This is a genomic window from Nocardioides sp. T2.26MG-1 (genome assembly GCF_950101795.1).
GTDB lineage: Bacteria > Actinomycetota > Actinomycetes > Propionibacteriales > Nocardioidaceae > Nocardioides.
Map to the genome: position 1 here is coordinate 628,271 of NZ_CATNLZ010000001.1, position 113,420 is coordinate 741,690.

Annotated in this window: 108 protein-coding genes and 3 tRNA genes (2 of these 111 running past the window's edge); 51 read left to right on the forward strand and 60 right to left on the reverse strand. The window is 72.7% G+C overall.

All coding sequences use genetic code 11. The features are described 5' to 3' along the window. The 6 genes from QQZ14_RS03100 to QQZ14_RS03125 form a co-directional block, all read left to right on the forward strand. Positions 1-365 carry the final stretch of a sugar ABC transporter substrate-binding protein gene (locus QQZ14_RS03100; RefSeq protein ID WP_284532701.1) on the forward strand. 646 nt of this gene lie to the left of the window's left edge, so the window shows 365 of its 1,011 coding nt (coding positions 647-1,011); its start codon lies off the left edge, out of view; it ends in the stop codon at positions 363-365. Between the two features lie 5 nt (positions 366-370). Continuing rightward, the gene (locus tag QQZ14_RS03105; RefSeq protein WP_284532702.1) at positions 371-1,471 is read left to right on the forward strand and encodes an ABC transporter permease; all 1,101 of its coding nucleotides are present in this window, start codon (positions 371-373) and stop codon (positions 1,469-1,471) included. 4 nt (positions 1,472-1,475) lie between these two features. Continuing rightward, entirely contained in the window at positions 1,476-2,270 is a 795-nt protein-coding gene (locus tag QQZ14_RS03110) for an ATP-binding cassette domain-containing protein (protein ID WP_284532703.1), read from the forward strand. Continuing rightward, positions 2,267-3,238 (forward strand): alpha/beta hydrolase, encoded by a 972-nt coding sequence (locus tag QQZ14_RS03115; protein WP_284532704.1) that lies wholly within the window; start codon positions 2,267-2,269, stop codon positions 3,236-3,238. Before QQZ14_RS03110 ends, QQZ14_RS03115 begins: the two co-directional genes overlap by 4 nt. Positions 3,239-3,247: 9 nt before the next feature. Beyond that, a complete protein-coding gene (locus QQZ14_RS03120; RefSeq protein WP_284532705.1) occupies positions 3,248-4,396 on the forward strand; it encodes an FAD-dependent monooxygenase in 1,149 nt (382 codons plus the stop codon). 68 nt (positions 4,397-4,464) lie between these two features. After that, the gene (locus QQZ14_RS03125) at positions 4,465-5,775 is read left to right on the forward strand and encodes an FAD-binding oxidoreductase (RefSeq protein WP_284532706.1); all 1,311 of its coding nucleotides are present in this window, start codon (positions 4,465-4,467) and stop codon (positions 5,773-5,775) included. Here QQZ14_RS03125 and QQZ14_RS03130 read toward each other — a convergent pair. Continuing rightward, entirely contained in the window at positions 5,763-6,689 is a 927-nt protein-coding gene (locus QQZ14_RS03130; RefSeq protein WP_284532707.1) for a LysR family transcriptional regulator, read from the reverse strand. The two genes, QQZ14_RS03125 and QQZ14_RS03130, sit on opposite strands and share 13 nt — an antisense overlap. A 53-nt stretch (positions 6,690-6,742) precedes the next feature. Here QQZ14_RS03130 and QQZ14_RS03135 point away from each other — a divergent pair, with 53 nt between their 5' ends. Beyond that, positions 6,743-7,708, forward strand: a complete 966-nt coding sequence (locus tag QQZ14_RS03135; RefSeq protein ID WP_284532708.1) for a LysR family transcriptional regulator — start codon at positions 6,743-6,745, stop codon at positions 7,706-7,708. Here QQZ14_RS03135 and QQZ14_RS03140 read toward each other — a convergent pair. Further along, positions 7,599-8,846, reverse strand: a complete 1,248-nt coding sequence (locus QQZ14_RS03140; RefSeq protein ID WP_284532709.1) for a multidrug effflux MFS transporter — start codon at positions 8,844-8,846, stop codon at positions 7,599-7,601. The genes QQZ14_RS03135 and QQZ14_RS03140 overlap by 110 nt on opposite strands. 122 nt (positions 8,847-8,968) lie before the next feature. On the opposite strand from QQZ14_RS03140, the gene QQZ14_RS03145 reads away from it, so the two are divergent. Both QQZ14_RS03145 and QQZ14_RS03150 read left to right on the forward strand, forming a co-directional pair. Next, positions 8,969-9,901, forward strand: coding sequence for an MBL fold metallo-hydrolase (locus QQZ14_RS03145; RefSeq protein WP_284532710.1), 933 nt, complete (start codon positions 8,969-8,971; stop codon positions 9,899-9,901). After that, entirely contained in the window at positions 9,898-10,437 is a 540-nt protein-coding gene (locus tag QQZ14_RS03150; protein WP_284532711.1) for a cupin domain-containing protein, read from the forward strand. The genes QQZ14_RS03145 and QQZ14_RS03150 overlap by 4 nt, the downstream gene beginning before the upstream one ends. A gap of 9 nt (positions 10,438-10,446) precedes the next feature. Here QQZ14_RS03150 and QQZ14_RS03155 read toward each other — a convergent pair whose 3' ends face one another. The 3 genes from QQZ14_RS03155 to QQZ14_RS03165 all read right to left on the reverse strand — a co-directional run bounded on the left by QQZ14_RS03155 (position 10,447) and on the right by QQZ14_RS03165 (position 14,068). After that, a complete protein-coding gene (locus QQZ14_RS03155) occupies positions 10,447-13,044 on the reverse strand; it encodes a family 78 glycoside hydrolase catalytic domain (RefSeq protein WP_284532712.1) in 2,598 nt (865 codons plus the stop codon). An 83-nt stretch (positions 13,045-13,127) separates the two neighbouring features. Beyond that, entirely contained in the window at positions 13,128-13,559 is a 432-nt protein-coding gene (locus QQZ14_RS03160) for a nucleoside deaminase (protein WP_284533075.1), read from the reverse strand. A gap of 23 nt (positions 13,560-13,582) precedes the next feature. Beyond that, entirely contained in the window at positions 13,583-14,068 is a 486-nt protein-coding gene (locus tag QQZ14_RS03165; protein ID WP_284532713.1) for a tRNA adenosine deaminase-associated protein, read from the reverse strand. A 113-nt stretch (positions 14,069-14,181) separates the two neighbouring features. On the opposite strand from QQZ14_RS03165, the gene upp reads away from it, so the two are divergent. Next, positions 14,182-14,823, forward strand: a complete 642-nt coding sequence (gene upp / locus QQZ14_RS03170; protein WP_284532714.1) for a uracil phosphoribosyltransferase — start codon at positions 14,182-14,184, stop codon at positions 14,821-14,823. A 125-nt stretch (positions 14,824-14,948) separates the two neighbouring features. Here the strand turns inward: upp and QQZ14_RS03175 are convergent, their stop codons facing one another. Further along, positions 14,949-15,119 (reverse strand): hypothetical protein, encoded by a 171-nt coding sequence (locus QQZ14_RS03175; RefSeq protein WP_284532716.1) that lies wholly within the window; start codon positions 15,117-15,119, stop codon positions 14,949-14,951. Between the two features lie 103 nt (positions 15,120-15,222). On the opposite strand from QQZ14_RS03175, the gene QQZ14_RS03180 reads away from it, so the two are divergent. Further along, on the forward strand, positions 15,223-15,966 hold the full coding sequence (locus QQZ14_RS03180) for a GTP pyrophosphokinase (protein ID WP_284532717.1): 744 nt from the start codon (positions 15,223-15,225) through the stop codon (positions 15,964-15,966). 2 nt (positions 15,967-15,968) lie between these two features. On the opposite strand, the gene thpR is transcribed toward QQZ14_RS03180, so the two are convergent. The 4 genes from thpR to QQZ14_RS03200 all read right to left on the reverse strand — a co-directional run bounded on the left by thpR (position 15,969) and on the right by QQZ14_RS03200 (position 20,085). Further along, entirely contained in the window at positions 15,969-16,532 is a 564-nt protein-coding gene (gene thpR, locus QQZ14_RS03185; RefSeq protein WP_284533076.1) for an RNA 2',3'-cyclic phosphodiesterase, read from the reverse strand. A gap of 123 nt (positions 16,533-16,655) precedes the next feature. Continuing rightward, positions 16,656-17,393 carry a VIT1/CCC1 transporter family protein gene (locus tag QQZ14_RS03190; RefSeq protein WP_284532718.1) on the reverse strand — a complete coding sequence of 246 codons (738 nt, stop codon included), beginning with the start codon at positions 17,391-17,393 and terminating at the stop codon, positions 16,656-16,658. Between the two features lie 75 nt (positions 17,394-17,468). Then, positions 17,469-18,614 carry an acyl-CoA dehydrogenase family protein gene (locus tag QQZ14_RS03195; protein WP_284532719.1) on the reverse strand — a complete coding sequence of 382 codons (1,146 nt, stop codon included), beginning with the start codon at positions 18,612-18,614 and terminating at the stop codon, positions 17,469-17,471. Positions 18,615-18,636: 22 nt separating this feature from the next. Next, entirely contained in the window at positions 18,637-20,085 is a 1,449-nt protein-coding gene (locus QQZ14_RS03200; protein ID WP_284532720.1) for an MDR family MFS transporter, read from the reverse strand. A 187-nt stretch (positions 20,086-20,272) separates the two neighbouring features. On the opposite strand from QQZ14_RS03200, the gene glgX reads away from it, so the two are divergent. From glgX to treZ, 3 genes are read left to right on the forward strand one after another with little or no spacing between them, the layout of a single operon-like run. Continuing rightward, positions 20,273-22,453, forward strand: coding sequence for a glycogen debranching protein GlgX (gene glgX / locus QQZ14_RS03205; protein ID WP_284533077.1), 2,181 nt, complete (start codon positions 20,273-20,275; stop codon positions 22,451-22,453). 4 nt (positions 22,454-22,457) lie between these two features. Beyond that, positions 22,458-24,845 (forward strand): malto-oligosyltrehalose synthase, encoded by a 2,388-nt coding sequence (treY, locus tag QQZ14_RS03210; protein WP_284532721.1) that lies wholly within the window; start codon positions 22,458-22,460, stop codon positions 24,843-24,845. 4 nt (positions 24,846-24,849) lie between these two features. Then, positions 24,850-26,589 carry a malto-oligosyltrehalose trehalohydrolase gene (gene treZ / locus QQZ14_RS03215; protein WP_284532723.1) on the forward strand — a complete coding sequence of 580 codons (1,740 nt, stop codon included), beginning with the start codon at positions 24,850-24,852 and terminating at the stop codon, positions 26,587-26,589. 7 nt (positions 26,590-26,596) lie between these two features. Here the strand turns inward: treZ and QQZ14_RS03220 are convergent, their stop codons facing one another. The 6 genes from QQZ14_RS03220 to QQZ14_RS03245 form a co-directional block, all read right to left on the reverse strand. Beyond that, complete coding sequence (locus QQZ14_RS03220) at positions 26,597-27,301, reverse strand: hypothetical protein (protein ID WP_284532724.1); 705 nt, start codon at positions 27,299-27,301, stop codon at positions 26,597-26,599. Positions 27,302-27,456: 155 nt separating this feature from the next. Continuing rightward, on the reverse strand, positions 27,457-28,143 hold the full coding sequence (locus QQZ14_RS03225) for an NAD-dependent deacylase (protein WP_284532725.1): 687 nt from the start codon (positions 28,141-28,143) through the stop codon (positions 27,457-27,459). A gap of 41 nt (positions 28,144-28,184) precedes the next feature. Next, a complete protein-coding gene (locus tag QQZ14_RS03230) occupies positions 28,185-28,883 on the reverse strand; it encodes a hypothetical protein (protein WP_284532726.1) in 699 nt (232 codons plus the stop codon). Between the two features lie 50 nt (positions 28,884-28,933). Next, positions 28,934-30,067 (reverse strand): GTPase family protein, encoded by a 1,134-nt coding sequence (locus QQZ14_RS03235; RefSeq protein WP_284532727.1) that lies wholly within the window; start codon positions 30,065-30,067, stop codon positions 28,934-28,936. 43 nt (positions 30,068-30,110) lie between these two features. Beyond that, positions 30,111-30,758: a M15 family metallopeptidase gene (locus QQZ14_RS03240; protein WP_284532728.1), complete on the reverse strand. Its 648-nt coding sequence runs from the start codon at positions 30,756-30,758 to the stop codon at positions 30,111-30,113. A gap of 58 nt (positions 30,759-30,816) precedes the next feature. Beyond that, entirely contained in the window at positions 30,817-31,320 is a 504-nt protein-coding gene (locus QQZ14_RS03245) for a hypothetical protein (RefSeq protein WP_284532729.1), read from the reverse strand. Between the two features lie 439 nt (positions 31,321-31,759). Here QQZ14_RS03245 and QQZ14_RS03250 point away from each other — a divergent pair, with 439 nt between their 5' ends. After that, positions 31,760-32,332 carry a response regulator transcription factor gene (locus QQZ14_RS03250; RefSeq protein ID WP_284532730.1) on the forward strand — a complete coding sequence of 191 codons (573 nt, stop codon included), beginning with the start codon at positions 31,760-31,762 and terminating at the stop codon, positions 32,330-32,332. A 103-nt stretch (positions 32,333-32,435) separates the two neighbouring features. Here QQZ14_RS03250 and QQZ14_RS03255 read toward each other — a convergent pair whose 3' ends face one another. The 10 genes from QQZ14_RS03255 to QQZ14_RS03300 form a co-directional block, all read right to left on the reverse strand. Next, the gene (locus QQZ14_RS03255) at positions 32,436-33,887 is read right to left on the reverse strand and encodes an FGGY-family carbohydrate kinase (RefSeq protein ID WP_284532731.1); all 1,452 of its coding nucleotides are present in this window, start codon (positions 33,885-33,887) and stop codon (positions 32,436-32,438) included. Beyond that, the gene (locus QQZ14_RS03260) at positions 33,884-35,383 is read right to left on the reverse strand and encodes an FAD-binding oxidoreductase (RefSeq protein WP_284532732.1); all 1,500 of its coding nucleotides are present in this window, start codon (positions 35,381-35,383) and stop codon (positions 33,884-33,886) included. Before QQZ14_RS03260 ends, QQZ14_RS03255 begins: the two co-directional genes overlap by 4 nt. Before the next feature lie 34 nt (positions 35,384-35,417). After that, positions 35,418-36,206, reverse strand: coding sequence for an SDR family oxidoreductase (locus QQZ14_RS03265; protein ID WP_284532733.1), 789 nt, complete (start codon positions 36,204-36,206; stop codon positions 35,418-35,420). Continuing rightward, entirely contained in the window at positions 36,203-37,690 is a 1,488-nt protein-coding gene (locus QQZ14_RS03270) for an NAD-dependent succinate-semialdehyde dehydrogenase (protein ID WP_284532734.1), read from the reverse strand. The genes QQZ14_RS03265 and QQZ14_RS03270 overlap by 4 nt, the downstream gene beginning before the upstream one ends. Then, positions 37,687-38,652: an NAD(P)-dependent oxidoreductase gene (locus QQZ14_RS03275; RefSeq protein ID WP_284532735.1), complete on the reverse strand. Its 966-nt coding sequence runs from the start codon at positions 38,650-38,652 to the stop codon at positions 37,687-37,689. Before QQZ14_RS03275 ends, QQZ14_RS03270 begins: the two co-directional genes overlap by 4 nt. Then, entirely contained in the window at positions 38,649-39,173 is a 525-nt protein-coding gene (gene fae / locus QQZ14_RS03280; RefSeq protein ID WP_284532736.1) for a formaldehyde-activating enzyme, read from the reverse strand. Before fae ends, QQZ14_RS03275 begins: the two co-directional genes overlap by 4 nt. Beyond that, entirely contained in the window at positions 39,170-40,108 is a 939-nt protein-coding gene (locus QQZ14_RS03285) for a glycine betaine ABC transporter substrate-binding protein (RefSeq protein ID WP_284532737.1), read from the reverse strand. The genes fae and QQZ14_RS03285 overlap by 4 nt, the downstream gene beginning before the upstream one ends. Before the next feature lie 93 nt (positions 40,109-40,201). Beyond that, positions 40,202-40,990, reverse strand: coding sequence for an ABC transporter permease (locus QQZ14_RS03290; protein WP_284532738.1), 789 nt, complete (start codon positions 40,988-40,990; stop codon positions 40,202-40,204). An 11-nt stretch (positions 40,991-41,001) separates the two neighbouring features. Next, positions 41,002-42,030: an ABC transporter ATP-binding protein gene (locus QQZ14_RS03295; RefSeq protein WP_284532739.1), complete on the reverse strand. Its 1,029-nt coding sequence runs from the start codon at positions 42,028-42,030 to the stop codon at positions 41,002-41,004. After that, the gene (locus QQZ14_RS03300) at positions 42,023-42,748 is read right to left on the reverse strand and encodes an ABC transporter permease (protein WP_284532740.1); all 726 of its coding nucleotides are present in this window, start codon (positions 42,746-42,748) and stop codon (positions 42,023-42,025) included. The genes QQZ14_RS03295 and QQZ14_RS03300 overlap by 8 nt, the downstream gene beginning before the upstream one ends. A gap of 142 nt (positions 42,749-42,890) precedes the next feature. On the opposite strand from QQZ14_RS03300, the gene QQZ14_RS03305 reads away from it, so the two are divergent. After that, entirely contained in the window at positions 42,891-43,754 is an 864-nt protein-coding gene (locus tag QQZ14_RS03305; RefSeq protein WP_284532741.1) for an IclR family transcriptional regulator, read from the forward strand. 73 nt (positions 43,755-43,827) lie between these two features. Here the strand turns inward: QQZ14_RS03305 and QQZ14_RS03310 are convergent, their stop codons facing one another. The 3 genes from QQZ14_RS03310 to QQZ14_RS03320 all read right to left on the reverse strand — a co-directional run bounded on the left by QQZ14_RS03310 (position 43,828) and on the right by QQZ14_RS03320 (position 47,474). Beyond that, complete coding sequence (locus QQZ14_RS03310; protein WP_284532742.1) at positions 43,828-44,007, reverse strand: hypothetical protein; 180 nt, start codon at positions 44,005-44,007, stop codon at positions 43,828-43,830. A gap of 522 nt (positions 44,008-44,529) precedes the next feature. Continuing rightward, the gene (gene pntB, locus QQZ14_RS03315) at positions 44,530-45,945 is read right to left on the reverse strand and encodes a Re/Si-specific NAD(P)(+) transhydrogenase subunit beta (protein ID WP_284532743.1); all 1,416 of its coding nucleotides are present in this window, start codon (positions 45,943-45,945) and stop codon (positions 44,530-44,532) included. Further along, the gene (locus QQZ14_RS03320; RefSeq protein WP_284532744.1) at positions 45,945-47,474 is read right to left on the reverse strand and encodes a Re/Si-specific NAD(P)(+) transhydrogenase subunit alpha; all 1,530 of its coding nucleotides are present in this window, start codon (positions 47,472-47,474) and stop codon (positions 45,945-45,947) included. The genes pntB and QQZ14_RS03320 overlap by 1 nt, the downstream gene beginning before the upstream one ends. A 224-nt stretch (positions 47,475-47,698) precedes the next feature. Between QQZ14_RS03320 and QQZ14_RS03325 the strand changes: the two genes are divergently transcribed. The 4 genes from QQZ14_RS03325 to QQZ14_RS03340 all read left to right on the forward strand — a co-directional run bounded on the left by QQZ14_RS03325 (position 47,699) and on the right by QQZ14_RS03340 (position 50,996). Continuing rightward, positions 47,699-48,754, forward strand: a complete 1,056-nt coding sequence (locus QQZ14_RS03325) for a tocopherol cyclase family protein (RefSeq protein WP_284532746.1) — start codon at positions 47,699-47,701, stop codon at positions 48,752-48,754. A 111-nt stretch (positions 48,755-48,865) separates the two neighbouring features. Further along, positions 48,866-49,288, forward strand: a complete 423-nt coding sequence (locus tag QQZ14_RS03330) for a DUF6069 family protein (protein ID WP_284532747.1) — start codon at positions 48,866-48,868, stop codon at positions 49,286-49,288. A 5-nt stretch (positions 49,289-49,293) separates the two neighbouring features. After that, on the forward strand, positions 49,294-50,394 hold the full coding sequence (locus QQZ14_RS03335; protein ID WP_284532748.1) for a sensor histidine kinase: 1,101 nt from the start codon (positions 49,294-49,296) through the stop codon (positions 50,392-50,394). Continuing rightward, positions 50,391-50,996: a response regulator transcription factor gene (locus tag QQZ14_RS03340; protein WP_284532749.1), complete on the forward strand. Its 606-nt coding sequence runs from the start codon at positions 50,391-50,393 to the stop codon at positions 50,994-50,996. The genes QQZ14_RS03335 and QQZ14_RS03340 overlap by 4 nt, the downstream gene beginning before the upstream one ends. A 16-nt stretch (positions 50,997-51,012) precedes the next feature. Here QQZ14_RS03340 and pdxR read toward each other — a convergent pair whose 3' ends face one another. Beyond that, entirely contained in the window at positions 51,013-52,482 is a 1,470-nt protein-coding gene (pdxR, locus tag QQZ14_RS03345) for a MocR-like pyridoxine biosynthesis transcription factor PdxR (protein WP_284532750.1), read from the reverse strand. Positions 52,483-52,510: 28 nt separating this feature from the next. Between pdxR and QQZ14_RS03350 the strand changes: the two genes are divergently transcribed. Further along, positions 52,511-53,425, forward strand: a complete 915-nt coding sequence (locus QQZ14_RS03350; protein ID WP_284532751.1) for a DMT family transporter — start codon at positions 52,511-52,513, stop codon at positions 53,423-53,425. A 10-nt stretch (positions 53,426-53,435) separates the two neighbouring features. On the opposite strand, the gene QQZ14_RS03355 is transcribed toward QQZ14_RS03350, so the two are convergent. Together QQZ14_RS03355 and QQZ14_RS03360 are read right to left on the reverse strand one after the other, a co-directional pair. Then, on the reverse strand, positions 53,436-54,371 hold the full coding sequence (locus QQZ14_RS03355) for a 1,4-dihydroxy-2-naphthoyl-CoA synthase (RefSeq protein WP_284532752.1): 936 nt from the start codon (positions 54,369-54,371) through the stop codon (positions 53,436-53,438). A gap of 10 nt (positions 54,372-54,381) precedes the next feature. Further along, positions 54,382-55,548, reverse strand: a complete 1,167-nt coding sequence (locus QQZ14_RS03360) for an MFS transporter (RefSeq protein WP_284532753.1) — start codon at positions 55,546-55,548, stop codon at positions 54,382-54,384. Between the two features lie 139 nt (positions 55,549-55,687). Here QQZ14_RS03360 and QQZ14_RS03365 point away from each other — a divergent pair, with 139 nt between their 5' ends. From QQZ14_RS03365 to QQZ14_RS03375, 3 genes are all read left to right on the forward strand, one after another. Further along, positions 55,688-56,134, forward strand: a complete 447-nt coding sequence (locus QQZ14_RS03365; RefSeq protein WP_284532754.1) for a nitroreductase family deazaflavin-dependent oxidoreductase — start codon at positions 55,688-55,690, stop codon at positions 56,132-56,134. A 57-nt stretch (positions 56,135-56,191) separates the two neighbouring features. Beyond that, positions 56,192-57,640, forward strand: a complete 1,449-nt coding sequence (locus QQZ14_RS03370; RefSeq protein ID WP_284532755.1) for an alpha/beta hydrolase — start codon at positions 56,192-56,194, stop codon at positions 57,638-57,640. 89 nt (positions 57,641-57,729) lie between these two features. Continuing rightward, the gene (locus QQZ14_RS03375) at positions 57,730-59,034 is read left to right on the forward strand and encodes an MFS transporter (RefSeq protein ID WP_284532756.1); all 1,305 of its coding nucleotides are present in this window, start codon (positions 57,730-57,732) and stop codon (positions 59,032-59,034) included. Between the two features lie 48 nt (positions 59,035-59,082). Here the strand turns inward: QQZ14_RS03375 and QQZ14_RS03380 are convergent, their stop codons facing one another. From QQZ14_RS03380 to QQZ14_RS03410, 7 genes are all read right to left on the reverse strand, one after another. Then, positions 59,083-60,942 carry a sialidase family protein gene (locus QQZ14_RS03380; protein WP_284532757.1) on the reverse strand — a complete coding sequence of 620 codons (1,860 nt, stop codon included), beginning with the start codon at positions 60,940-60,942 and terminating at the stop codon, positions 59,083-59,085. Positions 60,943-61,100: 158 nt separating this feature from the next. Then, a complete protein-coding gene (locus QQZ14_RS03385; RefSeq protein WP_284532758.1) occupies positions 61,101-61,721 on the reverse strand; it encodes an ACT domain-containing protein in 621 nt (206 codons plus the stop codon). 54 nt (positions 61,722-61,775) lie between these two features. Then, positions 61,776-63,557 (reverse strand): exodeoxyribonuclease V subunit alpha, encoded by a 1,782-nt coding sequence (gene recD / locus QQZ14_RS03390; protein ID WP_284532759.1) that lies wholly within the window; start codon positions 63,555-63,557, stop codon positions 61,776-61,778. Beyond that, positions 63,550-66,885 carry a UvrD-helicase domain-containing protein gene (locus QQZ14_RS03395; protein ID WP_284532760.1) on the reverse strand — a complete coding sequence of 1,112 codons (3,336 nt, stop codon included), beginning with the start codon at positions 66,883-66,885 and terminating at the stop codon, positions 63,550-63,552. Before QQZ14_RS03395 ends, recD begins: the two co-directional genes overlap by 8 nt. Continuing rightward, positions 66,882-70,160, reverse strand: a complete 3,279-nt coding sequence (gene recC, locus QQZ14_RS03400) for an exodeoxyribonuclease V subunit gamma (RefSeq protein WP_284532761.1) — start codon at positions 70,158-70,160, stop codon at positions 66,882-66,884. Before recC ends, QQZ14_RS03395 begins: the two co-directional genes overlap by 4 nt. A gap of 65 nt (positions 70,161-70,225) precedes the next feature. Beyond that, positions 70,226-71,044, reverse strand: a complete 819-nt coding sequence (locus tag QQZ14_RS03405) for an ABC transporter permease subunit (protein ID WP_284532765.1) — start codon at positions 71,042-71,044, stop codon at positions 70,226-70,228. After that, positions 71,041-71,973: an ABC transporter ATP-binding protein gene (locus tag QQZ14_RS03410; RefSeq protein WP_284532768.1), complete on the reverse strand. Its 933-nt coding sequence runs from the start codon at positions 71,971-71,973 to the stop codon at positions 71,041-71,043. Before QQZ14_RS03410 ends, QQZ14_RS03405 begins: the two co-directional genes overlap by 4 nt. Before the next feature lie 148 nt (positions 71,974-72,121). Between QQZ14_RS03410 and QQZ14_RS03415 the strand changes: the two genes are divergently transcribed. From QQZ14_RS03415 to QQZ14_RS03455, 9 genes are all read left to right on the forward strand, one after another. Continuing rightward, a complete protein-coding gene (locus tag QQZ14_RS03415) occupies positions 72,122-72,610 on the forward strand; it encodes a cupin domain-containing protein (RefSeq protein ID WP_284532772.1) in 489 nt (162 codons plus the stop codon). A gap of 108 nt (positions 72,611-72,718) precedes the next feature. Further along, complete coding sequence (locus tag QQZ14_RS03420) at positions 72,719-73,615, forward strand: M23 family metallopeptidase (RefSeq protein WP_284532774.1); 897 nt, start codon at positions 72,719-72,721, stop codon at positions 73,613-73,615. 95 nt (positions 73,616-73,710) lie between these two features. Continuing rightward, positions 73,711-74,307 (forward strand): DUF4956 domain-containing protein, encoded by a 597-nt coding sequence (locus QQZ14_RS03425; protein WP_284532776.1) that lies wholly within the window; start codon positions 73,711-73,713, stop codon positions 74,305-74,307. After that, positions 74,304-75,164, forward strand: a complete 861-nt coding sequence (locus tag QQZ14_RS03430) for a polyphosphate polymerase domain-containing protein (protein WP_284532779.1) — start codon at positions 74,304-74,306, stop codon at positions 75,162-75,164. The genes QQZ14_RS03425 and QQZ14_RS03430 overlap by 4 nt, the downstream gene beginning before the upstream one ends. Then, positions 75,161-76,075 (forward strand): carbohydrate-binding domain-containing protein, encoded by a 915-nt coding sequence (locus QQZ14_RS03435; RefSeq protein ID WP_284532780.1) that lies wholly within the window; start codon positions 75,161-75,163, stop codon positions 76,073-76,075. The genes QQZ14_RS03430 and QQZ14_RS03435 overlap by 4 nt, the downstream gene beginning before the upstream one ends. Next, the gene (locus tag QQZ14_RS03440; protein WP_284532781.1) at positions 76,072-76,593 is read left to right on the forward strand and encodes a hypothetical protein; all 522 of its coding nucleotides are present in this window, start codon (positions 76,072-76,074) and stop codon (positions 76,591-76,593) included. The genes QQZ14_RS03435 and QQZ14_RS03440 overlap by 4 nt, the downstream gene beginning before the upstream one ends. A 56-nt stretch (positions 76,594-76,649) precedes the next feature. Continuing rightward, positions 76,650-78,464 (forward strand): sensor histidine kinase, encoded by a 1,815-nt coding sequence (locus QQZ14_RS03445; RefSeq protein ID WP_284532782.1) that lies wholly within the window; start codon positions 76,650-76,652, stop codon positions 78,462-78,464. A gap of 68 nt (positions 78,465-78,532) precedes the next feature. Beyond that, positions 78,533-79,756 (forward strand): S1C family serine protease, encoded by a 1,224-nt coding sequence (locus QQZ14_RS03450; RefSeq protein ID WP_284532784.1) that lies wholly within the window; start codon positions 78,533-78,535, stop codon positions 79,754-79,756. Between the two features lie 139 nt (positions 79,757-79,895). After that, on the forward strand, positions 79,896-80,465 hold the full coding sequence (locus QQZ14_RS03455) for a hypothetical protein (protein ID WP_284532785.1): 570 nt from the start codon (positions 79,896-79,898) through the stop codon (positions 80,463-80,465). Here the strand turns inward: QQZ14_RS03455 and QQZ14_RS03460 are convergent. Further along, complete coding sequence (locus tag QQZ14_RS03460; RefSeq protein ID WP_284532786.1) at positions 80,402-80,863, reverse strand: PGPGW domain-containing protein; 462 nt, start codon at positions 80,861-80,863, stop codon at positions 80,402-80,404. The genes QQZ14_RS03455 and QQZ14_RS03460 overlap by 64 nt on opposite strands. 56 nt (positions 80,864-80,919) lie before the next feature. Here QQZ14_RS03460 and QQZ14_RS03465 point away from each other — a divergent pair, with 56 nt between their 5' ends. Continuing rightward, positions 80,920-81,600, forward strand: coding sequence for an acyltransferase (locus tag QQZ14_RS03465; RefSeq protein ID WP_284532788.1), 681 nt, complete (start codon positions 80,920-80,922; stop codon positions 81,598-81,600). A gap of 79 nt (positions 81,601-81,679) precedes the next feature. Here the strand turns inward: QQZ14_RS03465 and QQZ14_RS03470 are convergent, their stop codons facing one another. From QQZ14_RS03470 to QQZ14_RS03480, 3 genes are all read right to left on the reverse strand, one after another. Further along, positions 81,680-82,354: a PQ-loop domain-containing transporter gene (locus QQZ14_RS03470; RefSeq protein WP_284532789.1), complete on the reverse strand. Its 675-nt coding sequence runs from the start codon at positions 82,352-82,354 to the stop codon at positions 81,680-81,682. A gap of 210 nt (positions 82,355-82,564) precedes the next feature. Further along, the gene (npdG, locus tag QQZ14_RS03475; RefSeq protein WP_284532791.1) at positions 82,565-83,242 is read right to left on the reverse strand and encodes an NADPH-dependent F420 reductase; all 678 of its coding nucleotides are present in this window, start codon (positions 83,240-83,242) and stop codon (positions 82,565-82,567) included. 42 nt (positions 83,243-83,284) lie between these two features. Then, the gene (locus QQZ14_RS03480) at positions 83,285-83,851 is read right to left on the reverse strand and encodes a TetR/AcrR family transcriptional regulator (protein WP_284532792.1); all 567 of its coding nucleotides are present in this window, start codon (positions 83,849-83,851) and stop codon (positions 83,285-83,287) included. A 42-nt stretch (positions 83,852-83,893) separates the two neighbouring features. On the opposite strand from QQZ14_RS03480, the gene QQZ14_RS03485 reads away from it, so the two are divergent. The 5 genes from QQZ14_RS03485 (at position 83,894) to QQZ14_RS03505 (ending at position 90,053) form a co-directional block, all read left to right on the forward strand. After that, the gene (locus QQZ14_RS03485; RefSeq protein ID WP_284532793.1) at positions 83,894-85,069 is read left to right on the forward strand and encodes an acyl-CoA dehydrogenase family protein; all 1,176 of its coding nucleotides are present in this window, start codon (positions 83,894-83,896) and stop codon (positions 85,067-85,069) included. A gap of 55 nt (positions 85,070-85,124) precedes the next feature. Further along, entirely contained in the window at positions 85,125-85,742 is a 618-nt protein-coding gene (locus QQZ14_RS03490) for a dihydrofolate reductase family protein (RefSeq protein ID WP_284532794.1), read from the forward strand. A gap of 90 nt (positions 85,743-85,832) precedes the next feature. After that, positions 85,833-88,601 (forward strand): alpha-amylase family glycosyl hydrolase, encoded by a 2,769-nt coding sequence (locus QQZ14_RS03495; RefSeq protein ID WP_284532795.1) that lies wholly within the window; start codon positions 85,833-85,835, stop codon positions 88,599-88,601. Between the two features lie 158 nt (positions 88,602-88,759). Next, positions 88,760-88,963 carry a hypothetical protein gene (locus QQZ14_RS03500; RefSeq protein WP_284532796.1) on the forward strand — a complete coding sequence of 68 codons (204 nt, stop codon included), beginning with the start codon at positions 88,760-88,762 and terminating at the stop codon, positions 88,961-88,963. A 52-nt stretch (positions 88,964-89,015) separates the two neighbouring features. Next, complete coding sequence (locus QQZ14_RS03505) at positions 89,016-90,053, forward strand: LacI family DNA-binding transcriptional regulator (RefSeq protein WP_284532797.1); 1,038 nt, start codon at positions 89,016-89,018, stop codon at positions 90,051-90,053. A gap of 2 nt (positions 90,054-90,055) precedes the next feature. Here the strand turns inward: QQZ14_RS03505 and QQZ14_RS03510 are convergent, their stop codons facing one another. Continuing rightward, the gene (locus tag QQZ14_RS03510) at positions 90,056-90,202 is read right to left on the reverse strand and encodes a DUF1059 domain-containing protein (protein ID WP_284532799.1); all 147 of its coding nucleotides are present in this window, start codon (positions 90,200-90,202) and stop codon (positions 90,056-90,058) included. Between the two features lie 46 nt (positions 90,203-90,248). On the opposite strand from QQZ14_RS03510, the gene QQZ14_RS03515 reads away from it, so the two are divergent. Continuing rightward, positions 90,249-90,575, forward strand: a complete 327-nt coding sequence (locus QQZ14_RS03515; RefSeq protein WP_284532800.1) for a LapA family protein — start codon at positions 90,249-90,251, stop codon at positions 90,573-90,575. A 12-nt stretch (positions 90,576-90,587) separates the two neighbouring features. Here QQZ14_RS03515 and QQZ14_RS03520 read toward each other — a convergent pair whose 3' ends face one another. Then, entirely contained in the window at positions 90,588-92,240 is a 1,653-nt protein-coding gene (locus QQZ14_RS03520; protein ID WP_284532802.1) for a sensor histidine kinase, read from the reverse strand. A gap of 639 nt (positions 92,241-92,879) precedes the next feature. After that, positions 92,880-93,464 carry a TetR/AcrR family transcriptional regulator gene (locus tag QQZ14_RS03525; RefSeq protein WP_284532803.1) on the reverse strand — a complete coding sequence of 195 codons (585 nt, stop codon included), beginning with the start codon at positions 93,462-93,464 and terminating at the stop codon, positions 92,880-92,882. 76 nt (positions 93,465-93,540) lie between these two features. Between QQZ14_RS03525 and QQZ14_RS03530 the strand changes: the two genes are divergently transcribed. After that, a complete protein-coding gene (locus QQZ14_RS03530; RefSeq protein WP_284532804.1) occupies positions 93,541-93,783 on the forward strand; it encodes a hypothetical protein in 243 nt (80 codons plus the stop codon). Between the two features lie 232 nt (positions 93,784-94,015). On the opposite strand, the gene QQZ14_RS03535 is transcribed toward QQZ14_RS03530, so the two are convergent. Next, positions 94,016-94,088 (reverse strand) — tRNA-Arg (locus QQZ14_RS03535). Positions 94,089-94,494: 406 nt separating this feature from the next. Here QQZ14_RS03535 and QQZ14_RS03540 point away from each other — a divergent pair. Next, the gene (locus tag QQZ14_RS03540) at positions 94,495-96,333 is read left to right on the forward strand and encodes a phosphoenolpyruvate carboxykinase (GTP) (RefSeq protein ID WP_284532805.1); all 1,839 of its coding nucleotides are present in this window, start codon (positions 94,495-94,497) and stop codon (positions 96,331-96,333) included. Positions 96,334-96,431: 98 nt separating this feature from the next. Next, positions 96,432-97,475 (forward strand): LuxR family transcriptional regulator, encoded by a 1,044-nt coding sequence (locus QQZ14_RS03545; protein ID WP_284532807.1) that lies wholly within the window; start codon positions 96,432-96,434, stop codon positions 97,473-97,475. 143 nt (positions 97,476-97,618) lie between these two features. Here QQZ14_RS03545 and QQZ14_RS03550 read toward each other — a convergent pair whose 3' ends face one another. The 5 genes from QQZ14_RS03550 to QQZ14_RS03570 form a co-directional block, all read right to left on the reverse strand. Then, positions 97,619-97,747 carry a hypothetical protein gene (locus QQZ14_RS03550; RefSeq protein WP_284532809.1) on the reverse strand — a complete coding sequence of 43 codons (129 nt, stop codon included), beginning with the start codon at positions 97,745-97,747 and terminating at the stop codon, positions 97,619-97,621. A 464-nt stretch (positions 97,748-98,211) separates the two neighbouring features. Next, positions 98,212-98,988 (reverse strand): helix-turn-helix transcriptional regulator, encoded by a 777-nt coding sequence (locus tag QQZ14_RS03555; RefSeq protein WP_284532810.1) that lies wholly within the window; start codon positions 98,986-98,988, stop codon positions 98,212-98,214. 660 nt (positions 98,989-99,648) lie between these two features. Continuing rightward, positions 99,649-100,416 (reverse strand): helix-turn-helix transcriptional regulator, encoded by a 768-nt coding sequence (locus tag QQZ14_RS03560; protein WP_284532812.1) that lies wholly within the window; start codon positions 100,414-100,416, stop codon positions 99,649-99,651. Positions 100,417-100,528: 112 nt separating this feature from the next. Continuing rightward, positions 100,529-100,621: transfer RNA gene (locus QQZ14_RS03565), tRNA-Ser, on the reverse strand. A 61-nt stretch (positions 100,622-100,682) separates the two neighbouring features. After that, the gene (locus tag QQZ14_RS03570; protein ID WP_284532814.1) at positions 100,683-101,174 is read right to left on the reverse strand and encodes a hypothetical protein; all 492 of its coding nucleotides are present in this window, start codon (positions 101,172-101,174) and stop codon (positions 100,683-100,685) included. Positions 101,175-101,283: 109 nt separating this feature from the next. Between QQZ14_RS03570 and QQZ14_RS03575 the strand changes: the two genes are divergently transcribed. Beyond that, positions 101,284-101,667, forward strand: a complete 384-nt coding sequence (locus tag QQZ14_RS03575) for a hypothetical protein (protein WP_284532816.1) — start codon at positions 101,284-101,286, stop codon at positions 101,665-101,667. Between the two features lie 82 nt (positions 101,668-101,749). Further along, a tRNA-Ser gene (locus QQZ14_RS03580) sits at positions 101,750-101,834 on the forward strand. Positions 101,835-101,954: 120 nt separating this feature from the next. On the opposite strand, the gene QQZ14_RS03585 is transcribed toward QQZ14_RS03580, so the two are convergent. Genes QQZ14_RS03585 through QQZ14_RS03595 form a run of 3 tightly spaced genes read right to left on the reverse strand, consistent with a single transcriptional unit; the run spans position 101,955 to position 104,106 of the window. Next, on the reverse strand, positions 101,955-102,188 hold the full coding sequence (locus tag QQZ14_RS03585) for a biotin/lipoyl-binding carrier protein (protein WP_284532817.1): 234 nt from the start codon (positions 102,186-102,188) through the stop codon (positions 101,955-101,957). 50 nt (positions 102,189-102,238) lie between these two features. Next, positions 102,239-103,309 carry a hypothetical protein gene (locus tag QQZ14_RS03590; protein ID WP_284532818.1) on the reverse strand — a complete coding sequence of 357 codons (1,071 nt, stop codon included), beginning with the start codon at positions 103,307-103,309 and terminating at the stop codon, positions 102,239-102,241. Positions 103,310-103,320: 11 nt separating this feature from the next. Then, on the reverse strand, positions 103,321-104,106 hold the full coding sequence (locus QQZ14_RS03595; protein ID WP_284532819.1) for a carbon-nitrogen hydrolase family protein: 786 nt from the start codon (positions 104,104-104,106) through the stop codon (positions 103,321-103,323). Between the two features lie 36 nt (positions 104,107-104,142). Here QQZ14_RS03595 and mobA point away from each other — a divergent pair, with 36 nt between their 5' ends. The 4 genes from mobA to QQZ14_RS03615 are packed head-to-tail and all read left to right on the forward strand — an operon-like array spanning position 104,143 to position 106,769. Further along, on the forward strand, positions 104,143-104,712 hold the full coding sequence (gene mobA, locus QQZ14_RS03600) for a molybdenum cofactor guanylyltransferase (RefSeq protein WP_284532820.1): 570 nt from the start codon (positions 104,143-104,145) through the stop codon (positions 104,710-104,712). Positions 104,713-104,764: 52 nt separating this feature from the next. Next, positions 104,765-105,118, forward strand: coding sequence for a DUF6457 domain-containing protein (locus QQZ14_RS03605; RefSeq protein ID WP_284532821.1), 354 nt, complete (start codon positions 104,765-104,767; stop codon positions 105,116-105,118). 38 nt (positions 105,119-105,156) lie between these two features. Then, the gene (locus tag QQZ14_RS03610) at positions 105,157-106,134 is read left to right on the forward strand and encodes an NAD(P)H-quinone oxidoreductase (protein ID WP_284532822.1); all 978 of its coding nucleotides are present in this window, start codon (positions 105,157-105,159) and stop codon (positions 106,132-106,134) included. Positions 106,135-106,166: 32 nt separating this feature from the next. Further along, entirely contained in the window at positions 106,167-106,769 is a 603-nt protein-coding gene (locus QQZ14_RS03615; RefSeq protein WP_284532823.1) for a bacterial proteasome activator family protein, read from the forward strand. Positions 106,770-106,896: 127 nt separating this feature from the next. Here the strand turns inward: QQZ14_RS03615 and QQZ14_RS03620 are convergent, their stop codons facing one another. Both QQZ14_RS03620 and QQZ14_RS03625 read right to left on the reverse strand, forming a co-directional pair. After that, positions 106,897-107,472, reverse strand: a complete 576-nt coding sequence (locus QQZ14_RS03620) for a hypothetical protein (protein ID WP_284532824.1) — start codon at positions 107,470-107,472, stop codon at positions 106,897-106,899. A gap of 18 nt (positions 107,473-107,490) precedes the next feature. Continuing rightward, the gene (locus tag QQZ14_RS03625; protein ID WP_284532825.1) at positions 107,491-108,282 is read right to left on the reverse strand and encodes a Cof-type HAD-IIB family hydrolase; all 792 of its coding nucleotides are present in this window, start codon (positions 108,280-108,282) and stop codon (positions 107,491-107,493) included. A gap of 206 nt (positions 108,283-108,488) precedes the next feature. Between QQZ14_RS03625 and QQZ14_RS03630 the strand changes: the two genes are divergently transcribed. Beyond that, on the forward strand, positions 108,489-109,550 hold the full coding sequence (locus QQZ14_RS03630) for a glycosyltransferase family 2 protein (protein WP_284533078.1): 1,062 nt from the start codon (positions 108,489-108,491) through the stop codon (positions 109,548-109,550). A 3-nt stretch (positions 109,551-109,553) separates the two neighbouring features. Here the strand turns inward: QQZ14_RS03630 and QQZ14_RS03635 are convergent, their stop codons facing one another. Genes QQZ14_RS03635 through serS form a run of 3 tightly spaced genes read right to left on the reverse strand, consistent with a single transcriptional unit; the run spans position 109,554 to position 112,230 of the window. Beyond that, positions 109,554-110,072 carry a GNAT family N-acetyltransferase gene (locus tag QQZ14_RS03635; protein ID WP_284532826.1) on the reverse strand — a complete coding sequence of 173 codons (519 nt, stop codon included), beginning with the start codon at positions 110,070-110,072 and terminating at the stop codon, positions 109,554-109,556. Next, on the reverse strand, positions 110,072-110,959 hold the full coding sequence (locus tag QQZ14_RS03640) for an HAD family hydrolase (protein WP_284532827.1): 888 nt from the start codon (positions 110,957-110,959) through the stop codon (positions 110,072-110,074). The genes QQZ14_RS03635 and QQZ14_RS03640 overlap by 1 nt, the downstream gene beginning before the upstream one ends. After that, positions 110,956-112,230, reverse strand: a complete 1,275-nt coding sequence (gene serS / locus QQZ14_RS03645; protein WP_284532828.1) for a serine--tRNA ligase — start codon at positions 112,228-112,230, stop codon at positions 110,956-110,958. Before serS ends, QQZ14_RS03640 begins: the two co-directional genes overlap by 4 nt. A 78-nt stretch (positions 112,231-112,308) precedes the next feature. Between serS and QQZ14_RS03650 the strand changes: the two genes are divergently transcribed. Beyond that, a protein-coding gene (locus QQZ14_RS03650) for a diacylglycerol kinase family protein (protein ID WP_284532829.1) crosses the window boundary here: on the forward strand, positions 112,309-113,420 show its 5' portion. 463 nt of this gene lie beyond the right edge of the window; the window shows 1,112 of its 1,575 coding nt (coding positions 1-1,112); its start codon is at positions 112,309-112,311; its stop codon lies off the right edge, out of view.

The window sequence follows — 113,420 nt, forward strand, 5'->3', positions numbered from 1 at the left end:
CTGGCGCCGAGATCGTCTCCACCATCACCGTCAGCGACCGCCAGGCCGCGCAGACCGACGTGGGCAACGCCCTGCAGGGCAACCCCGACATCACCGCGGTCTTCGCCCAGAACGACGAGGGCGCGCTCGGCACCATCGGCGCCTTCAAGGCCGCCGGCAAGGACCTGCCGTGCATCACCGAGACCGGCGGCAACGACGAGGCCCTCGCCGCCGTCGAGAGCGGTGACATCTACGCGGTCGTCGCCCTCCAGTTCGCCGACGACATGGCCCAGAACGTCGCGACCCTCACCCAGATGCTCGAGGACCCGACGGCCGAGGGCCAGCAGCTGACCACCCCGCAGAAGGTCGTCAAGGCCGGAAGTTGAGCACGGTGACCACCAACTCCGAGGCGACCGTGGCCGGACCCGGCGGGACCACCCCCGCCGGGCCGCCCCCCGCGCCGACCCCTGCCGACCAGGACATGCCCCGCGCGGTCTCCGTGCTGGTGTTCCTGCGCGACCGCGGCATCTTCGTGCTCTGGGGGCTGCTCATCGTGGCCTTCGCGTTCTGGTGCTCGCCGTACTTCTTCAAGGTCGACAACGCCCTGCTCATCGCCAACGCCGCCGCGCTCACCGCGCTCTTCGCGGCCGGGGTCGGCATCGGCATCATGACCGGCGTCCTCGACCTCTCCCTCCCGGGCACCGCCGCGGTCGCGAGCTGCGTGTGCGGCTGGGTGCTCACCCACGGCCACCCGACCTGGCTCGGGCTGGCCGCCGGCCTCGGCACGGGCGTCGCGGTCGGGGTGGTGAACGGCCTGATCACGATCCGCGGGTTCAACCCGATCATCGTCACGATCGGCACCCTCTCGGTGCTCTCCGGCCTGGCCGCGGTCATCGCCGGCGGCTACACGTTCCCCGGGCTCACCCAGCTCGAGTTCATGGGCACCCACCGGTACCTGCGCGCGGGCGACTCGTTCTCCGGCATCCCCGCGCCGGTGTTCATCGTGGCCGGGGTGTTCGTCGTGGGCACGGTCTTCCTGACCCGCACCCGCGAGGGCATCCGGCTGATGGCCGTGGGCGGCAACGCCGAGGCGGTACGCCGCGCGGGCATCCACGCCGACCGCTACACCGTGCTCGGCTTCGTGATCTCCGGCGTGCTGGCCGCGCTCGGCGGCCTGGTGAGCACCGCGGTGGTGACCGAGGCGAACCCGAACGCGAGCCCGCAGATCATCTTCAGCGCGCTCACCGCGGTCGCCCTCGCCGGGGTCGCGCTGACCGGAGGACGCGGCAGCCTGCCGCGCGTCCTGGTCGGCGCGCTGATCCTGGCCACGATCAGCAACGGCCTGACGATCCGCGGCGTGCAGCCCTACTGGGCCACCGTCTGCACGGGTGCACTGCTGCTCGCCTCGCTGCTCATCGAGCGGGTCATCCAGGCGAGCGTGTCGGAGCGGCTGATGGCCGCCAACCTCTCCGTCCACCAGAGGAAGGTCTGAGGACATGAGCACCACCGCCACCCCCGCGCTGGAGCTGTCGGGCATCGAGATGCACTACGGCTTCGTGCGCGCGCTCGACGACATCGACTTCCACGTGATGCCGGGCGAGGTCGTCGGGCTGCTCGGCGACAACGGCGCCGGCAAGTCGACGCTCCTCAAGGTGATGTCCGGCGCGCACCGGCCCTCGCACGGCACGATCCGGGTCCACGGCCGGGAGCACGCGTTCCACGCGCCCAGCGACGCCGCGGACGCGGGCGTCCAGATGGTGTACCAGGACCTGTCCCTGGTCGAGCCGCAGGACATCGCGATCAACCTCAACCTCGGGCAGGAGACCCTCCGCAAGGGGCCGCTTGGGTGGCTGGGCTTCATCGACCGCAAGGCGATGCGGCGCAGCTCGGAGCTGGAGCTCGACCGGCTGGGTGTCCGCACCGCGCCGATGACCCGGCCGGTCGAGATGCTCTCCGGCGGCCAGCGCCAGGTCGTCGCGCTCGCCCGCAGCGCGATCCGGGTCAGCGGGGAGTCGCGGGGCATCCTGCTGCTCGACGAGCCGACCGCCGCCCTGGGCTACGAGCAGACCCGCCAGGTCGAGGCGCTGATCCGCCGGATGGCGGACCAGGGCATCGCGATCGTCGTCGTCACCCACGACCTCCCGCTCTGCTACGAGGTCACCGACCGCCTGGTCATCCTCAACCGCGGCCGCAAGGTCGCCGACCTGCCGACCGCCGGCGCCGACCGCGACCACGTCGTCGGCTGGATCACCGGCTCGCGCGCGTCGATGTTCGCCGAGGCGGCCTCGTGACCCTCCACCCGTCGTACGTCGAGCGGTTCCCGCTGCTCGAGGGCATCGACTCCTTCGAGCAGCTGATGGGCGACCCGGCGCTCGAGGAGCGGTTCCACGCGTTCATGCAGTGGCGCGACGCGACGCCGCCGCCCGACGTGCCGGCACGCGACGACGCGGTCGACGGGCCGCACGGTCCCGTGCCGGTGCGCGTCTACTCGCCCGCGGACGGCGAGCAGGACGGACGGCCGTGCCTGGTGTGGATGCACGGCGGCGCCTTCGTCGGCGGCGACCTCGACATGCCGGAGGCCGACCGGACCGCGCGCGAGGTCTGCGCCCGCGCGGGTGCGGTCGTGGTGAGCGTCGACTACCGGCTCGCGGTCGGGGGCGTCCACTACCCCGTGCCGCTCGACGACGTCGTCGCCGTGGTCCGGTCGGTCCGCGACCGGGCCGCCGGGCTCGGCGTCGACCCGCAGCGCATCGCGGTCGGCGGGGCCAGCGCCGGCGCCAACCTCGCCACCGGTGCCGTGCTCCGGGCCCGCGACGAGGACGGCTGGCTGCCGGCCGTGCTCGTGGCGGCGTACGGCGTCTTCCACCCCGTGCTGCCGTCGGTGCCGCCCGAGGTCGATGCGCTGCTCACGCAGGTGCCGGCCATGCTGCGGTTCACCGCCGAGGGCACCGCCGGCATCACCGCCAACTACCTCGGCGGCCCGCCCGAGACCGCCGACGGCTACGCGATGCCGGCGCTGGCCGACCTCACCCACCTGTGCCCGGTGCTCATGGTCGACGCCGAGGGCGACGACCTCCGCGGCTCCGAGGATCCGTTCGCCCGGCAGCTCACCGAGGCCGACGTCCCGCTGCGGCGGCACGTCGTGCCCGGCGTCATGCACGGCTTCCTCAACCTGCCGGCCGACGTCGAGCCCGTCGGCACGGCCTTCCAGCTCATCGCCGACGTCGTCGCGGCGCCGGCCCTCGTCCCCGCGTCCTAGGAGTTCCCCATGTCCGAGTCCCCGGCCCCCGTCGTCGACCGCGTCCTCGTCGTCGGCGGCGGCATCACCGGCGGCGTGCTCTCGCTCGCCCTGGCCCAGCGGGGCGTCGAGGTCGTGCTCGTCGACCTGCGCGCGAGCCTCGGCGGCGTCGGGCACGGCATCACGCTGCAGGGCAACGCACTCAAGGCGTTCCGCTCCGTCGGCATCTACGACCGGCTCGCCGAACGCGGCTACCCGTTCAGCCATCTCCGGCTGCGGACGGCCGACGGCCACGTGATCGCCGAGATCCCGACGCCACCGATGGGTGGCCCCGACCTGCCCGGCACGATGGGTGCGGTCCGGGGCGACATCGCCGACATCCTCGCCGAGGAGGTCGTGGCCGCCGGGGTCGACGTACGGCTCGGCACCACGCTCACCGCGATCGACGACCGGGGCGGCTCGGTCGTCGTCACGCTCTCCGACGGCACCACCGAGACCGTCGACCTGCTCGTCGGCGCCGACGGGATCCGCTCCAAGGTGCGCGGCATGATCGGCATCGACGCCGAGCCGCGCCCGGTCGGCATGGGCATCTGGCGCACGGTCGCGAAGAGGCCGCCCGAGATGGACTGCTCCGAGCTCTACTACGGCGGCCCGAAGTACAAGGCCGGCTACACCCCGATCTCCGAGGACCTCTGCTACGCGTTCCTGCTCGAGGAGAACCTCGACCGCTCGTTCGTCGGCGAGGGCCCCAACGGCGCGGTGCTCAAGGAGCGCGGCCAGGGGTACGGCGGCACCTGGGGCGACGTCCGGGACAGCCTGGCCGAGGACGCGGTCGTGAACTACCAGTGGATCGAGTCGATCTGCGTCGACTCCCCGTGGCACCGGGGCCGGTCGATCATCATCGGCGACGCCGCCCACGCCTGCCCGCCCCTGATCGCCCAGGGCGCGGCGATGTGCGCGGAGGATGCCGTCGTCCTGGCGGAGATGCTCACCAGCGGCGAGCACGCGAGCGTCGAGGAGGTGCTGCCGGCGTTCATGGCGCGCCGCTTCCCCCGGGTCAAGATGGTGCTCGACAACAGCCTGACCCTGGCCGACTGGGAGATCCACCCGGACACCCCCGGCGCCGACCCGGGCCGGATCATGGGCCAGACCCTGCACGCCCTGGTGGAGCCGGCATGAACACCCCACGGAGTTCTTCTCCTCCGCTTCGCTCCCCCGAACAACTCCGCGGGGACCCCGATGGCCTCGTGCTCGTCACCCGGGACGACCCGGGCTTCGAGGAGGCCCGGGTCGACCGGATCTTCAACCGCCGGCTGCCCGGGCGGCAGCCGGCGGCCGTGGTGCGGCCCGAGACCGAGGCCGAGGTGGTCGCCGCCGTCCGGCTCGCCCGCGAGCGGGGCTGGCAGGTCGCGGTGCGCTCCGGCGGGCACAGCTGGGCGCAGTGGTCGGTCCGCGACGATGCCCTCGTCATCGACCTCGGTGGCCTGCACGAGCTGGAGTACGACCAGGAGACGGGCATCGTGCGGGCCTCGCCGTCCACCCCGGGTGGCGCCGAGCTGGCGCCGTACCTCGCCGAGCGCGGCCGGATGTTCGTCGGGGGCCACTGCCCCACCGTCGGCATCGGCGGCTTCCTGCTCCAGGGCGGCCAGGGCTGGAACGCCCGCGGGTGGGGCTGGGCGGTCGAGCACGTGGTGGCCGTGGACGTCGTGACCGCGGCCGGCGAATTGGTCCGCGCGGACGCGACCCAGCACGCCGACCTCTTCTGGGCCGCCCGCGGCGCCGGTCCCGGCTTCCCCGGCGTGGTCACCCGCTTCCACCTGCGCACCCGGCCGCTGCCGCGGCACTTCGCACACACCGTGCAGGCCTTCGACCTCGCCGACTTCGACGAGGTGATGACCTGGCTGCACGACACGCACCACACCGTCGCCGACACCGTGGAGATCGTCGCGCTGACCAAGACCGACCCGCGGCTCGCCCCGGGCCCGGTGCTGCTGGTCACCGCGCTCACGATGGTCGACGACGAGCAAGAGGCCGACCAGGCGCTCGCGCCGTTCCGCAAGAACCCCGCCCTCGACCGCGCGATCCTCGTGCTCGACAACGAGCCGACCACGCCGGAGGCCGAGCGCGCCCGGCAGCTCGAGGACAACCCGGAGGGCCACCGGTGGGCGGTCGACAACGCCTGGCTGTCGGGGCCCGCGTCGGAGGTGGTGCCGGCGATGCGCCGCGCCTACACGACGCTCCCGAACGAGAAGGCGTTCACGATCTGGTTCAGCATGGCGCCGCTGCGCGAGCTGCCCGACATGGCGTTCTCGGTCCAGTCGGAGGTCTACCTGGCGGCGTACGTGCCCTGGGAGGACGCCGCCGAGGACGAGCGGCACCTCACCTGGCTGGCCGGCGCGATGGCCGACCTCGCGCCGGTCACCGTCGGGCAGTACCTCGGCGACAGCGACCTGCGCCGCCGGCCGCACCGGTTCCTCTCCGAGGAGGCCTGGGGACGGCTGCAGCAGGTGTACGCCGACCGCGACCCGGACCGCCTCTTCGTCGGCTACCTGGCGTGAGGCGCGGCGAGCTCGTCGCGCACGGCGTCGAGCCGCGAGAACAGCCAGCGGTGCGCGGGGTCCGACAGCCGGTCGGGGGCGAACCAGTAGCCCTCCGGCAGCACCACCTCGCCGAACGGCGGGTCGACCTGCACGATCGCCCCGCCGGCGCGCAGGTGCATCCGGGCCAGCAGCTCGGGCACGACCGCGACCATGTCGGTGCCCTCGATGACGAACGGCAGCGGCAGGAAGCCGAAGACCTGGAGGGCGACCCGTCGCTCGATGCCGTGGTCGCCGAAGACCCGGTCGACGGGCGTGAGCACACCGGGCCCGAAGGAGCCGACCGCGTGCGGGAGCTCCGCGAGGTCCTGCATCGTCAGGGCTCCGTCGACCAGCCTCGGGTTGCCGCGGTCGGCGATCACCACCATCCGGTCGCGCCAGAGCGGCCGGGAGAGGCCCGGGAAGCCGAAGCCGAGCGGCGCGATCAGGGCGTCGTTGTCGAGCATCACCCGGTCCGAGGAGCGCGACTCCGGGCCGAGGTGGCCGATCGTCAGCCGGACGCCGGGCGCCTCGGCCTCGACCAGCCGCACCAGCGGCTCGTGGACGACCGCGATCGCGTAGTCGCTCATCGTGAGCCGGAACGTGCGCTGGCTGGTCGCCGGGTCGAACTCGTCCTCGAGCTGGAGCGCGCTCTCCATGAGGCGCACCGCGTGCTGCACCTCCGGCAGGAGGTCGCGGGCGAACGGCGTGAGCTCGTAGTCGCGGCCCGCCCGCACCAGCAGCTCGTCGTCGAAGCGCCGCCGGAGCCGGGCGAGGGCCGCGCTCATCGCCGGCTGGCTCAGCTCGAGCCGCTGCCCCGCCCGGGTCACGTTGCCCTCCTCGAGCAGGACCTTCAGCGGGAGCAGCAGGTTGAGGTCGGTGCCACCGAGCGCCATCGTCTCCTCCTCTCGTCGCAGGGGTGCGCCACTAGAGTTCCACGGAGACCGTGATGGCCATCACAGCGGAACGGGAGGTGCGCGTGCGGGAACGGCTCCGGGGCGTCGACGCCAACCTGCTGCTCGCCCTCCACGCGCTCCTCGAGGAGCGGAACCTGACCCATGCGGGCGAGCGGATGACGATGAGCCAGCCCGCGATGAGCGGCGCGCTGGCCCGGCTGCGCAAGCTGTTCGACGACGAGCTCCTGGTCCGGTCGGGCCGGGGGTTCGAGCTCACCCCGCTCGCCGAGCAGCTCCGGCCGGTCGTCGCCGACGCGGTCGAGGCGGCCGAGGCGCTGCTGGGCAACGAGCGCGACTTCGACGCCGACACCAGCACGCGGCGGTTCGCGGTCAGCATGTCGGAGTACGCCATGACCGTGCTGGCGGAGCCGCTGACCCGTGCGTTCACCGCGCACGCGCCCGGCTGCACGATCGACCTCGACCCCCTCGACGTACGCCGCGACCAGGTCGAGACCCAGCTGATGCGCCGCGACCTCGTGGTCGCCCCGCTGGGCTTCGAGTTCCCCGGTCGCACCCAGCCGGTCTTCACCGACGAGCTGGTCTGCGTGGTCGCCCGCGGGCACCCCCGCCTGCGCGACGGCGGGCTCTCCCGCGACGACCTCATCGAGATGCCGCACGCGGTGGCCGAGTTCGCCGCCGCCGGCGACCGCCGCCGCCCGCTCGAGGTGGAGGTCGAGCAGAAGGGGATGGGTGGCCGCAACGTGCTCGTGCGGGTCACCAGCCTGCTGACGCTGCCGTTCGCGGTGGCCGGCACGGACATGTGTGCGTTCGTCCCGTCGCGCCTGGCGCACCGCTGCCTCGACGTGCTCGACCTGGTGGTCGCCGAGACCCCGATCGACACGGTGCGGATCACCGAGGCGGCGCACTGGCACCCACGTCGTGAGAAGGACCCGGCGGTGGTGTGGCTGCGGCACCTGCTCCACGACGTGGCCGTCGAGCTCGAGGACGAGCTCGGCTGACGGTCCACCCCAGCAGCGAGGCGGTCGCCATCACGGTCGCGGGCACCAGCGCGGAGTCGTCACCACCGAGGCCGACCAGTGGCGAGACGAGCGCCCCGAGGCTGAACTGCGTGCACCCGAGCACGGCACTGCCCGTGCCGGCCACCTCCCGCACCTGCGACATCGCGTGCGCCGCGGAGTTGCCCATCACCCCGCCGTTGCTGGAGACGGCCACGAAGACCGGGACCGGCAGCAGCCAGGACGGCGCGCCCGCCGCGGCCAGCACCACGAACGTCAGCGTCGCCGTGAGCTGGACGCTCATGCAGACGCGGACCACGCGGAGCGGCTCGGCGCGCAGCCGGCTCGCCGTCCACCCGGCGGCGATCAGGCCCGCAGCGTTGACGCCGAACGCCGCGCCGTACCCGACGGTCGACAGGCCCACCACGTGCTGGTAGACGAACGGCGAGGCCGAGATGTAGGCCATCATCATCGCGAACGACAGCGCCAGGACGGCGACCGGCGGCCAGTAGCCGCGCGTCCGCACCACGGTGCGCAGGGCTCCGGCGTACGTCGTGCCGCTCGCGGTGCGCGCCTCGGAAGGGCGGGTCTCGCGCAGCACCAGCACCACCCCGGCGAGCATCGCGGTGCACAGGCCGACGACCGTCCAGAGCATGCCGCGCCAGCCGACCGGGCCGGCGAGCAGCCCGCCGACCAGCGGGGCGAGCACCGGCGCGACGCCGCCGACGGTCAGCATCAGCGTGAACGCCCGGGCCGCGGCGCGTCCGGTGACCAGGTCCGAGATCACCGCGCGGCCGATCACCACGCCGCCCGCACCCGCGAACCCCTGGACGAACCGGGCCGCCACGAGCACCCCCAGGCTCGGGGCGAGGGCGCACACCACGCCCGCCGCGACGCACACGGCGGCGCTGGCGAGCAGCGGCCGACGTCTGCCGTAGCGGTCCGACAGCGGACCCATCACCAGCTGACCCGAGGCCAGGCCGACGAGGAAGGCCGCCAGCGTGAGCTGGACGGCGCTGGCGCTCACGCCGAGGTCGGTCGCGAGCTCGGGGAAGCCGGGCAGGTAGAGGTCGGTCGCGACCGGCGCCACGGCCGCGAGCGAGGCCAGCGCCATGAGGACGGGCCAGCGGACGGTCGACACCGCTGGAGTCTCGCAACGCGCCGGCGTGCACCGGAACGCGCTGATCACGGATGCCAGTGATCGGCGGTTGTGATGGCCGTCTCCCTTGTTGCGGCGGTGCGCCGTCGTGCTGACTGGACCCCATGACCTGGGACGACGGCACGGCGTACCTCGAGGAGATGGCTCCGGGGGTGTTCGCCTACGTCCAGCCGGACGGCGGCTGGATGGTGAACAACTGCGGGGTGATCACGGACGCGGCCGGCGACGCGGTCGTCGTGGACACGACGTCGACCGAGCGCCGCAACCGCGCGTTCCTGGCCGAGGTCGCGGGGGTGTCGGCCCGTGACCCCCGGATCGCGGTCAACACCCACGCCCACCCCGACCACACCTACGGCAACGGGTTCCTGCCGCCGGCGACCACGATCATCGGCCACCACCTGTGCCGGGCGGGCGTCCTCCGCGCCGGGCTGGCCGCCACCCACGAGCTGCCCGCCGACTACGGCGACCTCGTGGTGCGCCCGCCCGACGTGACGATCGACAGCGACCTGACACTGCACCTCGCGGACTTTCCCGTGGAGCTGAAGGTCATGGGTCCGGCGCACTCGACCAACGACGTCGGCGTGTGGCTGCCCGAGCAGCGGGTGATGTTCGCCGGCGACCTCGCGTTCTCCGGCGGCCACCCGATCTTCATGGAGGGATCCATGCTCGGGTTCCGGGCCGCCACCCGCCGGCTGCGCGACCTGGCCCCCGAGGTGCTGCTGCCGGGACACGGCCCCGTGTGCCGCGGCGACGACGTCGCCCGGGTCCTCGACGAGCTCGAGGCCTACGTCGAGTGGATCTCGGGAGTCGCCACGTCGTCGTACGACGCGGGCCTCTCGCCGCTCGAGGCGGCCCAGAAGGCGCTGTCCGACAGCCCCTACCGCGACCTCCCCGAGAGCGAGCGGGTCGTGTGCAACCTGCACCGGGCGTACGCCGAGCTCACCGACCACGTGCCGACCGGTCCGCTGAACATCCCGAGCCTGTGGCCCGAGATGGTTGCCCTCAACGGCGGCCGGCCGATCGAGACGCACGCATGAGCGGCACCGTCCCCCGCCGGGTGGTCACCGGCCACACGCCGGCCGGGGTCTCGGTGGTGCTGTCCGACGGCCCGGTCCCGGTCAGCCGCGAGCTGCCCGAGGACGGGGTGTTCTTCCACGAGGTCTGGAGCACCGAGGGCGCCCCGGCCCGGGTCACCGCCGTCGAGCCGGACGAGCCGACCCAGCGCACCCTCGCCGTACCGCCGCCGCCGCTGGGCACGAAGATCCGGGTCAACGAGTTCCTCCCCGGCCACCTCGACGAGCGCGGGCTGCAGTCGCCGGTGCACCGGACCGCGACGGTCGACTACGGCATCGTGCTGTCGGGCGAGATCACGCTGGTGCTCGACGACTCCGAGGTGACCCTGCGGGCCGGGGACGTCGTCGTGCAGCGCGGCACCGACCACGCGTGGGCCAACCGCGGCACCGAGCCCGCCCGGGTGGTGTTCGTGCTCGTCGACGGCGAGCTCGACCCGGCGCTGGTCGAGACGCTGCCGGGCGGGCTCGACGGGCTGATGCACGGCGGCCCGCGGGACTGACCGGCCCGGCTAGAAGGAGTGCCGGCCCGGGCCGGCGGGCCCCGTCTCCCCGGACGGCAGCACCACCTCGGCCGAGCATCCCGGCGGGACGGTGACGTCGAGCGAGAGCGCATCTCCGTCCAGCCGCCAGGCGACCTCGATGCGGCCGTGCGGTGAGTCGTGGTGGGTGCGCACCCAGGTCAGGCCGCCGCCGACGCGGGGCTCGACGCGGAACGTGCGCCAGGTCGGTGACGTCCGCTGCAGGCCGGCGGCGTACCGGTGCAGGAACGAGATCACCGCGCCCTTGGAGTAGTGGTTGAGCGACTCGTGCGGGACGCCGTCGGCGTCGATGCCGTCCCACAGCTCCCACACCGTGGTGGCGCCGCGGTCGACCATCGCGAGCCACGACGGCGAGGTTTCCTGGAGGAGCAGCTCGTAGGCGAGGTCGAGGTGGCCGTGGTCGGCGAGCACCGGCAGCAGGTCGGGCGTCGCGAGGAAGCCGGTGCCGACGTGGACGCCGGCCGCGCGCACGAGCCCGGCGAGGTCGTCGGCGACCCGCTGCCGCTGGTCGTCGGGCACCAGCCCGAACCGCAGCGCGCGCACGAGGTTGGCCTGGGTGTGCGGCACGACCCGGCCGCCCGGCTCGACGAACTCGGCCCGCCAGGCCTCGGTAACCCTCCGGCTCAGGTCGGCGTAGCGGTCTGCGGCCTCGTCGTCGCCCAGCAGCCGGGCGATCGCGGCGGCGTGGCGGGTCGACCAGGCGAAGAACGCCGTGGCCACCTCGGCCTTGTCGGCCGCGATGAAGCCCGGGAAGTCGTCGCCCGGGTGGCCGCCGGGCTCGAGCCACTCGCCCCAGTGGAAGCCGGTGTCCCAGAGGTACCGGTCGTGCGGCCGCGGCTCGGGGTGCCGGGCCACGCGGTCGGGGTGCCGGCCGGTCGCGGCCATCCGCTCGGCCCGGTCCAGCCAGCGCACCACCGCCGGCCAGGTCTCGGCCAGCACCGCGGTGTCGCCGTACTCCTGGTGGATCTCCCACGGCACCAGCACGACCGCGTCGCCCCAGCCCGCGGAGCCGTTGACCGCCTCGAGGAAGCCCGTGCGCTCGGCGACCGGCATCGGCGCCATGTTGTTGAGCGTGCCGTCCTCCCACTGCGTGACCACGAGGTCGCGCAGCCACTTCGCGGAGAAGCCCGCGACGTCGTAGAGGTACGACGCGGTCGGCACGTACAGCTGCCAGTCGCCGGTCCAGCCGGCCCGCTCGCGGGTGGGACAGTCGGTCGGGATGTCGCAGGCGTTGCCGCGGAAGCTCCAGACCGCGGCGTCGTGGAGGCGCCGCAGCCGCTCGTCGGAGCAGTCGAAGCCGCCCCGCTGCTCGAGGTCGGTGTGCACGACCACCCCGGTCACGTCGTCGGCGGTGACGGCGGGCAGGTCCCCCTCGAGCCGCACGTAGCGGAACCCGTGCGTGGTGAACCGCGGCTCGAACACGTCCCCGTCGGCGCCCGCCGAGACCACGTGGTCGACCTGGCCCGCGGTGAGCTCGGGCAGGAACGGCAGCGCCGGGACGAGGTGGTCCATGGTGACGTCGCCGTCCGGGCCGAGCGCCTCCCCGTGGGTCAGCGTGACCTCGCAGCCCGCGGGTCCGAGGGCGGAGAGCCGCACGTGCCCGTTGATGTTCTGGCCGAGGTCGACGACCTGCACACCGGGCCGGACCTGGGTGACCGCGACCGGGCGCAGCTCCTGCACGGCCCGTACCGGCGGCGCCGGCGAGACGGTCAGCAGGTCGTGCCCGATGTCCGGCAGCGCGACCGGGGCCCAGTCGGCCCGGTCGTCCGCGGCGGCGACCAGGCGGCGGTCCTCACGCTGGCCGTCGACGAGGTCGGCGGCGAGCACGTGCGAGGTCGACCAGCGCCAGTCCGGACCGGTGCCGTGCACCGTGATGCTGCCGTCCTCGTGGTCGAGCACGAGCTGCGCGAGGTACGCCGTGCGCTCGCCCCACTGGTCGCTGGCCCGCGGAGCGCCGACCTTGCCGCGGAACCAGCCGTCGGCCAGCAGCGCCTCCACGACGTGCCGACCCGGGGTGACCAGCGCGGTGACGTCGTGGGTGCGCACGTCGGTGTGCACGGCGTACTCGGTGTAGCCCGGCGCGAGCTCGTCGTCGCCCACCCGGACCCCGTCGATGCTGGTCTCCTGCAGCCCGTGCGCGGTGACGTGCAGCCGGGCCCGGACGACGGGCGCGTCGACCACGATCTCGCCGCGGAGGCGGTACGCCGGCCGGCGGCCGGGCAGAGGGACCTCGCGCTCATCGGGAGCGACCCAGGCCGCCGACCAGTCCGCCGGGTCCAGCAGCCCCGCCTCGACGTCCGTCGCCTCCGACCACCCCAGGTCGCGGCCGTCCGCCTCCACACGCACGCGCACGGTGCTGCGTTGCCGGCTCGCCAGCGGTGGCGCGGGCCACGGCACGAGGACGGTCTCGGCGGACGAGACCACGCCGTACGCCGCGCCGTCGACCTCGAGCTCGTAGGTGTCCTGCTCGCGCGTGCCGGGCGGCAGCTGCCACGACAGCCGGGGGGTGCGGGTGCCGATGCCGACCGCCGGGGCGGAGGGGTCGAGGTGCTCCACTCGGATGCGCATGTGACCACCCTCACGGGAGGGCCGGACGGCGGCCAATCACCAGGACGGACGCCAGGTATCAGCGCCGGGATCAGCGCCGTGGATCAGCGCTGGCCCGCGAAGAACTCCGTCAGCAGCCCCGCCGACTCCTCGGCCAGCACCCCGCTGACGACCTCGGGCCGGTGGTTGAGCCGCCGGTCGCGCACCACGTCCCAGAGGCTGCCGACCGCCCCGGCCTTGGGGTCGAACGCCCCGAACACGACCCGCTCGACGCGGCTCAGCACGGCCGCGCCGGCGCACATCGTGCACGGCTCGAGCGTGACGACGAGCGTGTGGCCGTCGAGACGCCACTCGCCCCGTGCCCGGGCCGCGGCCCGCAGCGCGACCACCTCGGCGTGGCCGGTCGGGTCGTGCTCCGCCTCGCGGACGTTGCGGCCGCGCGCAACCGGCGTACCGTCCGGGTCGAGCACGACCGCGCCGATCGGCACGTCACCGGTCGCGAGCGCCGCGCGAGCCTCGTCGAGGGCGGCCCGCATCGGGCCGTCCCACCGGCCGGTGGTCACGCGGAGGTGAGGCCGACCGCGTCGTCGAAGAGCTTGCCGAAGCCGAGGCGGCGCGCGACGTCGGAGAGCATCTCGTCGGGGTAGAGGTCGAAGTCGTCGAGCAGCACGCCCATGTCCATCGCGTGCATGCCGAGGTCGCCGAGCAGGTCGAGGTCGCCGGCGGGCACCTGGTCGTCCTCGTCCTCCGGCATCGGCAGGCCGAGGAACTCGACCGCGGAGCTGGCGAGCTCCCACTCGTCGGCGGCGGTGATGTCAGAGAGCAGCACCCGGGTGGTCGGGCCGGCGACCCGCACGATCACGAAGAAGTCCTCGTCGACGCCGACGAGGCCGACCGCACCCCCGTCGCCGGGGAAGCGGCGCAGCGCGGCGGCGAGCGTGTCGATCTCCTCGATCACGTCGTGGGCGAGCTCCTGGACGGTCCACACGCCGTCCTCGCGGTAGGCGGCGAGGGCGAAGTCCACGCCGTCGATCTGGTCGGCCATGCCCCACCTCCGTCCGGGTCGCACCGGTGCGTCCACGCGGTCGCCCTCCAGAGTGTCAGACCGGGGGGACGCGGCCAACCCCCTTTCGTCCCACCTCCACTAGGGTTCGGGGCATGCGCACGCATGTCGTCGACCACCCGCTCGTCGCCCACAAGCTCACCCACCTGCGCGACGCGGAGACGGACTCGCCGACGTTCCGCCGGCTGGCCGACGAGCTGGTCACGCTGCTGGCCTACGAGGCCACCCGCGACGTGCGCGTCGAGCCGATGGAGATCGTGACCCCGGTGGCGCCGACCACCGGCGTTCGGCTCGCCCGGCCGCGCCCGCTCGTGGTGCCGATCCTGCGCGCCGGGCTGGGGATGCTCGACGGGATGATGCGGCTGCTGCCGACCGCCGAGGTGGGCTTCCTCGGGATGATCCGCAACGAGGACACGCTGGAGGCCTCGACGTACGCCGAGCGCCTCCCGGAGGACCTCCGCGGGCGCCAGTGCTACGTCCTCGACCCGATGCTCGCCACCGGCGGCACGCTCGCGGCCGCGATCAAGTTCCTCACCGACCGTGGCGCCGACCACATCACCGCGATCTGCCTGCTGGCCGCCCCTGAGGGCTGCGCCCGCCTCGAGCGCGAGCTCGACGGTCTCGACGTGCCGGTGACGATCGTGACCGCCGCGATGGACGAGCGGCTCAACGACAAGGGCTACATCGTCCCCGGCCTCGGCGACGCCGGCGACCGGCTCTACGGCGTGGTGGGCTGAGCTCGGGCCCGCTCACGGCCGCCCGCGGAATCCCCGGTGCACCGGGGAAGTTCCCGCTTCTCGGCCTTTGCAACCCCCGAGAAGCGCCAAGATCCCCGGTACACCGGGGAAACTGCCAGCGGCCCTCAGCCCGGGAAGATCTGCACCGTGCCGGTCGCGATCAGCACCAGCAGGACGAGCACGAGGACGCCCAGGATGGCGTAGGCCCACTCCTTGCCGGCCCGGGTCTCGTCGGACTCGGGGGCGTCGTACCGGTGCCCGTCGGGCAGGCCGAAGCGCTCGTCGTCGTTGCTCATGCCCGTCCAACGACGCAGCGCGCCCGACGTCCCGTGTGACTGCGGACGCTCCGCGGACCAGGGTCCGCGGTCGTGGGCAGACTCGCGTCCGTACGCTGGACGGGTGACCGAGGCTGCGATGAGCCAGGGCGGCGAGGACTTCCGCCGGTTCATGCTCGAGCACCGGTTCGGGATGGACGAGATCGTCACCAAGCTCAACATCCTGCGCGACGAGTTCACCCACCTGCACGACTACAACCCGATCGAGTCGGTGTCCTCGCGGCTGAAGTCGCCCGAGAGCCTCGTGGAGAAGCTCCAGCGCAAGGGGCTCGAGCTCGAGGACCGCCCGTCGTTCGACGAGATCCGGTCCACGATCACCGACATCGCCGGCGTCCGGGTCGTCTGCAGCTTCGTCTCCGACGTCTACCGGGTCTTCGACATGCTCGTCGAGCAGCAGGACATCTCCACCGTCGAGGTCCGCGACTACATCGCCCGCCCGAAGCCCAACGGCTACCGCAGCCTGCACGCACTGGTCGAGGTCCCGGTGTTCCTCTCCGGCGGGCCGGTGCCGGTGCTCGTCGAGGTGCAGTTCCGGACGATCGCGATGGACTTCTGGGCCAGCCTCGAGCACAAGATCTACTACAAGTACCGGCGCGACGTGCCCGTCGAGCTGCTCGACGGGCTGCACGAGGCCGCGGAGACGGCGTACGCCCTGGACGCGACGATGGAACGCCTCCACGAGGAGGTCCGCGGCCTCGACGCCCTGCCGACGGCCCTGGTGGAGGAGCTCCGGACCGGCGGCGACGGTCCCGACGCCGCGCTCGTCGACGCGCTGCGCCGGCTCGGGGCCGCGCCGGAGGGGCGCTAGCTCTACTGCCGGCCGAGCGGCAGCTCGGCGACGGTCTCGTAGCGCGGCCGGCCGCGGGGCCCCTCGCCGAGGTACGACGCCACCAGCTCGACCCGGTCGGCCCGCCACGCGGGCCCGGCGTACCCCTCGAGCAGCCGCACCCAGCTCGTCACCTCGGCCGGGTGCCCGATCCGGGCGAGGGTGACGTGCGGGCGGAACCGCTGCCCGTCGACCGCGATGCCCGCCCGGTTGGCCGCCGCCCGGCAGCCGGTCGCGAGCCGCTCGAGCTCGGTGCGGCCGGCGTCGTCGAGGCCGAGCCCCGCCCAGAGCACCCGCGCGCGTGCGGGGCTGGGGAAGGCGCCGCCGCCGGCGATCGCGACGTCGAACGGGGTACGCCGGGTCGCGGCGCGGGTGAGCCGTTCGAGCAGGTCGTCGAGCCGGCGCTCCTCCACGTCGGCCAGGAACGCCAGCGTCACGTGCAGCTGCTCGACGCCCGCCCACCGGAACTCCCCGGCCGGCCGGCGCGGCTCGAGGAACGCGTCGAGGTGCTCGATCGCCTCCTCGGGCGGGACCAGGGCCGCGAACATCCGCACCCGACCAACCTACGTCGGCCGCCCCGGGTTGACCCGCCCGAAACTTCACGACGGGTCAACGCGATTTGTCGACAAGGCACGTTGACCCGCCCGAAAGTTTCGGGCGGGTCAACGTGGTCAGCCGATCTGGGTGCCGAGCGCGGCACCGATGCCATAGGTGACGGCCATCGCGAACAGGCCGCCCGCGACGTTGCGGGCGAGCGCGCGGCCGGGGCTGCTGTAGCCCAGACGGGCGCTGACCCAGCCGGTGAGCGCGAGCGCGACGACGACGACTCCGACCGTGAGCCAGACCCGCAGCGCCTCCGAGCCGAGGATGATCGTCGACAGCGGCAGCAGCGCGCCGATGGTGAAGGACAGCATCGACGCCCAGGCGGCGTGCACCGGGCTGGAGATGTCGTCGGGGTCGATGCCGAGCTCGACCTCGGCGTGCGCGGCGAGCGCGTCCTGCTCGGTCAGCGCCGTCGCCACCTCGAGGGCGAGCTCGTCCGAGAGGCCCTTGGCGGCGTAGAGCCCGGCGAGCTCGGCGAGCTCCGCCTCGGGCTCGTCGCGCAGCTCGCGGCGCTCCTTGGCGAGCAGGGCCAGCTCGGAGTCGCGCTGGGTGCTGACCGAGACGTACTCACCGGCGCCCATGCTCATCGCACCGGCCGCCAGCCCGGCGACACCGGCGATCATGATCGCGTTGCGGTCGCCGGTCGCGCCGACGGCACCGATGACGATGCCGGCCGTCGACACGATGCCGTCGTTGGCGCCGAGCACGGCGGCGCGCAGCCAGTTGAGCCGGTTGTTGAAGCCGCGGGGATGCGGCTCGTCGGGATGTGGCCCGATCGGCACGGACTGGATCTCACTCACCGCCATGGGACGAATCCAACGCCGCCCGGAGGGGCCCTGCAACCAAGGATTGCCTGTGCTCACGGGGATTCCGCCCCCCTCTCAGAGGCCGAGGTCGCGACCGATCAGCTCCTTCATGATCTCATTGGAACCCGCCCAGATCTTGGAGACGCGGGCGTCCCGCCAGGCCCGGGCGACGCGGTACTCGTTCATGTAGCCGTAGCCGCCGTGCAGCTGGACGCAGTGGTCGAGCACCTCGTTCTGCACCTGCGAGCTCCACCACTTGGCCTTGGCCGCGTCGATGGGGGTCAGCTCGCGCGCGGCGTGGGCGACCACGCACTGGTCGATGAACGCCTCGGTCACCTCGATCTGCGTGAACAGCTCGGCGAGCAGGAACTTGTTGTGCTGGAACGACCCGATGCCCTGGCCGAACGCCTTGCGGTCCTTGGTGTACTGCAGCGTCTCGATCAGGATCTGCTTGGCGTGTGCGACGTTGGAGATCGCACAGCCGAGTCGCTCCTGCGGCAGCTTCTGCATCATGTGGATGAAGCCGCCGTCGAGCTCCCCGACGATCTCGGCGTCGGTGACGCGGACGTTCGAGAGGTTGAGCTCGGCGGTGTCGGACTCGTCCTGGCCGACCTTGTCGAGCTTGCGGCCGCGGCTGAAGCCCGGCGCGGTGGCGTCGACCGCGAACAGCGTGATGCCGCGGGCCTTCTTCTCCGGCGACGTGCGCGCCGCGATGATCACGAGGTCGGCCGAGTAGCCGTTGGTGATGAACGTCTTGGACCCGTTGAGCACCCAGCCGTCGCCGTCCTTGACGGCCGTGGTCTTGAGCGCCGCGAGGTCGGAGCCGCCGGAGGGCTCGGTCATGCCGATCGCGAGCAGGATCTCGCCGGCGGCGACGCCGGGCAGCCAGCGCTTCTTCTGCTCCTCGGTGCCGAGCTCGACGAGGTACGGCGCGGTGATGTCCGCGTGGATGCCGACGCAGGAGCCGAGCGCGGCGTTGACCTTGTTCAACTCCTCGAGGAGCACCGCGTTGAACCGATAGTCGCCCGCCTCGGCGCCACCGTGCTCCTCGGGGATCTCCAGGCCGAGGAAGCCCTGCCTGCCCGCCTCGAGCCAGAACTCCCGCGGGATCGCCTTGTCCGCGGCGTGCTGCTCGACGTGGGGGATGACCGACCGCTCGAGGAACTCGCGCACGGAGGCGCGGAACGCCTCGTGGTCCTCGTCGTAGATGCTCCGCTTCATGGCGGGCATCCTACGTCGTGCGCTACTGGTCGGTAACCGGCTCCACGACCCGGGTGGTCATCACCGCCGCGACCGCGAGCAGGGACACCGCCGCGACCGCGGAGGCGACGAACACCGCGTGCACCGCCGGGTGCAGGACGCCCGGAGTCAGGTGCTCGAGGTCGGGTACGCCGCGCCCGAGCCGCGAGGCGACCACGCCGTTCGCGATCGCGCCGAAGACCGCGACCCCCACCGCGCTGCCGACCGAGCGGGCGAACATCGTCGTACCGGTCGCGACCCCGCGGTGCTGCCAGGTCACCGAGGACTGGGCGGCGATCACGGACGGGCTCGCGACCAGGCCGAAGCCGAGGCCCATGACGAAGCACGGCGCGGCCAGGTGCAGGATCGAGCTGCCCGGGTCGATGGTCACCAGCAGGGCCGCGCCGGCGAGACCGACGGCGCCGCCGATCAGCATCGTCCGGCGGAAGCCGATCGTGAGGTAGAGCCGGCCCGCGTTGGAGGCCGCGATCGGCCAGCCGAGCGTCATCGCGGCGAGGGCGAACCCCGCCACCACCGCGCCGTGGCCGAGCACGGTCTGGGCGTAGAGCGGGACGTAGGTCGAGAGCCCCATGATCAGCACCCCGACCACGAGCGACGCGAGCATCGCGGAGACCAGCACCCGGTGGCGGAACACCCACAGCGGCAGCACCGGCTCCACCGCACGCCGCTCGACGAGGCCGAACGCCACGAGCAGCGCGCCGGCGACCGCGAACAGCGTGATGCTCGTGCCCGACGACCACGTCCAGCGGATGCCACCCTCGAGCAGCGCGAGCAGGAGCAGTACGCCGCCGCCGGCCAGGAGCAGTGAGCCGGCGTAGTCGATCCGGTGCCGCTCCCGGGCCACGTCCTCGGCGAAGTGCCGCCACAGCATCCAGCCGGCGGCGACCCCGAGCGGCAGGTTCACGAAGAAGATCCACCGCCAGGAGAGGTAGTCGGCGAAGACGCCGCCCAGCGTGGGACCGACGACGGCGGAGATCGCCCAGACGCTGGCGAGGTAGCCCTGGACCTTGGCCCGCTCCGCGACGGAGTAGATGTCGCCGACGATCGTCATGCCGACCGGCTGCACCGCGCCGGCGCCCAGACCCTGCACGGCGCGGAACGCGATCAGCGCGCCCATCCCCCACGCGAGCCCGCACAGCAGCGAGCCGACCAGGAACAGGCCCACACCCACCAGCATCACGGGCTTGCGGCCGTACTGGTCCGCGAGCTTGGCGTAGACGGGCACCGAGACCGCCTGTGCCAGGAGGTAGACCGAGAACAGCCACGGGAATTGGGTGAACCCGCCGAGGTCCTCGACCACCGACGGCACCGCCGTGGCGAGGATCGTCGAGTCGATCGCGACCAGGCCGATGCTCAGCATCACCGCCAGCAGCACCGGCCCGCGCTCGGAGCGCAGGCCCACGCTCGCGCGGGAGATGTCGGACTGGGCCACGTCCGGCCGCAACCGGCGCCGCGGGTGAGGCATTCCCGACACTGCGTGGCGGGTTGGTCGCCACGGAGACGGGGTACGACGTGGATCGGGATTGACCGACCAGACCGAGGGGTGTGCTTTGATCGTTCCAACCGCCGACGGGGTGGAGCAGGTGGACGAGCGGCCGGGCGCTCAGGGAGAGGGTGTCATGGAGGTCTGGCCGGGACGCGCCTACCCGCTGGGTGCGACGTTCGACGGGAGCGGCACCAACTTCGCGCTGTTCAGTGAGGTCGCCGAGAAGGTCGAGCTGTGCCTGTTCGACGCCGAGGGCACCGAGACCCGCGTCGAGCTCACCGAGGTCGACGCCTACGTCTGGCACGCCTACCTGCCCGCCGTCCAGCCCGGCCAGCGCTACGGCTACCGCGTGCACGGCCCCTGGGACCCCGAGAACGGCCAGCGCTGCAATCCCAACAAGCTCCTGCTCGACCCCTACGCCAAGGCCACCGCGGGCGAGATCGACTGGGACCAGAGCCTGTTCTCCTACAACTTCGGCGACCCGGACTCCCGCAACGACGACGACTCGGCGTCGCACATGACCCACGGCGTCGTGATCAACCCGTTCTTCGACTGGGAGGGCGACCGCCGGCTCGACTACCCCTACAACGAGTCGATCATCTACGAGGCGCACGTCAAGGGCCTGACCCAGCTGCACCCGGACATCCCTGAGGACCTGCGCGGCACGTACGCCGCCCTCGCGCACCCGGCGGTCACCGAGCACCTCACCAAGCTCGGCGTCACCGCCATCGAGCTGATGCCCGTGCACCAGTTCATCCAGGACAGCACGCTGCTCGAGAAGGGCCTGCGCAACTACTGGGGCTACAACACCCTCGGCTTCTTCGCGCCGCACGCCGACTACGCCGCCACCGGGCTGCCCGGCCAGCAGGTGCAGGAGTTCAAGACCATGGTCAAGGCGATGCACGCCGAGGGCATCGAGGTCATCCTCGACGTGGTCTACAACCACACCGCGGAGGGCAACCACCTCGGCCCGACGCTGAGCTTCAAGGGCATCGACAACGCGGCGTACTACCGGGTGGTCGAGGACGACCAGCGCTACTACATGGACTACACGGGCACCGGCAACAGCCTCAACGTCCGCCACCCGCACTCGCTCCAGCTGATCATGGACTCGCTGCGCTACTGGGTCACCGAGATGCACGTCGACGGGTTCCGCTTCGACCTCGCCTCGACCCTGGCCCGTGAGTTCTACGACGTCGACCGGCTCTCGACGTTCTTCGAGCTCGTGCAGCAGGACCCGGTCGTCAGCCAGGTGAAGCTGATCGCCGAGCCGTGGGACATCGGCCCCGGCGGCTACCAGGTCGGCGGCTTCCCCCCGCAGTGGACCGAGTGGAACGGCAAGTATCGCGACACTGTCCGCGACTTCTGGCGCGGCGAGCCGTCGCTGGGCGAGTTCGCCTCGCGCCTCGCCGGCTCGGCCGACCTCTACGAGCACTCGGGCCGCCGCCCGGTGGCGAGCATCAACTTCGTCACCGCCCACGACGGCTTCACGCTCAACGACCTGGTCTCCTACAACGACAAGCACAACGAGGCCAACGGCGAGGACAACAAGGACGGCGAGAGCCACAACCGCTCGTGGAACCACGGCGTCGAGGGGCCCACCGACGACCCCGAGATCCTGGCGTTCCGCGCCCGCGAGCAGCGCAACTTCATCGCGACGCTGCTGCTCAGCCAGGGCGTCCCGATGCTGCTGCACGGCGACGAGATGGGCCGCACCCAGCACGGCAACAACAACACCTACGCCCAGGACTCCGAGATCAGCTGGGTGCACTGGGAGGACGCCGACCGCCCGCTGATCGAGTTCACCGCGGCACTGACCCGGCTGCGGCGCGAGCACCCGACGTTCCACCGCAAGCGCTTCTTCACCGGGAGCACCGTGCGGGTGCCCGACGGCACCCTGGACGACGGGGAGGGCGGCGACCGGCTCAACGACATCGTCTGGCTGCACCTCGACGGACACCCGATGGTCGACGGTGACTGGACCAGTGGCGCCCAGGCCATCGGCATGTACCTCAACGGCCACGGCATCGACGGCAAGGACGAGCGCGGCGGACCGATCATTGACGACCACTTCCTGCTGTACTTCAACGCCGACGGCCCGGCCGAGGTGACCCTGCCTCCCGACGAGTACGCCGAGGCCTGGGACGTCGTGGTCGACACCGGCGGCTCGGCCGACGAGCAGCCGGCGTACGCCGCGGGCTCGACGTACTCGATGACCTCGCGCAGCGTGCTCGTCCTCCGCGAGCACCAGGAGCCCGAGGCGGATCCCGACCACTCGGTCGCCGCGTCGGTCGCCCAAGCTCGCCGGAGCTGAGCCAGTGTCCGGCCAGCGGAGGACCCCGGTCAGCACCTACCGGCTGCAGATCACGTCCGACTTCGACCTGTTCGAGGCGGCGCGGCGGCTGCCCTACCTGCACGCGCTCGGCGTCGACTGGGTCTACCTGTCGCCGCTGCTCGCCGCCGAGCCTGGCAGCGACCACGGCTACGACGTGGTGGCGTTCGACCGGATCGACCCGGCCCGGGGTGGCGCCGAGGGACTCGCCGCGATGTCGGCCGAGGCCCGCCGGCTCGGCCTGGGCGTGCTCGTCGACATCGTGCCCAACCACGTCGGGGTCGCGACGCCTGCCGAGAACGCCTGGTGGTGGGACCTGCTGCAGCACGGCCGCGACTCGGCGTACGCCGACGCGTTCGACGTCGACTGGGACGCCGGCGACGGCAAGGTCCTGATCCCGGTGGTCGGCGACGGCGACGAGGGCTCGATCGCGGTCGAGGCCGGCCCCGAGGGTGGCGAGCTGCGCTACCACGAGATGCGGTTCCCGCTGGCGCCCGGCACCTCGACCCACGAGGAGCAGCACTACCGGCTCGTCAACTGGCGCGAGGCCGACGCCTCGCTCAACTACCGGCGCTTCTTCGCGGTCAACACGCTGGCCGGCGTGCGCGTCGAGGACCCCGAGGTGTTCGCGCAGTCGCACGCCGAGATCAGGCGGTGGTTCGACGAGGGCCTCGTCGACGGGCTGCGCGTCGACCACCCCGACGGGCTGCGCGACCCGCAGGGCTACCTCGACGACCTCGCGAGGCTCACCGGCGGCGCCTACGTGCTCGTGGAGAAGATCCTCGAGCCCGGCGAGACGCTGCCGTCGTCCTGGGCCACGCAGGGCACCACCGGCTACGACGCGCTCGCGTTCGTCGACCGGGTGCTCACCGACCCCGCCGGGCAGCAGCCGCTCGACGAGCTCGAGACGCGGCTGCGCGGCGGTCCCGTCGACTGGGCCGAGATGATCCGCGGCACCAAGCGCGCGGTGGCCGACGGCATCCTCCAGTCCGAGGTCCGCCGCATCGTCCGCGAGGTGACCTCGGTGGTTGAGGTGCGAGGAGCGCGCGCTCGTGCTGAGGTGCGAAGCGAAGCGAGCCTCGAAGTGACGAGCCTCGAAACCCCCGTGGACGTCACGAGCCTCCGCGACGCCGTCGCCGAGCTGCTGGCCTGCTTCCCGGTCTACCGCTCCTACCTGCCGCTGGGTCGCGAGCACCTCGACGAGGCGTTCGCCGACGCGCGGCGCACCCGGCCCGACCTGGCGGCGACGTACGACGCGCTCGAGCCGGTGCTGTCCGACCCCGCCAGCCCGCCCGCGCTGCGCTTCCAGCAGACCAGCGGCATGGTGATGGCCAAGGGCGTCGAGGACTGCGCGTTCTACCGCTTCTCGCGACTCACCTCGCTCAACGAGGTCGGCGGCGACCCGTCGGTGTTCGCGATCGGCCCCGATGCCTTCCACGAGGCGATGGTCGTCCGGCAGCGCGACTGGCCGCACGCGATGACCACGCTCTCGACCCACGACACCAAGCGCGGCGAGGACGTGCGGGCCCGGATCACCGTGCTCGCCGAGATGCCCGGCGTCTGGGCCGCCGGCCTGGACGAGCTGCTCGAGCTGGTGCCGCTGCCCGACCCGGGCTTCGGATCCCTGCTGTGGCAGGCGATCCTCGGCGCCTGGACGCCCGATCACCTGCCCGACCTGCGAATGCGGCTGCACGGGTACGCCGAGAAGGCGATGCGCGAGGCCGGCGACCGCACCACGTGGACCGCGCCCGACGAGGCCTACGAGGCGGTCGTGCACCGCGCCGTCGACGCGGTCTTCGAATCGTCCGACGTGCAGCGGGTCCTCGGCGACCTCGCCGCTCGCATCGACGAGCCCGGCCGCACCAACGCCCTGGCCGCCAAGCTCGTCGCGATCACGATGCCGGGCGTGCCCGACGTCTACCAGGGCAGCGAGCTGTGGGAGACCAGCCTGGTCGACCCCGACAACCGGCGACCGGTCGACTTCGACCACCGCGCGGCCGTGTTGGCGGGCACCGACAGCGACGACGCGGTCGACAAGCTGCACGTCACCTGCACCGCGCTGACCCTGCGGCGCGACCGGCCCGAGCTGTTCACGACGTACGCCGGGATCGGCGCCACCGGGTCCGCGGCCGAGCACGTGCTGGCCTTCGACCGGGGTGGGGCGATCACGGTCGCCACCCGACTGCCCGTGGGGCTGCATGCTCGCGGCGGCTGGGGGGACACGGAGCTCGACCTGCCGCCCGGCCGGTGGCACGACGTGCTCACGGGCCGCCGCACGGTGGTTGAGGAGGAAGCGCTGCAACCGTCTCGATACCCCCGGCTGTCCGAGCTGCTCGGCACGCTGCCCGTGGCCCTGCTCGTGAGGGAGGACTGATCCGATGACCCGCGGACCTTTCGACGTCTGGGCGCCGCTGCCCGAGCGGCTGCGGCTCTCGGTCGCCGGCGAGACCGTCGAGATGACCCGGGGCGACGACGGGTGGTGGACACCCGCGGGGCCGACCCCGGCCGTCACGGACGTCGACTACGGCTACCTGGTCGGCGACGTCGACACCCCCCGGCCCGACCCGCGCTCGCGCCGGCAGCCCGGCGGGGTGCACGAGCCCTCGCGGACCTTCGACCCCACGGCGCACGTCTGGAACGACCACACCTGGACCGGCCGCCAGCTCGCGGGGTCGGTGATCTACGAGCTCCACATCGGCACGTTCACCCCCGAGGGCACATTCGACGCCGCCCTCGGGAAGCTCGGCCACCTGCGTGAGATCGGGGTCGACCTGGTCGAGCTGATGCCGGTCAACGCGTTCAACGGCACCCACAACTGGGGCTACGACGGCGTGGGCTGGTTCGCCGTCCACGAGGGGTACGGCGGCCCCGAGGGCTACCAGCGCTTCGTCGACGGCTGCCACGCGGCCGGGCTCGGCGTCATCCAGGACGTCGTCTACAACCACCTCGGCCCGTCGGGCAACTACCTGCCGATGTTCGCGCCGTACCTCAAGTCGGGCGCCAACACGTGGGGCGACTTCCTCAACCTCGACGGCCCCGGGTCCGACGAGGTGCGCGGCTACATCCTCGACAACGTGCGGATGTGGCTCTCCGACTACCACGTCGACGGGCTGCGGCTCGACGCCGTGCACGCGCTCAACGACGCCGGCCACCAGCACCTCCTCGAGGAGATGGCGGTGATGGTCGACGCGCTCTCCGCACACCAGCGCCGGCCGCTGACGCTGATCGCGGAGTCCGACCTCAACGACACCCGGCTGGTGCGTCCGCGCGAGGCCGGCGGCTACGGGCTCGCGGCGCAGTGGAGCGACGACTTCCACCACGCCGTCCACGTCGCGCTCACCGGCGAGACCGAGGGCTACTACGCCGACTTCGCGCCGCTGTCGGCGCTGGCGAAGGTGTGCGAGCGCGGGTTCTTCCACGACGGCACCTGGTCGTCGTTCCGGGGCCGCAACCACGGCTTCCCGGTCGACCTGCGCACGACGCCCGCCTGGCGGCTGGTGGTGTGCACCCAGAACCACGACCAGATCGGCAACCGCGCCCGCGGCGACCGGATCACCGAGGTGCTCGACGACGACCAGCTGGCCTGTGCGGCGCTGCTGACCCTGTGCGGGCCGTTCACGCCGATGCTCTTCATGGGCGAGGAGTGGGCGGCGTCCACGCCGTTCCAGTTCTTCACCTCGCACCCGGAGCCCGAGCTGGGCGCGGCGACCGCCGAGGGCCGGATCGCGGAGTTCGAGCGGATGGGCTGGGACCCGGCCGTCGTACCGGACCCGCAGGACCCGGAGACGTTCCGGCGCTCCAAGCTGGACTGGTCGGAGGCCACCGGCGGCCGGCACGCCCGGATGCTGGAGGTCTACCGCCGGCTCGCGGCGCTGCGGCGCGAGCACGAGTCGCTCACCGACCCGTCGTTCGCGTCAGTGGCGTGCACCGCCGACGAGGAGAGCCGGGTCTTCACGATGCGCCGCGACGAGCTGACGGTCGTGGTGAACTTCGGCGACGTCGCGGCGACGGTCGAGACCGCCGCCGCGACGCTGCTGTTCGAGACCGGCGCCGGCGTCACGCTCGAGCAGGGCCGGCTGGCCCTGCCCCCGCACGCCGGGGCGCTGGTCGGTCCCTGACCTGGGGTCAGGCGCCCAGCTGGGCGAAGTCGATGACCTCGTCGTCGCCGGGTGCCTCGACCTCGAACTCCTCGTCGAACTCCGAGAACGTCACGCTGCCGGTGTCCTTGCCGTCGGTCTTCTCGATCTTGACCAGGTAATGCGGGTCGTCGACGAGCACGTAGCCGGTCGAGGTCCCGTCCTCGGGGTCCTCGTTGTCGACCGCGACGGTCTCGTCGCCGTCGACGTCCTCGGTGCCCTTGACCGTGTACTTCGAGCCGTCGGTCTTGTCGTCCTTGAGCATCTGGTCGAGCAGCTCGTCCACGTCGCAGAAGGAGTTGAACGAGTCGTCCTCTGCCGGGATCACCACCCACTTGTCACCCACGGTCGCGATCACCTGGTCGGCGGTCTCGCCCGCCGTCGCGCGCCAGAAGGCCTCGTCGGGCTTCATCCACGTCGATCCGTCGACCCCGAGCAGCTCCGTCGAGCCGCCGGCGATCCCGATCGTGCCGGTGCAGTCGCCGCCCGAGCTCGCCTGCAGGTCGATGTCGATCTGCTGACCGTCGCTGGTCACCGACCCGGAGACCTTCACGGCCTTCAGGTCACCCATGTCCGCCTTCGAGGCCTTCACGATCTCGTCCGCCGGCTTGTCGGCGAACCCGTCCCCGCCGCCGCAGGCGGTCATCAGCACCGCTGCCCCGAGCCCGGTCACTGCCATTGCGATACGCGCCACGCGATTCCTCCTGTTGTTGGTGGGGCAACCGTGCCAGACAACAGCCACAACGCGGCATCGGTCCATCCCCCAGACGGGCTACGGGGGTCGGCTTGGCCGATAGTCCTTGTCGTCTGCGGGGTCGTGCCGCCGCCGGGACCCGCGAACGTCAGGGACTAGCGCAGCAGCTCGTCCACCCAGGCGGGCACGAGGTGGGTGGCCGGGCCGTGCCGGGTCTCGTCGAACAGGCGGCTGCCCACGCTGGGCTCCAGGTTGAGCTCGACGGTCCGCGCCCCCTGCGCGGCGGCGTACAGCACGAAGCCGGCGGCCGGGTGCACCGCCCCGGACGTCCCGATCGACACGAACAGGTCGGCCGTGCCGAGGGCCCCGTGGATGCGGTCCATGTCGTAGGGCAGCTCGCCGAACCACACCACGTCAGGGCGCAGCTCGCGGCGCCCGCAGTGCGGGCACGGCGGCCGGTCGCCCAGGGCGCCGGTCCAGTCGAACCGGCGCGCGCAGCCCCCACAGAGCGCGGAGCGGAGCCGGCCGTGCATGTGCAGCACGCGCTGCGACCCGCCGCGCTCGTGGAGGTCGTCGATGTTCTGGGTGATCAGGAGCAGGTCGCCGCCGAGCTCACCCTCGAGGCGGGCGAGCGCCCGGTGGGCGTCGTTCGGCTCGACGGACGCCAGGGCCGCGCGGCGCTGGTCGTAGAAGCGGTGCACCAGCGCGGGCTGCCGCGCGTACGCCTCGGGCGTCGCGACCTCCTCGACCCGGTGGCCGTGCCACAGGCCCTCGGCGTCGCGGAACGTCGGGACGCCGCTCTCGGCGGAGATCCCGGCACCGGTCAGCACCACGACCCTCACACCCCCACACTACGGTCGGGTCGACTCCCCGTGTGAGGCTCTCAGCCGCCACCGGTCAGGCCGGCGCCGACGGTCAGCCGGGCGAGGTACTCCCGGGCGAGCGCCTTGGTCTCGCCCAGCGTCAGCGCCGAGGTCGTCAGGTCGTGCACGCCGTTGGTCAGCAGTGCCATCTGCCACGTGTGACGCTTCGAGGGGCCGTTCGTGTACAGCTGGACCCCGGTCTTCTGGCACACGAACCCGTGCCACTCGCCGATGCTGAATGGCCAGGACCGCCCCTGGCCGCGCTCGCCGATGGTGTACGACGTGTGGGCCCGGTTCCACTTCAGCGGTTGGTCGAAGTGGCCGTCGGGGCATTGGCGCCGCTGCTCGGCCTGGGTGGAGGGGTCGTGGGTCCGGAGCACCGAGACCAGCAGCCGGATCGACGCCGGGTCGGCGTTGGCGTCCACCAGCCCCCAGCCGCGGATGCCGCTGCAGGGCTTGGTGAGGTCGCGGCACTCGGTGGCCACCTCGGTGACCCCGTGCAGCTGCTGACGTCCCCGGGGCAGCGCAGCGCCCAGCTGCCGGTCGGTGTACCGCGTCGGCGTCGGGTCCTGACTCGGCGTCCCGGCCGCGGCCGAGCCGTCGCCCTCGACCGTGCTCCGGCCCGGGTCGGCCGTCGTCGCGCCCCCGCCGTCGGAGCATCCGCCCGCTGTCAACGCCGCGATCAGGACGACCGCGGCCCACCCCCGTGTGATCCGCATGGCGGGGGTATGCCCGGCATCCGCACGTTCCACACACCCGGGCGCCGGACTCAGCGCGTCAACCGCCTGCGGGCGGCCTGGGTCTTGAACTCCTCGAGGAACACCTTGCGCACCGACTCCCCGTCCAGGGCTCCGCCGACCGCACCGAGCTCGCCTCGGGCCAGTCGCTCGCAGACCCGCAGCCAGGCGTGCCCCATCGCGTAGGTGAACGTGCCGGCCACGGTCGCGCTGATCGGCGCGGCCACCATCGTGCCGGCGCCGGGGACGAACTTGATCATGTTCGTGACCAGCGACCGGCCCGCGGTGGTGGCGGCCGCGGTCGCGGCCAGCGACGCGGCCGTCGAGCGCTCGAGCGGCACGCCGTACGTCACCGCGATCGAGGCCATCATCCCGATCTGGAGCGGAACCAGGATGGCCGCGTCGGAGAAGGGGATCGGGGAGGCTCCGGCGGTGGTGGCGGCTCCCGTCGCCGTCTTGATCGCCCGCTCGGCGCGCTCGCGCTTGCGGGCGAAGTCGATCCGCTGGGCGGCGGTGATGGCGTGGGCGACGCCCTCAGGCGCGCCGCGAAAGGTGGCATCGAGGAGCTCCTGCAGGCCGTACGCCGACTGGCCGGTGAAGTCGTCCTCGAGGGCCATCGTGTAGTGGACGAGCCCGTCCACGATGGGCAGGCGCAGCTCGGCGATGCTGGCCGCCAGCGCCTCGGCGTCCGGGTGCACTCGAGCGCCCGACCTCGGCACCTGGGTGAGCACCAGGATCACCGGCAGCCCGAGCTCGTGCAGCGCGCGGACGAACTCCGCCTCGGTCGCCTCGAAGCGCCGGTCACCGGCCCGGACGCAGTACCAGGCGACGTGCAGCTGCTCGGCGAGCGGCTTGCGGCGCATCCCGTGGAGGTAGTCCTTGAGCTCGGCGATCAGCACGTCGTTGTCGCGGCCGACCTCCAGCCCGCGGGTGTCGAGCACGCCGAGCGTGCCGCTCTGGTGGAGGTAGAGGTGCTCGGCGCGGGTGACCGGCTCACCGATGCCGGTGGCCGCGATCTCGTGGCCGAAGATCGCGTTGACCAGCGTGCTCTTGCCGACCCCGGTCTTGCCGAAGATCGCCAGGTTGAACCGCCCGATCTCCTCGGCCTTGTCCCGCCAGGCCTTCGAGAAGGCCTGGCCGAACCAGTCATCAGCGGGGGTTGCCACGGGTCCAGGATCCCAGGAGGCGCAACCGTCCGTCCCCTCCGGCTCAGGCCGGCCCGAACAACGCCCGCCGAGACCCGGTCGACCAGGCCCAGTACCGGTCGCCGTACGACCAGTGCCACCACTCGGTCGGGTAGTTCACGAAGCCCGCCCGGTCCATGATCGCGATCAGCAGGCGCCGGTGCTCGGCAGCCGGACCGGCGACGTCGGGCGCGCCGGTGTAGCAGCGTCCGCCGCTGGCCTCCGGGGTCGCGTTGACCGCGCTGCCGAGGTCGAGCTCGACGCCGCCGGCCTCGAGGGTCACGTCGACCGCCGCGCCTGCCGTGTGCGGCGCCACCTCGGGCGGGCTCACGTGGCGGGCGGCCAGGGTCCGCAAGGTGGCGTCGTCGGCCTGCGGGTGCAGGCCGCGCAGCGTCGCGACGTACTCGTGGAAGTAGCGACCCTGGAGAGCGGCCGGCCGGAAACCCTCGACCAGCCGCAACGCCACGCCTTCGTCGGCGGCCAGCACAGCGGCCGTGCCCAGCAGGTCGGCGACCGGCGCCCGGAGCCGGCGCCAGTGCCCCTCCGGATCCTCCTTGCGGTGGTCGATCACCAGGTCCGCAGCACCGGCCAGGTCGACCAGCCCCGGCTGTGGAGCGTCGGGCTCGGCGATCGCGGCGATGCGTGGATCGGACAGCAGCACGACGTCGTCCATGCCGCCATGCCACCACGCCCTGGGGTTGCGCTTCCACCCCGACGGTCTCGACGACCAGTCAGTCGCAGCCCAGCGGTCGCACGGTGCGCGGCCACAGCTCGACGTCGTCGACCGTCGCTCCGACGTACGCGCGAGACTCGTCCGGAGCGAGCCAGAGTCGGTCACCGTCGCGGCGGAAGCCCGAGTCGACCGCGTCGCCGGGCAGCCTCGTGTGTGGCTCGTAGGGCTCCGCGAAGTACTCACGGAGCTCCGGGTCGGGGTCACGGACGAACGTCGGATCCTCGCCCTGCCGGGTCAGGGTCAGGAAGGTCATGTCCTGCCAGTCGCAGTGCTCGGGGCCACGGATCACGGTGAGCTCGCTGGTCGGCACGGTGCGTCCCTCGGCGTCCGTCCACACCTCGTAGCCGAGCTCCTCGACGAAGCCGCTCGGCAGCTCGACCGGGTCGCAGACAGCCCAGGACTCCACGTGCCAGCCGTCGCCGCCGGCACCCTCGCTCCCCGGTCCGTCGTGAACGATCACCGCGGCCTTGGGCCGACCGTCGACCTCCGCGACGTAGAGCACCCGATCCTCGGTCTGCGCAGCGACGCGAAGGTCCGGTGGCAGGGTCAGGAACAGCCCTTCGCTGTACGCCGTGCGGACAGCTGCTCGCGGATCGTCGGCCGTGGCCCCTCGGAGTACTCGTCTCCGCCGAACGCACCCCCGGAGCCCCAACTGTCGCAGTCGACGACGTCGCCGGCGGCACCGGCCCGCGGGTGCCTGCCCTCGCCCTCGGGCAGGTGGAGGGGCCCGTCGTACTCGGACGCAGCAGGCCTCCCGAGGCTCGCCTCCTCGTCACCACAGGCACTCAGCGGTCCCAGCGATAGGGCGCCGGCCAGCAGGGCCGACGCGGTGGTTGCCCGGCGCACAAGGGTCCGACGATCGGCGGCGACGATCGGTTCCGACGCACCTGGGTTCCCGAGCGGAACAGGTCGCGCAGCCCGGATCTGGTCGCGACTTCGACGTGCGCGGGCGTGTCATCGACGAAGATTGCGGCTGCCGGCAGGACCTCGAGGTCGTCGCCCAGGTCTCGACGGGATCCGAGATCCTCCCGGCGGCCCGCGAGCACCGACCCGACATCGCCCTGCTCGACATCGAGCTGCCCGAGCTCTCCGGGCTCGACGCCGCCGCCCATCTGGCCGAGGAGCTGCCGGGCTGCCGGGTCGTGATCGTGACGACGTTCGCCCGCCCGGCGTACCTCCAACGGGCCATGGCCGCCGGCGCCGCCGGCTTCCTCGTCAAGGACGGCCCAGTCGAGGGCCTCGCCGACGCGATCCGCCGGGTCGCCGCCGGCGAGACCGTCATCGACCCCGAGCTCGCCGGGCTGGCGCTCCGCACCGCCGTCAACCCGCTCACCGCACGGGAGCGCGACGTGCTGGCGGAGGCGGAGACCGGCGCCTCGATCGCGGACATCGCCGCGCGACTGCACCTGTCGGCCAGCACCGTGCGCAACTACCTCAGCGACGCGATCGGCAAGACCAGCACGCGCAACAAGACCGAGGCCGCACTGCTCGCCCGCCACCACGGCTGGCTCTGACCTCGAGGCGGTGAGACGCCGTCAACCGTGGGGCCCCAGCCCCGGCTCGGTTGCGAGGGTCCGGTCCCCGAGGCGCGGGTGTCGACAACGCTTGCTTCGGGCCTCATCCACCTCGCTCGGCCGACTCGGCACCGAAGCCGTTGAGCCGCTGGAACAGCGGGTCGGTGAAGCCGGTGATCTCCGCATACACCGGCACGATGTCGGCGTACCGTTCCGCACTCCCCGGGTCGGGCAGCACGTCAGTCCCGGAACGCACCATCGCCGCGACGGCTGACTCGAAGTCCGGGTAGCTGCCGTGTCCCACGGCGGCGCAGATGGCGGCACCGAGGCCGGCCGCATCGGAGACGGCCGATCGCTCCACGGGCCGGTTGAAGAGGTCGGCGGCGATCTGGCTCATCAACGCCGAGCGCGACCCACCACCTGACAGCACCAGCCGACCGGGCGACAGGCCGAGCGCGGCCTCCAGGGCCTGGGTGTGACCATGCATCGTCATGAGGATGCCCTCGAGCAGCGATCGATACAGGTGCGCCGCCTGGTGCGACCCATCCAGCCCGAGGATCGCACCTCGTCGGTACGGCGCGTGTCCGGGCGCGAGCCAGTCGGGCACGGTGAAGAGCCCGCCGCAGCCGGGGGGGACGGCGGCGGCGCCGACCTCCAGCCACGACTGGATCGCCGCCGGGTCGGTCGTGTCGGGCAGTGCGGCGGAGACCAGCTGCCGCAGCCAGCTCACCGTCCACATGCCGCGGCGGATCCCGGCGCTCTCGTAGAGGTAGCGCCCCGGTACCGCCGCGGCGTTGACCCAGAACCGGTCGTCACCCTCGACGAGCTCCCGGCCGACCGTCATCGCGGCGATGTAGGTGCCGAGCGACAGCAGCACCGACCCGCCCCGGACCAGACCGGACCCGAGCGCCTCGACCGCCTTGTCGTTGCCGGTCGCGTACACCGGCAGGCCCGCCGGGATGCCGGTCTCCGACGACACTGCCGGCAGCACCTCGCCCAGGAGCTCGCCGGGATCCACGAGTGAAGGCAGCAGCTCGAGCGGCATGCCGGTCCGGTCGAGCTCAGTCGGCGCCGTCGACCACTGTCGGGTGGCGGGATCGATCGGCCACATTCCTTGATAGCTCGCGGCGCTGTCTCGCCGTACACCCGTCAGCCGCGCGGCCAGATAGCCCCCCGCGCTCGCGACCAGCGTCACCTCCGCAGGCACCGGCGACAGCGGCCGTGACACTCGCGCGTCCATCCAGCTCAGCACCGGCTCGACCAGTCTCCCGTCGGAGCCGACGAGTGCGCGGCAGAACCGAATGCCACAGAGCCCGACCGCGACGATTCCCGACGTCTCGCCACCCGCGGCGGCGAACGACGCCAACGCCGCACGCGCGGCGCCGACGAGGGTGTCCCAGAGGTCGTCGTCGGGGTGGACGGCACGGCCGTTCGGCCCGAGCTCGTAGGGTCGCAGCGGCACGGACGCCGACGCGTGCACCACGCCCAGCTGGTCGATGACCGACACCTTGGTGCTCTGCGAGCCCCCGTCGATCGCGAGGAACAGGTCGGTCACTGCCTGCCGTCCTCCGCGAGGACCGGAAGGCCCGCCTCGTCGATCGGGAAGAGCGAGCCGGGATTCATGACATGGTGCGGATCGAAGGTCCGCTTCAACCCGGACAGCAGGTAGTAGGCGCTGCCGTGCTCCTCCCGCACCCACGGCGTCCGGTACTTCCCGACGCCGTGGTGGTGCACCATCGACCCGCCGACCCGCAGCGCCTCCTCGACGATGATCGCGTTGAGCGGGACGTGATACTCCTCGATCTCCCGACGCGGCTCACAGGCGATCCGGTAGTCGTAGACGAAGTAGAGGTTCGTGCCGGTCTGGTAGGAGTGTGACGAGTGCGCACCCAGCAGGGTGAGGTCGCCGGCCCGCGGAAAGGTCGTCCGGATCCGCGTCATCACGGCGTGGTACAGCTCCGCGGTGCGCGACCAGTCGACCGAGACCTCGGTCGTGTAGCCGAGGTGCGAGGTGCGCAGCATGTCCTGCTTCTCGGCCTCGATCCGGTCCGGACCCCAGTTGAGGTGCTCGAACCAGCTGCGGATCCGCTCCTCGGCCACCGGGAGATGCTCGACCGCGGCGGCCATCTCCTCGACGGCGGCCGACGTCGCGGCCACCAACCGCGCCGGACCCTCGGACGAGAGCACGACCAGGTTCTGGTTCATCGGATGGTCAGGGAAGTGCTGGCGCGCGTCCTCGGGAGAGTAGAGCCGCGCGACCGCGGGGCGGTAGCCCGCGGTCAGCACGTCCCTCAGCAGCCCCACGCCGGCGCCGAAGTCCCGGACCATGAACCCGTGGTACCGCGCGGTGTCCGGGTACCAGCGGAACACCTTGACGGTGACCTCCGTGATGAAGGCGAGCGCGCCCTCGTTGCCGATCACGACGTGCCGGATGTCCGGACCGGCGGCCCGGCGCGGCACGTTCTTGATCCGCACGATCCGCCCACCGGGCAGGACCGCCTCGAGCCCGACCACCATGTCCTCGATCGCGCCGTACAGCGTGGAGAACTGCCCGATGGACCGCGTCGCGACCAGGCCGCCCAGCTGGGCGATCGGCTTGGACTGCGGAGAGTGCCCGGTGGTCAGGCCCTGCTCACGGAGCTGGTCCTCGAGGCGCTGGAGCGGTACGCCGCACTGCGCGGTCACCATCATGTCCTCGGCGTTCACGGCGATGACGCGGTCCATGCGGGACCCGTCGAGGACGATGGCGTCCTCGACGACCGTCTCCAGGCCTCCCTCGGTGCTCGTGCCGCCGGTCCGCGGGACGACCGCGATCCGCTCGCGGTCGGCCAGCTCGAGCAGTGCGGCGACCTGGTCGGTCGAGGTCGGGTAGGCGATGATCGCGGGGATCGGCCCGTCGAAGATCCCGTGCACGGCGGTGTACTTGCGGAACCGGTCCACGCTGCTGGCGCGCAGGTGCGACTCGTCGGTGTCCACCTGCGCGACACCGAGGATGCTCGTGACGGCCGCGACGACCTCGTCGCGGCTGAGGGTGGAGCGGGAGGCGACCATGCGGGGTCCTTCGGGGGTCGGAGGTGGGATCGGGTCAGCGGACGAGGTAGCCGCCGTCGACCACGAGCACATGGCCGTTGACGTAGTCCGACGCCCGTGACGCGAGGAACACGAGTGCGCCCATCAGGTCGGCCGGGTCGCCCCACCGGCCCGCCGGGATGTGCTCGACGATCCGCCGGTTGGCGTCGTCGTCGCCGCGGGTGGCGGTGGTGATCGCGGTCGCGAAGTAGCCCGGCGCGATCGCGTTGACCTGGACGTTGTGGGCACCCAGCTCGTCGCAGTAGGCCTTGGTGAAGCCGACGATGCCTGCCTTGGTGGCGGCGTACGCCGGTGACTGCCGTCCGCCGAGGAACGAGAACAACGAGGCGATGTTGACGATCTTGCCACTGCCCTGGCGCACCATCTCGGCGCTGGCTGCGTGGGCGATCTCGAAGGCGGCGGTCATGTTCACCGCGATCATCGGGTCCCACTGCACCCGGCCGAAGTCGGCGACGTCGGCGAGGAGGCAGATCCCCGCGGAGTTCACCAGGATGTCGACCCCGCCCAGCTCCTCGACGCACCGCCGCACCGCGGCTGCCGGCACGCCGGCCTGGGTCAGGTCGGCCTGCATGCTGGCGTAGCGACGGCCGTGTCGTCCGGCCACCAACGCCGCGGTGCTCCCCTCGTCCGGCGTGATGCTCGGGACGAACACATCGGCTCCGGCCGCGGCCAGCGCGACCGAGAACGCGTGCCCGAGGCCGGTGTTTCCGCCGGTCACGATGGCGCGCTTGCCGGCGAGGGAGAAGTGGTCGAGCCCGAAGGCGTCGACGGACGGGCCGCTCACGCGGAACGCTCCGCGGTCGCGAAGGGGTCGCGGATCCCGACGTACACGGTCTCGAGGTACTCCTCGATCCCCTCCGCACCGCCCTCGCGCCCGAGCCCCGAGGCCTTGACGCCGCCGAACGGGGCGGCGGGATTGGAGACCACACCCGTGTTGATGCCGACCATCCCGGACTCCAACTGCTCCGACAGCCGCAGCGCCCGGTCGAGGTCGCGGGTGAAGACGAAGGCGACCAGCCCGTACTCCGTGCTGTTCGCCGAGGACACCGCCTCCGCGTCGTCGTCGAAGACGATGACCGGAGCGACCGGGCCGAAGATCTCCTCGCGCACGATCGCCATGTCGGCGCGGACACCGGCGAGGACCGTCGGCGGATAGAAGTAGCCCGGCCCCTCGGCAGGAGCACCTCCCGTCAGCACCCGGGCACCGGCGGCGACCGCGCCGTCGACGAGCGCAGCGACCTTGGCCCGGAACCGTTCGTCGATGAGCGGGCCCAGCGTGGTCGAGGCCTCAGAGCCGGGTCCCACGACGAAGGCCTGCATCCGGGCGGTCAGCTTCTCGGTGAACTCCTCGGCGACCGAGGAGTGCACGAGGATCCGATTGGCCGCCACGCACGCCTCACCGCCGTTGCGCATCTTCGCCACCAGGGCGCCCTCGACGGCCTCGTCGACGTCGGCGTCCGCGCACACGATCAGTGGTGCGTTGCCGCCGAGCTCCATCGACACCTTGAGCACCCGCTCCGACGCCGCGGCCATCAGCCGGCGCCCGACCGGCGTGGAGCCGGTGAACGACAGCTTGCGCAGCCGGTGGTCATCGAGCAGCGGCCCGCTGACCGCCCCCGGGTCCGTGGTGGTCACGACGTTGAGTACGCCGGCCGGCAGACCCGCCTCCGCCATGACCGAGGTGAAGAGAAGCGAGGTGAGGGGTGTGAGATCGGCGGGCTTGAGCACCATCGTGCAGCCGGCTGCGATCGCCGGTGCGACCTTGCGGGTCGCCATCGCGATCGGGAAGTTCCACGGCGTGATGAGCAGGCACGGACCGACCGGGCGCTTGCGCACCAGCAGCCGGTTGGCCCCGTCGGGCGCGGTGGCGTAGCTCCCCGACACCCGTGGCGCCTCCTCGCTGAACCAGCGAAGGAACTCGGCGCCGTACGCGACCTCGGCCAGGCTCTCGGTGAGCGGCTTGCCCATCTCGAGGGTGATCAGGCGGGCGAACTCCTCGGCTCGCGCGGTGACCAGTTCGAATCCGCGCCGCAGGATCTCCGCGCGCATCCGGGCCGGGGTCCGGCCCCAGGACTCCTGGACCCGGGCGGCCGCATCCAGGGCTCGGAGTCCGTCGGCAGCGGACCCGTCGGCCACCGACGCGATGACCGCGCCGGTCGCCGGATCGGTCACGCCGAAGCGACGCCCGCCCTCGGCCTCAACCCACGCGCCGTCGATGTAGAGGTCGGTGGGGATCCCGGCGATGACGTCGCCCACATCGGCACTCATGCCGTCACCGCCCGACGGGCCTCCGCGTCGCCTCCGAGCCGCATCGGGCGTCCGAGGAGGTCCTCGTAGAGCTGGAACGGCGTCATCTCGCCGGCGCGGTCGCCGTAGGTCGCCCGAGCCCGGCGGTAGACCTGCTCGACGACGGCCGAGACCTCTACCGGCACGCCCACCGTGGCGGCGAGGTCGGTCGACAGGCCGAGGTCCTTGCAGGCCAGGGCGATGGCGAACCCCTCGTCGTAGTCGCCGTGCTGGAGGATCGAGACCACGTCGTGCTCGAGGAAGTTGCTGTTGGCCGGGCTGGCGACCAGCGCGTCGCGCAACACCCCGAGGTCGACGCCGGCCTTGACGCCCACGGCGAGCACCTCGGCGGTCGCCACCAGGTGGGAGAACCACAGCTGGTTGATCATCAGCTTGACGGCATACCCGGCCCCGTGCGGCCCCACGTGCAGGATCCGCTCCGGGTCGCCCATCGCCTCGAACACCGGTCGGAGCCGCTCGACCTGCTCGGCGTCGCCGCCGATGAAGATCTGCAGCCGGCCGGCCGCGGCACCCACCGCCATCCCGCTCACCGGGGCGTCGAGGACCACGATGCCCCGGTCGGGGGTGCGCCGGCGTACGTCGTCGGCGACCGCCGGTACCGAGGTGGACATGTCGATCCAGGTGCCTTCGTCCGGCAGGCCGGCGAGGATGCCGTCCGGCCCGTTGACGACCTCGTTGACGATCGCCGGCGTCGGCAGCATCGTGATCACGGTGCCGGCGCTTGCGGCGGCCGCGGCCGCGGAGTCGGCCACCTCTGCACCCAGGGCGGCGTACTCGTCGAGGAGCTCGCGGCGGGCGTCGTGGACGACCAGCTCGAACCCGGCCTTCAGCAGGTTGCGGGTCATGCCCGACCCCATGCTCCCGAGTCCGACGAAGCCGATCCGGGTCGGCGTGCGTTGCTGCATGGTGTGGTCAGTCCTCACATGCTCGGTGTGGCAGGTGTGTAGAACGGGTTGTGGACGTCGCCGCGGGCGGCGAGGACGTCGACGGTGGCCGGGAGCCCCAGCGCGCCGCTGCGCAGGGCCGTCGCGGTGGCCTCTCGGTTGTTGCGGAAGACCTCGTCCGCGTCGTTCGCTGCCGGGTTCACCCACACGGCGCAGATCAGCACCAGCTGGTCGAGGTCCAGTGCGCCGAGCGCCCCGCCGCCGTCCAGCTCGTCGCCGACGCCGGCGGCGACCCCGGCCTGCGCCGGACCCCAGATCATCAGCCCGTGCTCGTCGCCCTCCGGGGCGGCCTTGGTGACGAAGAGGGTCGGCGGCTTGACCGGGATGCCGGGCCTCACCACCGCCATGAACGGCACGTGCCCCGCACTCGGAGTGGCGAGGGCGGTGGCCCAGGCCGTCCCGACCGGCCCCGAGCGACTGCCGAGGACGGTGTTGATGTGCGCGGCGTTGGCGCCCGAGCCGACGAAGGACTCGCCGACCTGATAGATCGGGTCGCTCACTTCAGCAGGCCCGCGTCGTCGAGGAACTCGGCGGCGATGTCCTCGGGATCCTCGCCGTCGACGTCGGCCTTCGCATTGAGCTCCTGCATCTTCTCGGTGGTCAGCAGGGGCGCGACCTCGCCGATGATGTCGGCGATCTCGGGGTACTTCTTCACCGCATCGGCGTCCATGGTCAACGCGCCTTGATAGACGGGGAAGAAGTGCTGGTCGTCCTCCATCACGGTGAGGTCCAGCGCCTTGATGCGCCCGTCGGTGGAGAACACCTCGCCGAAGTTGCAGTCGTCGCCCTTCTGGGTCGCGGTGTAGATGACGCCGGTGTCGAGGAGCGTGACGTTGCCGTCCGGGACGTCGATGCCGTAGGCCGCCGAGACGCCCGGCCAGCCGTCGTCTCGGGTGCTGAACTCGCTCTCGATGCAGAAGGTCTGCTCCGAGTCCGGCAGCGCGGCGACGTCGCTGAGGGTCTTCACGGCGAGCTCGGCGGCCTTGTCGGAGCGGATCGCGAAGGCGTAGGTGTTGTTGAACGGCGCCGGGTCGATCCACGCGATGCCGTTCTTGGCGTCGGCCTCCTTCACGGCGTCGAACTGCTGCTGGGGGTCGGTGATCGGCTTGGTGTTCTTCAGGTAGGTGATCCACGCCGTGCCGGTGTACTCCCAGTAGCCGATGAAGTCGCCGTTCTCCAGGGCCTGACGGGTGTTGGCCGAGCCGACCAGCTGCGTGTTCACGTCGACGTCGGCGCCGTGCGCGTTGAGCAGGTCGCCGGTGATGTAGGCGAGGATGTACTGCTCCGAGAAGTCCTTGGAGCCGATGGTGCCGGTCAGTCCGTCCAGCTCCTGGCCGGCGCTCCCGGAGTCGGAGTTGCCGTCGCCACCGCAGCCCGCCGCGGTGAGGGCGAGGACGCTGAGGCCGATCAGGGCAGGAGCGAGCTTCTTCTTCATCGTGTTCCTTCGCATGGTGAGGGGTCAGAGGGCAGATCCGGTCAGCGGTCGGTGCCGGTCACGGAGGAGGGCATCGGCCGGAGCCGGGGATCGTCAGAGTCCGCGCGGGCGCACGAGCTCCTCTACGAGACCGGCGAGCCAGTCGATGAGGATCGCGATGGCGGCCACCAGGCTGGACCCGACGATGAGCACCGGGTAGCGCTGGAGCTTCAGGCCGTTCACGATCATGTCCCCGAGACCGCCGGCGTTGATGAACGTCGCGATGGTCGCGACTCCGACGGCGAAGACCAGTGAGGTGCGCAGGCCGGCCAGGATCACTGGGGAGGCGAGGGGAAGCTCGATCCGGCGCAGCACCTGCCACCGGGTCATGCCCATGCCGCGTGCCGACTCCCGCGTGGGTGCGTCCACCTCGGCAAGTCCGGTGAGCGTGTTGCGCAGCACCGGGAGGAACGAGTAGGCGACCAGGGCGACGAGGGCGGTGGTGAACCCCGTCTTCCACACGATCGCCAGGAGGATGACGACTCCGACTGCAGGTGTGGCCTGGCCGATGTTGGCGAGCGCGAGCACCAGCGACCGGAGGAGCCTCGACCGGGTGAGGTGGATGAGGATCCCCACCGGGATGGCGATCACCGCGACCAGCGCTGCGGCGGCGAACGAGAGCTCGAGGTGCTCGCGGACCCGGGCGACGAGGTAGTCGGAGTTCAGGGTCCGCTGCTCGATCGAGTCCAGGTCCTGGCTCTTGACCCAGATCAGGAGGACGACGAGCCCGGCAGCGATGAGGACGGGCGCGGCCAGGACGCGCAGGGGGGACAGACCGGTTCCCGGCGTGCCGAGGAGCGTGGTCCGGTCGCCGACGGCAGGCGTGCTGCCAGCGGGGGTCACGACGTCGACGCTCACAGCGTCACCGGCTGGGTTCGGGGCGCTCGGGTGAGGGCCGCGGAGATGTCGGCGTGTCGGAGCCGGCCGAGCACCCGGCCGTCCTCGTCGAGCACGGTCAGCGCGTCGGCACCGGTCACGACCAGCTGGTCGAGGGCGTCCCGCAGGGTGGCGGTCGCGGCCACGGTCGGCCCGGTGGCCGGCCCGGCGGCTGGCGCCAGGGCCGCGGCGGTGACCGTCAGCAGGGCGAGACGTTTCAGCGCTGCGCCGGAGCCGATGAAGGAGGCGACGTACTCGTTGGCGGGCGCGGCGAGGATCGCGTCGGGGGTGTCGAACTGCTCGATGCGGCTGTTGTCGCTCAGCACGGCGATCCGGTCTCCGAGGCGGACCGCCTCGTCGAAGTCGTGGGTGACGAAGATGATCGTCTTGCCGATGTCGGCCTGGAGCCGGAGGAACTCGGCCTGGAGCTTCTCGCGGGTGATCGGATCGGTCGCGCCGAACGGCTCGTCCATGAGCATCACCGGCGGGTCGGCGGCCAGAGCGCGCGCGACGCCGGCGCGCTGCTGCTGACCGCCGGAGAGCTGGCGCGGGAACCGCTTGGCGAAGACGCTGGGGTCGAGCTGGACGGTCTCGAGCAGCTCCTCGACCCGTGCGTTGATGCGCTTCTTGGGCCACTTCAGCAGCCGTGGGACGGTCGCGATGTTGTCCGCGATCGTCATGTGCGGGAAGAGGCCGATCTGCTGGATGACGTAGCCGATGTGGCGTCGCAGCTGGTCGGGCGAGAGACCGAGGACGTCCTGGCCGTCGATCCGGATGGATCCCGACGACGGCTCGATGATCCGGTTCACCATCTTCATCGTGGTCGTCTTGCCGCATCCGCTGGGGCCGACCAGCATGATCAGCTCGCCCGGCTGGATGCGCATCGAGAAGTCCTGGACGGCGCTGACGCTCTGCCCGGGATAGACCTTGGTGACCCCGTCGAGCTCGATGCTGACGCCCCCGGACGTGTTCGTGGAGGACGGGAAGATCCTGCTGGTGTCAGACACGGAGACCCCTGGGAGTGGTGAACCGGGCGATCAGGACGAAGAGGGCGTCGGCGACGAGGGCGAGCAGCACCACGCCGACGGTCCCGCTGAGCGCGTAGTTGAGAGCGTTGACGGATCCGAGGGAGGAGAGGCCCTTGAAGATGTACTGCCCCAGACCCGGTCCGGCGACGTAGGCACCGATCGCGGCGATCCCGATGGCCAGCTGGGTCGCGACCCGGATGCCGGTGAGAATGATCGGCCACGCCATCGGCAGCTGCACCCGCAGCAGCACGTGGGTCGGGCTCATCCCCATGCCGCGCGCTGACTCCAGGACGTGGGCGGGGACCTCGCGCAGGCCGGTGACCGCGTTGCGGACGATGGGGAGCATCGAGTAGAGGACCAGCGCGGTCACGGTCGGCCCCCAGCCCAGCCCGAACAGCGGGCTGAGGATCGCGAGCAGCGCCAGCGACGGGACCGTGAGGATGATCGCGGTCGACGTGACGGCGAGGTTCCGGCCGATGGGGCTGTCCCAAACCAGCAGCGCGATGGCGATGCTGAGCACGGTCGCGATCCCGACCGAGAGGGCGACCACCTCGATGTGGTCGACCATCATCTGAGTCAGGTCGTCGGAACGGCGATCGAGGAACGTCTGGAGGCCGCCGAGGCCCTGGTTGCCGTCGGCGCGGACCGACGAGTCGGCCACCAGACCGTGTCGTCCCGCGAGTGCCAGCGCGTCCATGTCACCTCCTCCGAGAGTCTGAGTGCCGGCGCTCATCTCCTGCGAGTGACGGCCGTCACGTTTGGTGTAGGACGATCGCAGTGCCGATTGAGTTTGCACAACGGATGTTGCGTATATGTCAACAACTTCGTACGCTCGCCGGATGTCCCGTGCCTCCGCGTCGAACGTCCCCGGGCGCCGCAACTCCAGCGGTCTAGCGCGGGACGTCGAGCTGCTCGAGCTGCTCGCGGGGCCGGACGCCCAGCGCGAGGGCGGCCTGCGGGTGCTGCAGATCGCCCAACTGCTCAGCCGGGACAAGGCGACCGTGTCCCGCGCTCTGGCGACCCTCGCCGACGCCGGACTGCTGCGCCGGGACCCCGAGCGGCTGACCTATGACCTGGGCCCGAAGCTGTTCGCGCTGGCTGCCCAGACCCAGGAGGCGGCGCTGGTACGGCGGGCTCGTCCCATCCTGCGCCAGATGGCCACCTCCACCCGTGAGACGACCCACCTGTGCGTGCTGCGTGGCGGCAACGTCCTCACGCTGCTCAGCGAGCTGAGCTCCCAGGTGGTCGGCACCACCAGCTGGGCAGGCACGACCACGGCGGCATGGCGAACGCCGTCGGGACGCGTGCTGGTCAGCGACTGGGACCAGGCATCCGTGGCGTCGTGGTACACCACGCACGGCCACGACGCTGCCCTGGTCAACCCGCTCCAGTCCCCCGCACCCGGCGCCTTCTCGCTGCTCACCGACCCCGAGCCGGGCCGCCTCGTGGTCAGCGACCTCGAGACCCTCCACGCCGAGCTGACCCGCATCCGCCAGCGGGGGTACGCCACCTCCGACGCCGAGCTCGAGGACGGCGTGGTGGCCGCCTCGGCCCCGGTCCGCGACGCGTCCGGAGTGATCGTCGCCGCCTTGAACATCAGCGCACCCCGGTCCCGCCTCGGTGACCGCATGGACGAGCTGGGCCGGTACGTCGCGCACTGTGCACGAGCGCTCTCCGCCGAGCTCGGCCACGGCTCCTCCTGAGGCGGGAAGCCCTGGCACGACGCCGGACTGCTGCACGATCGCGTGACAACCCACCTGCGCCGGTCGATGGCAGCTACGCGGACTCGACCCATTCGTGGGCAACGGGCAGGAACCCCGTCTGCTCGACAACCCGATAGGCAACAGGTCCGACGGGGTCCCACCCATCTGCGCGCGCCTGGGCCTTCGCCAGCAGGACGGCGTCGGCCTCATCGGTCGCCGATCCCACCCACCGGTACCTCAGGTCGTCGTCCATCGGTGTTCCTGGCACGTGGTGACGAAGGCGCACCTCGAAGGGACGCGCCGGGCCCATCGCACGACTCAACACGCCAAGCACCCTAGCGACACCGAGATCGCAGCTGGGTCGGGCCGGGGTGCCTGCGGCAGGATCCCGACCCTCGTCGGACACCACGAGCCGACGCCGAGTTCCAGGTCCTGCTCGTAGGGGTCGAGATCGCTCCGGTCGCGGCCGCGGCCGCGCCTGTGCCGAGGTAGGCGCGGGAATAGTCGGAGCATGGAGAAGACGGTTCCGGGCTCGCGCGACGGGCGGCGTTCGCCTCGGTCGAGGTGACCCGCCACACCTTCCCTCGGCCGCCTGCCACCGCACGCACCGATCGCCGCTCGCGTTCGCCCGTCTTGTTGAGCAGGGTCCTTGGCGGCGAACCACTCGATCATGTGCTCGGCAGACGAGACGTCGCCCTCCCCGAGTTCGAGGTCGATGCGCTCACCCCGAGTCCTGCCGGGCCGCCCGAGCTGTGGTGCCGAACTACCGACGTCGTCAGCGAGAGGCCTGCTGGGGGATGTCGGAGAGCTGCCGCACGATGTCCTCGACCCGGTCCTTGGCGTCCCCGAACAGCATGTGGGTGTTGTCGCGGAAGAACAGCGGGTTCTGCACGCCCGCGTAGCCCACGGCCATGGAGCGCTTGAAGACGATCACGTCCTTGGCCTCCCACACATGGAGCACCGGCATGCCGGCGATCGGGCTGCCGGGCTCGTCCAGGGCGGCGGGGTTGACGGTGTCGTTCGCGCCGATGACCAAGACGACGTCGGTGCGCGGGAAGTCGTCGTTGATCTCGTCCATCTCCAGGACGATGTCGTAGGGCACCTTCGCCTCGGCGAGCAGCACGTTCATGTGACCGGGCAGCCGGCCGGCGACGGGGTGGATGCCGAAGCGGACGTCGACGCCGCGGGCCCGCAGCTTGCTGGTGAGCTCGGCGACCGGGTACTGCGCCTGCGCGACCGCCATGCCGTAGCCGGGGGTGATGATCACGCCGGACGCGTCGGCCAGGAGCTCGGCGACCTCCTCGGCCGAGATCTCGTGGTGCTCGCCGTAGTCGGTGTCCCCCGACGAGGCGACCTCGATCCCGAAGCCGCCGGCGATCACCGAGATGAACGAGCGGTTCATCGCCTCGCACATGATGTAGGACAGGTAGGCACCCGAGGACCCGACGAGCGCCCCGGTCACGATGAGCAGGTTGTTGTCGAGCAGGAACCCGGACGCGGCCGCGGCCCAGCCGGAGTAGCTGTTCAGCATCGACACCACGACCGGCATGTCGCCCCCGCCGATGGAGGCGACCAGGTGCCACCCCAGGGCGAGCGCCACAGCGGTCACGGCGATCAGCACGCCCAGGTTCGGCGAGACGACGAACCACACGGTCAGCACCGCGAAGACCGCCAGGGCGCCGAGGTTGATCATGTTCTTGCCGGGCAGCACCAGCGGCGCCGACTTGATGCGGGCCGAGAGCTTGAGGTTGGCGACGATCGAGCCGGTGAACGTCACGGCGCCGATGAAGACACCCACGCCCACCTCGGCGCTGTGGATCCGGTACAGCGAGCCGGTGAGCCCCTCGTCGTACAGGTAGCCGTTCCAGCCCACGAGGACCGCGGCCAGACCGACGAAGGAGTGCAGCAGCGCGATCAGCTCGGGCATGCCGGTCATCGCGACCACCCGGGCCCGCCACAGGCCGATGGCGGCCCCCACCGACACGGCCACGACGAGGAGGACCAGCGGGAGCGTCTCGTCGGTGTCGTGGACGAGCAGGCCCACGGTGGCGGCCAGCGCCAGCGCCATCCCGGCGATGCCGTAGCTGACGCCGTTGCGGGCGCTCTCGTGGCGCGAGAGGCCCGCGAGGCTGAGGATGAAGAGGAGCGAGGCGACCAGGTAGGCGCCGACGGCGATGCTCACGGCACTCATCACTGGTCCGCCTTCCGGAACATGCCGAGCATCCGGCGCGTCACGGCGAAGCCGCCGAACACGTTGATGCTGGCGAGGAGCACTGCGACGAAGGACAGGGTGCGTACGGCGGCGTCGTCGACCCCGAGCTGGAGCATGGCGCCGACGACGATGATGCCGGAGATCGCGTTCGTGACGCTCATCAAGGGTGTGTGCAGCGCGTGGTGGACGTTGCCGATCACGTAGTAGCCGATGACGATCGCGAGCGTGAGCACGAAGAAGTGCTCCGGCAGCGGGGCCGGGGCCGTCGTGGCCACGAGGAACAGCAGCACGGACACCGCGGCGAACACCATCCACATCGGCCGCTTCTTCTTCGGCGGCGGCGGCTCGGCCGGCGCGGGCGGCGCCGGGGCCTTGGGCGCGGCGGACACCTGCACCTGGGGCGGCGGCCAGAGGACCTCGCCCTCGTGCACGACGGTCAGCCCGCGCTGGACCGGGTCGTCGAGGTCGAGGGTGAGGGCACCGTCCTTCTCGGGCGTCATCAGCGTCAGCAGGTTGACGACGTTGGTGCCGAAGAGCTGGGAGGTCTGCGCCGCCAGGCGGCCCGCGAGGTCGGTGTAGCCGAGGATCCGCACCCCGTTGGCGGTGACGACCTCCTGGTCGGCCACCGTCAGGGCGACGTTGCCGCCGTTGGCCGCGGCCATGTCGACGATCACGCTGCCGGGGCGCATGGCGGCCACGGTCTCCTCGCTGATCAGCCGCGGTGCCGGGCGACCTGGGATGAGGGCGGTGGTGATGACGATGTCGGCCGCGCGGGCCTCCTCGTCGTACATCACGGCCGTCGCCTTCTCCTGCTCCTCGGTCATCTCCTTGGCGTAGCCGTCGGCGCTGACCTCGGACTGCATGTCGACGGTGACGAACTCCGCGCCCATCGACTCGACCTGCTCGGCGACCTCGGGACGTACGTCGAAGGCGCGGACGATCGCGCCCATCGACCCGGCCGCGCCGATCGCCGCAAGCCCGGCGACGCCGGCGCCGACGACGAACACTCGCGCCGGCGGGATCTTGCCGGCGGCGGTGACCTGACCGGTGAACTGGCGGCCGAAGGCGTGCGCCGCCTCGACGACGGCCCGGTAGCCGGCCACGTTGGCCATCGACGAGAGCACGTCCATCGACTGCGCCCGCGAGATCCGCGGCACCGCGTCCATCGCCAGCGCGGTCACGCCGGCGGCGGCGAGCCGCTCGACGAGCTCGGGCGAGCGCGCCGGCGCCATCAGCGACACCACGGTGGCGCCGCGGCGCACGCGGGTGACCTCGTCGTCGGTGGGGGCGTTGATCTTCACGACGATGTCGCTGGACCACACGTCCTCGGCGCTGCCGACCGTGACGCCGGCGTCGGCGTACGCCTCGTCGGGCTGGCTGGCCGCACCACCGGCGCCGGACTCGACGACGACGTCGTAGCCGAGCTTGACCAGGCGCGACGCCGTCGAAGCGGTCGCGGCGACGAGGGTCTCACCCGCTCGCGACTCGCGCGGAACACCGATACGCACAGGACCTCCTGGGGGACGCTGACGGCCGGTGACACCTCACCAGCCGGACTCAAACCTGTCAGTGACCGTAGTCACGTCTGGCTCATGCGTCCCACAGCATGGACGCGCCGAGCGCGACGCACGCTACCCCGGCGGAGGTCCCGCTCAGAAGGGTCCAACGGTCCCTCGTCACTCCGCCCTCACGCTGCCAGGTCGCGTCGTCGTGGCGCTGACATGATGCTCCGATGGGGTCCTCGGCGGTGAGCGCGGTACGGCGGGCGCGGCACGCGTACCGCGCCAGCGGCGCCGACCGGCCCTGGGGTGACCCGCTCCCCGCGCACGACGTCGCCATGGAGGGCTACTTCTGGCGGTTCACCGACCCGGGCACCGGGCGCGTCGTGATCGCCCTCAACGGCGTCAACCGGGCCGCCGACGGGCACTGGGCCACGCTCGGCCTCGCGGCCCACCCGCACGGCTTCCTCCGGACGGTCGTCCACCCGAACGGCCATGCGTCGAGCACCGGGCTGGGGGCCTTCGCGGGCGACTCCTTCCACGGGATGTCCGAGGGCCTGCGCGTCGACCTCGGCACCGACGCCCGGTTGGACGTCACCGTCACGCACCCGACGCCGTGGCCGCGACGGGCCGTGGGCGGGTCGAGCGTGTTCCAGGCGGTGCCCGGGCTGAACCAGTACTGGCACCCGTGGCTGCTCGGCGGCGCCGCGCACGGACGGGCCGTGGTCGGCGACCAGACCTGGGACCTCGACGGATGGGCGGTCTACGCGGAGAAGAACTGGGGCAAGGGCGGCTTCCCCGAGTCGTGGTGGTGGGGGCAGGCTCAGGGGTTCGCCGACCCGTCGGTGTGCGTCGCGTTCGCCGGCGGCGACGTCACCGCCGGGCCGCTGCGCACCACCGTGACCGCGCTCGTGGTGCTGCTGCCCGGCGGGCGGCTCCTGCGCCTGGGCGACCCGGTCGTCTCGCCGGTGCGCGCCGAGGTCACCGACGAGCGCTGGCTGCTGCGCGGCCGCAGCGCCCGGTGGCGGGTCGAGGTCGAGGGGACGGGGTCGCTCGACCACGCCCACGTCCTGCCGGTGCCGCTGCCGGCTGAGCGCCGCAACGTCCCGGGCGCCATCGAGCACCTCGGCGCGACCATGCGGGTCCGGGTCTGGCGGCTCGGGCGGCTGGTGTGGGAGGGCGAGTCCCACGTCGCCGCCCTCGAGCACGGCGGCATCGACCGCGCCCGCGCCGAGATCGAACGCCGGGGCCACGGTCCGCACGTCGTCGACGCCGCGCCCCATCGCTGATCCGACATTTGTCACCGCCGACCGTCCACATCCTCCCCTGCCCGGCACCCGCCCGCCGCTCCTAGCGTCGTGGCCACGCCCGGGACCGCCGGACGGGATCGGAGGATCGACATGGACAACCTGACGGGCACCCGACCGACGGACGTGCCCGCGCCGGCGCCGGCCATCCGCCGTGAGGCGGTGGTCGTGGTGGCGGCCGGCACCGTCGCCATGCTGGTGTGGCTCACGGCCCGCGCGGCCGGCATCGACCTCGCCGTCCGGTCGGGGTCGGACTCGCGGGAGGTCGGCCCGCTCTCGGTGCTGCTCACGGCGCTGGTGGTGGCGGCGGCCGGCGTCGCGCTGCTGCGCCTCCTGGAACGCCGTACGGCGCACGGGGTGCGGCGCTGGACGGTGGTGGCGGCCGCGGTCTGGGTGCTGTCGTTCGCCGGTCCGCTGTCGGCGACGACCCTCTCCGCCGCCGTCGTGCTGGCGGTCCTGCACCTCCTCGTCGGCGCCGTGGTCCTGGGTGGGCTCCGGCGCAGCCGCGTAGCGTGATCGCCGTGCGAGACGACCTCAGGTGCGCGTGGCACCGGAACGCCTCCGTCCTGCTCTGGACGCCGCTGCTCCTGCTCGGGCCGATCCTGGACCTCCACGGCACCGTCGGAGCCCGGGTCTTCCGGGTGACGCTGATCGTGGTCATCGCGGTGGCCGCACTGGTTGCGGCCGTCGCGGGGGCGCGGTCGGCCCGCGGCCCGAGTGGCTACGTGGCGCTCTCCACGCTGGCCGCCGCGACGTTCGCGGGCGCGACCCACCACGGCGAGCAGTGGCTGACCACCTGGCTGGTGCTCGCGAACGCGGTGCCGGCCGTGCTGCGGTGGCGGTCAGCGGTCGTCGCCGTGCCGCTGGTGGCGGGCGTCTCGATGTGGGCGGCCTGGACCGTCGAGCCCCACGACGCAGCCAGGATGTGGACCCAGGGCTTCGTCGTGCTGCTGGCGGGTGCCGCCAACACGGCGTTCACCGCTCTGCTCGACACCGTCGCGGAGCTGCGGCGGACCCGGCAGGAGCTGGCCCGGCAGGCGGTCAGCGAGGAGCGGGAGCGCTTCTCGCGCGACCTGCACGACCTGCTGGGGCACACGCTCTCGGTCATGGTGGTCAAGGCGCAGGCGGTACGCCGCCTCGCCGCGACCGACCCCGACGAGGCGGCGGCACAGGCCGCCGACATCGAGCAGATCGGCCGCCGGACCCTGGTCGACGTGCGCCAGGCCGTCGACGCGATGCGGGCGCCGACGCTGGCCGACGAGCTCGACGGGGTCCGCCGGGCACTGGCGGCCGCGGGCATCGCCACCACCGTCGAGTGGACCGCGCCGCCGCCGCCTGGCAAGGCGGACGAGACGCTGGCGTGGGTGCTGCGCGAGGGCGCCACCAACGTGCTGCGGCACTCGGGAGCGAGCTCTTGCGCCATCGAGCTGACCGAGCACGACGGCCGGCTCCGGCTCTCCATCGCCGACGATGGGATCGGCGCACCCACGCCCCCCACGGTCCGGCTCGGGGGGCTCGCCGGTCTCCGCGACCGGCTGGCGTCCGCCGGCGGCGACCTCGTCGTCGACCAGCCCGCCGCGGGCTTCCGTCTGGTCGCGAGCGTCCCGGGCGGCACCGAGTGATCCGGCTGCTGCTCGCCGAGGACCAGGCGATGATGCGAGGTGCGCTCGCGCTGCTGCTCGGCCTGGAGCGGGACCTCGAGGTCGTCGCCCAGGTCTCGACGGGGTCCGAGATCCTCCCGGCGGCCCGCGAGCACCGACCCGACATCGCCCTGCTCGACATCGAGCTGCCCGAGCTCTCCGGGCTCGACGCCGCCGCCCATCTGGCCGAGGAGCTGCCGGGCTGCCGGGTCGTGATCGTGACGACGTTCGCCCGCCCGGCGTACCTCCAACGGGCCATGGCCGCCGGCGCCGCCGGCTTCCTCGTCAAGGACGGCCCAGTCGAGGGCCTCGCCGACGCGATCCGCCGGGTCGCCGCCGGCGAGACCGTCATCGACCCCGAGCTCGCCGGGCTGGCGCTCCGCACCGCCGTCAACCCGCTCACCGCACGGGAGCGCGACGTGCTGGCGGAGGCGGAGACCGGCGCCTCGATCGCGGACATCGCCGCGCGACTGCACCTGTCGGCCAGCACCGTGCGCAACTACCTCAGCGACGCGATCGGCAAGACCAGCACGCGCAACAAGACCGAGGCCGCACTGCTCGCCCGCCACCACGGCTGGCTCTGACCGGCGTCGGTGGCGATCAGCGGAGCGTCGTCGTGCTGAGCAGAGCGATGCCCGCCTCGATCTGGGCGGGCGTGCTCGCCGCGTAGCCGAGGACGAGCCCCGGTGGTCCGCCCGCCGAGCGGTGCCAGCTGAGCGGGTGAACCTTCACCCCGAGGTCGAGCGCGGCACGCGCGACCTCGACATCGCTGCCGGGAGGCCCGTCGTAGGTGACGGTCAGGTGGAGACCGGCCGCGGACCCGTGGACCTGCCAACCCGGACTGTGGGTCCTGATGGCGGCGACCATCGCATCCCGGCGCCGGCGGTGACGGGTCCGGATCGATCGCAGGTGCCGCTCGAGGTCGCCGCTGTCCATGAGGCGTGCGAGCGTGAGCTGCGGGAGCGTCGCGTTCCCGAGGTCGAGGTCGCGCTTGGCGGTGACCACCCTCGCCCGCAGGTGGTCGGGGACGAGCAGCCAGCCGACCCGGAGCGAGGGCGCGAGGGTCTTCGACAGGCTCCCCGTGTAGCAGATCTGCTCACCGGTCGCGGCCCGCAGCGCCGTCACGGGCGCCCGGTCGTAGCGGTGCTCGGCGTCGTAGTCGTCCTCGATGACCATCCCGCCGGCGGCCGCCCACTCCAAGAGCTCGCGGCGGCGGGCACCTCCCAGCACGACACCGGTGGGGAACTGGTGCGCGGGCGTGACCAGCGCGGCCGGCGCCCCGTCCGCGACCAGTGCGGCGACGTCGAGCCCGTGCTCGTCGACGACCACCGGTGTCGTGCTCATCCCCCAGGCCTCGAGGTGCCGACGCGCGCCGAACGACCCGGGGTCCTCGACGGCGATCCGGTCGATCCCGTGGTCGGGCAGCACCCGGGCGAGGATGGCGAGCGCCTGGGCCACCCCCGCCACGACCACGACCTCGTCGGCGCGGGCGCCGATGCCTCGGTAGCGGGCCAGCCACGACGCCACCGCCGCCCGGAACACCGGGACGCCGGCCGGCTCGGCGTAGCCGAGCCCGCCGGACGGGAGGTCGTCGAGCACCGCGCGTTCGGACCGCAGCCACGCCGACCTCGGGAAGGACGCGAGGTCGGGGACGCCCGGCGTCAGGTCGATCCGGGCCTTCGACGACCGGAGCGCATCGAAGACGCCGAGGTCGGGTGCCTCGAACCGCACCGACGGTGTCGCGCCGACCCGCGCCCCGCGCGGGTGGACGGCCGAGGGACGGGGGGCGACGACCGTGCCCGCCCGGCCCCGGGCGACGACGTACCCGCCCTCGGCAAGGCGTCGGTAGCCCTCGGTCACCACGCCCCGCGAGACGCCGAGGTCGGCGGCCAGGTCCCTGCTCGCGGGCAGTCGGGTCCCGGCCTGGAGGGCACCCTGCGCGATCGCCTCCCGGATCCGCGCCGCGAGCCAGGCGGAGAGTCCGCCCCGCGGCGCGTCCGCAAGGTCGAGACGCAGGAAGTCGATGCCGGTTGTGGACCGGTCAGATGCCTGCGTTGTGGACCTGTTCACCAGTCCATGGTGTTGCCAGGCTGCGACCATGGCAACCCGCTCCTCGCTCGTGCGCGGCGCCCTCGCGATGTCCTTCGTCGGCAGCAGCGTCGGCGTCTCGGACGCGCTCGTCGACGCGCCGCTGTTCGCGGCCCAGGGGCTGCGGTACGCCGCCGCGGCGCTCCTGCTGCTGGTGGTCGCCCGCATGGTCGGCGTCAGGGTGCTGGCTCCGGCCGGCGTCGAGTGGCTGTGGCTCGTCGGTGTCGCGGCGAGCGGCCTCGTCCTGTTCAACGTGGCCGTCGTGCGCGGCGTCGAGCACGCCGAGCCTGCGGTCATCGCGGTCGCGGTGGCCGGAGCGCCGGTGGCGATCGGCCTCCTCGGGCCGCTGCTGGAGGGACGGGCGCCGCGCGCCCAGCTCCTGGTCGCCGCAGGTGTCGTGACCGCCGGGAGCGTGCTGGTCGAGGGGACCGGCGCCACCGACGCGGCCGGGGTCGGGTGGGCCGCGGTGGCGCTGGCCTGCGAGGCCGGCTTCACGCTCTTGGCGCTCCCCGTCCTCGTCCGCCACGGAGCGTGGGGGGTCTCGGTGCACACGGTCTGGATCGCGACCGTCCTGCTGGCGGCCCTCAGTCTGGCGACGGAGGGCCACGACGCGGTGTCCCGCCTCGAGCGCGACGACGTGCTCGCGGTCGGCTATCTCGCGGTCGTCGTCACGACCGCCGCCTTCGCGCTGTGGTACTCGGCCGTCGCGCACCTGGGCGCCGGCCGGGCGGCGTTGCTGTGCGGCATCGCGCCCGTGGCGGCCGCAACCGTCGGCATCGCGACCACGGGGCACTGGCCCGGCCTGCTCGTGTGGGTCGGCCTCGCGGTCATCGCCGGGGGCCTGGCCATCGGCCTCCGGGGGGCCGACGACCGCGGCCGCGACGGCCGGCGCGAGCGCGCCGTACTCCTGGAGCCCGCGCCGTAGCCGTCGTGGGTCAGTAGTACCAGGGGAACGGCGACCAGTCGGGCTCGCGCTTCTCGAGGAACTGGTCGCGACCCTCCTGGGCCTCGTCGGTCATGTAGGCCAACCGGGTGGTCTCTCCGGCGAAGAGCTGCTGGCCGACCAGCCCGTCGTCGATCGCGTTGAAGGAGTACTTCAGCATCCGCTGCGCGGTCGGGGACTTGCCGTTGATGATCCGGCCCCACTCCAGGGCGACCGCCTCGAGCTCGGCGTGCGGGACCGCGCGGTTGACCGTGCCCATCCGGACGCCGTCCTCGGCGGAGTACTCCTGGCCGAGGAAGAAGATCTCGCGGGCGAACTTCTGCCCGACCTGGCGGGCGAGGTACGCCGACCCGAACCCGCCGTCGAACGAGCCGACGTCGGCGTCGGTCTGCTTGAACCGCGCCTCCTCGGCGCTCGCGAGCGTCAGGTCGCAGACCACGTGCAGGCTGTGCCCGCCGCCGGCCGTCCAGCCGGGCACCACGCAGATCACGATCTTGGGCATGAACCGGATCAGCCGCTGCACCTCGAGGATGTGCAGCCGGCCCAGCTTGGCCTTGTCGACAATCGTCTCCGCGGTCTCGCCCTCGGCGCGGTGCTCATCTTGATACATATAGCCGGCGCGGCCGCGGATCCGCTGGTCGCCGCCGGTGCAGAACGCCCACTTGCCGTTCTTGGCGCTCGGGCCGTTGCCGGTCAGCAGCACGCAGCCCACGTCGCTGGACGTGCGCGCGTGCTCCAGCACCCGCAGCAGCTCGTCGACGGTGTGCGGGCGGAACGCGTTGAGGATGTCGGGCCGGTCGAAGGCCACCCGCACGGTGCCATGGGCCTTGGCCCGGTGGTAGGTGAGGTCGGTCAGGTCCTCGAAGCCGGGAACGGTGTCCCAGGCGTCGGCGTCGAAGATCTCCGACACCCCGTCGATCGCGCTCATGCGGGTGAGGCTAACGGCCCCGCGCCCGCCACCCGGCCAGCAGGGCGGCGCCGGCGACCACCACGGCCGCCGGGAGGTACGGCGACGCCCCGGCCGCGACGACCGCACCGGTGAGCGCCGTCCCGAGCGCGGACGCCAGGTTGGTCGCGGTGTTCACCAGCGTGGACGCCTCGGTCCGCTGCTCCTCGGGAGCCAGCCGGTCCGCGGCCTGGAACGCCTCGATGAACGTCGGCGCCCAGGCGAGCCCGCCGACCGCGAGGAGCGCGGCGGCCACCCAGAACGGCGCGGCCGCCGCGACCGCCAGCAGCGTGGCGCAGCCGAGGAGCAGCACCCGGACCGCGGGCAGCACCCGCCGACCGGACGCCCAGAGCAGCCCACCGACGACCGAGCCGGTCGCGATCCCCGCCTCGACCGCGCCGGCCCAGCTCGGGTGGCCGGCGCCGTCGGCGGCCGCGGCGACGCCGGTCAGCGTGAGCGCGGAGCCGGCGCCGAAGCACGCCATGGTCGCGAGCAGGCGGGGCATGCCGGGCCGTCGTACCGGTCCGGCGAGGCTGCCCCGGGAGGCTCCCGTCTCGGCCCGGGCCACGGCGGCGGGCGACACCGCCAGCGCCGCCGTACCGGCGGTGGCCAGGCCGGCGACGAGCACGAGCCCCCAGCGAGCCGGGCCGACGGCGAGCAGTCCCGCGGCGAGCACCGGTCCCACGAGGTAGAGCACCTCCTCGGCGACCGTGTCGAGGGAGTAGACGCGAGCGCGCAGGTCGGTGCCCTCGGTGAACCACCGCCACTGCGCGCGCATCGAGGGTCCCAGCGCGGGCGCGAGCAGGCCGAGCGGCACGGCGGCGACGAGCCAGGCAGCGGGCGCGGCGACGGCCGCCAGCGAGAGCGCCACCGCGGCGAGCAGCGCCAGCACCCACGAGCCGGTGAGCAGCGGCAGCACCCGCCGCTGGCCCCACCGGTCGAGGGCGCGCGCCTGCAGCGGCATCGCGAGCGTGCCGAGGCCGAGCACGGCGACCGCGCCGCTCGCGGCCGGGAACGACCCGGTCGCCTGGCGGACGGTGAACAGGAAGGAGAGCGGGAGCACGCCGTACCCCAGCCGGCCGACCAGTCCCAGCGCGAACGTGCGCAGGACGGCGGGACGGGCGAGCAGGCGGCCCCCGGCACGAGGCGTGCCGGACATGGAGGACTCCGTGAGGTCAGGAGAGGTGGACGGGACCGGTGGAGGGCGGTCGACCGTCAGTCACGGAGGTGCAGCATGCGGCTCATCCTAGCCAGGCCGGGACCTGGAATACCGCGGGTTCGCGTGGTCTTCTGGGGACATGACTCTCGAAGGCGAGTACGAGCCCAGTCCCGAGCAGTGGGTCCGCGACCAGGTGGAGGAGTTCGAGTCCTCCGGGGGCCAGCGCGGCAACCTGCTGATGGGCAAGCCCGAATGGCCGGTCGTGGTCATCACGTCCAAGGGCGCGAAGTCCGGCAAGCTCCGCAAGAACCCGGTCATGCGTGTGGAGAACGACGGCGTGTACGCCGCGGTCGCGTCCAAGGGCGGCGCCCCGGAGCACCCGACCTGGTACTACAACTTCGTCGCCCACCCCGAGGTCGACCTCCAGGACGGGGCCGAGAAGCACACCTACTCGGTGCGCGTCGCCGAGGGCGCGGAGCGCGCGGAGTGGTGGGAGCGCGCGGTCGCCCAGTACGCGCCGTACGCCGAGTACCAGCAGAAGACCGACCGCGAGATCCCGGTGTTCCTGCTCGAGCGCAAGGACTGACCTCACCGGGGGCACGCCCGACGTCACCCCCAGGGCCGGTCGGTCGTTGGACCGGCCATGCGACGCCTCGTCCCCGCTGTCCTGACCGCCATCGCCCTGGCGGTGCTCGCCGCTCCCGCGGGGGCGGACCCGGCGCCCACCGACCCGGCGTACACCCGGCGCGACCTGCAGAACATCGCCGACGCCTACGGCCGGATCACCGGTCCGGGCGGCCAGCTGCAGAACCCGACGTACCTCCCGGCGCTGGTCGCGGCCTCGACCCAGCGCACCGTCGACCAGCTGCTGACCCAGGTCGCGTCACCGACCCATCCGGCCCTGACGCCCGGCAACGTCGTGCCGGGCTGGAACGTCGGCAACCCGCTGCGTGCCGGCTGGAACGGCACCCGCGGGGTCTCGCGGGCGGTGACGTTCACCAACCGGTACGGCGCGCAGCTGCGCGGCCACGTCTACAAGCCGCTCCCCGGGGCGAGCGACCCGTACACCGGCCGACCGCTTCGCGGGCCGTTCCCCGGCGTGGTCGTCACCGAGGGGTCCGTGCAGGGCTCGGAGGGCATGTACGAGTGGCTGGCGCAGGACCTCGCCGAGCGCGGCTACGTGGTGCTCACCTACGACGTGCAGGGCCAGGGAGCCAGCGAGACCCTGCCGCACCAGCCGTCGCCGGCCGACGAGAACACGCTGCCGTTCTGCAACCCGTTCGCGGCGCCCGAGGACGGCGAGATGCTCGGCTGCCCGGGGGTCCCGTCGCAGCAGCTGTCGAACTTCGTGGTCGGCACCGAGGACGCGCTCGACTTCTTCACCTCGACCGCCAACCCGTTCCGCCGCAGCCTCGACCTCTCCCCCGACCCGCACCCGGCGACGCCCGGCCGGACCACCCGCATCGCGATCATCGGCCACTCGATGGGTGCCGCCGCGGTGTCGAAGGTGCAGGGCACCGACCGCCGGGTCGCGACGGTCGTCGCGCTCGACAAGCTCGCCGGCCCGAGCTCCTCCGGCCCGCTCGACGGCACCGGCAACCGCCCGGTGGTGCCGGCGCTGGCCGTGCAGTCGGAGTACGGCTTCACCGTCTCGCCGTGGTTCCTCAGCGGCGGCAGCTCGCTGAACCCGTCGCCGTCCCCGGACGGGCCCGACCCGATGCGCGAGCGCGCGAGCGGGTACGACGCGTGGCGCGCGGCCGGTGTGGACGCGATGCTCGTCGTACCCCGCGCCTCCACGCACCTGGACTACACCGACATCCCGCTGGTGCTGCCGGCCAGCCGCTACGGCCAGGACCTCACCAGCGTCTACGTGCAGCGCTGGCTGGACCGCTACCTCAAGCACCGGCGCAACACCGGCGCACTGCTCGGGGACTCGTTCCGCTACCTCGAGCCGGCCGGCGACGGCGCATGGGCGCCGGTGCGGCTGCACCGCGACGACCTGCTGAGCTTCTACTACTGCTCGGCGTACGCCCTGCACATCCCCGACGGCGTGGTCTCCGACGGGGACGTCTCCGGGGTCGGCTGCCCCTGACGCGTCGAGACACCTGAAACGGCTCTCCCGGGGCCCGGATCCCCGCCATTCCTGGTGCCTCGACGCGCGAGGTGCGCCACGATGCGCGGGTGACCGCGACCACTCCGGCCCCGCGCTCGGCGCTGGCCGAGCCGACCACCAGCCCGCCCGGCCGGTGGGTCGCGGCCATCACCCTGGCCAGCATCGGGCTGTGGGCGGGGTTCTTCGGGCCGATCCAGGTGCTGCTCGCGCAGCAGGCCGAGGAGATCGCCGGCGACGACAAGAAGGTCGTGCTCTCGGTCGTGCTCGGCCTGGGCGCCTTCGTCTCGGTGGTGTGCAACCCGGTCTTCGGCGCGTTCTCCGACCGCACCAGCCTGCGGATGGGCCGCCGACTGCCCTGGGTGGCCGGTGGCGCGGCGGGTGGGGCGCTCTCGCTGCTGCTGCTCTCGGTCGCCGACAACGTCGTGGTGATGGCGATCGGCTGGTGCGGGGTCCAGGCCACGCTCAACGCGATGCTCGCCGCGGTGACCGCGACCGTGCCCGACCAGGTGCCGGTCGGCGAGCGCGGCCGGGTGGGCGGGATCCTCGCGGTCGCGCAGACCGTGGGTGTGGTGGCCGGCACCGGCATCGCCTCGGCCACCGGCAGCATCGCGGCGGGGTACGTCGTCACCGCGGGCGTGCTCGTCCTGCTGGCGCTGCCGTACTGCTTCGACCCGCGCGACATCGCACTCGCCCCCGCGGAGCGGCCGCCGGCGTTCGACTGGGGTGGGTTCGTGCGGGGGTTCTGGATCTCGCCGCGCCAGCACCCCGACTTCGCCTGGGCGTGGCTCACCCGGTTCCTGGTGAACCTCGGCAACGCGCTGGGCCTGCTCTACCTCCTCTACTACCTGCAGGACGTGATCGGGGTCGACAAGGACGAGGCCGACGACCGGGTGTTCCTGCTGACCGCGATCTACGCGGCGGTGATCATGGCGACCACCGTGGTCTTCGGCATCTGGAGCGACCGCACCGGCAGGCGCAAGGTGTTCGTCACCTGGTCGGGGGTGGTCGGCGCGCTCGCGTCGCTGCTGCTGGCCGTCGGCCAGAGCTGGCCGGCCGCGGTGGCCGCCGCGGTGCTGATGGGGGTCGGCTACGGGATCTACACCTCGGTCGACTTCGCGCTGATCACCCAGGTGCTGCCCGGTGCGGAGGACCGCGCCAAGGACCTGGGCGTCATCAACATCGCCAACGCGCTGCCGCAGGTGTTCGCGCCGTTCATCGCCGCGCTGATCCTGCTCGTGGTCGAGGCCGCGGGCGGGGTGACCGAGACGAACGGGGAGCGGTTCTCGGTCGGCTACTGCGTGCTGTACGCCGTCGCCTTCCTGGTCGCGATCCTCGGCTCGGTGTTCGTCAACCGGATCCGGTCCGTGCCGTGACCGACGTCGACCCGCCCGGGACATCGGGCGGGTCGACGCGGTCAGCTGTCAGTGCGTGAACGAGGTGCCGTAGATGTCCTGGTCGAGACCACCGGCGTTCGGGCAGGTGTCGGCGCCGAAGCTGCCGTCGGGGTTCGCCGTGCGGCACTGCAGGACGTCGAAGCCCTCGCCGCCGGCGTACCGCGGGTCGTCGCCGCCGACGACCTGACGCGTGTCCGTCCAGACCCCGAAGGCGAAGTCGCCGACGCTCGACACGTAGTTGTAGTCGCCGTGGAAGGGCACCCGACGGTCACCGAACATCTCGTAGTTCGGCATCTGTGACCCCGACGACAGCCGGACGATCGTCCAGGTCGCGCCACCGTCGGTCGACGAGGCACCGTAGGTGTCCAGCCCGACAGTCGGCAGGTGGAAGCCGGCGGCGTCGGTCGCCGTGGCGTTTCCCGGCGGGTTCTGCACGTCGTACTCCGGGTCGTTGCGGCTGTCGTGCCAGAGCGCGAAGAGATGGCCGCCGTCGGCATTGATGTCCGGGAAGAACTGGTGGCCGGTCGCCGTCGGAGCCAGGCGCCGCGGGGTGGTCCACGCGCCGTTGCCGGTCTTCGACGTCAGGTAGACCGCACCCTGTCCGACCATCAGCGTCCCGTCCGCCCGCACCGGTGCGGTGTTGTACGTCGACGTGGACGGCACCTCGGTCGAGGTGACCGTGGCGTCGTAGGCCATGTAGACGGTGTTCGTCGGGTCGGAAGGGTCGGCCGTGATCCGTGGCTGGCTGTCGTGCCGGAAGAACACGAACCCGCTCCGACAGGCGAACGGACCCGACCCGCAGTCGCGGGAGTCGCCCGCGGAGTCCGGCTCCGCGTCGGACTCCGGACCGTCGGCGTGCGCGAAGGCGTCCTCGTGCGCCTCCGCGGCCGCCTCCGGGTCGCCGGCGGAGTCCGCAGCGTCGAACCCGTCGAAGTCCGCGGCCACGGCGGGCTTGGTGAACGAGCGACCACCGTCGCTCGACCGTACCCAGAGCATGGCGTCATGGCCGGTGGCCCGGCTCCCCACGGTCCCGTTCCACGCCACGTAGAGGGTGCCGTTGCGGGTGACCGCGAGGTCGGCGAACTGGTTGCCGAGCGAACCCTCGGAGATCTTGGTCGGCCGGCTGAAGGTCCGGCCGTGGTCGGTGGAGCGGGCGAACAGGATCTCGTTGTTGCCGGCGCCGCCCTGGAAGACGCTCCAGGCGACGTACACGTTGCCGGCGTAGGGGCTGGAGAGACCCCGGTCGACCTCGATCGAGGTCTTGTCGTTGAAGCGGCTGTTGAGCGCCGGGCCGCCGCGGCCGACGATCACCGTGCGGACGTAGTGGGCGGCGTCCTGGTCGTACGTCGCGACCCAGACGCTGCCGTTCTGGGGTGCCGACCGGTTGAAGGCGTTGCCCATGTAGAACAGCCGGTGCTGGCGGTCCCACGCCTGGACCGGGTCGCCCGCGTTGGTGATGCCGCGCTGCTGGAGCGGGCTCGCGAGCCCTTCGGGGGAGTCGTCGGTCGGGTACCCCGGCAGGAGCGAGTCGGTCCAGGTCAGACCGCCGTCCGTGGAACGGTAGAAGCCGGCCCAGGTGCCGCCGGCCAGCTCCACCGTGCAGTAGTCGTTGGAGCCTGAGGTGATGACGCTGGGCAGGGCCGGGTCGACCGCCGCGGTCGGCTCGTTCTGCTGGCGCCGGTTGGTGCCGCAGGCGCGGATCGCGTCATCGGCCGAGGGTGTGCGCCCGTTGGCCTTGACGTAGGCGCTGTCGACCGAGACGGCGCGGTCGGGGCTGGCGACCGCGTTGGCGGCCGAGAGAGCCGCGAGGGGCAGCACCGCCGCGGACACGAGGGCCACGAGGGCCCGGTGTCGGCGGAGGCGGGTGTGACGAGCGATGGTGACCATGACACTCCCGAGGCGAGACGGTCACGGCACCGGGTCCGGTGCCGTGGGACGAGCCGCGGCCAGCCAGGGTTCAGTGGCCGCCCACCCCCGGGCTCACCGGCACGCTACGCCCGGCCCGGGCGGGACGGAAGCCTCGAATCAGGGGACATCGGCGCGGCTCAGCGGGCGACGCGGGCCGCCTTGGCGATCGACATCGCCAGACCGACGAGGTGCCCGAGGCGGGCGATCTCGGACTCGAGGAACGCCGGACCGCCCCGGCGCCCGATCACGATGATCTCGGACTTGTTGAGGCGCGCGCCGCAGTGGATGTTGTTCTCGTCCGCGGCCTCGATCACCTCGGCCCGCTCGATCGGCTGCCAGGTGAGGTTGTCGGGCGCCGCTCCGGTCGCGTGGACGACCCCGTCGATCTTGCTGACCCGGGCGCCCCAGTCGGCGCGGAACACCACCGGCAGCCGGTCGACCAGCCGGTCGAGCGCGCCCTCGGGGTCCTCGGTCAGCTCCTCGACGGCCTCGAGGTCGAGGAACAGGTTGCCGCCCGCGGCGTAGCGGCCGATCCACAGCACGCGGACGCCCTCCAGGGCGTTGACCGTCGAGACGATGGAGTCGGGCATCGAGCCCGGGGCCGTCTCGAGGAACACGTCGTCGACGGCGGTGCCGCCGTGGTGCTTCTCGACGATCTCGATCGCCTGGATGTCACCACCGGCCTCACCGATCGCACTGGCGAGCCGCCCCAGCGACCCCGGGACGTCGGGCAGTTCCACGCGCAGCAGGTAGGGCATCACAACTCCAATCCGCGATCGACCCTAGCCTCTCGACGTTGCGGGAGGGTTTCCTCAACCACCCGCGAGACGCAGGCGCAGGCCGGTCGCGCGCTGTGCCAGGGTGCCGACCGCGGCGCGTACGGCGGCCTCCGAGCCGACCACGCGCACGTGCCGCCGGGCCCGGGTCACGGCGGTGTAGAACAGCTCGCGGGTCAGCAGCCGCGACGCCTCGTCCGGGAGCAGGACCGTCACGCGGTCGGCCTGGCTGCCCTGGCTCTTGTGGATGGTCATCGCGTGCATCGTCTCGACCGCGTCGAGCCGGCCGGGCGCGAACTCCTTGAGCCGCTCCGCACCGCCCACGAACACCCGCCGCCGCCGGTCCTGACGGACGACGACGCCGGTCTCGCCGTTGTAGACGTCGAGCGCGTAGTCGTTGTTGGTCACCAGCAGCGGACGCCCGACGTACCACTCGCCGCTGTAGAGGACCTCCTGGCTCCCGACCTCGGGGTCCTCGGCGAGCCAACGCTCGACGAGGTGGTTCCAGCGGCGGACGCCGAAGGGCCCCTCGCGGTGGGCGCACAGCAGCCGGTAGCGGTCGAGCTCCGCCAGCGCCCCCACCGCGTCCTCGCGGCTCGCGGCAGCCCAGATCGCGCGGGCCGCCGCGGCCGAGTCGGGCCGCAGCGCCGCCTCGATCTCGTGCTGCTCGGAGGTCTCGACCCACGAGACCTGCGTCGAGGGGGTGCGGAGCACCCGGACCACCTCGTCGGCATCGCCGCCGCGCAGCGCCTCGGCGAGGGACTTGATGTCCTGCTCGGAGCGGAAGTTGGTGCTCAGCTCCGACACCGGCGAGTCCGGACGGCCGTCGTAGCCGGCGACCAGGTCGCTGAGCACGGCACCCGCCCCGACCGAGGTGAGCTGCTGCGGGTCGCCGACCAGCACCAGCCGGCAGTCGGGGCGCAGGGCCTCGAGCAGGCGGCCCATCATCGTGAGCTCGACCATCGAGGACTCGTCGACGACGACCACGTCGTACTTGAGCCGGTTGGAGCGGTCATGGCGGAACCGGGTCGCGTTGTCGTGCCGCCAGCCCAGCAGCCGGTGGAGCGTCAGCCCGTCGAGCCGGCCGACCAGCCCGGGCGCCTCGGGCCAGGTCGCGGCCATCTCGGCGAGCTCGGTGGCGACCGCCTCCTGCAGCCGGGTCGCGGCCTTGCCGGTCGGCGCGGCCAGCGCGATCGCCAGCCGACTGCCCTGTCCAGTGGCCCGTCCGGCGGCCTGGTCGGCGAGCAGCGCCAGCAGCCGCGCGACCGTGGTGGTCTTGCCGGTGCCGGGGCCGCCGGTGAGGATCGAGGTACGCCGGTGCACGGCCGCGACCACGGCGTCTCGCTGCTCGTCGCTGAAGTGCCCGCCGCCGGCCTTCGCCAGCGCGGTCTCCAGCCGCGCCTCGTCGACCGGCAGGGGCGGGAGCGCCATCCGTGCGGCGAGGTCGTCATGGACCTGGGACTCCAGCCGGTGGTAGCGGTCGAGGTAGAGCAGTCCGTGCTCCCACCGCACCACTCCGGCGTGGACGAGCGGCGACTCCTCGATCGGCCACTCCTCGGGCCAGGGCAGCTCGGGAGCGATCGCGGCCACGGACGCGAGGTCGAGGCACACCGAGCCGCGGCGGACCGCCCGCACGACGAGCGCGACCGCGAGCAGCATGCGCTCGTCGCTCTCGCCGCCGAGCGCGCCGAGCCGGGTCGCGACGTGCACGTCGGAGGAGGTGAGCACCCCGGCCGCGTTGAACTCGGCGAGCAGCCCGGTCGCGCCGGCGGTGATCCGCCAGTCGTGCTCGTCGGTCGGCTCGAACAGCTCAGTCATGTCGCACACCCCCGTCGAGCAGGTCGGAGAGCTCCTCGACCAGCGCGACCGGCGGCCGCCAGGCGAACACGCCGCACGGCGCGCCGTCGACCAGCGGGGTGTCCGGGCCGCACATCCCGCGCAGGTAGAGGTAGAGCACGCCGCCGAGGTGCCGCGCGGGGTCGTAGCCGGGCTGGCGCCAGCGCAGGAACCGGTGCAGCACCGCGGCGTACAGCAGCGCCTGCAGGGGGTAGTCGGAGTGCCCCATCGCCTCGTCGAGCGCCACCGGCGCATAGCTGTGCGCGGTGAGCGGCTGGTCGGCCGGGCCGAGCCAGTTGGTCTTGTAGTCGACGACCAGGTAGCGCGCCCCGGGCAGCCGCAGCACCACGTCGACCGAGCCGGTGAGGTAGCCGCTGAGGGTCTGCATGCCGAGCGGTCCCTCGAGCTGGGCGGCGTAGGAGCGGACCGGGTCGCCGGGCGGCAGGTGCCGCTCGAGCAGCGGGCCGAGGTCGCGGAGCGGCCGGCCGCCGAGCGGGAGCTCGAAGTCCATCTCGCGCAGCCGGTCGGCGACCCCGACCTGCCGCAGCGTCGCCCCGTCGGCCAGCGGGCCGAGGGGTGAGTCGCACACCGCGACCAGTGCGTCGGCGAGCTCTTCCTTGAACTCGGTCCCTGAGGAGGCCGCGGAGCGGCCGTCTCGAAGGGCGACGGGCCACCAGCCGAGCTGGTCGTCGATGTGGCCGAGCAGCTCCTCGCGCAGGTCGGGCGCCGCGGGATCGGCGTGCTCGAGCACCGCGTGCACGAGCGAGCCGAACGTCGCGCCCACCGGCAGCCCGGCCATCGGTGACGGCACGTCGCCCGCGACCGGCGCGGGGACCGGGACGGTCCCGTCCGGCAGCTCCTCGTCGTCCTTGGCGGTGACCTCGGGCTCGCTGGCGACCGTGCCGGCCGGCGCGACCTCGACCTTGCTGAGGGAGGAGTACGACGCACGCCGCCACTGGGTGTCGATCTCGCGGGTGAACGTCCGCGCGGCGAGCGCGGGCGGGTCCGGCCGCGGCGGGTCGGCGCCGGGGTCGGCGTGGACGGCGGGCTCGGGCGCCGGCCCGCCCCGGTCGCGCCACTGCGCGAACAGCCCGACCACGGCGTCGTCGTCGGGGATCGGCGGCGCGCCGGGCACGCCGGAGGAGTCGGGGCCGTCAGGGTCGCGCATCAGCATCCGGTGCAGCGGCGAGGCGACGGCGTTCTTGGTCGGCGCCCACCACGCGACCACCTGCGACTTGGCGCGGGTGACGGCGACGTACAGCAGCCGCAGCCACTCGCCGGCCTCCTCGTCGGCCCAGCGCCGGCAGTGGTCGGCCCAGTGGGGGCCGCCGCCGCCGACGTCGAGGCAGCGGACCCCGGCGTCGTCGTGGAACAGCGGCCGCGTGGGCTTGGGGACGAACCGGTCGGCGATGGCGGGGAGGTAGACGACGGGGTACTCCAGGCCCTTGCTCGCGTGGATCGTCACGAGCTGCACGGCGGCGGCGTCGGAGTCGAGCCGGCGGGTGCGCTCGACCCCGCGCCCGGCGCGGCCCTCGACGACCTGCTCCCGCAGCCAGGTGAGCAGCGACGGCAGGCCGGGCCGCTCGGTGAGGGTGATCTCGTGCAGCGCCTCGCCGATGTGGCGCAGGTCGGTGAGCCGGCGGTCGCCGCCGACCTCGGCGAGCACCCGGGCGGGCAGCCCGGCGACGCTCGCGGCCTCCAGCACGGCCGCGAGACCCCGGCTGGTGAACAGCTCGACCCAGGCGCGCAGCGTGTCGGCCACCTCGTCGGTGAGGTCGTCGCCGCGGGCATCGAGGTCGGCGGCGGTGTGCCCGAAGAAGCAGGTGAGCGCCGCGGACCGCACGCGGGTGCTGCGGTGCGGCTGCTCGAGTGCCTCGAGCAGCGTCAGCCACTCGACGGCGGCCGGGGTCGCGAACACGCTGCCGCCGCCGGCGATCACCGCCGGCACCCCCACCTCGAGGAGCGCCTCGCGCACCGCGGCGAGGTCGGCGTGGCGATAGCTGATCACCGCGACGTCGCGCGGCCGGATCGGCTCTCCGCACCAGGTCGCACCGCTGGCGAGCAGGCGGCGTACGTCGAGCGCCAGGTCGCGCGCGACGTGCGGTCGCACCTGGGCGACCGTGAGCGTGCTGCCGCCGCTGCGGCCGAACGTCTCGCGGCGCACCACCCGCACCCGGAACGGGCTGGACGCGGGAGCGCCCGACAGCCGCGACTCCGGGTGGTGGGCGCGGACGTCGCGCACCACGATCCGCTCGTCGCCGAGCTCGGCGCCAGCGAGCAGCGTCTGGAAGGAGTCGAGCAGGGGGGCGTCGCTGCGCCGGTTGACCGCGAGCGTCTGCTGGGTGGTCGCGGTGTCGGCGGCCTTGAGGTAGGTCGTGACGTCGCCGCCGCGGAACGCGTAGATCGCCTGCTTGGGGTCGCCGATCAGCACCATCGTCGCGTGGCCGGTGAACGCGCGGTCGAGCACCTCCCACTGGACCGGGTCGGTGTCCTGGAACTCGTCGACGAGCACGATCCGCCACCGCGCGCGCATCCGCTGGGCCGCGGCGCTCTCCGGCTGGGCGAGCGCGTCGGCGAGCTGGGAGAGCAGGTCGTCGTAGGACAGGATGCCGAGCCGGCGCTTGCGCCGGTCGAGCTCCTCACGCACGGCGCGGGCGAAGCTGACCCGGCGGCCGAACGCCGTGTCGCGGTCCGCGTCGGCGGGCTCGAGCGTGGCCTGGGGGTCGCCGACCGCGGCCCGGGCGATCGCGAGCGCCTCGGCGTGGGTGAACACCGGCGGCTCGGAGCCGAACGCGAACGCCCGCAGGTAGAGGTCGTCGACGGTCTCCTTCACGAGGTCGTCGAGGTCCTCGACGAGCCGGGCGCGGGAGTCGGTGTCGCCGGCGACGCCCAGCGAGTCGAGCACCATCGAGCAGAACTGGTGGGTGGTCGCGATCGTCGCGGCGTCGAACCCGGCCAGCGCCTCGGTGACCCGGCGGTGCCCGAGCCGCCGCTGCTCGGGGTCCCACGACCGGAGCAGCGCGACCAGGTCGGAGTCGCCGACCCCGGTCGCCGCCGGGTCGTCGCTCAGCACCCGCTCGGCCTCGACCAGCTGGGCGCGCACCCGCTCGCGAAGCTCCTGGCTGGCGGCGCGGCCGAACGTCACGACGAGCAGCTGCTCGAGCCGGGCGACCCCCTCGGCGACGTACCTCGTGACGAGCGCGCCGATGGTCCAGGTCTTGCCGGTGCCGGCGCTCGCCTCGAGCAGGAGCGTGCCGGTGGGCAGCGGGTCGGTGATCGAGAACGGCGTCATCTCGGGGCCCGTGTTCATAGCGGGCCTACTCTCTCGGCGCCGGCGAGCAGCGGCTCCCAGATCGCCCAGGCGTGCTCGGCCAGGCCGGCGGCGAGCAGGGCCTCGACCGGGGCGTTCGGCCCGTAGACCCGCTGGTGGTAGGGGTCGGCGTCCTCGCCGGTGATGCCGAACTGGCTGTGCGGGTCGGTCTCCCACTCCCGCCTGGCGGCGTCGAGGGGCGGCGTGTCCTGGCCCATCAGCTCGCGGGCGTGGGCGTCGGCCCAGGCGGCGCCGGTCTTGACCGGCACCGGCAGCGGCGCGCACAGCCCGCGGTCGCGGACCTCGACCAGGTCGCGCAGCCAGCCGGCGGCGCGGTGGTCGACCGGGCCGCACAGCGCCCGCTTGGGTCCGGCGCGCTCGCGACCGATGGCGTGGGCGGTCCAGTGCTGGTCGGGGTAGGTCGCCGCCAGCGCAAGCAGGTCGACCCAGGCGTGCAGCCGCTGCCGCGCGTTGAGCCGGGAGTAGCCGAGGCTGACGACGCGGTGGCCGTAGACCCCCGGCACGGTGCCCGTGAGCCGGCGGCCGTCCCCGAGGTCGACGTCGACGTCGACCGAGCGCCGCTCCCCCTCGCGCAGGTCGGCGGTGCGCGACCACAGCCGCTGGCACTCCTCGACGACCTCGTTGAGGGCGGCCGTGCCGAGCCCGCCGGGCGGCAGCGTCCCGCTGAGCTGCTCGGCGGTCATCACCGCGACCGGGTCGTGCCCGGCGAGCAGCTCGCGCAGCAGCCGGTCGCCGATCTGCCACTTCTCGAGGTTGTCGAGCGTCACCGGGATCGCGTCGGCGAGGTCGTCGGGCTCGAACGGCGTCGCCACGTCGAGCCGGCCGCGCAGGAACGCCCGCACCGGGTGGCCCAGGAAGTCGCGCAGCTCCTGGAGCGAGACGTCCTCGCGCGGCCGCGGGGGAAGCGCCCCAACCAGCAGCGGCGGCGGCTCGTGCCGCACGCCCCACGCCGAGCGAGCGCCGGCGAGCGCCGCGGTGTCGAAGCTGAACGGTCGCGCGCTGGCGAAGTTGCGGGCGTCGTACGGCTGGAGCGGGTGGTGGGTGAGCACCCGGTCGCGGACCGGCTCAGCGGCTGTGCGGTCGGCGGCGTCGAGGATCTCGCCGAGGGGTACGGCGGGCGGGCGGCTCGCGCCCGACTGCTCGTTGGCGCCGGTGTAGGTGATGACGAGGTGCTCGGTCGCGGCGAGCACCGCGTCGAGGAGCAGCTGGCGGTCCTCGCTGCGCGCGTCGCGCTCACCGGTGAGCGGGTGCCGGCCGAGCACGTCGTCGCCGTCGACCGCCCCCGCCCGCGGGAACACGCCGTCGTCGAGGCCGACCAGGCAGACGACCCGGTGCGGTACCGAGCGCATCGGGACCAGGGTCGCGACGGTCAGGCTGCCGGTGCGGAAGTTGGCGCGGGTGGGACGGCCGGCCAGGCGCGACTGGAGCATCGCCCGCACGTCGGACAGCCGCATCTCGAGCCCGCCCTCGTGGGACGACGCCGCGGCGCGGGCGAGCTCGCGCTCGAACTGCGGCAGCTGCCAGGCGTCGTCGCCGGCGACGTCGGTGAGCGACCGGACCCCGTCACGGAGCCCGGTCGTCCAGTCCGCGACGGTGGTCGCGGCGGTGAGCGTGCGGAGGGTGCGCTCGAGCCGTCCGACGAGCTCGGCCAGCCGGCCGGCGAGGTCGATCTCGCCGCTGCCCACGTCGTCGAGCGGCAGCCCGCGGCCGAGGTGACGGTGGTCGTCGCCGCCCATCGCGACACCGAGCAGGATGCGGTCGAGGCCGGTGCGCCAGGTGTTGTGGGGGAACTGCCCCATCCGGAACGCCGCGCGCGACCGGTCGTCGAGGCCCCACCGCACGCCGGCCCGCCCCACCCACCTGGACACGCGGTCGAGCTCGTCGTCGGTGAACCCGAACCGGCGGCGTACGGGAGCCGTCGCCGCCAGGTCGAGCACGTCGGAGGCGGTGACCCGGCCGCCGGCCAGGTCGAGCAGCGACCCGGCGACCGCGAGCAGCGGGTTGGTGCTGGTGAGCGCCCGGTCGGCGAGCCGCACCCGCAGCCGGTGGGCGGGGTGCCCGTCGGTGGTCGCGAGCCCGAACCCCGCCGAGATCAACGGCGCGTAGGTCTCGATGTCGGGGCACATCACGAGGACGTCGCGCGGCTCGAGGGTCGGGTCGTCCTCGAGCAGCCCGACCAGCACCTCGCGCAGCACGTCGACCTGCCGCGCCGGGCCGTGGCAGGCGTGCACCTGGAGGCTGCGGTCGTCGTCGGCGTGGTGGCGGCCGGCCCGCTCGGCGTACGTCGGGGCGTGGTTGGCGCGCAGGTCGTGCTGGAGCCAGCCGAGCAGCGTGCCGGGAGCGACCTCCGGGGCCGGGACCTCCTCGGCGGGGATGCCGTCGAGCACCCGGCGCAGCTCGCGGGCGTCGCGGCCGAGCGAGGCGAGCAGCGGGTGGCCCACCCGCTCGGTGGAGCGGTCGTCCTCGCGCGCGACCACGCCACCGAGGCCGGCCAGCTCGTCCCACAGCGCCGGCGACGGCTGGGGCAGGAACAGGTGGACGTCGCGGTGCTCGCCGAGCGCGCGCAGCAGGGCCACCTCGGTGACCGGGATGCGGGTGTGCCCGAACAGCGAGAGCCGGCCGGGCAGCGGCAGGTCCGTGCCGCCCGCCTGCAGGGCCTGGCAGGTCTCCTCGTGGCGGACGTCGGGCGGCGGCGCGTCGACCTGCGCGATCGTCCGGCGCCACAGCTCGGGCTGCCAGCGCAGGTCCTCGGGGAGGTCGCCGTCGTCGCCGTGGCGCCAGGCAGCGACGAGCGCGGGTCGCTGCACGGCGTACGACGCGAACAGGTGGGCGAGCCGGAGCGCGACCGAGTAGCGGCGGTTGCGCCGCAGCTCGCCGTCGGCGCCGTCGCGGTCGTGGCCGAGGTGCCGGGCCAGGGTCGCGAACTGCGGCTCGTCGAGGCTGTCGTCGATCGTCGCGAGCAGCGGCCAGACCAGCCGCTCGGGGTCCCACGGGTCGTCGCGCTCGCGGCCGAGCAGCAGGCTGACCAGCGAGCGCGGGTTGAGGAACCGGACCCCTGCGCAGACCCCGTCGCCGCCGCGTGGGCCGGTGCCGAGGCGATGGCTGAGCCGCTGGGTCAGCCAGCGCTCCACGCCCTTGGCCGGGACGACCACGACCTCCTCGGCGAACGGGTCGTCCAACGGGGTGCCGAGCAGGTCGCCGAGCGCGTCCGCGAGCACGTCGGTGCGCGGGGCTCGGTGGATCTGCAACGTCACGCAGCGACCCTATTCGGCCGCGCGGACAACCGGGGGAGGCACCGGGCGCTGCCGAGGACGCCCGCCTATGCGTCCCGCCGACGCAGCACGACGTACGCCGCGGCCAGCAGCACGGCCGTCTCGGCGCCGAAGACCGCGAAGCCGGTCCAGGCGTCGAGGAGGTCGGGGTTGAACGAGACGGGAGTGGAGACCACCGAGCCCGCGTTTCCGGGCATCAGCTTGGTCAACCATTCGCCGAACGTGCCGGGCACCAGGTTGACCATGTTGCCGAGGATCAGCATCAGCGCCAGGACGACGGAGATCGTGCCGGCGGTGTGCCGCAGCAGGAACCCGACGGCGACGGTGAACAGCCCGATGCCGGCGAGGTAGAGGCCCGAGCCGTACATCGACCGCAGCACGTCGCCCTCGAGTGCCATGCCGATGCCCTCTTGGTCGAGGAAGTAGTTGCCGCCGAGATAGCCGACCAGCGCGGTCACCGTGCCCACCACGAACAGCACCGTGACGAGCACGAGCGACTTCGCGGCCAGCACCCGACCGCGCGCCGGTACGGCGGCGAAGGACGAGCGGATCATCCCGGTGGCGTACTCCGTGGTGACCACCAGCGCGCCCAGGACCACGGCGGTGATCTGGGCGATCATCATCCCCCAGGTGATGAACGAGCCCGGCGACTCGTCGGCCTCCGGCGAGGCCAGCCAGTCGGCGTTGCCCCAGCACATCAGGACCGTCAGCCCGGCGCCGAGGACGAACGTCGCCAGCACCGTCCACCAGGTCGAGCGGACGGTCCGGAGCTTGAGCCACTCCGCACGCAGCACCGCGCCGAAGCCGGCCGTCGTTGCGGCCGGGCTCACGACGAGGGTGCCGCCCTCGGTCATCGTCGCGGTCATCGCAGTGCCCCTTCGGTGGCGGCGTGGTACTCCACGCTGTCGGCGGTCAGCGCCATGAACGCGTCCTCGAGCGAGGAGCGCACCAGCGTCAGCTCGTGCAGCATCAGCCCGTGCCGGAAGGCGAGCTCGCCGACCGCCGGCGCGTCCAGCCCGGAGACCCGCAGCTCGTCGTCGACCCGGGTCACGTCGAGGCCGCGCCCGGAGAGCAGGTGGGCGACATCGACCAGTGCCGGCGCCTTCACCCGCACGTACGACGCGGCATGGTCGGCCATGAAGTCGCTCATCGAGCAGTCGGCGAGGATCGAGCCGCGGCCGATCACCAGCAGGTGGTCGGCCATCAGCGCCATCTCGGACATCAGGTGGCTGGAGATGAACACCGTGCGGCCCTCGTCGGCCAGCTGCCGGGCGAACGTGCGGACCCAGCGGATGCCCTCGGGGTCCAGGCCGTTGACCGGCTCGTCGAGCACGACCACCGGTGGGTCCCCGAGCATGGCCGCGGCGATCCCGAGCCGCTGGCCCATGCCGAGGGAGTAGCGCCCGGCCCGCTGGCCGGCCACCGACTCCAGGCCGACCAGCTCGAGCACCTCGCCCACCCGGGTGGTGGGGATGCCGTTGGACGCCGCCATCCACCTCAGGTGGTCGCGTGCCGACCTCCCGGGGTGGATGGCGTGCGCGTCGAGGAGGGCGCCGATCTCGCGGAGCGGCGCCGGGGCAGCGGCGTACCGGTGGCCGTTGACGCTGACCGTGCCGGACGTCGGCGCGTCGAGGCCGAGGATCATCCGCATGGTCGTGGACTTGCCCGCGCCGTTGGGGCCGAGGAAGCCGGTCACCCGGCCGGGCTCGACGACGAAGTCGACGCCGTCGACGGCGACCCTGCTCTGCCCCTTCTCGGTGGCGAAGCGCTTGGTGAGTGCGTGGGCACGGATCATGGGGCCAAGCCTCCGGCCACGAGGCCCCGTCCCACATCGGGGAGCACCCCGGACCCGACCCCGGTGTCGACCCTGGGCCCGACCCCGGGGTGACCCCGGTTCCCCGGATCGGCTGCGGCGTACGACGCGGCGTCCCTACGCTCCCGGCATGAACCGTCTCCTCCTCCCTGTCGGCGGGCTCGCGCTCGTGTGCTCCGGCTTCGGTGCCGGCATCGCCGTCTCCGCCACGGCCGCCGACGAACCCGCTCCGGTCGTCGTCACCCGGCAGGCCCTCGCGGAGGTCGCCGCGCCGCCCGGAGCACCGCACCGCACCCTCGGACTCAGCAAGGTCGTGGTGATGCCGGGCGCCAAGCTCGCCTCCCACCACCACCCCGGCGCCCAGCTCGGGTACGTCGCGGAGGGCACGCTGACCTACACCGTCGAGTCGGGCCAGGCGAAGCTGATGAAGGGCTCCGGCGACGACCCGACGCTGGTCCGCACGATCGACCCCGGCGAGACCGTGAAGGTGCGCCCCGGCCGGTGGCTGGTCGAGCAACAGGACGAGGTGCACCACGCCCGCAACGCCGGCACCACGCCGATCGTGATCTACATCGCCACCCTGCTGCGCACCGGGGAGCCGGCAGCGATCCCGGACTGAACCTTCAGGATCGGCCGGTCGGGGCCGATGGACCTCTCGAGCCATGCCCCCGACCGTCTCGAGGTTGTCCGTGCACGTCCCCCGTCGACCCCTGTCCGGGCGCCGACCGTGACGAAGGGTCTGCTGTCCTGGGACGCGATGGGCGCGATCCTGGCGTCCGCCGCCGTCGGCTGCGCCGGGTACGTCGGCTTCACCGTCGTCCAGGTCGTCTCGGTGGCGACCGCGGACGACCCGGCCGTGGCCGCGGTCGCGGCGCCGCCCCTGCCGGCGTCGCCCGCCGCTCCCCCGGCGTCGGACGCTCCCTCGACCTCCCACCCGGCCTCGCCGTACCCGGCGGTGGCCGCGGACGCGGCGATGCCGTCACCGCACGCCGACGAGACCGCGGCGACCGAGCCGTCCGCCCGTCCCACGCACCGTCCCCGGCCCACCCGCACCCGCCCGACCGTCTCCCCCCGCCCGGCCCGTTCCGCGGCGAAGCCGGTGGCCGAGTCCACCCGGCAGCAGGCGCGGAGGCAGGAGGCGGCGCTCAAGCACGCGCTCTGGGCGGACCGCCAGCTCGCGGCGATGCTGCGCGAGACGCCGGTGACCTCGCTGTGGTTCGGCGGCGCCGGCTGGACCACCCCCGTCGCGGCGTACCACCTCACCGCCCGCTTCGGTGAGACCAGCAGCCTCTGGGCCTCGTCCCACACCGGCCTCGACTTCGCCGCACCGACGGGTACGCCGGTGCGCGCCGCGACCGCCGGCACGGTCACGTTCGTCGGCTGGGCCGGGGCCTACGGCAACAAGATCGAGATCACCCACCCCGACGGCTCGGAGACCTGGTACGCCCACCTCTCCCGCACCGACGTCCGGGTCGGGTCCCAGGTCGGCACCGGCGCCGTGATCGGCGCCGTCGGTGCGACCGGCAACGTCACCGGTCCGCACCTGCACTTCGAGGTCCGCCCCGGTGGCGACGGCCCGGTCGACCCGGAGGTCGCCCTCCGGCAGCACGGCGTCCGCCCGTAGCGGAGCCCCGGCGCTCACAGACGACGCACAGGCACCGCACCGGGTCGGCCCATCTCGGCGACGCCTACTGGACTCCTCAGGTTAGGAGCCCGTCAATGTCGCAGAACCTCGTCATGGCCGTCGACCTCGGTGCGATCGTCGCACTGGTCTTCGGTCTCTTCCTGTCCCGCCACGACCGCCGCGAGCTGGTCGTCGCCTTCCTCACCGTGAACATCGGGGTGATGGCGATCGCCAGCGTGCTGGCCGACAGCAGCGTCGGCGCCGGGCTCGGCCTCGGCATCTTCGGCGTCCTCTCGATCATCCGGCTGCGCTCCCAGGAGCTCGAGCAGCACGAGGTCGCCTACTACTTCGTCGCGCTGGCGCTCGGGCTGCTCAGCGGGATGGTCACCTCGGTCACGCCGTTCTACGCCGTCACGATGGTCGCGCTGCTGGCCGCGATCTGGATCGGCGACCACCCCCGGCTCGCGCGCTCGCTGCGCCGCCAGCAGCTGCTGCTCGACCGGGCGATCACCGACGAGACGGTGCTCGCCGAGCACCTCGAGACCGTGCTCGGCGCCCGGGTCGCCGGCTTCTCGGTGCTGCGGACCGACGTCGTCAACGACACCACGCTCGTCGAGGTGCGCTACGAGCCGGCCCGGGCCGGCACCGCGGCGGGCGCGGTGCGCCGGCTGACCCCGGGTCGTGCGGCATGAGCTCCGCGCGGCTGGCGCCGGAGCTGCCGGTGGACGTGCTGGACACGTTGGTCGCTCCGCTGGCGCCGATCGGGCTGGAGGAGCTGGTGGCCGCGGCCTCGCTCCTCACCCGGGTCGACCGCAAGTACGTCGTCGCCGTCGCCGACCTCCCGCTCGTCCTGGGTGCCGTGCCGGGCGGCTCGCGGGTGCTGGACATCGACGGCCGGCGCGCCTTCGGCTACCGGTCGACCTACCTCGACACCCCCGGGCTGCGGTCGTACTTCGACGCCGGCCGGCGCCGCCGCCGGCGCTTCAAGGTGCGCACCCGGCGCTACCTCGACAGCGGCACGTCGTGGCTGGAGGTCAAGACCCGTTCGGGGCGCGACGTCACCGTCAAGACCCGGATCGCGCACCCCGAGGTCACCGAGGACGCCGGGCTCACCCCCGCCGGGCTCACGTTCGTGGACGCCGAGCTGGCCGCCGGCCGGATCCGACACGCCCGCGCCGCGGTGCTCGCGCCGGTGCTGACCACGTCGTACGACCGCACCACGCTGTACCTGCCGGAGTCCGCCAGCCGGGCGACCATCGACGTCGACCTCGGGTGGACCACCCCCGCCGTGCTCGGCGGCCGCGACCTCGAGCGCCCCGGCCTCGCGATCGTCGAGACCAAGACCGGGTCCACCCCCTCCGCACTCGACCACGTGCTGTGGCGGCACGGCCACCGGCCGGTCTGCACGTCGAAGTTCGGCGTGGGCATGGCCGCGCTCGTCCCCACCCTCCCCGACCTCAAGTGGCACCGCACGCTGCGGCGAGACCTCGCCGTCGCGCGACCCACGCCGTCGACCCTCAGCCGCCCTCACCCAGGAGTGACCCCGTGAAGCATCGTCCCCTCACTAGCCGCCTGACCGCCCTCGTCGCCGCCGGCGCCACCACCGTGGTGCTGGTCGGCTGCGGCCAGGCCTCCACCGACGCCTCGGTCTCGATCGCTGCCGCGACCACCGTCGCCGCCGGCCTCACCGGCGCCGAGGCGCTCGCCGACAACGCGGACCCGCACACCGACGGCGAGACGTCGTACGACGATCTCGACCTGACCGACGCGACCACCGTGCAGCTCGTCGACGGCGCCACGACGGTGTCGGACGACTCGGCGGTCTCCGTCGACGGCGACGTCGTCACGATCACCGCCCCTGGCACCTACGTGCTCTCCGGCATGCTCACCGACGGGCAGGTCGTCGTCGACAGCGACGCCGACGGCCAGGTGGTCCTGGTGCTCGACGGGGTGTCGCTCACGTCCTCGAGCACGTCCCCGGTCGTGGTGACCCAGGCCGACGAGACCGTGCTGGTCCTCGCGGACGGCTCGGACAACACGCTCAGCGACGGCACCGACTCGGGCGCCGACGACGACGAGGAGGACGCACCCAACGCCACGGTGTTCTCCCAGGACGACCTCACGATCGCCGGCACCGGGTCACTGTCGGTCACCGGCGTCTCGGGTGACGCGATCACCAGCAAGGACGGCCTCGTCGTGCTCGCCGGCGACCTCACCGTCGACGCCACCGACGACGGCATCCGCGGCAAGGACTACCTCCTGGTCGCCGGCGGCGCCGTCGACGTGACGGCCGGCGGCGACGGGTTGAAGTCCGACAACGACACCGACGAGACGATGGGATACGTCGCGGTCACCGGCGGCGACGTCACGGTCACCGCGGACGGCGACGGCGTCGACGCGTCTCGGTCACCGCCAGCGACGACGGCATCAACGGGTCCGGCGACGGCACGCCGGAGGTGACGATCTCGGGCGGCACGATCGCCGTCGACTCCGAGGGCGACGGCATCGACGTCAACGGCTCGCTGACGATCACCGGCGGCGAGACGACCGTGGCCGGGCCCGCCTCCGACGGCAACGCCGCGCTCGACGTCGACGGCAGCTTCCTGGTGTCCGGCGGGACGCTCGTCGCGGCCGGCAGCGCCGGCATGGCGATGGCGCCGTCGACCGACTCCGAGCAGGGCTGGGTCCAGGCGGCCCTCGGCACCGGCGCTGCCGCCGGCTCCGTGGTGGCCGTCCTCGACGACTCGGGCGACGAGCTCGCGTCGTACACCCTGGCCAAGGACAGCGCCAACGTGGTCGTGTCGGTGCCCGGCCTCACGTCCGGTGAGACCTACACGGTCACGGTCGACGGCGACGAGGTCGCCAGCGTGACCGCCGGCGAGGCCACCGGAGGGATGGGCGGCGGGATCGGCGGCGGACCCGGCGGCGCACCCGGTGACGTGCCGGCCGACCGGGGTGGCGAGCCGCCGGTCTCCTGACCGGACCCGCCATACTCGGGCAGAGTCGGGAGAGGGCCCGACAGGAGGGCGGCCAGGTGACCGAGCACGACGCGACGCGGCACGCCGACGCGCGCACCGGCTGGTCCGACTCGGCCGCCCGGGCGGTGCTGCAGCTGATGGTCGAGTCGGTGGCCGAGATGATCGGCTTCGAGGTCGCGACGCTCTCGGTGGTGCTGGACGGCGACCTGGTCACGATGGCCTACACCGGGCCCGAGGAGTTCGCCGAGTACCTCAGCTCCACCGACCCCGTGTCGGTGCTCGACCCGGTGCTCGCCCAGGCGGAGACGTGGGGCCGGTTCCGGTTCCTCGCCGCCGAGGACTACGACGCCTCCGAGCTCGAGGGTCACTGGATGGTGGTCGCCGAGGAGCAGCCCGACGTCCCCGACGCCTGGGACCCGATGGACGTGCTGGTCGGGCTGCTGACCGACGACGACGGCCACCTGATCGGCGCGATGTCGGTCGACCGCCCGGTGTCCGGCCGCCGCCCGGACGCCGCGCAGCGACGACTCCTGGAGCGGTACGCCGCGCAGGCCGAGCGGGCCGTGGTCACGGCGTTCGAACGGGAGGAGCTGGTGCAGCAGGTCGCGCACGCCGAGGCGGCGCGTCGGCTGATCCGGTCCGCCTCGATGCCCGACCAGGCCTCGGTGGAGGCCGTCCTCGACCACACCCACCAGCCACTGGTGGAGGGGTTCGGCGCCAGCGGCTCGTGGATCCAGGTGCTCGACCCCGAAGGCTTGGACGGCGGTGGGGACGGTGGCCTCGGCTACGCCCGCACCCGGGAGGGCGAGGCCGTGGTGCTGTCCGACCGGATGGTCGACCTGGCCCACCGGCTGGCTCCGCGGCTGTGGGAGGCCCAGCAGGTGCTGGTGATCGCGGAGGGGGTCGAGCCGACGCTCCCGGCGACGGCGGACGCCGGACCGCTGATCGAGGAGGCGGTCCGCCAGCTCGACGAGCTCGGGCTGACCTCCGCCCTCGCCGTACCGCTCGGGGCCGGCACGGAGTGCCTCGGTTTCCTCGTGCTCTCCCGACGCGCCCAGGACCCCGCCTGGTCGGCCGTCGAGACCGGTTCCGCCCTCCAGATCGGCTACGACCTCGGCGCCGCGCTGATGACCGTGCGGGCGCTGGAGCGCGAGCGGCGCCTGGTGCACGAGCTCCAGCAGCTCGACGACTACCGCAGCCAGCTGATCGCCACCCTCTCCCACGAGCTGCGCACGCCGCTCACCGTGATCTCCGGCAACCTCGAGCTGCTGAGCGACCTCGACCTCGGCCCCGCCGCCCAGCCCTACCAGGCGGCGATGACCCGGGGCACCGTCCGGATGCAGAAGGTGGTCGACGACCTGCTGCTGCTCGCGCGGGTCAGCGACCCCCAGCATCCCCTGGCGCAGGTGCCGGTCGACCTGCGCACGGTCGTCACCGCGGTCGTCGGCCTGGTCGGGTCGACCGCCCGGGCCAAGGGGCTCACCATCGACCGACGGCTGGACGCCTCCGGGCTCGTGGTGGCGGGCGACGCCGCCGAGCTCGACCGGCTGCTGAGCAACCTGGTCAGCAACGCCGTCAAGTACACCCCGGTCGGTGGCTCGGTCACGATCTCCGCCGAGCGTCGCGGCGGCTCCGTCGTGCTCAGCGTCGCCGACGACGGGCTCGGCATCTCGGAGGAGGACCAGGTCGGCCTGTTCCGACCGTTCTTCCGCACCACCAACCCCGACGCGCTGCGCGAGCCCGGCACCGGTCTGGGCCTGGCGATCGTCGCGACCATCGCGGAACGCCACCGCGGCGAGGTACGGGTGCGGTCCCGGCTGGGCGCGGGGACGACGTTCACCGTGACCCTCCCGGCCGCACCCACGGACTGACGAGGCCTCACAGGAGCCGCACAGCCTGCTCCGACCGGTCCCGCAGGTGGTGGGCGTCCACTGTGGTCATGGACATCGAGACCCCCGACACCGCACCCGTCGCCGACTCCGCGACACCCCTCCCGCCGGCCCACCGCTGGACCTGGCGCAGCACGCTGGCCGGCGCCGTCGCCGGCGGCGTCCTCGCCGCCTCGGTCGCGGTCCCGGTCACCTGGGCCACGCTCCGCGACGACTCCCGGGACGCCGTCGCCCAGACGACCACCAGCGCCACCGGCGACGACCTCACCGACGACCTCACCGAGGGCAGCACCCAGCTCCCCCAGCCGCCGTCGTGGGACCAGCTGGCCCCGGGCGCCGGCGACCTGGGGACCGGGACGGACACCGACGCCGCGACCTCGACCGACGCCACCGCCGACCAGTCCCGGGGTGTCGTGCTCATCGAGACCACTCTCACCGACGGCGCGGCCGCCGGCACCGGCCTGGTGATCGACGCGACCGGCCTGGTGCTCACCAACTACCACGTCGTCGAGGGATCGACCTCGGTGACCGTGACGCTCGCGACCGACGGCACGGCGTACGACGCGACCGTTGTCGGGTTCGACGAGACCGCCGACGTGGCCCTCCTGCAGCTCGACGGCGCCTCCGGCCTCGACGTGGTGGACCTCGACGACGACGGCGATCCCGCCGTCTCCGACACCGTGACCGCGGTCGGCAACGCCGAGGGCCAAGGCTCGCTCTCGGCGTCCACGGGCACCGTGGTCGCCCTCGAGCAGTCGATCACGACCGCGGCCACCACGATGTCCGAGGGCGAGGACCTCACCGGGCTGATCCAGACCGACGCCTACGTCGTGGGCGGCTACTCCGGCGGCGCCCTGCTCGACGAGGAGGGCGAGGTCGTCGGGATCACCACGGCCGCGTCCCAGGCCGGCCGGTCCGAGAGCTACGCGGTGCCGATCGAGGACGCGCTCGACGTGGCCGAGCAGATCGAGGCCGGCGACGAGTCCGCCGACGTGCAGGTCGGCCCGGCGGCGTACCTCGGCATCGGGGTCGTCGACACCGGAGCCGGCGTGCAGGTCGGCCAGGTCGAGGCCGGCACGGCCGCCGCCGGGGCGGGCGTCGAGGCCGGCGACCGCATCGTGGCCCTCGGGGGCCACCCGGTCGGCTCGCTCGACGCGCTGCGCGCCGCGCTGGCGACCTTCGAGCCCGGTGATCGGGTCGTGCTGCGGTGGACCGATACGGCCGGGACGAGCCACCGCGCGACGATCACGCTCGGCGCATCCCCGGTCGCGTGACCCCCCCGTACACCGATCCGATCGTCGTCCTGCCCGGGCACCGTCGTTCTCGTGCATTCTCACGGGTCCGTGCTTCCGCTTCCGGCCTTCTTCAGGGGAAGCCCTGAACTCCGAGTCGTTCTACATTCAAATAGATTCCATGATGGAGACCGTGGGGGGATCCTCGTCCGGGAGCACCGCTGACCTGGTCGAGCAGTACGAACCGTTGGCGCACCACCTTGTCGCCGATGCCATGCGACGGGTGCCGCCGTCGGTGACGACCGAGGAGCTGACCTCGTCGGCGCTCACGGCTCTCGGCGAGGCCGCCCGGCTCTATGAGCCCGAGAGCCACGGCGAGTTTGCGGGCTTCGCGCGGCCCCGCATGCAGGCCGCGCTGGTGCGGACTCTCCACCTGATCGACTGGACCGCTCGCGGGAGCAGGTCGCGCGTCCCCGCGTCACCTGATCGCGTCCACGCGGTCCAAGCGGCGGTCGCGGCGCTGCCGGGTGACCGGCGCGCCGTGATCGAGGGCTACTTCCTGCACGAGCGCCCGATGCACCTACTCGCTGCGGAGCTCGAGCTCGACAGCGAGGACCTCGTGGATCTGCGCACCGACGCCCTGCGGGCGCTCGGGCGCACGCTCGCCCCCGTGCTCGCAGCGACAGGTCAGGAGCGGTCGTCGCTCGGGAGCTCCGGCACCGGCTCGCCGCGGATCTCGAACCTGCGGTAGCTGTAGACGATCAGGCCGATCGCGATCAGGCCCGACGCGACCTGGGTGACGCCGGTCGCGGGACCCCCGGGCAGCCACAGGCGGTCCGACAGCGGCCACCAGCCCGGAGACTCCGGGCTCCAGATCCAGAGCACGCCGCAGGCGATCAGCCCCACGGCGACCAGGCTCGAGAACGCGATCCGCTTCCAGTTCTCCACGCTCTCCGCCGCGCCGCGCAGCGCGCGGACCTTGACCGGCTCGAGGCGCCGTTCGGCCCACTCGTACTCCTGCGACAGGATCACGAGCCCCGCGAAGATCATCAACAGGCCCGGCCCGGGGAGCACCAGGGCCGCGATCCCGGCCACCACCAGGACCCAGCCGAGGACCTCCAGCGCGACCCGGCGCACGACCGCCTTCATGCCGAGAACTCTGACAGACGGGCCCAATGCGCGCTCGAGCCGCTACCGTCACGCCCGTGAAGCCCCTCACCCGCGCCCTGGACCGCGCCGTCAACCGTGGCGTCCACGCCGCCTGGCGCTGGCTCGACCGGGCGGGCGAGATCGTCCCCGGCACCCGCGCCGCCGCCGAGTTCGGCTCGTTCGGCACGGGCAGCTGCATCGACTTCCCACCGGCGACCCTGCTCAACCGCCGCTCGATCCACATCGGGTCCGGCGTGCTGGTCGGGCGCCAGGCCACGCTGTCGGTCGGGTACGGCGCCGACGACCCGCACCTGCCCGACCGGGCCCTGGTGGTCGGCGACCGCTCGATCCTCGGCGCCCGGGTCAGCATCACCGCGCACTCCTCGATCACGATCGGCGAGGCGGTGTTCTTCGGGCAGAGCGTGTTCGTCACCGACGCCAGCCACGGCTACCAGGACCCCACGCGCCCGATCGGCCAGCAGTTCGGGGAGCACCAGCCCGTCTCGATCGGGTCCGGGTCGTGGATCGGCCACGGCGCGGTGATCCTGCCCGGCACCCGGATCGGGCAGAACGTCGTGGTCGCCGCGGGGTCGATCGTCCGCGGTGAGGTCGAGGACTTCGCGGTGGTCGCCGGCAACCCGGCCCGCGTCGTACGCCGGCTCGAGCCCGACGTCGGCTGGGTCGACTCCCGCGGCGGCGTCCGTCCCGTCCTCGAGGGTCTTTTCGGGTCGGGCTGAGGGACGGTAGTCCCTGACGAACGGGCCCCGTGGGAGCGTTCCCGAGGGCCCGTTCGTCAGGGAGTACCGCAGCAGGCGGTCAGGCGACCAGGCGGAGCCCGTCCCGGTCGACCTCGTCGGCGACCTCGACCTCGAGTCCCGCGGGGAGCGGCACGAGCCGGGCGTGCACGTGGGGCGGGATCGTGATCCGCAGCAGGATGGCCAGGGAGCCGATCGTGGCGACCGCGGCGTAGATCAGGTTGGCGTCGATGTCGGCCAGCAGCCCGTAGGCGCCGGCGAGCAGCGCGTCGAGGATCATCAGCGCCCACGCGGACGCGGCGATCGCGGACACGTCGTGGCTGCGCCACGCCGTCAGGGCCGCGGGCGTCACGAGCAGCGCCACGGAGCAGCCGAGCACGACGGTGATCGGCGCCGGGCCCACCCAGAGCGTCGAGAGCCCGGCCAGGCTCACCGTGACCGCCCACACCGCCGGCAGCCAGAGCCGGTCGCGCGACCCGCCGCGCAGCCAGGCCAGCACGACGGCGCCGGCGGTGGCCGGGACCGCGACCGCGGCGGGCAGCGCGACCCACACCTCGTGCTCGAGCACCCCGAAGACCGTCCAGGCGACGCCGCTGATCGTCGAGTTCGCGAGCGCGGCGATGCTCACGCCGGTGGCGGTGCTCATCCGGCGGAGCTTGCGGAACTGCGGGACGGTGTAGCCGGCCGCGAGGAGGGTGCCGGCCAGGCCGACGAGGGTGGCGAGGGAGAGGGTCACTGCTGTCCGTAGCTTCCAGCGCTGGCGCGCGAACGTACGACGCGACCGCGGGCACCAGGGGTGCGGCGGTCGCGTCGTGAGGTGGATCTGTGGGTGGTGCGACAGAAAGATTACCGGTTCAACAATGGCACTACGGACAATATTGCGGCCCTGGACGCTTCCGACCGGGTGATCTTTGGCACACCCGGGACCGAAGACCCGGGTGTGGGGTCAGATGTCGGTGACCCGGATGCCCGCGTGCGCCTTGTAGCGCCGGTTGACGCTGATCAGGTTCGCGGTGAGCGCCTCGACCTGGTGGGCGTTGCGCAGCCGGCCGCCGAAGACGCCTCGGACACCCGGGATCGTGTCGCACAGGTCCTGCACCAGGTCGGTCGCCTCCCGCACGTCGCCGAGCACGAGCACGTCGGTGTCCACGGAGGCGACCTCGGGGTCCTCGAGCTTGACCGCGCTGACGTTGTGGAAGGCGCCCACCACGGTGCTGCCGGGCAGCAGCGCCTGCGCCTGCTGGGCGGCCGAGCCCTCCTCGACCACCAGCGCGAAGGCGCCCTGTTTGTCGAAGCCGAGCGGGTTCACGCAGTCGACGACGACCTTGCCCTCGAGCTCGGCGACCAGGCTCGCGACCAGGTCGCCGTGGCCCTCCCACGGTACGGCGACCACGACGAGGTCACCCGCCGTCGCCGCGCCCGCGTTGTCGGCGCCGGTGACGTCGCCGCCGGTGGCGGCCGCGAGCTCGGCCGCGGCGGCGGCGGCGCGGTCGGCGCTGCGGCTGCCGATGACGACCGGCAGGCCGGCCGCAGCGAACCGCCGGGCCAGGCCGCGGCCCTGCGGGCCGGTGCCGCCGAGCACGGCGACGGTCTTGTCAGCGAGGGACTCGGGGAGGTTGCTCATGGCGTGCACTCTCTCAGGACGGCGTCCCGCGCTGGGAGGTGCTCAGGGAGTGGAACCGCCCACACCGTGCACGACCAGGTCGGCGAGCGCGCGGTACGCCGCCGCGTCGGCCAGACCCGAGCCGGCCCCGATCCGGCCACCCTGGATCGCCGTCATCACCTGGGCGACGGCGGTGCCGACGAACCCGGCGTCGACCGGACGCAGCGAGCCCGCGGCGACGCCGGCGCTCACGAGGTCCTGCACCCGCTCGGCGGCGAGCCGGGTGTTGGCCTCGTAGATCTCCGAGGCGGGCGCGTAGGCCTGGAGGTCGGCGTAGAACCGCTCCGACGCCGGCGCCAGCTCCTCGGCGACGGCGGTCAGGTACACCGCGAGCCGCGCGCCCGGGTCCGGCTCCGCCGCGACCTGGGCCTCGATCCGCTCGGCGGCACGCCGGAAGAACCCACGCACGGCGGCGAGGACGACCTCCTCCTTGGTCTCCGCGACCCGGTAGATCGTCGTGCGTGAGCAGCGCAGCCGGGACGCGAGGTCGCCGATCCCGAACTCGAGGAAGCCCTCCGCGAGGAACAGCTCGATCAGCTCGTCGAGGAGCTGGTGTCGCGGTGGGGGCACGACCGTGACGCTATCAGTACCAGACGACGTACTCTGGTACTCATGCCCGCCTCCCGCCTGCTGCCCACCGACGAGGCCGTCGACCTGATCGCCCTGGTCCGCCAGATCGCCGCCGACGAGCTCGCCCCCCGCTCGGCCGAGGCCGAGGCGACCGAGACCTTCCCGCGCGAGGTGTTCCGGCTGCTCGGCCGCACCGGCCTGCTCGGTCTGCCCTACCCCGAGGAGTACGGCGGCGGCGGCCAGCCCTACGAGGTCTACCTCCAGGTGCTCGAGGAGGTCGGCGCGGTCTGGGCCAGCATCGGCGTCGGCATCTCGGTGCACGCGCTCAGCTGCTTCGGCCTCGCGACGGCGGGCACGGACGAGCAGCGGGCCCGGTGGCTGCCGGACCTGCTGGGCGGCGAGCAGCTCGGGGCCTACTGCCTCTCGGAGCCGCACGCCGGGTCCGACCCCGCCGCGATGCGCACCCGCGCCCGCCGCGACGGCGACGACTACGTCCTCAACGGCGCCAAGGCGTGGACCACCCATGGCGGGCACGCCGACTTCTACAAGGTGATGGCCCGCACCGGCGACGGCCGCGGCGACATCACCTGCTTCCTGGTGCCGGCCGACACCCCGGGCCTGTCGGCCGACCCGCCGGAGCACAAGATGGGCCTGACCGGCTCCGCGACCGCGACCATGCGCTTCGACGACGTGCGGGTGCCGGTCGAGCGCCGCCTGGGCGCCGAGGGCGACGGCCTCAAGATCGCGCTCGCCGGCCTGGACGCCGGCCGTCTCGGCATCGCCGCGGTCGCGACCGGCCTGGCCCAGGGCGCCCTGGACCGGGCGGTGGCCTACGCCCAGGAGCGCGAGACGTTCGGGCAGCGGATCATCGACCACCAGGGCCTGGCCTTCGTGCTGGCCGACATGGAGGCCGCCGTACAGTCCGCCCGCGCCACGATGCTGCACGCCGCGCGCCTCAAGGACGCCGGCCTGCCCTACGGCCGCGAGGCCTCGATCGCCAAGCTGGTCGCGACCGACAACGCGATGAGGGTGACCACCGATGCGGTCCAGGTGCTCGGCGGCTACGGCTACACCCGCGACTTCCCCGTCGAGCGCTACATGCGCGAGGCCAAGGTCATGCAGATCTTCGAGGGCACCAACCAGATCCAGCGGATGGTGATCTCGCGGTCGCTGGACCGCGGCGGTGCGGGCGTGCTCCGAGTCGACCCGGGCCGATGAGTCCGGCGCCGCGCGTCGGTCTGTCCCTCTGACCGACCGACACGAGGAGGACGCCATGGACACCAGCACCGGCAAGGTCGTCGCCGCCATCACCACCTCCGTCGACGGCTACGTCACCGGACCGGACGACGGTCCGCGGCAGGGCCTCGGCATCGGGGGCGAGCGGCTGCACTACTGGGTGATGGGCGGCCCCTGGAGCTACGAGGGCGGCCACGACACCGACGGCATGCAGGGCTCCGACCGGGAGTTCTTCGACGCCCTCACCGCCGGCCTCGGCTGCGGCATCGTGGGCCGGAACATGTACGACGCGGCCGGCGCGTGGGGCGGCACCAACCCGTTCCCCGGCCCGCTCGTCGTGCTCACCCACCGCACCGAGGACCAGCCCGACCCCAGCGCCGGCTTCGTGTTCGTCGACGGCTTCGACGCCGCACTGGCCCGGGCCCGGGAGCTGGCCGCCGGCGCGACCGTGTCGCTCGGCGGCGGCGCCGACCTGATCCGCCAGGGCCTCGCCGCGGGCGTGGTCGACGAGCTCGCGATCTCCACCGCGCCGGTGGTCCTCGGCGGCGGCAAGCGGCTCTTCGAGGGCTTCGAGGACGACCTCGACCTCGAGGTGCTCGGCACCTGGAGCTCGCCGTACGCCACGCACGTGCGGTACGCCGTCCTGCGCACGTAGCCCGCCATGGCGGCCGGGTTGCCTCGACGAGGCGCGCGGATCTAGGTTGCAGCCAGCCTGTGACTCAGATCACGTCCTCGGGAGGGACCCATGCGCCTGCTCCACGCCGCACCCCTGGCCGCCGTCCTCGCCGTCGCGCTCGCCGCGCCACCGGCGGGTGCGGCCGCACCGGATCGAGGCGCCGGCCGGGCCGGCCAGCCCTCGGCGTACGCCAAGCACGCACCGCGGCCGGGGGTGACCGACGAGGACTTCTACTTCGTGATGGGCGACCGGTTCGACAACGGCGACACCACCAACGACCAGGGCGGCATGACCGGCGACCGCGACGTGACGGGCTTCGACCCCACCGCCAAGGGGTTCTACAACGGCGGCGACCTCGACGGCCTGCGCTCGCGCCTCGACTACATCCAGGGGCTCGGCACGGATGCGATCTGGCTGACCCCGATCTTCAAGAACAAGCCCGTGCAGCTCGAGGACGGTCCGTCGGCGGGCTATCACGGCTACTGGATCACCGACTTCACCACCGTCGACCCGCACCTGGGCACCAACGACGACCTCGCCGCGCTCGTGGCAGCCGCGCACGATCGCGGCATGAAGGTCTATTTCGACATCATCACCAACCACACCGCCGACGTGATCGGCTACGACGAGGGCGACCGCACGGCGTACGTCTCCAAGGACGCCGTGCCCTACCGCGACGCGGCGGGGGACCCGTTCGACGACCGTGACTTCGCCGGCACCTCGCAGTTCCCGGCACTCGACCCGGCGACGTCGTTCCCCTACACGCCGAAGCTCGCTCCCGGCGAGGAGGACCTCAAGGTCCCGGCCTGGCTCAACGACATGACCAACTACCACAACCGCGGCAACACGACGTTCACCGGCGAGGACAGCCAGTACGGCGACTTCTTCGGCCTCGACGACCTCTTCACCGAGAAGCCCGCCGTCGTGAACGGAATGATCGACATCTACCGCACCTGGGTCGAGGACTTCGACATCGACGGCTTCCGCATCGACACGATGAAGCACGTCAACGACGAGTTCTGGCAGAAGTTCGGGCCCACGATGCAGCGGATCGCCGCGGCCGACGGCAACCCGGGCTTCTTCATGTTCGGCGAGGTCGCGCTCGACGGCAGCGACGCCGGCACCAAGGCCTTCACATCGCACTACACCACCCACGACCGGATGCAGGCCGTCCTGGACTTCCCGTTCCAGGACGCCGCCCGCGGCTTCGCCTCCAAGGGCCTGGGCACCGACCGGCTGGCGACGTTCTTCCGCAACGACGACTGGTACACCGACCGCGATTCCAACGCCTACGAGCTGCCCACGTTCCTCGGCAACCACGACATGGGGCGGATCGGCCACTTCCTGAAGGCCGACAACCCCGAGGCGGACGACGCGGAGCTGCTCTCCCGCGACCTGCTGGCCCACGAGCTCATGTACTTCTCGCGCGGCAACCCGGTCGTCTACTACGGCGACGAGCAGGGCTTCACCGGCGCCGGCGGGGACCAGCTGGCGCGGCAGTCGATGTTCGCGAGCCAGGTCCCCGAGTACCGGGCCGACGACCAGATCGGCACTGACCGCACCGGCGCTGACGACAACTTCGTCACCGACTCGCCGATCTACCAGGCCATCCACCGGCTGGCGACCATCACCGACCGTCATCCCGCGCTGCGCGACGGCGCCGAGCAGGTGCGCTACTCCACGTCCGGACCCGGGATCTTCGCGTTCTCGCGGATCGACCGACAGCGCCGCACCGAGTACGTCGTGGCGCTCAACAACGGCGAGCAGCAGCAGACCGCGGCGGTCCCGACGTACCTGCGGCACGGCAGCTTCCAGAAGGTGTACGGCGACGGGCCGGCCCAGCTGACCAGCGACGCCCACCGTCGGCTCGACCTGACCGTCCCCGCACTGTCGACGTCGGTGTACCGGTCCACGGACCGGATTCCGCGCCCGTCGGCCGCGCCCGGGATCACGCTGGCCGCGCCGGCGGCCGCGCGGGTCGCGAACGGGCGGATGCACGTCGCGGCGAAGGTCACCGGCTCCTCGTTCAACGAGGTCACCTTCCAGCAGCGGGTCGGGCACGGCCCGTGGCGGACGGTCGGCGTCGACGACAACGCGCCCTACCAGGTCTTCCCCGACGTCTCGGTCCTCGCCGCCGGCACCAAGGTCAGCTACCGGGCCGCCGTCATGGACCTCGCCGGACACACGCGCGGCAGCCGCGCACGCACGGCGACCGTGCCGCGCACGGCCATCGAGGTCGTCGCGCCCGCCGGCGGTGGCACGGTGAGCAGCATCGGCCCGGTCACGGTCACCGCGACCGCCGACCCGGAGCGCCCGCTGCAGTCGGTGGAGTTCGAGCGCAGCGTCGGCACCGGCCCATGGACCAGCCTCGGCACGGACAGCTCCGCTCCGGCGTACACGATCACCGACGACGTCTCGGACCTGCCGCTGGGCACCCAGGTGCGCTACCGGGCCACGTTGAGCGAGCACGGCGTCGCGCAGCGCACCAGCGCGCCGGTCACGGTGACGACCGCCGAGCCGAAGCCTGCGGTGAGGTCGGTGACCGTCGCGGGCAGCCTCCAGTCCGAGCTCGGCTGTCCGGGCGACTGGCAGCCGGACTGCGCGGCCACGCACCTCGCCTTCGACCCGTCCGACGGCCGCTGGCACGGCACGTTCACGCTGCCGGGCGGCGACTACGAGTGGAAGGTCGCCATCGACGACTCCTGGGACGTCAACTACGGCGCCGGCGGCGCGGCGGGCGGCGGCAACCTCGCCCTCAGCGTCCCCACCGGCGGCGGCACGTACGTCTTCACCTGGGACCAGGTCACCCACGTGCCCTCGGTCGCGCCGGCGGGCTGAGCGTCTCCGGTAGTCCCTGACGATCGGGCCCCTCCGGAGCCGGATTCGGGGCCCGATCGTCAGGGACTACCCCTCAAGTTCCTCTTGACCGGTAAAGCGCAGAGCGCTACTGTATCGGTACAGACCTTGACCGGTACAGAAATCCGAGGAAGAGAGCCATGAACGACTTCATGTCCGCCGACCTGGCCACCCGGCTCACCACTGCGCACGTGCTCAGCGCCCGCCCGGACGCCCCCGTCGTGCCCGAGGCCGCGCCTCGGCCGGCCCGGACCGCGACCCTGCGGGCGGCGCTCGCAACCGAGCTGCGGACCGTCGCCCGGTGGGTCGAGCCGCGGCACCCCAAGGCCTGCCAGCCGAGCTGATCTCGAGGTGTCGAGCCTCGCGGCTGGGCGGACCCGCGATACTGGGTCTGCCATGGCCAAAGTGACCCTCCAATCGATCGCCGACCGGGTCGGCGTGAGCCGGATGACGGTCTCCAACGCGTTCTCCCGACCCGACCAGCTCTCCGCCGAGCTGCGCGAGCGGATCCTCGCCGCCGCCGACGAGCTCGGGTACGTCGGGCCCGACCCGGCGGCCCGGGCGCTGGCCCGAGGCCGGACCGGGTCGGTCGGCCTGCTGCTGACCGACGAGCTGAGCGAGGCGTTCCAGGACGCCGTCGCCACGGAGTTCCTCACCTCGGTCGCCGAGGCGCTCAACAAGGAGGGGCTCGCGGTCACGCTGCTCACCTCGGGGAGCCCCGACGGCCCGTACGTCCCGGCGCGCGACGTCGCCATGGACGGTGCGATCGTCTACATCTGCGACCCCGCCTCGCCTGACATCGACTGGCTCGAGCGCCGCGGGCTCCCGCTGGTCTCGGTCGACCGCGACCCCTCGCCGTCCGCGCCCAGCATCAACGTCGCCGACCGCGACGGGGCGCGGGCAGCGGCGCAGCACGTGGTCGACCTCGGCCACCGCTCGGTCGGCATCATCACGCTCGAGAGCAGCTTCGACGTCGAGGGCCAACCGACCGCGAACCGGCCCGCTCGCGAGCGTCTCCTCGGCTGGCGCGAGGCGCTGGACCCGGTCGGCGTCGAGCCCCTCGTGCGCGCGGCGAAGTTCCGCCCCCACCTCGCGGTCGAGGACATCGCGCGTGAGCTGCTCGACCGGCCCGACCGGCCGACCGCGGTGCTGTGCTTCTCCGATGCCTTCGCGGTCGCGACCATGCGGGTGGCGGAGTCACTCGGGCTGCGGGTGCCGGAGGACCTCTCGGTCGTCGGGTACGACGACTCACCCCTGGCGACCGCGGTCCGCCCGCAGCTGACCACGGTGCACCAGGAGGTCTCCAGCAAGGGCCACGAGGCGGTCCGCACACTGCTGGGCAGGATGCGTGGCCTCGCCGACACCGAGCCCGAGCGGGTGCTGCTGCCGACCTCGCTGGTCATCCGCGACAGCACCGCGCCACCCGCGGGCTAGCCCTAGGTCGCGATGAACAGGATCTCGTCGCGTCCGTACTCCATGCCGGGGTGCTCCGCGGCGAGGTGCTGCTGGGTGAGCTCGACGAGCTCGTCCTCGTCGGCGCCCGTGATCACGGTGCCGCACGGACAGGTCAGCCGGGTCTTCATCCGCCCAGCGTAGTTACCCGTCGTCCCTGAGGGGTACCGCCGTGTCATGACCGACCGGCACCCCGACCCGCCGCCCGAGCCGCGGCCCGACGCCCCACCACCGGGCTCCGACCCGGACCCGCTGCGCGGCTCGCGCACCAGCGGCGTGTGGTTGGCGGTGATCGCGCTGGCCGTCGTCCTGGTCCTCCTCGTCGTGTTCATCGCCCAGAACACGCAGGACGTGCACGTGTCCTTCCTGGGCTGGGACGGCCAGGCTCCACTCGCGGTCACCCTGCTGGTCGCCGCGGTCTCCGGGATCGTGCTGACCGGGATCGCCGGCAGCCTGCGCATCTTCCAGCTCCGGCGGCGGGTACGCCGCACCCGCCGAGGCTGACGGGGCCCTCCATCAGGCGGCGTGCGACCCCGCCGGCAGCCACACCCGGAACTCACTGCCCCGGCCGACGGTGCTGTCGACCTCGATCCGGCCACCGTGGCTGTCGACGATGGCCTTGGTCAGGCTCAGGCCGAGTCCGACCCCCTGGATCGCGGCCTCGGTCGCGGCCCGGGTGCGATAGAAGCGGGTGAACAGCCGCTCGATGTCCGGCGGCGCGATCCCGATGCCGGTGTCGGCGACCCGGAGCTCGACCCCACCGTCCCGGAAGCCCACGATCGCGCGCACCAGGCCGCCGCTCGGGGTGAACTTGATGGCGTTCGAGACCAGGTTGTCGACGAGCTGGCCGATCCGCCGGGGGTCCGCCACCACGAGTGCTGCGGACGGGCCGTCGAACTCCAGGCCGACCCCGCAGGCGCTCGCCACCGGCCCGGCGGCCCGGACGACGGTCTCGACGATCTGCGCGACATCGGTCTCTCGCGGGGACAGCGGCAGCAGACCATCGACGTGGTGCGCCTCCTGCAGGAGGGCCTCGACCAGGGCCGTCAGCCGCTTGGTGTTGCGGTCGACGACGCGCAGCTTGCTCTCGACCCACTCCGGCAGGTCATCCTCCTCCTCGAGCAGGATGCTGACGTACCCGGCGATCGAGGTGAGCGGCGTGCGCAGCTCGTGCGAGACCGTGGCGACGAACGCGTCCTTGACGTCGAGAGCCTGCATCAGGTCGGTGATGTCGGCACTGGCCAGCGCGGCGCCGACGAGCTCGCCGGACTCGTCCAGGGCACGCCGTGCGGAGACCGACAGGGCACGGCGGGTCCACGGGTCCGAGCCGACCCAGATGCGGTAGTCGTCGAACTCCTCGCCCCGAGCGGCACGAGCGCTGGGCATCTCCTCACCGCGAAGCGGGGTGCGCCCGTCGGCGGCGTAGCAGTCACCCGGCCAAGGGGTGGCCTCGTCGGGGAAGGCGAGCCTCGTGAACACCTCGTACTGGCGGTTCATGCCGACCAGAGCACCGTCCCGGTCGAGCAGCATCAACCCGACATCGACGGCGTCGAAGACGTCGTGCGAGGTCTGCCGTTCGGCCTCGAGCAGCGCAAGCGTCCCGCTCAGCCGCCGCTCGCTGTCCTCCGCCCGCGCCAGCGCCGCGCGGGCCGCGTCCAGGCTCGCCGAGATCGCCAACGCCCCGACGCCCGCGACCAGGGGGAGCGGGATCAGCCGCGACAGCGCCTCGCCCTCGAAGCCGTGGGTGGCCAGGGCTGGGACGGTGACGAGCGAGAACGTCGTCCCCATGCCGACGAACACCCCGCGGACGCCGTACTGGCTGCCGAGCCAGAGCGCGGGCAGCACCACGAGCAACCCGGCGCCGCCGTCCTCCGGGCTCAGGGAGCTCACTCCGACGACGGCGATGTCGGCGACGGCGAGCACCGAGATCGCGCTCCTGGTGCGCCAGGCACGAGGGACGGAGACGACGACCAGGAGCAGCAGGATCGCGACAGCGCCGCCCCGGAGGGGCCAGTTCCCCGGCCCGAGGGGCACGCCGCCGGCGCGACGCAGCAGGCGGTCGAGCACGACAAGAGCGGTGAAACCGGCCTGCAGCACCCGCGGGTCCGGCTCGCCGTCGATCCACAGGAGCACTCGTAGAGCGCGCTGGAACGTGGCGTTCCCGTCCATCGCGCTCTCCCCTTGTCACTCAGACCATCGTCGGTGCCTCCGAGTCCACGGCGGCCAGATCGGCCGGCAGCGCCCGGACCTGAGAGAGGGTTTGGTCAAGGATGGCGCGCCGCCGTCACGGTAGTGGCGCCAGCGGAGCTCGAGGCCCATCACCGGCCCACCGAGCAGCTCCGTCAGTCCGCCATGGCTCGAAGGAGTCCCGAGCACTGCATGGACCTCCGGCGAACAGCCCCGGCGGTACCTGTGCTCCCGTCACCGTGGTGCTGACAGCCGCCGCGTCGTTCGCCCGGCGCACCGCGCGCAGCAGGGCCTCACCCCTTCCCAGCTCGACGGCCAGCACCCGATCCGTCGGCGTGGTTGCGCGCGTCCATGACCGGGACCTCCTGCCTCAGTGTCGTGTCGACCTTGCCGCCGGTCATGCAGAGCCGCCAGTGACCATCGTCCAACCCGCACCACCCACCGCCTGGAGTGCAGGCCACCGGGTCACGCGGCGGCTACTTCCTCCACCACGACTGTCGACATGACCCCTCATGGGGCTCACCTTCGTCGTCGACACCCGACGCGGGTGAGGTGACCCTGATCGTGTCACCGGGCTGGAGTGGCGCAGGAAGACGCCGGACGACCCGACCTGCCCCGCCGCTAGTCGGCCCGAGGTGACAGGGCGTCGAGGGTGACGCCGACGAGCCGCTGAGCGGCCGCTCGGCTCGCAGCCGTGGCCACACTGCCCACCGCGGCGAGCGCGAACGCGGCGAGCTCACGAGCCGGGACGTCGCGACGGAGATCGCCCGCCTCGACGGCCTGCTTGATGAGGTCTTCGACGATCTGCCGGAGGCGGGCGATCTGCCGATGCACCCCCGGGCTCTCGTGCAGGGACGCGACGAGGTCGGCCCGACCGCCGTGACCACCTGCGTGGCGTCTGATGTCGGCATACGTCGAGAGCACGCGCGCCAACCGCTCTTGGGCACTGCCCGGCTGGTCCGCGACGGCGCGGAGCTCGTCGACGTGCTCGGCCACCTGGTCCTCGTGCCAGGCGGCGAGGATCTCGTCGAGGTCGGTGAAGTACTTGTACAAGGTGGCGCGGCCGATGCCAGCGTCCAGCGCGATCGCCGACATGCTGACGCCCTTCAGCCCGTGCTGCGCGAGCAGCTTCGCGGTCGCGCGCACGACGGCGGCTCGGACCTCCTGGCGATGACTCTCGATCGTGTTGGCCCACAGTTTCGGCACCGGAGAATCGTACATCCCGTCCATGTCGAGACAGTATGTCTTGATCAAGACAGACTGTATCGCTAGCCTCGCTGGCATGACACAGAACTGTCGAGCCACCGGGCTCACTGAGGAACAGATCGCCGACGTCCGCTCGCAGCACGTCGTCGACCGGCTCGCCGAGGCGGTGCGGGTCGGGCTCACCTCGCCGGCCGAGGTCGAGCACCTGGCGCAACGCCTGCGCGACGGCGAGGACGCGGGCGAGATCCGCCGGACCGTCAACGCGCTGGCCCGACGCGCCCGCACGATCGAGGCGGCTCGTGAGCAACCTCGGGGGTGATGCCGCGGTGGAGGTCCGCGGCCTGACCAAAACCACCGTGGTGGACAACGTCGCCTCCGGCTCGCTGCCGGCACCGTCACCGGCCTGCGGGAACAGCGCTCGCGTGTCGCGTCACCATGACAAGGCCCGCGGACAGCGACCGGACCGCGCCACACTCGAACGGCCCGGAGACAGGAGCACCCCGATCCCTGCCGTTCGGCAGGTCACGGGGCTCTCGACGTCGCAGGCTCTGCGCGCCCGTAGGGATTCGAACCCCAAACCTTCTGATCCGTAGTCAGATGCTCTATCCGTTGAGCTACGGGCGCATGCCGCACACCAGGTGAGCGACCCGACGAGGATAGCCGACCGTCTCCGCGCGGCTGAAATCGGCACCCCCTTGCCGGCCGGGTACGGCGGTCGCGACCGCCGTACCCGCGCCGATCTTTGGTCATTGAAATGCTGAAGAAAGCCTTGTTTAGACAGGGATTCTCCGAGTGTGACGAGGCACACGGGCCGTTGAACGATCCAATGTGTCGCGACAGAAATGCAGGGGTACTGTCGCCCCACCCCAGGGGTCCGCCGCCGGTTCGCCGGCCGCCTCCGGGCCCCACGAGTCGCCGCCAACGACGCCGGCCGATCCAGACCGACTCCACGACACACCGTCGACGCGTCGACGGCCGGAGGCCCCGACACTCGGGTGGCCACCGCGAATCCGCGAGAGGGAACCAGGCAATGACCGCCGAGACGCAGGCACCGACCACCGAGGCGACGAGCGACCGTCCGCCCACGACCCACCAGGGCATCCTCGACTTCGTCAACGAGGTCGCCGCGATGACGCAGCCGGACCGCATCCACTGGTGCACGGGCTCCGACGAGGAGTGGACCGAGCTCACCGACGCCCTGGTGTCGACCGGCACGTTCACCCGGCTCAACCCGGCGATCAAGCCCAACTCCTTCCACGCGGCCTCCGACCCGACCGACGTGGCCCGTGTCGAGGACCGCACCTTCATCTGCTCGGTCGACGAGCGCGACGCGGGGCCCACCAACAACTGGATGGCCCCGAACGAGATGAAGTCCCTGATGCGGGACCTCTACCAGGGGTGCATGCGCGGCCGGACCATGTACGTCATCCCGTTCGTGATGGGTCACCTCGAGGCCGAGAGCCCGATGTTCGGCGTGGAGATCACCGACTCCGCCTACGTCACCGCCTCGATGCGGGTGATGGCTCGCATGGGCAGCAACGTGCTGGCCCGGATGGAGGAGCTGGACGCCGAGTTCGTCCCCGCCCTGCACTCGGTGGGCCACCCGCTCGAGCCCGGTCAGGCCGACGTGTCCTGGCCGTGCAACGACACGAAGTACATCGTGCAGTTCCCCGAGGAGCGCGCGATCTGGTCCTACGGCTCCGGCTACGGCGGCAACGCGCTGCTCGGCAAGAAGTGCTACGCCCTGCGCATCGCGAGCGTGATGGCGCGCGACGAGGGCTGGCTGGCCGAGCACATGCTGATCCTCAAGCTCACCTCGCCCGAGGGCACGGTGAAGTACGTCGCGGCCGCGTTCCCGAGCGCCTGCGGCAAGACCAACCTCGCGATGCTCCAGCCGACGATCCCGGGCTGGAAGGTCGAGACCCTCGGCGACGACATCGCCTGGATGCGGGTGGGCGAGGATGGCCGCCTGTGGGCGGTCAACCCCGAGTACGGCTTCTTCGGCGTCGCGCCGGGCACCAACGAGCACACCAACCCCAACGCGATGAGCACGATCAACAAGGGCAACTCGGTGTTCACCAACGTCGCCCTCACCGAGGACGGCGACATCTGGTGGGAGGGCCTGGAGAACACGCCCGCCAAGGCCACCTCCTGGAAGGGCGAGGCCTGGACGCCGGAGAGCGACTTCCTCTCCAGCCACCCCAACAGCCGCTACTGCACCCCGATCAAGCAGTGCGACATCCTCGCGCCCGAGTACGACGACCCGCGCGGCGTACCGATCGACGCGATCCTGTTCGGTGGCCGCCGCAAGACGACGGTCCCGCTGGTCTTCGAGGCCCGGGACTGGACGCACGGCACGTTCCTCGGTGCCACGCTCTCCTCCGAGACCACCGCCGCCGCGGTCGGCCAGGTCGGCGTGGTGCGCCGCGACCCGATGGCGATGCTGCCGTTCATCGGCTACAACGCCGGCGACTACTTCAACCACTGGATCACCGTCGGCAAGGACAACGACGCCGCCAAGCTGCCGCGGATCTTCTACGTGAACTGGTTCCGGCGTGACGCCGACGGCGGCTTCCTGTGGCCGGGCTTCGGCGAGAACAGCCGGGTGCTGAAGTGGGTCGTCGAGCGCATCGACGGCCAGGCCGACGCCGTCGAGACCCCGATCGGCTACGTCCCCACCCCCGACGCGCTCGACACCGAGGGCCTCGACCTGTCCCGCGAGGACCTCGAGGCGACGCTCGCCGTCGACGTCGACGAGTGGCGGGCGGAGGTCCCGCAGATCCAGGAGTGGTTCGAGAAGTTCGGCGAGGACCTGCCGGCCGTGCTCTGGACCGAGCTCGACGGCCTGCGGGCCCGGTTGGGCGACTGACCCGACGTCACCAAGATCACCCGAAGGGCCCCGTCCGCATCGGACGGGGCCCTTCGTGCTGGGTCCTATGGGATCATCGGCTCACAGGTTCGGCACGCATGGGGGCGACGGTCGAAAGGGGAGGCGAGCCGGTGGAGTCCTTGGGTCCGGACGAGCGTGCACTGCTCGAAGGTGCCGGTGCGACTCTCTTCGAGGAGTTGATCACCGCCGGGGGACTGCCTGCCGAGGACCGTCGACTGGTCCCGGGCGGAGCGCTCCACGACGCTCTCGACCTGTTGAAGTCCATGAGCCTGGCTCGGCTGACGGCAGACGGCGCGCGCTGGGAAGCGCAGGATCCGGCGGTAGCACAGTCCCGCGTGGTGTCCCCGCTGGGCCAGGAGGGCGCCAGGCTGCTGAGCGAGTCCTCCCAGTGGGCCACGGCGTTCGGCGCCCTGACGCATGCCTGGCGCAAAGCCCCACACGAGATTTCCGGCGGACCGTTCACCTACCTGCCGGTCGACGCGATCGACCCCTACATCGCTGGCATGGTCGCCGAGTGCGAGGAGGAGATGCTCACGGCACAGCCACAGGCGATCCGCAACATGAGGGACATGCCCAACGCGGTGCTGCGCGACACCGCCCTGCTCGAGCGCGGGGCTCGGATCCGCACCCTGTATCAACACAGCGCGCGGCGCAACAATGTCACGCGAGAGTACGTAGCCCAGGTCACCGAGCGAGGCAGCGAGGTGCGCACGCTCGACGAGTTCTTCAACCGGATGATCGTGGTCGATCGCCGTGTGGCCATCATCCCGAGCAAGGAGACTCACCGGGTCGCCCTGGCGGTGAGAGAGCCCTCGGTCGTGGCGTACCTGGTCGATGTGTTCGAGCGCTCCTGGGAGCGGGGACGTCCCTTCACCAGCCGCGAGGCATCGGTGATGCGCGACATCGCCTCCGAACAGCGCTCGATGACGCTCCGGATGCTGATCGAGGGCCACTCCGACCCGGTCTCCGCCAAGCGCCTGGGCGTCAGCCCGCGGACCTACGCCGGCTACATCGCGGACCTCAAGGATGAGTTCGAGGCCGAGACCCGGTTCCAGCTCGGCTACACGATCGGCCGGCTCGGGATCACCGGCCGCGACGACGAGGACGACCCCGAACACTGACGCGGCGTAGACGCGACGAAGGGCAGCAACCGAGGTCGCTGCCCTTCGTCGTTGGTGGCCGAGCCGGGCCGGGGGGTGGCACTGGGACCGAACAAGTGGGGGGTGAGTTGGGTCCCCGGCTCGACCGAGCTTGGATCAGCCGATCAGCGCCCGCCAGGTCCGATGCGGGTGCTCCAGCTGCTGTCGGCATGTGCCGGGGCCGAGATCCCCAGGAGGCCGATGCTCATCGTCGCGGTGACGAGCGCGATGGCGACCTTGCGTGCAATGTTCATGTTCCCTCTCCACCTTCTACGCGGGGCCCACGGAAGTCCCGGTGGACACAGTCTGGGCGCGCACGAGAGGTTCATGCGGAGAAACGGGTGCCTCAAATACGTGCATTGCATGTTTCTGCAGCCACGTCCGCGCATGAAGCTGTCGTTGGCCTCATCGGCGGCTCGGCTCCCGCGCCCTGGAGGCGCGGGAGCCGCCCGAGGCCGGAATGTCCCCCGCACAGCCCGGCCCAGCCGCCGAGGCACCAGCGGGCCGTCGATAGCGTAGAGACGCACCCACCCGCGCGTCGCGTCCGTTGCAACAACCTGCAATCGACCTGACTTCCGACACTCGTTCCCGCATCCCGAGTGAGGGACGAAACCCGACGGCAGGGTCGGGGTCACGGGCGGCACGGTCCGTGGGTCGTGGTCGCACCCGCGGCCGGACAACGGTCTCTGACACGCGGGTGGCGCGATGCGCGTCCGACCTAACCTTCGCCCTGGCCCACAGCCTCTCGGAACCGCGCGCCGGCGGCGAACCGCGAACGCACCCCGAGCACCTCCATCAGCTGTGCGACGTCCGAGCGGACCGTGCGGACGCTCACACCCAGTGCGTCGGCGATCGCCTCGTCCCGGGTGTCGACGGCTAGGAGCGCGGCGACCTGGCGCTGTCGGGCCGTGAGCCCGCCGGGCACCCCGGCGAGCTCCCTCTTCGCGGGGTAGGACGACGCGACTGCTACATGCCAGTAGCGCCACGCGGCAGTCAGGCACTCCGGAGCGGTCACCGCCATCACGGTCGAGTCACCGTCGAGGAAGGGGCCCTGCAGGAGCACGTAGCTGCGATCGACGATCTTCATCTGCACGGGACCGGCACCGAGGAGGTAGCGCCCTAGCTGCTCCCCCGCGATCAGTTGGCGCGCAGCCGGCTCGATGCCGTTGTATTCGAACAGGCTCTCCATGTGCAGGCCGCGCGCGACCAACCAGCGGTTGTGAGGCACCGTGGTCCGCAGCTCCCGCAGGGACGCCACCGGCCGGACGGACAACATGTGTCGCCACCGCTTGACGTCCTCGCGCATCCACTCGTTGATCTCGACCAGGCTGCCGCGGGCGACGATCTCGGCGTCACAGGGCGCCCCCCGTGCGAGGGCCGCCGCGACCTCGCTGCGCCGGAGCTGGAGGACGGCCGCGGCGTCGCGCACGACCTCGCGGCTCTCCGCCGAGATCGCGCGGGCGGCGTGGAACCCAACCCTGACCTCGTCCGACATGGACCCGAACCCCCGATTGTGATCTCCTGCCTCCCAGGTTAACGACGGGGCTCGTCCGGCGGGGGTGGATGCTCGCACGCATCGGTAGGAGGCCGGTCCTCGCCGACAGGTGGTGCGGCGCGTCGCCCGGAGTCCACGGACCCGCCGAAGCGAGCGCGCGCGGCGAACCGCGAGCGGTCCTGAGTGTCATCGGCGAGCAGGGCGGCGACCTGGGCGGCCGCGGCGTCAGCATCTCGAGCTCGCCCGCCTCCCCCTCGTTCGCCCGGTACGACGAGGCCACCGTGGCGTGCCAGTAGCGCCAGGCCGCGGCCGGGCACTCCGGTGCGGTCACGGTGATCAGCGGGCGTCGGGGTTGAGCCCGTCCCAGTCCCAGAGGCTGACCAGCTGGAGACCGTCGCCGATCAGCTCACGGTTGTACCCAAGGGCCGCTCGCAGGTGCGCGAGGGTGCCCGCGGGTCGCAGGGTTCGCCGCGAGCGAGCAAGGTCGAGATCTCGCCGCGCCGTACCCGGAGCACGGCAGCGGCATCGAGCACGGCCTGGCGGCGCTCCGCGGTGACGCGGGAGCGGGACGTGAGTCCCCCGATGTCGTCCACCAGCAACTTCCAGCTGTCGGCGCGGCAACAGCATCCTCGGTGGCCACCGTGCCCCGAGGCGCCCGGGTCATCGGTCGTCCACCATCTCGCGGAACCGGACACCGGCGGCGAACCGGGAGCGCACGCCCAGCACCTCCATGAGCTGCGCGATGTCCGAGCGGACCGTGCGCACACTCACACCCAGGGTCTCCGCGATCGACTCGTCTCGGGTGTCCACGCCCAGCAGTGCGGCGACCTGCCGCTGCCGGGGCGTGAGGCTATCGAGCTCCTCGGCCTCGTCCTCGTTAGCGGGGTACGACGAGGCCACTGCCGCGTGCCAGTAGCGCCACGCGGCGTCGAGGCACTCGGGCGCGGTCACCTCCATGAGGCTCGGGATCCCCTCGAAGAAGGGGCCATGGAGCAGGACGAAGCGACGGTCGACGAGGTTCATCTGCACCGGGCCCACGCCGAACAGGTACCGTCCGACGCGTTCGCCCGCCAACAGTCGGCGAGCCTCGGGTTTCAGGCTGTCCAGGTGCCAGAGGCTCACCATCCGCAGCCCCTTGGTCACCAGTTCGCGGTTGTCGGGGAGGGTTTTGCGCAAATAGGCGACGGAGCACGACGGGCGCACGGTGAGTACCTCGCGCCAATGAGGGACCTCGTGTCGGACCCACTGCTGGGTGCCCGCGACGTCACGGGCGACCACCCGCGCTCCGCGTGCCTCGCCGCACGCCAGCCTGCCCGCGAGCTCGCTGCGTCGCATCTGGAGAACCGCGGCAGCGTCGAGGACGGTCTGGCGGCTCTCCGCAGTGATGCGCGAGCGGGGTCTGCTAGCTGACCCGATCTCGTCCACCATCGACCTACCAACCCCCGGACTGATACCGCCTCTCAGGATAGCGAGAGCGTCGCCCACCGGGGGCCGAAGACGCGAACCGCCCCGGCCGCGCGGGCGACCGGGGCGGTTCCGCTGGCGGAGGCGGCGGGATTTGAACCCGCGAGAGGGGATTACCCTCAACCCGCTTAGCAGGCGGGCGCCATAAACCGGGCTAGGCGACGCCTCCCCGACAGCCCGCACAGGCTACAAGGCCCCGGCGCCGACGACCAATCTGGGCCCGCCGTACGTCACGGAGCGTCCGGCCCGCCGAGGGGGCGCAGCCGCTGCCCGCGCTGGAGGTGCTCTCGGAGGTCGCGGGCGAACTCCTCGCGGTCGGCGGCCAGCGCCTGGACCGGGATCGTGGTGCTGCGGCCGTCGCGCAGGCGGAGCACGATGACCGGCACCCCACCCGGCGCCGCGGTCACTGCCTCCTCCACCTCGCGCCAGTCGGCGGCGTTCACCCCCGCGCCGCGCACCAGGCGCACCCGATAGCCGTCCGCGCCGAGGTGGACCACCGCAACCCGCTGCGAGACCAGGACCGCGGCGGCGATCACCCCGACGACGCCCACGACCACCACGACCAGCAGGGTGATCGCCGGCAGGCTCAGGGCGGCGACGAGGACGGTCGCCAGCACCAGGACCACCGCGAGCCCGACCAGCAGCACGCCCACGAATCGGGCGGCGAACGCCGGGGCCAACCGATAGTCGGACGTCGGGGGTTCGGGGAGGGCACTGGCCATGGGTTGATTGAACAAGACACCGGATTGTGGTGCCGCAGCGGGTTGTGATCGGGCGCGACCGGGGTGACACTCGAAGTCCCCCATCGCTCCGGGCCACCGGGAGGTTCCGATGACCGTCACCACGACCGGGATGTCCGTCGCGTTGCAGGGCCTGCGCCAGGCCCTCGACTCCCGGCATGAGCCCGGGGTGTCCCTGGGCAGCTGGCGGTGGTCGGTGCGCCAGCAGATGGCGGGCGTCCGGGACACGCTCGTCGCGGAGGCCGAGTACGCCGACGAGGGCTGGCTGGTCGCCCGCACCGGCAGCCTCCTGCGGGAGCGCACCTCACTGCTCGCTCGGCTGAGCGCACTCGGACCGACGGTGCTCGAGAGCCCCGATGTCGACGCCGTCCACCGCGAGCTGGACCGGCTGGTCGTCGACCTCGGCCGGCACGCCCAACGCCTCCACGACCTGGCCTACGACGAGGTCGAGCTGGAGCTCGGCGGCTCGGAGTAGTCCCCGGAGTTCGGGCGGCGGCCGCCCCGCCGGATAGCCTGTCTCGCCAGACCAGGCTCGAGCTGCGCTCGCGGCCTGGCCAGGAGGGGTGCCGGAGTGGCCGATCGGAACCGCCTTGAAAGCGGTCGTAGGGAGACCTACCGCGGGTTCGAATCCCGCCCCCTCTGCTCTGCTGCCCCGGACTGAGCCTGCGAAGTCCGGGATACTGCAGCGAGGTCGAGTAGGCGCGCGAGCGACGAAGGAGCTCGCGACCGCCGTATCGAGGCCCAGTCGTGAAGCGGAGACAGTCAGCCCCGCGTGATCTCCACCAGCACGTCGCCCTCCTGGACGACGTCGCCCGGCGCGACCTTGACCGCGCGCACGGTGCCGGGATGCTCGAGGAGGACGGGGATCTCCATCTTCATCGACTCGAGCAGCACCACGGTGTCGCCCGCCTCGACGACGTCACCCGGGGCGACCGTCACGCTCAACACGTTGGCCACCATCTCCGCCACGATCTCGGTGACCTGTTCGCGCGCCATGCTGCGACGCTAGCCGTTACCGGTGCGTATCCGGCAACCGGCCCGGCGCATCACAGCAGCGGCCGGGTGCGGCTGGGCTCGGGCCGCAGCGCGCCCGCCTCCTCGTCGAGGCGTCCGCGGCGTCCGCGCCGGCCCCGCGGAGCCGTCAGCGCGAGGTCGAGGCGGATCACCACGAAGCCGAGCGTCAGGCCGACGGCCACGCCGTACACGACCGAGAGTCCGCCCTCGACCAGCGTGATCGACGGGTTGACGAGCGCCACGGCGACCGGGATGGTCGCGGCCACGCCGAACGCGCACACCCACCAGCCCTGGCGGCGTCGGGCCCGCATGTGGGTGCCCCACGCGAGGGCGGGGACGCCGAGCAGCGCCTCGAGCGGGCGCGGGAACGCGCCCAGGTGGTCCCGGCTCCAGTCGACCACGTCGAACAACGAGTCGACCAGGGCGGGGGTGCCGTAGCGGCGCAGCAGCTCGGCATAGGCGAGCGTGAGCGCGAGCACCAGGCTGCCGATGAGCACCGTCACGACGCCGCGCCGGCCGAGCCCGTGCAGCCCCGCCCCGAGCCGGTAGACCAGCACCAGCGCGCCGAGGAACGAGAGGCCCAGCGTGGCGTACTCGAACCGCACGACGGTGACGACGGGCTCGAAGCCCACCGTCGCCAGCGCCCCCACCGCCGCCACCGCGACCGCGAGGACCACCTCCCGCACCACGTGCACGAAGCGCACGGCCGGCACCGTCACCATCACCGCCAGCACGGCAGACACCACGCAGGTCAGCACCGCGGCGCCGGTGCGCAGCGAGTCGTCGTCGCTCAGCACCACCACGACACCGAGCACGAGCGCCAGGGCCCCGACGATGACCGGCCTGCCGCCGGTGCGCGCGGCCAGGGCCCAGGAGTACGCCGTGACCACGGCGATCGACCCGGCCCCGCAGAGCCAGGCCGGACCCCGCTCGGCCAGGCAGGCCACCAGCGCGCCGAGGCCGGCGAGCGTGATCACCGCCCACGCCACCAGCGGCACCCGCGAGCTCGCCACCCGTTCGACGCGGGTGCTGAGTCCGGTGGCGGCCCGCTCCCGACGCGAGGGCGGCCGCTCGGCACGGCGGCGCGGGGTGGACCTGGACACGACAGGTCAGGTTACAGACGCCGGTTCGCCAGTGACGGGTTGGTCTTCCGGGCCGCCGCGAGGTCGGCGAGGCGCAGCGTCGCGGTCACCACCGAGGGCCCCTCACCGGCCTCCACGAGCACGTCGCCGAGCGGGTCGACGATCATCGAGTGCCCGGTGTAGCGCGGCCCCGGCTGGCCCGCGGCCGCGACGAAGACGGTGTTCTCGATGGCCCGGGCGCGCACCAGCGTGCGCCAGTGGTCGACCTTCCGCGGGCCCGCCACCCATGCCGACGGCACGACCAGGAGCTCGGCGCCGCCGTCGACCAGCGCGCGGGCCATCTCGGGGAAGCGCAGGTCGTAGCAGGTCATCAACCCGACCCGGAATCCCCCGACCTCGACGACGACCGCCGGCCCGGTCGGCCCGGGTGCGAGCCGGTCGGACTCGCGGTAGCCGAAGGAGTCATACAGGTGCACCTTGCGGTACGACGCCTCCGCGGCACCGCGGAGCACCAGGGTGTTGAACGGCCGGCCCGGGTCTTCGCCGGCCTCGAACATGCCGGCGACCATGGTGGTCCCGCGCTCGGCCGCCACCCGGCCCACCTCGGTCGCGAACGGCCCGTCCAGGCTCTCGGCGTACGCGCCCACGTCGGAGCCCGCCTCACCGAAGTCGCGGGCGAACGCCTCGGGGAACACCACGAGGTCGGCGCCGTCGGGGGTGAGCCCGGCAAGCAGCCGGCGGTTCTCCTCCGGGTCGAGCCCGGAGGCATGCTGGACGAGAGCGACCCGCAGCTCGGGACCGGCGGTGACGGGGGGCACGGACCCCAGGGTGCCACCGATGGGACACTGGCGCCCATGGACCTCCCCCCTGGCACCACGGGGTTCTGCGCGGTGCTCCTCGCCGGCGGCCGCGCCGCCCGGCTGGACGGCGCCGACAAGGCCTCGGTCGAGTACCACGGCCGCACGCTGCTCGAGCACGCGATCGAGGCGCTGATGGACGCCTCGGAGGTCGTGGTCGTCGGCGACCCCGTGCCGACGACCCGGCCGGTGACCTTCACCCGTGAGAGCCCGCGGTACGGCGGTCCGGTCGCGGCCCTGCTCACCGGGCGGGACGCGCTGGTGCGCGTGCCGCGCACGCTCGGCATCCTCGCGGTGGACATGCCACTGGTGACGCCGTGGACCTTCCGCCGGCTCCACGAGGCCGCGGTCGGCCACGACGGCGCGTTCCTCACCGACCGCGACGGGCACCGCCAGCTGGCGGGCGTCCTGGACGCCGCCACGCTGGACGCGATCCGACCCGACCACGAGGCCCAGCACGGCATGGCCCTGCGCCGGCTGCTCGCGGACCTGGACCTCGTCCACGTCCCACCGGAGGGCGGCGAGGGACGCGACGTGGACACCTGGGAGGACCTGCGCGACCTGTGACGCTGATGACGAGGGGTTGCGGGCCGCGCGGGTTACGGCAAATCTGTCCCACGTGAACCTCCACGACTGGATCGACGAGCTGAGCGACGTGCTCGATGTGGACACCGAGCTGGACGAGGCGCTGGTGCTGGACCTGGCCCGCGCCGCGGCGCACAACGTCGCCCGGCCCGCCGCACCGATCACGACCTTCCTGCTCGGCTTCGCCGCCGGGTCGCAGGGCGCCGACCCGGAGGCGGTGGAGGCACTGGCGGCCCGGGCGCAGGCCCTCGCCGACGGCTGGGACCGCCCCGCGAACGCCCCCGACCCCGACGACATCAACGACCCGGTCCCCGACGACAGCACCGTCGACCACACCGGAGACGCCTTCGAGGACAGCGCCGAGGCCGAGGACGACGACGAGGCCTGACCGGAGCCGGGCCTGACGCCGGTCCCTAGGGTGGGGCCATGCGTGCCGTGATCACCGACGGGTTCGGTGGACCCGAGGTCCTGTCCGTGGGCGAGCTGCCCGACCCCGAGGCCGGGCCCGGCGAGGTGGTGCTCGCCGTCGCGGCGGCCGGGCTCAACCGCGCGGACCTGCTGCAGCGGCAGGGCTTCTACCCGCCGCCGCCCGGGGCGTCCGACGTCATCGGGATGGAGTGCAGCGGCACGGTCGCCGCGGTCGGCGAGGGCGTGACCGGCTGGGCCGTCGGCGACCAGGCGTGCGCGCTGCTCGCCGGGGGCGGGTACGCCGAGCGGGTCGCCGTACCGGCCGGACAGCTGATGCCGATCCCGGAGGGCGTGGACCTGGTCACCTCAGCGGCGCTGCCGGAGGTGGCGTGCACGGTGTGGTCGAACGTGTTCATGGTCGCCGGGCTGAAGCCGGACGAGGCGTTCCTCGTGCACGGCGGCGCCGGTGGCATCGGGACGTTCGCGATCCAGCTCGCGCACCGGCTCGGCGCCCGGGTGCTCACCACCGCCGGCACGGCCGAGAAGCGTGCCGCGTGCGAGGCCCTCGGCGCGGACGTGGCCATCGACTACCGCGAGCAGGACTTCGTCGAGGAGGTGCGCGCCGCCACCGGCGGTCGCGGGGCCGACGTGATCCTCGACAACATGGGCGCGAAGTACCTCGACCGCAACCTCGACGCCCTCGCCACCGAGGGGCGCCTCGTGATCATCGGCATGCAAGGCGGCACCAAGGCCGAGCTCGACATCAACAAGCTGCTGCGCAAGCGCGGGGCGATCATCGCCACCACGCTGCGCGCCCGCCCCACCGAGGAGAAGTCCGCGATCTGCGCCTCCGTGGTCGAGCACGTGTGGCCGCTGGTCGCCGCCGGCGAGGTGCGGCCGGTGGTCCACGGCACCATGCCGCTGTGCGAGGTGGTCGCCGCGCACGAGCTGATGGCCTCCGGGGAGCACAGCGGCAAGATCCTGCTGACCCTCTGAGGCCGCGCCGTACCGCCGGATACGGTGGAGGCATGAGCGAGCAGGCCGGACAGGACGAGCAGGAGCAGCAGGTCGTGATCATCGGGCCCGACGGGCAGCCGATCGGATCGGTGCCGGCCTCGGCACTGCAGGGTGGCGACTCCGGCTCCGGCGACGGCGACGCCGACGCCGACGGCGAGGACGAGCGCGCGATCACCGACCTCGTCGAGCAGCCCGCGAAGGTGATGCGGATCGGGAGCATGATCCGCCAGCTGCTCGAGGAGGTGAAGGCCGCGCCGCTCGACGAGGCCAGCCGCAACCGGCTCAAGGAGATCCACCAGGCCTCGATCAAGGAGCTCGAGGCCGGCCTGGCCCCCGAGCTGGTCGAGGAGCTCGACCGGCTGACCCTGCCGTTCACCGACGACACGGTCCCCTCCGACGGCGAGCTGCGCATCGCGCAGGCCCAGCTGGTCGGCTGGCTGGAGGGCCTGTTCCACGGCATCCAGACCGCGATCTACGCGCAGCAGATGGCCGCGCGCGCCCAGTTCGAGCAGATCCGCCGGGCGCTCCCGCAGGGGATGGCCCCCGCACCCGGCCAGCAGCCGGCCGAGGGCCAGACACCGCGCCCGGGTGACTCGGGCGGGATGTACCTCTAGCAGCCTGTCCACCATCTGAACCCCCGAGCCGCACCTGGCGGCCAGACCCCGCACGACACGCCGGGTGGCCGCGGCGTGTCGTGCGGGGTTCGGCTGCTGACAGCCGAATCCCGCAAGCGCCGGGCAGCTAGGCCCGGCGGCGTCCCAGCCCGGCGACCAGCAGCAGCCCGAGCAGCCCGACGATCACCAGCGCGGCTCCGGGGGCGGCCACCCGTTCGAAACTGGTGCGCGCCCCGGCGACGCGGGTGAACGTCGCCTTCGCGGGCTCGACAGGTGCGACGCTCCGACCGGCGCCCAGCAGCCGCTCGACCCGGGCGACCCGGGAGTCGGTCGCGGGCGCGGTGCCGGAGGTGCTGGTGGTCTCGAGGTCGGCGCCGGTGGTGAAGAACACGTAGTCGTCGCCGGGTCGCAGGTCCGGCAGGCCGCAGGCGCGCGCTGCGGCCTGCGTCCGCACCGTGGCGTCGACGGTGTCGAGGTCGCCCTTGTAGACCCGGTCCACGGTGACGGTGTAGACGACCGTGCGGCTCTGCTCGGTCCGCTCCGCCACCGTGCCGGAGAACACGTCGTCGGCGCGCATCGACTGCCGGCTGAGGCTCGGGTGCCCCTCCGGGCACGCGAACGCGGGGCCGGCGGTGGCGCCGACGGCCACGACCCCGCTGCCGGCGAGCAGCAGGGCGGGGAGGAGCACTCGGGTCACGGACACGCCGACCATCTCAACAGATCACAGGTCGAAGACACCAGCCAGCACACGCGCGACGCCGTCCTCGTCGTGCCCGGGGGCGACGTGGTCGGCGGCAGCGGTCACGGTCGGGTGGGCGTCGGCCATCGCGTACGACGTCCCGGCCCACGCGAGCATCGGCAGGTCGTTGGGCATGTCGCCGAACGCGATCACCTCGTCCGCCTCGACGCCCAGGTCGGCGCACAGCAGCGCCAGCGTGGACGCCTTGGTCACCCCCGGTGCGCTCATCTCCAGCAGCGCTGACGACGAGGACCAGGTGATCACCAACCGGCCGCCGAGAGCCTCCTCCGCCAGGTCCCAGAACTCCTGCGGCTCGAGCTCCTCGTGCCGGGCGAGCAGCTTCACGACGGGCTCGTCGAACAGGTCGGCCACCGCAGCCCGCCGGGCGCCCGCCGGCACCCGGTGCCGGTCGTGGAAGGTCTCCTCGAGCACGATCCCATCCAGGGTCTCGACGGCGAAGGCCGTGCCGGGCAGCGCCGCCCGCAGCAGCTCGCACGCCTCGATCCCCGCGGCCGGGTCGATCGGGCGCAGCAGGTGCACGTCGTGGCGGCCGACGTCCCAGACGAGGGCGCCGTTGGCCACCACGGCCAGGCCGTGCTCGCCGACGTGCTCGAACACCTCCTCCGCCCAGCGCAGCGGCCGCCCGGTCACGAACACGACCGCGGCGCCGGCGGTCTCGATCGCGGCGAGGACCTGGGCGGTGTACGCCGACACCGTGCCGTCGGAGCGGACCAGGGTGCCGTCGAGGTCGGTGGCGACCAGCCGCGGACGCATCAGCCGACCCGCGGTCCGGCCGGGTCGACACGGCCGGTGCCACAGCAGCGAGGGTTCACCCCTCGCAGCCTAGTGTCCCGGGGGCCTCGGGCCGTTGCGCGTGTGCTCGCTGTGCCAGGCTGGAGCCATGTCGTCGCGCCCTGCCCGCCCTCGCATGCGTCTCCATCCGACGTCGGCGCGCCGGCCAGGGGTGCGGCGTGGCTGACATGCTGCCGTCCACCGCCGCCGCCCACCGGCCGGGGACGGGTCTGGTCGCCACGGTCACTACCGCGAAGGACACGCCCGAGGACCTGACCGCGTTCGTCCACCGCAATCTCCAGCGCGGCGCCGACCACATGTTCGTGTTCCTCGACGAGGCCGACGCCGCAGCCCGAGAGGCGCTGTCGCGCCATCCCGGTGTCACCTGCATCGAGTGCGACCGGTCGTGGTGGGGCGCCACGCGCCCCGAGCATCTGAATGTCCGTCAAGGGATCAACGCGAACATGACGAAGGGGGTCCTCACCCGCTTCCCGCAGTTCAGCTGGCTCTTCCACGTCGACTCCGACGAGGTGCTCGACATCGACCGCGAGCAGTTGGCGACGATCCCCTCGGACGTGGGTGTGGTCTCGCTCCACCCTCTGGAGGCGATCAGTCGGCGCCGACAGCGGGGTGCACCGAGCGAGTTCAAGCGTCCGCTCGAGGACGACATGCTCCAACTGCTCCACACCCTCGGCATCATCGACCGACCCGCCAACAGTGCCTACTTCCGCGGCCACCTGGCCGGGAAGCCGGGGATGCGCCCCACCCTCGACCTCAACTTCGGGATCCACAACGTCATCGACCTCGACCACCAGCCGGTCGAGGGCCACGAGGCGAGTTGGCTGCGGGTGCTGCATCTGCACTGCCCGAACCTCGCCGCGTTCAGCCGTCGGTGGGAGAACCTGCTGACCTCGGGCCCCGCACCCAAGCTGCGTCAGAAGCGCGCGAGCACGGCCGCGGCCATCGCCGCGCTGGGCCGCCTGGACCTCTCGATGTCGACCAAGCGGCGCTACGCCCGGCGCCTGTACCGGGAGACGACCGAGGACCGCGCGCGCGAGCTCAAGCGACTGGGTCTCCTCGAACACGTCGATCTCGAGGAGCGCAGGTACGAGCCGCGCCAGGTGGATCCGGCCACCCGGGCCGCGATCACCGCGACGTTCGAGGGCCTCCGCGAGGTCGACAAGACCTCCTTCCGCCGAGCCCAGCCGGCCGGCGTGGCGGCGATCCTCGACGCCGTGCGGGTGCCCTGACGGTCAGGTCGAGGGGCCGGTGGCCCGCTCGGGCACGGGTACGGCGGGCAGCGGCCGAGCCATGACGAGGTTGCCGTCCTCGTTGCTGCCCCGCAGCTCGGTGAAGCCGCACTTCGCGAGCACCCGGATGCTGGCGGTGTTGGCGGGCTCGACGCTCGCCCGGACCCGGACGCCGGCGCGGTCGGTCTCGACGAGCACGGCCCGCAGCGCCTCGGTCGCGAACCCCCACCCGCGGGCCTGCTCGACCAGGCCGTAGCCGACCTCGACCTCCGGGACGCCGTCGGCCGCCGGCTCGGGCGGCCCGTAGAACCCGAGCGAGCCGAGCACGGTGACGCCGCGCACCACGTGCCGGCACGCCCAGGGATCGCCGGGGTGGTACATCGTGGCCGCGTCCCGGTCGTCCTCGCGCGGGTAGTCGGGGTGCCAGCCCTCGCGGCGCCGGCCGGCCAGGATGTCGTCAGCCTCGTCGGGGGTCCACAGCGGCAGCCGGAGCCGCTCCGTGGTGATCACGTCAGGGAGCATCAGGAGAACCCTTGGGTTGAGGAGGGCGTGCTGCGCCCGTCTCGAAACCATCGAGCGAGCTCGGTGGCGACGCCGTCCTCGTAGACCGTCCCGGTGACGTCGTCGGCGGCGGCCAGGACGTCCTCGATCGCCTGGCCCATGGCCACCCCGCGGTGGGCCCACTCGAACATCTCGAGGTCGTTGCGACCGTCGCCGATCGCGAGCGTCTCGTCTGAGGCGACGCCGAGCTCCTTCGCGACGTACTCGAGGCCGGAGGCCTTGGACACGCCGACCGGCGCCAGGTCGAGCCACGCGGTCCAGCCCACCACGTAGTTGGTGCCCTGCAGGCCGAGCCCCGCGGCGAGCGCCACGAACTCGTCGGCGGTGGACTCGGGGTCGCGGATGATCACACGGCTGACCTCGGCGGCGAGCAGCTCGTCGATCTCGGTGACGATCATGTCGCCGGACAGCTCCCCGTCGGGGAAGTGCGAGTTGACCCGGTAGCCGACGCCGCGCTCCTCGACCGCGACGAGCGCCGTCGGGTGTCGGTCGAGGATCGCCTCGACGGCGGGGCGCGCGTCGAACGTCTCCTCGTGCACGACCTCGAGCGGCGGGTAGCGGAACACCACGGCCCCGTTGGAGGCAACCACCCACAGCCGGTCGCGGTCGGCCCCGTCGCGATCTGGAGAGTGCAGCTCGAGCAGGTCGGCGACGTTCGTCATGCCGTGCGGGGAGCGCCCGCTGGCGAGCACCACGTGCGCGCCGGCGTCCAGCACCCGGTGCACCGCCTCCTTGACCGCCGGCGAGATCTCCTCGCGGGTGGTGCCGGAGCCCTCCACCCACTTGAGGATCGTGCCGTCGATGTCGAGGGCGACCAGCCTGGGCCGCCAACCGTCAGGAACGCTCACGGGGCGACCGGCTCCAGGACGTCGCGGCCCAGCCACGGCTGGAGCGCCTTCGGGACGCGCACCGACCCGTCGGCCTGCTGGTGGGTCTCGAGCACGGCGACGATCGTGCGGGTGATCGCGCACAGCGTGCCGTTGAGGGTGGAGACCGGCTTGATGTCCGCCCCGAAGCGACCGCGGGTGTCGAGCCGCCTGGTCTGGAACTCCGTGCAGTTCGAGGTCGAGGTGAGCTCGCGGTAGCGGCCCTGCGTGGGGATCCACGCCTCGCAGTCGAACTTGCGCTGGGCGGAGAGCCCGAGGTCGCCCGCGGCCACGTCGATCACGCGGTAGGCGAGCTCGAGCTTCTCGAGGAACTCCTTCTCCCACGCGAGCAGCCGCTGGTGCTCGGCGTACGAGTCCTCGGTCGTGGTGTAGACGAACATCTCGACCTTGTCGAACCAGTGCACCCGGATGATGCCCTTGGTGTCCTTGCCGTGCGAGCCGGCCTCCTTGCGGAAGCAGGGGCTGAACGCGGCGTAGCGCAGCGGCAGCGCGGCGCCGTCGAGGATCTCGTCGGAGTGGTACGCCGCCATCGGGACCTCGGAGGTCCCGACGAGGTACATGTCCTGGCCCTCGATCCGGTAGACGTCGTCGGCCGCCTGGCCGAGGAAGCCGGTGCCGTCCATCGCCCGCGGCTTGACCATCGAGGGCGCGATCACGGGGGTGAAGCCGGACTCGCGGGCCTGCTGCATGGCGAGGTTGACCAGGGCGAGCTCGAGCTCGGCCCCGGCGCCGGTGAGGAAGTAGAAGCGCGACCCGGACACCTTGGCGCCCCGGTCGAGGTCGATCGCCCCGAGCATCCGGCCGAGCTCGATGTGATCGCGCGGCTCGAATCCGTCGGCGGCGAAGTCGCGGGGGGTGCCGACCTCCTCGAGCACGACGTAGTCGTCCTCGCCGCCGGCCGGGGCCTCCTCGGCCGCAAGGTTGGGGATGCTCATCAGCGCCGACTGCCAGGTCTCCTCGGCGGCGGCCTGGGCGGCCTCCGCCTCCTTGACCTGCGCCGCCAGGGTCTTGGTCTGCGCGAGCAGGGCCTGCTTCTCCTCGCCCTGGGCCTGGGGGATCAGCTTGCCGAGCTGCTTCTGCTCGGCGCGCTTGGCCTCGAAGTCCGCGATCGCCCGGCGGCGCTCGGTGTCGGCGGAGAGCGCCCGGTCCACGACCTCGTCGGACAGACCGCGCTTGGCCTGGGCGGCGCGCACGCGGTCGGGGTCGTCTCGGAGGATCCGTGGGTCGATCATGGGCTCAGGCTATCCGGGCCAGGCGCGACCGGGCGCACCGATTCCTCCGTCGTGGGCGGGCATGGAAAACTCGGGCCCGTGCTCGACCGCCCCCGCTCCATCCTCCTGACCTGGACGGCGGCCCTCCTCGTCCTGTTCGTGATCGTCACGGTCGCCGTGCAGACCGGCTGGGGCCCGGTCACCTCGATCGACGACCGCGGTCGCGGCGTCCAGCAGTGGGCGGTCGACGAGCCGTGGCTCCGCCAGCCGCTGCGCTGGATCGAGCTCGCCTTCGGGGCGATCGGCACCTGGGTGATCGTGCTGGTGCTCGCCGCGTTCCTGTTCACCCGCCACCACCGACGGGCAGCGGTGTACGCCGTCGGCGTGATGGCGGTGACCAAGACCGCCACCACCGTGCTCAAGGACGTCTTCGGCCGGCACCGCCCGGACTGGCAGAACCCCGAGCACCTGGTGCACAACGGCGCCTACCCCAGCGGGCACTCCTCATCGATCGTCGCCCTCGTCGGCGTCGCCGCCGTCCTGGTCCTGATGCTGGTCCGGCGGCGCAACGCCCGGCACGCGGCGTACGCGATGCTCACGCTGCTCGCGGTCGTCGTGGGGCTCGACCGGGTGCTGCTCGGCAGGCACTACCCCAGTGACGTGGTCGGCGGCGCCCTGCTGGGGGCGGTGGTGGTCGTGCTCGGCGTGGTCGTCTACAACCCGCTCCCCCGCAGCCACGCGGCCAGCGTCGAACCGCTGCCGGAGGTGTTCGGCTCCCAGCGCCGGCTGGCGGTGATCCTCAACCCGATCAAGGTCGAGGACCGAGGCCAGTTCGAGGCGCTGGTCGACGCGATGGCCGCCGAGGCGGGCTGGTCGCGGCCGAGCTGGTACTACACGACCGTCGAGGACCCCGGCACCGGGATGGCCGCGGCCGCCTCGGTCGCCGGCACCGACCTGGTGCTGGTCTGCGGCGGCGACGGCACGGTGCGCGAGGTCTGCGCCGAGCTCGCCGGCACCGGCATCCCCGTGGGGATCATCCCCGCCGGCACCGGCAACCTGCTGGCCCGCAACCTCGACATCCCGCTCTACATCCGCTCCGCGATCGACGTCGCGCTCAACGGCCAGGACCGGGCCATCGACCTGGTCGAGGTCTCCGGCGACGGCTTCGAGGACACCCACTTCATGGTGATGGCCGGGATGGGGTTCGACGC

Coding starts and splice junctions, on each gene's coding strand:
- QQZ14_RS03110 (WP_284532703.1), top strand. CDS start 1,476: ATGAGCACCACCGCCACCCCCGCGCTGGAGCTGTCGGGCATCGAGATG.
- QQZ14_RS03120 (WP_284532705.1), top strand. CDS start 3,248: ATGTCCGAGTCCCCGGCCCCCGTCGTCGACCGCGTCCTCGTCGTCGGC.
- QQZ14_RS03130 (WP_284532707.1), bottom strand. CDS start 6,689: ATGGCGCTCGGTGGCACCGACCTCAACCTGCTGCTCCCGCTGAAGGTC.
- QQZ14_RS03135 (WP_284532708.1), top strand. CDS start 6,743: ATGGCCATCACAGCGGAACGGGAGGTGCGCGTGCGGGAACGGCTCCGG.
- QQZ14_RS03145 (WP_284532710.1), top strand. CDS start 8,969: ATGACCTGGGACGACGGCACGGCGTACCTCGAGGAGATGGCTCCGGGG.
- QQZ14_RS03150 (WP_284532711.1), top strand. CDS start 9,898: ATGAGCGGCACCGTCCCCCGCCGGGTGGTCACCGGCCACACGCCGGCC.
- QQZ14_RS03155 (WP_284532712.1), bottom strand. CDS start 13,044: ATGCGCATCCGAGTGGAGCACCTCGACCCCTCCGCCCCGGCGGTCGGC.
- QQZ14_RS03160 (WP_284533075.1), bottom strand. CDS start 13,559: ATGCGGGCCGCCCTCGACGAGGCTCGCGCGGCGCTCGCGACCGGTGAC.
- QQZ14_RS03165 (WP_284532713.1), bottom strand. CDS start 14,068: ATGGCCGACCAGATCGACGGCGTGGACTTCGCCCTCGCCGCCTACCGC.
- upp (WP_284532714.1), top strand. CDS start 14,182: ATGCGCACGCATGTCGTCGACCACCCGCTCGTCGCCCACAAGCTCACC.
- QQZ14_RS03175 (WP_284532716.1), bottom strand. CDS start 15,119: ATGAGCAACGACGACGAGCGCTTCGGCCTGCCCGACGGGCACCGGTAC.
- thpR (WP_284533076.1), bottom strand. CDS start 16,532: ATGTTCGCGGCCCTGGTCCCGCCCGAGGAGGCGATCGAGCACCTCGAC.
- QQZ14_RS03190 (WP_284532718.1), bottom strand. CDS start 17,393: ATGGCGGTGAGTGAGATCCAGTCCGTGCCGATCGGGCCACATCCCGAC.
- QQZ14_RS03195 (WP_284532719.1), bottom strand. CDS start 18,614: ATGAAGCGGAGCATCTACGACGAGGACCACGAGGCGTTCCGCGCCTCC.
- glgX (WP_284533077.1), top strand. CDS start 20,273: ATGGAGGTCTGGCCGGGACGCGCCTACCCGCTGGGTGCGACGTTCGAC.
- treZ (WP_284532723.1), top strand. CDS start 24,850: ATGACCCGCGGACCTTTCGACGTCTGGGCGCCGCTGCCCGAGCGGCTG.
- QQZ14_RS03230 (WP_284532726.1), bottom strand. CDS start 28,883: ATGCGGATCACACGGGGGTGGGCCGCGGTCGTCCTGATCGCGGCGTTG.
- QQZ14_RS03240 (WP_284532728.1), bottom strand. CDS start 30,758: ATGGACGACGTCGTGCTGCTGTCCGATCCACGCATCGCCGCGATCGCC.
- QQZ14_RS03260 (WP_284532732.1), bottom strand. CDS start 35,383: ATGGTCGCCTCCCGCTCCACCCTCAGCCGCGACGAGGTCGTCGCGGCC.
- QQZ14_RS03270 (WP_284532734.1), bottom strand. CDS start 37,690: ATGAGTGCCGATGTGGGCGACGTCATCGCCGGGATCCCCACCGACCTC.
- QQZ14_RS03285 (WP_284532737.1), bottom strand. CDS start 40,108: ATGAAGAAGAAGCTCGCTCCTGCCCTGATCGGCCTCAGCGTCCTCGCC.
- QQZ14_RS03300 (WP_284532740.1), bottom strand. CDS start 42,748: ATGGACGCGCTGGCACTCGCGGGACGACACGGTCTGGTGGCCGACTCG.
- QQZ14_RS03305 (WP_284532741.1), top strand. CDS start 42,891: ATGTCCCGTGCCTCCGCGTCGAACGTCCCCGGGCGCCGCAACTCCAGC.
- QQZ14_RS03310 (WP_284532742.1), bottom strand. CDS start 44,007: ATGGACGACGACCTGAGGTACCGGTGGGTGGGATCGGCGACCGATGAG.
- pntB (WP_284532743.1), bottom strand. CDS start 45,945: ATGAGTGCCGTGAGCATCGCCGTCGGCGCCTACCTGGTCGCCTCGCTC.
- QQZ14_RS03325 (WP_284532746.1), top strand. CDS start 47,699: ATGGGGTCCTCGGCGGTGAGCGCGGTACGGCGGGCGCGGCACGCGTAC.
- QQZ14_RS03330 (WP_284532747.1), top strand. CDS start 48,866: ATGGACAACCTGACGGGCACCCGACCGACGGACGTGCCCGCGCCGGCG.
- QQZ14_RS03350 (WP_284532751.1), top strand. CDS start 52,511: ATGGCAACCCGCTCCTCGCTCGTGCGCGGCGCCCTCGCGATGTCCTTC.
- QQZ14_RS03355 (WP_284532752.1), bottom strand. CDS start 54,371: ATGAGCGCGATCGACGGGGTGTCGGAGATCTTCGACGCCGACGCCTGG.
- QQZ14_RS03360 (WP_284532753.1), bottom strand. CDS start 55,548: ATGTCCGGCACGCCTCGTGCCGGGGGCCGCCTGCTCGCCCGTCCCGCC.
- QQZ14_RS03365 (WP_284532754.1), top strand. CDS start 55,688: ATGACTCTCGAAGGCGAGTACGAGCCCAGTCCCGAGCAGTGGGTCCGC.
- QQZ14_RS03370 (WP_284532755.1), top strand. CDS start 56,192: ATGCGACGCCTCGTCCCCGCTGTCCTGACCGCCATCGCCCTGGCGGTG.
- QQZ14_RS03380 (WP_284532757.1), bottom strand. CDS start 60,942: ATGGTCACCATCGCTCGTCACACCCGCCTCCGCCGACACCGGGCCCTC.
- QQZ14_RS03385 (WP_284532758.1), bottom strand. CDS start 61,721: ATGCCCTACCTGCTGCGCGTGGAACTGCCCGACGTCCCGGGGTCGCTG.
- recD (WP_284532759.1), bottom strand. CDS start 63,557: ATGACTGAGCTGTTCGAGCCGACCGACGAGCACGACTGGCGGATCACC.
- QQZ14_RS03395 (WP_284532760.1), bottom strand. CDS start 66,885: ATGAACACGGGCCCCGAGATGACGCCGTTCTCGATCACCGACCCGCTG.
- QQZ14_RS03405 (WP_284532765.1), bottom strand. CDS start 71,044: ATGACCGCGACGATGACCGAGGGCGGCACCCTCGTCGTGAGCCCGGCC.
- QQZ14_RS03410 (WP_284532768.1), bottom strand. CDS start 71,973: ATGATCCGTGCCCACGCACTCACCAAGCGCTTCGCCACCGAGAAGGGG.
- QQZ14_RS03415 (WP_284532772.1), top strand. CDS start 72,122: ATGAACCGTCTCCTCCTCCCTGTCGGCGGGCTCGCGCTCGTGTGCTCC.
- QQZ14_RS03425 (WP_284532776.1), top strand. CDS start 73,711: ATGTCGCAGAACCTCGTCATGGCCGTCGACCTCGGTGCGATCGTCGCA.
- QQZ14_RS03430 (WP_284532779.1), top strand. CDS start 74,304: ATGAGCTCCGCGCGGCTGGCGCCGGAGCTGCCGGTGGACGTGCTGGAC.
- QQZ14_RS03450 (WP_284532784.1), top strand. CDS start 78,533: ATGGACATCGAGACCCCCGACACCGCACCCGTCGCCGACTCCGCGACA.
- QQZ14_RS03455 (WP_284532785.1), top strand. CDS start 79,896: ATGATGGAGACCGTGGGGGGATCCTCGTCCGGGAGCACCGCTGACCTG.
- QQZ14_RS03460 (WP_284532786.1), bottom strand. CDS start 80,863: ATGAAGGCGGTCGTGCGCCGGGTCGCGCTGGAGGTCCTCGGCTGGGTC.
- npdG (WP_284532791.1), bottom strand. CDS start 83,242: ATGAGCAACCTCCCCGAGTCCCTCGCTGACAAGACCGTCGCCGTGCTC.
- QQZ14_RS03485 (WP_284532793.1), top strand. CDS start 83,894: ATGCCCGCCTCCCGCCTGCTGCCCACCGACGAGGCCGTCGACCTGATC.
- QQZ14_RS03490 (WP_284532794.1), top strand. CDS start 85,125: ATGGACACCAGCACCGGCAAGGTCGTCGCCGCCATCACCACCTCCGTC.
- QQZ14_RS03495 (WP_284532795.1), top strand. CDS start 85,833: ATGCGCCTGCTCCACGCCGCACCCCTGGCCGCCGTCCTCGCCGTCGCG.
- QQZ14_RS03500 (WP_284532796.1), top strand. CDS start 88,760: ATGAACGACTTCATGTCCGCCGACCTGGCCACCCGGCTCACCACTGCG.
- QQZ14_RS03505 (WP_284532797.1), top strand. CDS start 89,016: ATGGCCAAAGTGACCCTCCAATCGATCGCCGACCGGGTCGGCGTGAGC.
- QQZ14_RS03510 (WP_284532799.1), bottom strand. CDS start 90,202: ATGAAGACCCGGCTGACCTGTCCGTGCGGCACCGTGATCACGGGCGCC.
- QQZ14_RS03515 (WP_284532800.1), top strand. CDS start 90,249: ATGACCGACCGGCACCCCGACCCGCCGCCCGAGCCGCGGCCCGACGCC.
- QQZ14_RS03520 (WP_284532802.1), bottom strand. CDS start 92,240: ATGGACGGGAACGCCACGTTCCAGCGCGCTCTACGAGTGCTCCTGTGG.
- QQZ14_RS03530 (WP_284532804.1), top strand. CDS start 93,541: ATGACACAGAACTGTCGAGCCACCGGGCTCACTGAGGAACAGATCGCC.
- QQZ14_RS03540 (WP_284532805.1), top strand. CDS start 94,495: ATGACCGCCGAGACGCAGGCACCGACCACCGAGGCGACGAGCGACCGT.
- QQZ14_RS03545 (WP_284532807.1), top strand. CDS start 96,432: ATGGGGGCGACGGTCGAAAGGGGAGGCGAGCCGGTGGAGTCCTTGGGT.
- QQZ14_RS03550 (WP_284532809.1), bottom strand. CDS start 97,747: ATGAACATTGCACGCAAGGTCGCCATCGCGCTCGTCACCGCGACGATG.
- QQZ14_RS03555 (WP_284532810.1), bottom strand. CDS start 98,988: ATGTCGGACGAGGTCAGGGTTGGGTTCCACGCCGCCCGCGCGATCTCG.
- QQZ14_RS03560 (WP_284532812.1), bottom strand. CDS start 100,416: ATGGTGGACGAGATCGGGTCAGCTAGCAGACCCCGCTCGCGCATCACT.
- QQZ14_RS03570 (WP_284532814.1), bottom strand. CDS start 101,174: ATGGCCAGTGCCCTCCCCGAACCCCCGACGTCCGACTATCGGTTGGCC.
- QQZ14_RS03575 (WP_284532816.1), top strand. CDS start 101,284: ATGACCGTCACCACGACCGGGATGTCCGTCGCGTTGCAGGGCCTGCGC.
- QQZ14_RS03585 (WP_284532817.1), bottom strand. CDS start 102,188: ATGGCGCGCGAACAGGTCACCGAGATCGTGGCGGAGATGGTGGCCAAC.
- mobA (WP_284532820.1), top strand. CDS start 104,143: ATGGACCTCCCCCCTGGCACCACGGGGTTCTGCGCGGTGCTCCTCGCC.
- QQZ14_RS03610 (WP_284532822.1), top strand. CDS start 105,157: ATGCGTGCCGTGATCACCGACGGGTTCGGTGGACCCGAGGTCCTGTCC.
- QQZ14_RS03615 (WP_284532823.1), top strand. CDS start 106,167: ATGAGCGAGCAGGCCGGACAGGACGAGCAGGAGCAGCAGGTCGTGATC.
- QQZ14_RS03625 (WP_284532825.1), bottom strand. CDS start 108,282: ATGCGTCCGCGGCTGGTCGCCACCGACCTCGACGGCACCCTGGTCCGC.
- QQZ14_RS03630 (WP_284533078.1), top strand. CDS start 108,489: ATGCTGCCGTCCACCGCCGCCGCCCACCGGCCGGGGACGGGTCTGGTC.
- QQZ14_RS03635 (WP_284532826.1), bottom strand. CDS start 110,072: ATGCTCCCTGACGTGATCACCACGGAGCGGCTCCGGCTGCCGCTGTGG.
- serS (WP_284532828.1), bottom strand. CDS start 112,230: ATGATCGACCCACGGATCCTCCGAGACGACCCCGACCGCGTGCGCGCC.